This is a genomic window from Dialister sp. (assembly GCF_047832375.1).
In the GTDB taxonomy this organism is placed as follows: Bacteria; Bacillota; Negativicutes; order Veillonellales; family Dialisteraceae; genus Dialister.
Window position 1 is genome coordinate 490,515 of sequence record NZ_CP181256.1, and the last position, 115,343, is coordinate 605,857.

The window sequence follows — 115,343 nt, forward strand, 5'->3', positions numbered from 1 at the left end:
CGGATTACAGGGAATAAGTGCGTCCTATAGCAAAGTAAAAAGTAATATACAGGAAAACGAAACAACCTATGAAAAGAGCCAGGTCACGGCTGAGCAAGACCTGACATTTACCAGTCGTAAAGATACTACCATCGTAGGAAGCGAGATGAAAGGTAACAAGGTAATTGGCGATGTAGGAAGCAATCTTTCTATTGAAACCAAACAGGATAAAAAGAGCTATGAGGAAAAGAATACCAGGGCAGGATTAACCATCAACTATGGCGTGAAGAATGGTAAAACCGGTGCTGGCGGTGGTGCGAGCAAAGATACCATCCAGAGCAGTTATGAAAGTGCTGCTAACCAGGCGGGAATCCATGCCGGTAGAAGAGGCTTTCACATTACCGTTAAAAATAATACTGGCCTGAAAGGCGGAGTAATTGGTAGTGATGCCTCAAAAGATAAGAATAACCTGACCACAGGTACGTTGACATGGGAAGATACTGAAAACAAAACAGATTATAAAGCCGGCGGTATGGGGCTGGCCTATTCTCCCAATGATAAGGGAAATGCACTGAACCGGAGAGGACTGCTGCCTGATTTAAGTCCTATGGTCAAAGATAAAGCAAATAGTACGACGAAATCTGCTATAGCAGAAGGGACCATCCATATTACCAATAAGGAACAGCAGAAGCAGACTATTTCCGGTTTGAATCGGGATACCGGGAACAGTCTTAACCGGCTGCAGGAAATCTTTGATAAAGCCAAAGTACAAGAGAAGCAGGAACTGGTCGGTATGCTGGAAAAGTATGGCAATCAAGCCATCTATAAATATGCCGAACGCAAAGGGTGGAAGGATGGCTCTACAGAAGAAATGCTGCTTCACGGTGCCTTTGGAGCTCTTATGGATGATATGGCCGGCGGTAATGTGACAGCAGGTGCTTTAGCTGGTAGTGTAAATGAATATGTCATGGGCTATCTGACAAGGACAAAGGGGGAAGAATGGGTACAGAATCATCCTGATACGGTACAATGGATTAGTGTTGGTGTGGGTATGGCACTAGAAAAATTGACAGATAGAAATATGACAGATACCGTTAATGTAGCTTTGGATGCTGCGAGATGGAACAGGTTAGCCTATGAAAGAATAACAAAAACTGATATTAAAGGTTTATTACGTAAGACGAATGGTAAGCAGATGACTGACAAAGAAATTGAAGGATTATTGAGCGATATTATTGACATGGTAAATGAACTTGATCCCAAAGCAGCACAGTCGAAATACTGGGAATATGGCAATGTAGAAACAGAAAATGCGGTCAAAGAATGTTTAAAAGAACATGGTATTTCAGATGAAAACTCCACTGCGTTTATGTATGAGTATAAAAAAATATATCAGGAAGCGGCTGCGGAAGACTCAGCAACATTCAAGAAGAGGACCGGTATCGATTTAGACAGGTACTCACCCAGTCCTGAGATTGGAAAAGAAACTTTTAAATTGCCTGCTATTTATGTCACAGCGGATAAAATTTATCCATTGTCAGAGGAATGTGAACATTCTGATATGTATGAAGCGGAAAAGGATTTGCGGCGAAATCTGGAGGCAGAATTAATTGCGTCCAGACGGGAACCGGGGACTGAGATAGCTGCGGAATGGCCGGAATGGGCAAACAAAAATTATGGCGGATTAAAAGCGATCGGGTTTGTTGGGGCTGATGTTTCAGAAAAGATAGCAGATACGCCTATTGCATCGAAGTTCTTGCGACATAGTCTGGAAGGCAGCGGTAAATCATTGTCATTTGCACATGGTTCGGATGTATCAAGAGACTTGGAACACTCTGATGTATTGGCGGCCAAGGTCAGGAAATTATCCCGAAATCTAAAACCGGGTGAAAAGAAATACTTCTATTCATCAATAGATTTTAATAAAAGTGATGATAACTCACCATCTAAAGACCAGCAGTGGGCTTATGGAAAGGTTAAACTGGCTATTTGTGTTGATAAAAATACTAGGAGGAATATATCTTATAGTGGAGAAGTTGGCGATACCTATAATTTTGATTGGCACAAGGTAACTCAATCGAGCTATAAAAATGAATATATAAAGCTGATCATGAACAATGGCGCTGTATTTTATCAGGAGATTGGAGCATTACAACCATTTAACTGGATAGCTTCAATAAAAGGATTCGTTCATGGAGGCAGTTAATGATTAAAAAGTTATTTTCCAAAAAAGCAATTATAGTTATTTTAATGCTTTGGGTGGCATATCATATTCTCTTCGGCACAATACGGATGCTCGTTGATTTGAAATATCCTAATGGATCGAGCAGTAATACGGTAGTGGCGTTTGGAATGAATCTAAGAAGTGCAATATTTTCATTGCCTGAGGGAAGTGATAAATGGGTATTAAGAGACACGCAACCTGAAAAACAACAACCAGATGTATCTGGATTTAGATTAACTGGTCTTGATGAAAATGTATATGATTATGAAATTGAGATGGGGTTATTTTACCAGTATAAAATGTTTTATATATATGGACGAAATGGTTTCTGGATGATCCAGGCGGACCCTTTTCATATCAGGCTGTTACGCAATCAAAATATCCCCGCCAGGGATGCAGAGAAATTGGATGAGACCATTGCCAAGTATAATACCAATGGAAATCAGTTTACAGTAATAAACGATGAATCAGGGTTAACCTGGGAGGAGCGGAAGGCTTATAATCGCTTGAAAGATAAAGCGCAGCCCCGAATTGCAAAGCTGAAAGAGCAGGGGTTATATCCGTGATTGCCAATTTCAGTATTGCGAGGTATTGGTTAGATATTAATAAGCACGTTAGCGGCCTTCGTCATAGTGGCTGAGAGGGGGGACGCCTTCGGCGAAGTGGCTCAAGGGGAATGGACTGCGGCCAAGGGGATGGTGTGCCGCGTCAAATTATATAGCGGCACAAGTTTTTATTCAACGGCAAAGCCGTAAAATATATAATCTGCGGCGCTTCCAAATTTTGTGCGCAGCGAACTGGAGCGCAAGGAGTGGTAGCAACTGAGCATCCAGTGAGTCGCTTTCCACCCTTGGCCACAGGCTATTACCCTTCAGCCATTTTAACTACAACCGTCATCATGCTGGTGTAAAGCAAATTTCCTTGACAAGCCATTACCTATCCTGTATAATGACAATCGTCGTGGTGATTCCTATGTCTATCGAAAATATTGTAGAAAAGGGGGAGCTCCTGGATCAGTACGGAGCCCTTCTGACGGACCGGCAGCGAGACTGCCTGGACCTGTACTATAATGAAAATCTGACGCTGGCGGAGATCGCCGGCCATTTCCATATTTCCCGGCAGGCTGTCCATGATGCCATGCGGCACGGGGAGGAACAGCTCCTGGCCTATGAGTCGGCGCTCCACCTGGTGGCGGAGAGACCAAAGAAAGAAAAAGCGGCCCGGGAGCTCATGGAAATGATTCCTGATGAGCATCGCAGGAAAGCGGAGCGGCTCATCGACTTTTTATCGGAATGAGGTGACCCTATGCCATTTGAAAGTTTAGGCGATAAACTGCAGTCTGCCTTCAAGGACCTCCGGGGTAAAGGAAAGCTTTCGGAAAGTGATATCGACGGCGCTCTCCGGGAAGTCCGGCGGGCCCTTCTGGAGGCAGATGTCAATTTCAAGGTGGCTAAGGATTTCATTGCCCATGTCCGGGAAAAGGCCATGGGGGAAGAGGTCTTCGGCAGCCTGAAACCGGACCAGACGGTGATCAAGATTGTCCGGGATGAATTGACGGATCTCCTTGGTGGTACCCAGAGCAAGATCACCCTGTCCCCTTCGGGACTGACCATTATCATGCTGGTGGGGCTCCAGGGCGCCGGCAAGACCACCACCGCCGGCAAGCTGGCCCTCATGTTCAAGAAAAAGGGCCACCGTCCACTGATGGCAGCCTGCGACGTGTACCGTCCGGCAGCTATCAAGCAGCTGGAAGTATTAGGCCAGCAGACGGATGTACCGGTATACCGGATGCCGCCCAATGTGGATCCTGTCCACATCGCCAAATACGCCATCGATACGGCGAAGGCCTATAACCGGGATATTGTCATCCTCGATACCGCCGGCCGCCTCACCATCGATGAAAAGCTGATGGCGGAACTTCGGAATATCAAGGCCGAGGTCCATCCCCATGAAATCCTCCTGGTCCTGGACTCCATGACCGGCCAGGATGCCGTAACTACGGCCAAGGCCTTTGATGAAAACCTTGGCATCGACGGGACCATCCTTACCAAGATGGACGGCGATGCCAGAGGCGGTGCTGCACTTTCCATCAAGTCAGTCACCGGAAAGCCGATCAAGATGATCGGCGTTTCAGAAAAGCTGGATGGGGGATTGGAAGATTTCCATCCTGACCGTATGGCAGGTCGCATCCTTGATTTAGGAGACCTGGAGACCCTCATTGAGACGGCCCAGAGGAACATGGATGCAGATTCACTGAAGGATGCTGCAGGGAAAATCAGAAAAGGAGAATTCACTCTCGATGATTTCCTGAAGCAGCTGAAACAGGTGAGAAAGCTGGGTTCCTTCCAGTCAATCCTTGGCATGCTTCCGGGCATGGGCAAATTCAAGGACCAGCTCAAGGATATCGACCTTGACGGTAAAGAAGTCAAGCATATAGAGGCTATTATCCTTTCCATGACTCCTGCCGAAAGGGCTAATGTGAAAATCCTGAACGGCAGCCGCCGTAAGCGTATCGCTAACGGCGCCGGCGTGAAAATCCAGGATGTAAACCGCATGATGAAGCAGTTTGCTGAAATGCAGAAGACCATGAAGAAAATGAAGGGCAAGAAAATAAATCCATCCAAGCTGGGAGGCCTTGGCGGCTTCCCCGGGATGTTCCATAAATAATCGAGACCAATTCAAGGAGGTGAATTTCATGTTAAAAATTCGTTTGACCCGTATGGGTGCCAAGAAGAATCCGTTCTACCGTATCGTAGTTATCGATTCCAGAGAAGCAAGAAACGGCGCTCCCACCGATACCATCGGCTGGTACGACCCTGCTAAACTGGACGCTCCGGTAAAGATCGATGAAGAAAAGGTTCTTTCCTGGCTGGGAAAAGGCGCACAGCCGACCGACACCGTTCGTTCTATCCTTAGAAAGAATGGCATCCTTGCTAAGTTTGCAGAAGCAAAGAAATAATGGGGGCCGCGTATGAAAGAATTAGTGGAAACACTGGTAAGGGCTCTGGTAAAGAACCCTGACGCCGTCTCTGTCACCGTAGTCCAAAAGGGCAGCCTGGAGATCTATCAGGTCCATGTTGCCCCGGAAGACATGGGGAAGGTCATCGGCAGGAAAGGCCGCATTGCCAATGCAATTCGCACCGTAGTCAAGGCAGGGGCTCTCCGGGAAAACCGGAAAGTGGCTGTCGATATTATCTGAGGGGTGCCAAATGGAAGAAATGCAGATTATTGTCCCGGTGGCTGTGAAATCCAAGCTCACTGAGGCTTTAAAGACTACACTGCTCAATGAAATCGGGCAGAATATCAGCCGTGTCGAACATGATATGGCACAGCTTGATTTTGAAGCAAATGGGAAACTGGCTGAACAGGCGAAGATCAACATCCAGGCCGTCGCTCCACTCCGCGCCCAGTATGAGGCCCAGAAGGCCCGTATGCAGCAGGTGAAGGATAAGCTGAATGCTGATAAGGAACACCTGGAAAAGCTTGCCATTGGTGCAGAACTCAACCGTGCACCCATGAGCCGTCTTGTAACCGTCCATGTCGGAGACGATATGAATGAACTCACCGGCGGTGAAATCCTGGTTGAGGATGGAAAGATTATCGCTTTCCGCAACTGATATGAATCCCGATGAGAAAATAGTCGTCGGCCGAATCGTAGCCCCGCATGGTGTGCGGGGTGATTTGCGTATTCTTCCCGATACGGACCGGCCGGAGATTTTCAAAAAGCTCAAAACGATTTATATCGGAGGGAAGGCCTTTCATCTTGTATCGGCCCGTCCCCACAAGAATGTGTATATCCTTCATGTGGAAGGCGTGGACGACAGGAACAGGGCGGAGACCCTCATTTCCAAAGAGGTGGAAGTGCCGTTTTCGGAACTGCCACCCCGCAGGAAAGGGACCTATTACTACTTCCAGCTTATCGGGCTCAAAGTGGTGAAGGAAGATGGCAGCCCCGTAGGGACGCTGAAGGAAATCATGGAAACCGGTGCCAACAATGTCTATGTCATTGGTACGCCGGACCACAAGGAAATCCTGATTCCGGCCATACCGTCCTGTGTTCTCTCCGTGGATACTGAGGCAGGACAGATGACGGTACGCCTGCCGGAGTGGGAATAGTTGTATAAAGGAACGGGCAGGGGCACGGGAATTCAGAAAGCAGTCCATGGGGCCCCTTTTCGTGCAGTCCTGCAGGTTCCTGTTTCAACCAGAGGTTAACTTGAAGATTGATATTCTATCCCTGTTTCCTGAATTTGTGGAAGCCTTTTTTAACCAGAGCATGATTAAAAGGGCCCTGGAAGCAGGCCTTATGGAAATGGCGGTCACCAATCCCCGGGATTTTACCAAAAGCCGCCATCGTCAGGTAGATGATACGATTTATGGTGGTGGAGCAGGCATGCTGATGATGTGCCAGCCCCTTTTTGATGCCTGCCATCATGTACTTCCGGAGAAGGGAAAGCGGGATCGGGTCATTTTCCTGTCCCCCGCCGGCGAGACGTTTACCCAGGATAAGGCGAAGGAACTGTACCGGAATTATGACCATCTTGTTCTCATCTGCGGGCACTATGAGGGCGTGGACCATCGGGTGGAAGAACATCTGGCGGATGAACTGATTTCCATTGGTGATTACGTGCTCACCGGGGGAGAACTGGGCGCCATGGTTATCAGCGATGCCGTGGCCCGAATGGTGCCGGGGGTCCTGGGAGATGCAGGCAGTGCTGCCACCGATTCTTTCTACGAACCGATTCTGGAGTATCCGCAGTACACAAAGCCCTACGATTACAATGGGTGGAAAGTACCGGATGTGCTCCTGTCCGGCCATCATGCCAATATTGCCAGATGGCGGAGGAAAGAAGCCCTTCGGCGCACGCTCCATCATCGGCCGGACCTTTTCGAAAAGCTCACCCTTTCCGGAGAGGATAAAAAGCTGATGGCGGAAATCCGGGATGAAGAAAAGGAGGAGTGAAAGTGGCACCTGTCTATATAGGTCTCATACACTATCCTATTTACAACAAGCACATGGAAGTGGTCACTACGGCTCTTACGAACTATGACCTCCATGACATTGCCAGAACGGCAAAAACCTATGATGTGAAACGGTATTTCATCGTGCATCCCGTGGAAGCACAGCGTGAAATGGCCCTTCGCATCATGAACCACTGGAAAACAGGTGGCGGCGTCCATTACAATGCCAACCGCAAAGAAGCCTTTGAAGAAACAGAACTGGTTCCTTCACTGGAAGATGCGATTTCCCAGATCGAAAAAGAGACGGGAAAGAAACCGGCTATTGTCACCACCGACGCCAGGGTGTATCCTAATACTGTATCCTACGCTGCCATGCGCAGGAAAATCCATGAAGAGGACACGCCCATATTCATTCTCTTCGGTACAGGCTTCGGCATGACCAAGGAAATGATGAAGAAATTTGATTATATTGTGGAACCGATTTATGGCGCCGGCACTTACAACCACCTCTGCGTGAGAAGTGCGGTGGCCATCATCCTCGACCGCCTTCTGGGCGAACCCTGGTGGAATAAAAAGGAGGAATAATTTACTATGTCCGGACATTCCAAGTGGGAAAACATTAAGCGCAAGAAAGGCAAAACCGATGCCATCCGCGCAAGAATTACCACCAAGATTTCCAAAGAAATTACCATTGCAGCCCGTATGGGCGGCGGAGACCCGGTAGGCAACATGCGCCTGAAACTGGCTCTCACCAAAGCGAAGCAGAACAATGTGCCGAAGGAAAATATCCAGAGAGCTATTGCCAAAGGCGTTGGCGCTGCCAGCGGTGCCGGCTTTGATGAAGTGACCTACGAAGGCTACGGTCCCGGAGGCGCTGCAGTCATCGTGGAATGCAATACGGATAACCGCAACCGTGCAGCTGCCGATATCCGTCATGCCTTCACCCATCACGGCGGTTCCGTCGGAACACCGGGATGCGTATCCTGGATGTTCAAGAAGAAGGGCACCATCGTAGTCAGCAAGGATGCTTCCGATGAAGATACTGTCATGATGACAGCCCTTGATGCCGGTGCTGATGATGTGGCAACCAACGAAGACAGCTTTGAAATCACCACTTCTCCGGAAGACTTCCTCACCGTATCGGAAGCCCTGGAAAAGGCCGGTATCCCCGTAGAAGCTTCTGAAGTAGCTATGGTTCCGGATAACTATGTAAAGCTGGAAGGCGATGCAGCCCAGACCATGGCTCACCTCACCGCTGAACTGGAAGACCTGGACGATGTACAGGAAGTGTACACGAACGCAGAACTTCCGGAAGACGCTGAATAATGCCAATAAAAAAACTCCCTGCGGGGAGTTTTTTTTATTGGCAGGAAGAGTATACTCGGACTATTGCGGTTTGTAGAGCTATTGGAGCGGTGCTGATGGATAGAGTCATTCGTGCGGGGGCTTCTAGCTACTAGCGGCTAGCAACTAGGAAAGCTCTACAGCCTACGGCACGAATGACTGGCGAAAATACCGGATGGGAAGCGCCGCAGGCTGGCCAGCTTTCCTAGCAGCTAGAAGCTAAAAGCTAACAGCCCCGTGTGAGTGACTCTACACGCAAGCATACTAACCACCAAACCCAACAGCTCGACAAACTGAAATTGGTCACCACATAGCCAAGATGTAATTCTTGACATTACAATGGCCTTATGCTATATTATATGTAACACGAACAGTTACATATAATATATGGAAAGGATGATAACTATGGAAATTACAATTTTTGGTAAAGGCAATATGGGTAAGGCCATTGGCGGAAATTTTGAAAAGGCAGGACAGCAGGTGACCTATACAGGCCACGATTTCAAGGATGCCCTGGGCGACATCGTTGTGTTGGCAGTCCCTTACGGAGCGGTGGACAGTATTATCGATGCCCACAGGGATGAACTGAAGGGGAAAGTGCTCATTGATATCACGAACCCCGTGGACTTTGATACCTTTGACTCCCTGGTGGTACCGGCGGACTCTTCTGCGGCAGCAGAAATCCAGAAGAAGCTGCCGAATACTTCTGTGGTGAAAGCATTCAATACCACCTTTGCAGCCACCCTTGCTTCCGGACTGGTGGGAGGCAAAGAAAAGACCACGGTTCTCCTGGCATCGGACTCTGAAGACGCCAAGAAGACTGTGAAAGAAGCACTGGAAGGAAGTCCCCTTGCCGTTAAGGATGCGGGCTCCCTGAAACGGGCCCGGGAACTGGAAGCCATGGGATTCCTGCAGATTACCCTGGCAGCCCGGGGCCAGTTCAGCTGGACCGATGGATTTGCAGTGATCGGATAAGGATATGGCAGTTTTCGGGGTGACCTGACCAGCAGAATGACCTGTTTCCATAGAAGACAGGTCATTTTTGTCTGTTTCGCTCCCTTGTGGTATACTATCCGTGATTGATTTGTCTAAAGGAGTATGACTTTTATGCAGGTATCTACCCAGTTTACCATATCCATCCATATTCTGGCCTATGTAGCCCTTTATCAGGATAAGCAGAAAGTAACCAGCGATGTCCTGTCGGGAAGTATCCAGGTGAACCCGGTCATCATCCGCCGTCTTCTTTCCCGGTTGAAAAATCACGGTATGATTACGGTCCATCGTGGGACCGGCGGTACGTTCCTCGCCAGGAAGCCTTCGGAAATCACATTCCTTGATGTCTATGATGCCGTGGAAAACTTGAAGGAAGAGGGCCTCTTCCATTTTCATGAGCATCCGAATCCCGCCTGCCCGGTGGGTCGGGATATCCATCACGCCCTGGATGATAAGCTGGCGGAAGTGCAGAAGGCCTTCGAAGACAAGCTGGCTTCTTACACCCTGCAGGATGTGCTGGGAGACATGGAATAGCCGGGATCTTCGTCCCCTGTGTATCAGGAGGCGGTGCTGGTGTGTAGAACTGACCAGTAGTGCAGGGGCTTCCGGATGCTGGCCCCTGGTAAGCTCAATGGCCTACGGCATGAATAATTGGCGGAGATATCTGGTGGAAAGCATCGCAGTCGGATTGGTTTTCCTGAAAGATGTTAGCTGAAAGATTCCGTACAAGTGCCCTTGCCCGCAAGCATGCAGAACTGACTGTTTTCTATCATAGGGACAGATGGGCACTTTCCCCGACTATACCGGAGACTGACAAAAAATTTATACCTCTTTATTAAAAATTCCAGTACCTCCATTTTGATAAATTTTCTCAAAAAAGGTGTACAATAAAGATGCGGAAAGCCGGAAGCCCTTTCCACAGTTCAAAAACAGTTCCCTTTGAAAGACAGATCTTGTTTTTTCATCCTCCTCCAATTTTGGGAACTGTTTTTCTATGCCTCGAATGATTATTGGCTTGCTATTGACCGAAGGGAAAATATAAAAATGCGGCGCTATATAATCTGAGCGCCGCACAACCACTCCTCACTCTGAACTGGCCCCCTTGTCAAGGACACAATTAAAAGTGTAGTTTGAACCCCAAAGAGGGGCACCTGCTCACGTCCACCCTGACATTTCCACGCATTGGCGTCGTATAGGCTCCAACACAAGTGCCTGTGCTGGTTTGCCTCATTTGCTACGGTATTTGCCCAAATAAGCTCCCAATAACGGCATCTACGGCCAGCTCGCAAGGATCCCTGGTAATTTCAGGAGGAGCGGGCACGTAGGGGACGTCCAAAGGGTGTTTTCCGGTAGTTACGAAATTGTAGAATTCATTTGGGGAAAGCTTTGCCAGATCCCACTGGTAGCGACGGTTATTGTAATAGTCAATATAATCATCAATGATGGTTTTCACCTCCTCGAAGCTGGTAGCAACGGCCAACTTGTCTCTGATGCAGTCCTTCATGTGGCCAAAGAAACTTTCCTGTGGTGCATTGTCCCAGCAGTTTCCTCTTCTTGACATAGACCGGCGAAGGTTACTTTTTCGAAGAAGATCGACAAAATCATAGCTTGTATAGTGGCTGCCCTGATCTGAATGGATAATGGTCATTGTATTCAATGCTATAGGGTGGTCCCGTAGTAGAGCTTTGACTGTATCTAGTACAAAGTCAACCTCCAGGGAATCGCTGACTGAATATTACGCCGTTTGAGAGCCACCCAATACGCGGTTGAGAGCCACCTTGGTGGCCTTGGTAAAAAAAGCAAATACGCAGATGAGAGCCGTCCGCAGTCGGTGGACAGTGGACGGCTCTCCTGCATTATCTATATTTGTTAGTCAGCGGCAACTTTTACTTTTGAACCCTTCATTTCTTCTTCAGCAAGCCGTTGGCGCATGGAAACTTGCCCTTGAATCTCGAGTTTATAGGAGCCTGGGATAATCCGGTCAAGAATGGCATCTGCCACGGCTCCGCCACCAAGCTGCTGATGCCATCCGGAATAGGACAACTGGGAGCAGAAAATCGTAGATACCTTTCCAAGTCTGTATTCCAGAAGTTCCAGAAGGCTGTCGCTTCCGTTCGCTTTAACGGGAAATAGCAAGAAATCATCAAGAATAAGGAGCCGAACATTCTGAAGCTTCTTCAGATAGTCTTTCTGCTTATTCTTGGATTCTGCCAAAGAATAATCCATGAAGAAATCCGGCAGCCGAAGATACAGAACTTTGTATCCGGCACGGCAGGCATTGAGGCCCAATGCATTGGCGATGAACGTCTTTCCGCAACCGGTGGCACCGCAAAGGATTACATTACGCTGTTTGTCGATATAGGCATTGGTTTTCAGATAGTTGATGAGATTCCGATCCAGGTGACGGTCAGGAAGATACTGAATCCCGGAAAGATCAGCCTGGCTGTCGGAAAAATGGGCATTCTTGATGAGCCGCTTCAGCTTATTGTTGAGGCGTGCATCGGATTCTTTGTCGACAATGAGTGTAAGGCGCTCATCAAAAGTCATGTCAGCATATTGTTCGGGGTTCTCAATCTGATCCATATAGGCTTTGGCCATGACGGACAATTTCATTTCCTGCAATTTACGAATAGTGTCATTCTTCATGGTGATCACCTCCATAGTAAGCGGCACCTCTTACGAAAGCATGGGAATTGTCGTCAGCATTACTTTGCGGGGCCGTCTGGCATTCGGATTCTTCCGGTGTAAGTCCAATATCCAGTTTTTCATCTAAAATGCCTTTGACCAGCTTGTAGCGGGGAACCGGCATTTTCTCCAATGCAAGGCGGCAAGCCTTATCCAAACGGTCGGTTCCGTATTTTTCACTGAGCTTCAAAAGCCCAATGCATCCTTTGTAAGCCTGTTCTTCTACACGGTAGCTGCTTAAGAGTCTGTTTACCACTATTTCTGCAGATGGACCGCATTTCTTAGCCCAACGGCGGAAACGGTTTCCATCCCACTGGCTGTACAGCTGATGATTGGGAGGCATGTGCTCTGTAATCGTATCATACTGTCCCCAGCGACCGGTAAGACGTCTGTGGCTGGCAATCCGGGTCCCTTCATAGTAAATTTCTACTACTTTGCTGGTGAGCCGGACATCGACTCTTTTGTGAACATAGCGGAAAGATACGGAATAATTCTGGTGATCTACGGTTATATGGTAATTAAGCTGCACCGTGGCTTTCCGCCATTCTGCATACTCATAAGGGAAACGGGGCAGCGGCTGGAGAAAAGGAAGCTCTTCGGTAAGAAATACGGAATACCGGCTTCCATCCTTCTTTTGGAAAGGCGCTTTGTTGAATTTCTTAAGCAGCCCGTCCACAGCTGAATTAATCTCATACAGGCTGAAAAAATGATGGTTGCGTAGCTTTCCGATGATGTGAGTGGTGAGCTGACCAACACTTCCTTCAACGGCAGCTTTATCCTTTGGCGTTAACACACGGGCTGGCAGAATCGTCATGCCATAGTGATCTGCCAATTCCTGGTATGCCTTGTTGACCACAGGGTCTTCGTATTTCCTGTTAGAAACGATTCCGGTCTTAAGATTATCCGGTACAAGAAGCCGCGTGGAGCCACCGAAAAATGCCAATGCGTGGATATGTGCCTGAATCCATGATTCCTCTTTCATATCCGGAAATACTTCGGCATAGCAGTACATACTGAAAGGCAGTGTACATACAAACATATATGTCTTAGATATCGCTCCTGTAACAGGGTTGTACAAAGGAATTGTAGTACCGGCCCAATCCACCATCAGTCTCTCACCAGGTTTGTGGTGGATATGCATGGTCAGGCGGTTGGAACTCACGTAATCCCGGTACTTCTTACAGAACTGTGTATAGCGGAAATAAAGCTTTCCCGTTTCACGACAATCCATCACATACTCTTCCCAAAGCTGTTTGAGCGTAACACCGTCTTTCAAAAGTTCTTTATGCACAAAGGCATAATCCGGAGGTGTTTGGAGAGATGCAGCTACATCATCCGGGAATAACTTCTGGTGAAGCACATCGTCAGGCAGCTCCGGCAATTTGCCAGGATCCAACCCCTGTACCTGGTATGCCGTAACAACTTTGGAAACTGTATTGCGGGATACTTGGAGCGTTCTGGAAATGGAGCGCTGGCTTTCACCGTGGAGAAAGTGAACTAAAATCTCTTTTTCATTAGCCATTGAAACCACATCCTTTCGTAGAACAAGTGGGAATATCTCCACAAGTCCATTGTACAAGGACAATTGGTGGCTCTCTAGCGCGTATTCAAACAAAAAAGCAGGTGGCTCTCACCTGCGTATTGGGTGGCTCTGAGGAGCGTATTGGGTGGCTCACTTGGTGCGTATTATTCAGCTGACCACGTAGGCCAGAATCTGCTTGGTAAAGGCATCCAAAATAGTAGATAAGTAGGCAAAAATTCCATTGTATGGCAGGTAGGTAATGTCCGTCAGTAGAACCGTTCTGGGGCCAAATTCCTCAAACCGTCTCTTCAACAGGTTTGCAACCACATTTCCTGTCTGCAAATCCCGCAGAATCTTTCTTCGTGGGTTCAGCTTTCTGAGAGGGCATATGAGATTGTACTTGTTCATCAGCCGTAAAACTTTCTTCCGGTTCATAATGATCGGCGGGGTCATATGCAGCAGGGTCATATGGATTTCCCGGGCCCCCTTGGGATATTCATCCATGTTGTATGCACGCAGAATGAGGTCAAAGTCCCGACGGTCTCTTTCTTCACGGGCTGCACGGAGTGGTGCGGCGTTCAGCCATGCATAGTATCCGCTGCGGGAGACACCGGCTATATTGCAGAGATCTTTGATGTTGAGCCGATTCCCCGACGCCTGCGTAGTTTCGTAGATGATTTCAAATATACTGGAGGAGTCATTCATGAGCACTGCACCTATTTTCTCGAAATCCCTACAGATGTAATTTTTTTTAAAAACTCCACCTGTTGCTGCAGGTATTCCACCCTGCTTTCGAGACGGCTTAGAGGATCTTGCCCGCTGACAGCCGCCGGGCCTTTGGAGGGGCCCGGCGGCTTGCGCCCCTCGTGGAATTCGCCGTATTTGGCGTACTCATCCTTGATGTGCTGAGTAATACTCCAAATCCTTCTCTGCCCAATAACGTCGGCTGAAAAGCCATGGTGCTTCAGAATGTCCCTTGGCAATGCGCCCTTTTGGTACTCGGCATAGAATTTTTCTTTGAAACTCTTAGTCAGCATCAATGTTGACCTTGTAACGCTGAAAACGTTGGGGTTCAGGATTAAATCGGCTATCTGTTTGTCGGTAAATAGTTGTTTGCTCATGTGCATCCTCCTTGAAATGATGTAGATTGAGCATACCATAGGCACCGAGGTTGTGTCTAACAGGCCGGACCATGGTTGGCGCGCCATCCAGACCTGCGTCACGCCTAAAGGCGCCTGGAGTGGGGAGGAAAACTGTGAGGACGTGTCCAAAATATGGGGGCCTCACTTTCGGACGTGTCCACTCCTCGGGATCCAGTTTACTCCTCACTCCTCACTCCTCACTCCTCACTCCTGATTAAAAGGTTCAGATTCCCCTATATAGTGGGGCAAATCTTTTATTCACATATTCCTTCCCATTGACCAATCTTCATGGCTCCTATATAATAATTACTGTTCATGCGAGCGTGGCGGAACTGGTAGACGCACAGGATTTAGGATCCTGCGCTTTATGCATAAGGGTTCGAGTCCCTTCGCTCGCACCATCAAAAAAGAGCGGAAAACGAGAATTTCGTTTTCCACTCTTTTTTTAATAGCCTGAAATTTTACTAATGCCACTTAGAAATCAGAAGGTCACGGGCTTGCCGTAGTAAGCACATTCCAGGATGCGGCCCATGGTTTCATCATCCACTTTCCGCGGGTTCTCCGGCGTGCAGGCATCGAGAACCGCATTGTGGGCGATGGACTCTTTCTTCTGCAGGTATAATTCTTCCGGCACCCCATAGTCCTTGAGAGACAGGGGGATATCCATCATCCGGTCGAAGTGGCGGATGGCATCTTCATAGGAAAGCACCAGCTGGGCATCTGTATGGCCAGGCAGTCCTACCGTTTTGGCCAGATCCGCATACCGGCTCATGCAGGCTTTCTTATTGAACTGGATCACATAGGGCATGAGTATAGCGTTGGCGCAGCCATGGGGAATATGGAAAATAGCGCCAATCTTATGGGCCAGGGAATGGGTGATGCCGAGAAGGCCATTGGAAAAGGCCATGCCCGCGAGGCACTGGGCAATATGCATTTTGCCCCGGGCCTGTTTATCGCCGTGGTAGGATTCGAGAATATTATCAAAAATATCAGACACTGCCTGCTTGGCCAGGGGATCTGTAAACCCGTTGGCGCAGGTGGAAACATAGGCCTCCGTAGCGTGTGTGAGGGCATCCATGCCAGTGTAGGAAGTCAGCTTCGGCGGCATGGTGAGAGGAATGTCCAAATCCAGAATTGCCAAATCCGGTGTCAGGTTGAAATCTGCCAGGGGATACTTGATGCCTGTGGAATAGTCTGTGATGACAGAGAAGGAAGTGACTTCTGTAGCCGTACCGGATGTAGAAGGGATGGCTACGAAAATCGCTTTCCGGCGAAGGGGCGGAAGGGAAAAAGGTTTCTTGACCTCATCAAATGTCAATTCCGGATGTTCATAGAATACCCACATGGCCTTCGCTGCATCGATGGGAGAACCGCCGCCGATGGCAACGATGACATCCGGCTGGAATTCTTCCATGGCCTTGGCCCCTTCCCTGACTTTCTCAATGGACGGATCCGGGGCGATGCCTTCCATGGTATAGGTCTCTATGCCCGTATCATGAAGTACTTTTTCAACTTTCTGAAGGAAACCGCCGCGTCGCATGGAATGGCCACCAGTACAGATAAATGCTTTCTTGTGGCCTTTCAGTACTGCGAGCTTTTCAATGGCGCCATAGCCTACATAAATATCTCTTGGAAGCGTAAAACGGAACATGAAAATCTCCTCCTTTTTCACAAAAACAGGGCATCCGCTTTATTTCAACAGATTCCTGATATTTTTGCTTCACCTATAGTATAACCTGCTTTTGCCGGAGTACGGTAAATCTTTCCAAATCCGTATAAATCAACGGTTCGCTATGACTAAATGTCATTCGAGGAATGAACAATGGGTTGACGGAAAGGGGACTCTTTTTTATGCGAGTGCTTTTTTCTTATGATATAATAAATGTAGAGTTTACATCCCCGGCCAGGGGAAGTTCCCGCTAGAGCAGTTGGGAGAACGGAGGAAATTATGAAGAAATATGTGTGCAAAATCTGCGGATGGATTTATGATGAAGCACAGGGTGATCCGGATAATGGAATTGCGCCGGGCACCAAATTCGAAGACCTCCCTGCCGATTATGTATGCCCCATGTGCGGCGCCGGCAAGGACGAATTTGAAGTGTATGAAGGGTAATCCGGTATTGTCGGATAAAAACATTGGGTTATGGAAAAGCATGGGCTCCGTTCCGTGCTTTTTTGTTGCTATCTTCATTGTTATCAATTGTCATTTTCGCGGAAAAATATACTTGACAATAATAGTAAACCGCGGTATTATAAATACGTAAACAAAAGGAAACCGCCATTGGCCGTGGCGGTTCCACTCATTGTTACCAATCTTTCTCAACAACTCCAACGTCTCCAAAAAAGCCTCCCGCAAAAGGGAGGCTTTAGACGTGGCGGTTCTTCTTTTTAATCGGAAGATCCATGCCCTGGCTTTGGACAGCAGCAAAAAATCTGCCGGAAGAATTTTCTTTCCGGCAGATTTTTACTATTTCAATTCAGCTGTGCAATGGGGGCATCGGGTCGCATCGTCAGCAATGGCTTCCCGGCAGTAGGGACATTTTCTCGGTTCCTTGGCCGGCGCTTTGGGGAAGAACCGGTTGATCTGCTTCACCACGATAAAAATGGCAAAGGCCACAATCAGGAAATCAATGACGTTATTCAGAAACTGGCCATAGGCAATGACAGGGATTCCCATTTCCTTGGCTTCTGCCAGGGAAGAAACGGGAATGCGGGACAGAGGCAGGAAAAGGTTGGAGAAATCGATGCCTCCCAAAATATAACCCAGGGGAGGCATAATGATGTCGCTGACCAGGGATGAAACGATTTTCCCAAAAGCGGCGCCAATGACAACACCCACAGCCATGTCCACCACATTTCCCCGAAGGGCAAAATCTTTGAATTCTTTGAGCATACCCATAAAAGAAGGACTCCTCTCTCATATAAAGGAATTATAATTTTTATAACAATATATCATGATTTACTGCTGAACTCAAGGGGAAGAGAACCGAGGAGTGCGGAATATTTCAGTTTGTCGAGCTGTTGAGTTCGACACTGGAGGGTAGAGTCATTCGAGCGGGGGCTTCTATAGTAAACGACATTAATTACTTTACTTTAAATTGATGTATCTATGTGCTATACTTCAATTGGAGGTACAGTACATATGAACAATCGAAAGTATCACACTGATCCGGAAGAACTTTTGAGACAAGGTAAGGAGATTATGTCGTCTACTGATGACGCCAGGTTCCATTTCAGAGTATTCTCCGTAAACATGGTTCTATCCGGTTTGTCTGCTTCCCAAATCAGTAAATTAGCTGGTGTAAGCAAGATGACAATTTCATCCTGGGTAAAAATTGCTGATGAAAAGGGCTTTGACGCACTTAAATTAAAAGGGCACAAAGGCCGGCCCTCAAAGCTTACCAACGGGCAGCTAAAAGAAATCAAGCAGGCCCTTACTTCCGAGCCAAAACAATACGGCTACAATGTCTGGGATGGGCCGAGCTTGTCTGACTATATCAGTAGTAAGTACAACACTACGCTAAGCGTTAGACAATGCCAACGTCTATTTCACAGTCTGGGCTTTTCCCTTATCCGCCCCCAACTATATCCATCCAAGGGATACGAAGATACGGATGCACGAATTGCCTTTAAAAAAAATCGACGAAGTAAAAGCAGACAGTACCGCAATTCTGACATTTCAGGACGAAGTGCATTTCCAAATTCAGACTACAATTACACGTGGATGGTATGAAAAAGGCAGTGCACCTAAGGTGAAATCATTCCCGGCACGTTTCAAGTCTCCTTATAGTGGGTTTGTTATCCCAGAAACCGGAGAGTTATTTACGACAAAGCCGGAGAAATTCAACTATGAGACCACAATAGCCTCTATTCGTGAGTTCTTGGCTGCAAAACCGTTGCCGGAAGGCAAGCATTATGTTCTGGTAATGGACAATGCCCCTTGGCACAAAAAGGCCTATCGACTAATTGCTGTAGAAAAGCGGCCAGAATATGCGGATATATCAGATAAAATTACAATTTTGATGCTTCCTCCCTATTCACCTGATCTGAATCCAATCGAACAGGTTTGGAGAAAAACCCGCAGAGAATATACACACAATCGTTTCTTTGCAACCTTAATGGAACTTATGGAAACAGTTGAAAAAGCATTCGAGGCTTGGAAAAAGCCAAATGATCAGCTTCGAACCCTGTGCAGCTTTAAATAAAGTTATTTTTGTCGTTCACTATAGCTGCTAGCTCCTAGCTTCTAGGAAAGCTGGCCAGCCTACAGCACGAATGACTGACGGGAATACCGGGCGGAAGCGCCGCAGGCGGATCAGCCTTCCTAACAGCTAGCCGCTAGAAGCTAGAAGCTCCATGCGAGTGACTCTATCCGCAAGTATGCCAAACCGTTCGCTCCAACAGCTCTACAAACCGCAATTTGATGTAAAGTGCCTTTAGCGGACCGTCTTGACAATTTCATAACACATATGATATATTTCCTCTAATTAACTATCTTTTGGATAGATGTTTAAAAGGAGGGTTTCCTATGGCAGAAAAAAGAACAGTCGGAGTCGTGGGCCTGGGGCACGTTGGCGCCCATGTGGCATTTTGTCTGGGTATGATGGGGGTGGCCGATGAAATTCTCCTTTGCGATGTGAATGAACAGAAGGCCATCAGTGAATGCCAGGATTTGAACGATGCGGTCATGTATATGCCGAATCATTCTGTCTACCGGGTCGTAGACTACAGGGGACTGAAAAATGCAGACATTATTGTGAATGCCGTAGGGGACGTCAGCCTTTGTGCTACCGGCAACCGGGACGATGAATTGGGAAACAGTGTTCGCCAGGTGGCAGACTACATTCCGAAAGTCATGGCAGCCGGTTTCAATGGCATTTTCGTAACCATCACAAATCCTTGCGATGTGATTGCCCACCTGATTGCAAAATTATCCGGTCTTCCCCGGGGGCGGGTTGTGGGGACAGGAACCCTTCTGGATTCTTCCCGGCTGGTCCATGCCATTTCTGACCAGACAGGCCTGGATGCCAGGGGATTCTTTGCCTTTATGATGGGGGAACACGGAAATGCCCAGATGGTTCCCTGGTCCCAGGTGAATTTCTACGGCCAGACACTTTCCCAGATGGAAAAGGATCCCCGCTTTGTCTTCGACAAGGACAGGGTGGAAGAAAAGGCCATCAAAGGGGGCTGGGTGACCTACCAGGGTAAACAGTGCACGGAATATGGCATTGCCTCTGCGGGGGCAACACTGGTTCGCACCATCCTTCACGATGAGAAACGGATCCTTCCCTGTTCCGTGGAACTGGATGGAGAGTATGGGGAGAAAGATGTCTTTTGTGGTGTTCCGGCAATTATCGGTATCAATGGCGTGGAAGAAGTGCTGGAGTACCAGCTCACGGAGGAGGAAAGAAAGCGGTTCCAAAATTGCATCGATACGATTCATCGGAACATTGAAAGAGGAAACCTGTTTTTAAAGAAATAAGAGGAACACCGGCTCTGTCATGGGGCCGGTGCTTTTGCGTTTTGATGGTAAGGTCATATATTGCGATATTTCAGTTTGTCGAGCTGTTTGGTTTGGCGCTGATGGGTAGAGTCATTCGTGCGGAGCTTCTAGCTGCTAGCTCCTGGCTTCTAGGAAAGATCAACAGCCTACGGCACGAATGACTGATGGAAACAGGTAGGAAGCGCCGCAGGCGGGCCAGCTTTCCTGGCAGCTAACAGCTAGAAGCTAGCAGCCCCGTGCCAGTGACTCTGTCCAACCACATGCCAAACCGTTCGCTCCAACAGCTCTACAAACCGCAATTTGATGGAGAACATATCATGCACGTAAATACATTAATCGTTAAATACATAGATAAAATACTCTAAAATCGTATCAATTCATATTTTAACTCGAAATGATTACTTATTAGTTTTATGAATCAATAAGTAAATCGATACTAATTTACAGTAGGCTATTGATTTTGGGGAATCCCCTTAGTACAATGGATTCATGCAACGAAACAGGGCGTTCCGTATATAAATATAATAACCCGCCCTGTCCCTGCTGTTGATTCTGATTTAATGGTAACGGGAGCTGTCGGAAAGACCGGGGCCCGGTACCATGTTGTTGAGGGAGGATTTTATGAGACGTATTCGCAAGGTCCTTGTTGCCAACAGAGGCGAAATTGCTATTCGTGTATTCCGTGCCTGCAGTGAACTGGGAATTCGCACTGTAGCCATTTATTCCAAGGAAGATATTCTTTCCCTCCATCGCAACCGGGCCGATGAAGCGTACCTGGTGGGCGAAGGGGATAAACCGATTGATGCCTATCTCGATATTGAAGATATTATCCGCATCTGCAAGGAGCACGGCGTAGATGCCATCCATCCGGGCTACGGTTTCCTGGCTGAAAATGCGAAACTGGCAAAACGGTGCGAAGAAGAGGGCATTATTTTCATCGGGCCGAGAGTGGAACATCTCCAGATGTTCGGCGATAAGGTCAATTCCCGTATCCAGGCGGAAAAAGCGGGCATCCCCATGATCCCCGGTACCAACGGGGCGGTGAAGAGCTTTGAAGAAGTGAAGGCCTTCGCTGAAAAGAACGGTTTCCCCATCATGATCAAGGCTGTCAATGGCGGCGGCGGACGGGGAATCCGGAACGTAGACCGCATGGAAGACCTGGAAGAAGCCTATAACCGGGCTAAATCCGAAGCAAAGATGGCCTTCGGTGATGAAGATGTGTACGTAGAAAAGTGCATCATGAACCCGAAGCACATTGAAGTACAGATCATGGGCGATGAACAGGGCAATGTGGTTCACCTCTTTGAACGGGACTGCTCTATCCAGCGCCGTCACCAGAAGGTTATTGAAATGGCTCCGGCCTGGTCCCTGCCTGTGGAACTGCGCCAGAGAATCTGCGATGCTGCGGTGAAACTCATGAAGCACGTTCATTATGTGAATGCGGGCACCGTAGAATTCCTGGTAGACCAGGATGAAAAGCATTTCTACTTCATCGAAGTAAACCCCCGTGTCCAGGTGGAACATACGGTAACAGAAATGATTACGGATGTGGATATCGTGAAGAGCCAGATCCTCATTGCCGAAGGCTATGCCCTGGACGGACCGGAAATCGCCATTGGCCAGCAGAAGGACATCTGGTACAAGGGCGTGGCAATCCAGTGCCGTATTACCACCGAAGATCCGCAGAATAATTTCATGCCGGATACGGGCAAAATCATTGCCTACCGGAGCGGCGGCGGCCCGGGCATCCGACTCGATGCAGGCACAGCCTACACGGGCGCAGTCATTACACCCTATTATGATTCTCTCCTCGTCAAAGTTACCGCCCATGCCCTCCATGCGAAGGATACCATCCACAAGATGCTCCGCTGCCTGGATGAATTCCGTATTTCCGGTGTGAAGACCAATATTTACTTCCTCCAGAACATGCTTCGTACCCGGGATTTCCAGGAAGGAAAATGCGATGTAAACTATATCGACCGCAACCCCTGGCTCCTCCAGGAACCGGACCTTATTTCCGATCGGGGCACGAAGCTCCTTTCCTACATTGCTGATATTACGGTGAACGGTTATGCCGGTGCCGGACACCAGGAAAAACCGGACTTTGCGGAACTCCCGGTGCTGGATGCCTCCCATGAGGACGTACCGGAAGGAACCCGGCAGCTTTTGGACAAACTGGGACCGGAAAAATTTGCCAAATGGGTGATGGACCAGAAGGAAGTCATGTTCATGGACACCACATACCGCGATGCCCATCAGTCCCTGCTGGCTACCCGCATCAGGACCCATGATATTATGAAAGCCATCCATTATACCGCTGTCCATGTACCACAGCTGTTCTCCTTTGAAAACTGGGGCGGCGCGACCTTTGATGTGGCTTACCGTTTCCTGGATGAAAGCCCCTGGGACCGGCTCCGGCAGATGCGTAAGGCTGCTCCGAATATCCTGTTCCAGATGCTCACCCGCGGTGCCAATACCGTAGGTTATACGAACTATCCGGAAAATGTGGTACGCCACTTCATTGACCAGGCGGCGGACAACGGTATCGATGTATTCCGTATCTTTGACTGCCTGAACCAGCTGAACCACATGACCATTTCCATTGATGAAGTTCGGAAGAAGAATAAGATCGCCGAAGCCTGCTTCTGTTATACCGGCGACATCATGGATCCGAACCGCCAGAAATATTCCCTCAAGTACTATACGGACCTGGCAAAGGAAATGAAGAATGCCGGTGCCAATATCATTGCTATCAAGGATATGGCGGGCCTCCTGAAGCCGGAAGCAGCCTATGCCCTGATTTCCGCCCTGAAGGATGCGGTGGACCTGCCGATTCACCTGCATAGCCATGAAGGCGGCGGCTGCACCCTGTACTCCTATGCCAAAGCCATCGATGCGGGCGTGGATATTGTGGATGTGGCTACCAGCGCCCTGTCCAACGGCACGAGCCAGCCTTCCATGACAGCCATGTACTATGCGCTCCAGAATAACCCGAGGCAGCCGAAACTGGATATTGATGCCCTCGAAACTATCGACCGCTACTGGCAGGGGGTCCGTCCCTACTATGCGGGCGTTGATTCCAGAATGGCCAGCCCGAACACCACCCTCTTCCAGCATGAAATGCCTGGCGGACAGTACAGCAACCTGCGGCAGCAGGCTACGGCAGTGGGCCTTGGCGATCAGTGGCCTGAAGTGTGCCGCATGTACGCCAAAGTGAATATGATGTTCGGCGATATCATCAAAGTTACACCGTCCTCCAAAGTGGTAGGCGATATGACCCTCTTCATGGTGCAGAACCATCTGACGGAGAAAGATATCTATGAAAAGGGAGATACCCTGGACTTCCCGCAGTCCGTTGTCGATTTCTTCGACGGGAAACTGGGCATTCCTTACGGCGGATTCCCGGAAAAACTGCAGAAGGTCATCCTCCGCGGCCAGAAACCGCACCTGGAAAGCCATCCGGAAGATGTGGACTTCGAGAAGGTCAAGATGGAAATGAAAGAAAAACACATTCCCACAAGGGAAGAAGATGTGTCTTCCTACTGCATCTATCCGAAGGTATTCTCCGATTATATGGAACGGTATCATAAGTACGGCGACCTTTCCATCCTCGATACACCCACCTATTTCTTCGGCATGAAACCGGGAGAAGAAGTGCGGGTGGATATCGATGAAGGCAAGATGCTCCTCGTACGGCTGGATAACATCACAAAGCCTGATGGTGAAGGAAACCGGGAAATCCAGTTCGAACTGAACGGTATGCCCCGGGAGATCAAAGTCCATGATAAACACGTGGCGGAATCCGCAGTTACTGCCCGGAAGGCAGACAAAGATGTGATCGGCGAAGTGGGTGCTACCCTCTCCGGTTCCGTGGTGAAACTGCTTGTGGACAAAGGCTCCTCCGTGAAGAAGGGGGATCCGGTCATCGTGACGGAAGCCATGAAGATGGAGACCACTATCACCGCTCCGGTGGACGGCATTGTATCGGAAATCCACGTGAAAGCAGGCCAGCGCATCGAATCCGGCGATCTGCTCATGGTTATCGAATAATTTATACAGCAATCAGCTGCGCAGGATAGTAGGGAAATAGGGTTTTCACCGCTTTCTCCGGCATCCGGGTCTCTTTTACAGATGGGCTGCCGGAGAATGTTTTCTCTCAAAGAAAAGCGGGAGATGTTCTTTTCCTGATAAATAAAACGCCTGTCAAGCATTTTTGAAAATGTCCCGAGAATTGTCATTTAATAGCCCCGCAATAGTGGGGCTATTTTGAGTGGTTAGGCCAGTATGTTACTAAAATATGTTACGCGATGCAAGTTCTTCTGGATCTTGTCTGGAATGATGCGGTCTTGTAAGGACGTAATGACGGAAAGATGCCTGCTTCCATGGGTGACTCATCGGTGGAATCCAGTGTTTCTGAGGCTTTGGTTTGGTATAGTCAGCATCAAGCTCAGGAGATTTCTTCTGGCGCAAAGGGATGGCTTCCAGCGCGTAGATACTGGTATCGTTAACACTGCAGTAGAGTTCGCCGTTGAAAGCCCGTATGACTAGTACTTTGGTTCCGCTGGCATAATGCACCTGATGGCCTTCTGAATCAAGCATACGATAGTACTGACGCTGGAAACGGATGCAGTGGCCTCTGTCTACCGTACGGCCTGTAAGTACAGCCAGTATCAGGTTGATCCTCTCATCTGACGGTTGCGTCACAAAAGCTGATTTGGTACTATTGGGGGGAAGTGCAAACTTCGCATTGAATTCTTTTAGGTAGGACTTGAGGAATTCATTGGCGTCTGCAATAGTCGTGATGCCTGCCTGTCTCAGCTCAATCGGCAGGCGCGACTGCAGCGTCTCATTGAGCCGCTCAACCCGGCCTTTGGCCTGTGGTACGCTGCTTGACTCAAGGTGTATCCCCAGTTGCCTGCAAGCGTAACCGAACTGCGTATAGGTATCCTCGTCGATGGACGGGGATCCTTTTTGTTTGTAAATGAACACAGTGCGTTTATCCGTGAAGATTTCCACAGGGATTCCGTAATCTTTGAGAGTCTGCCAGAGGACATGGTAATAGCCGTTCAGGGTCTCCTGGGTGTCAAAATAGCCGCCAGTCACGATGCCAGTGGCATCATCAATGAAGAGGTGGAGATGCCGGATCTTCCCGGGAACCCATTCATATGGAGTGGCATCACCCTGCAGCTGTTCCCCAAAGTAAGCATGCCGTGGACGCCGGCTGTGGGCATCTTCAGCAGCCACAAGATTGACTTGTATTTCCATCTGCTTTTTCTTGGATTTCGTGTTGCTTTTCATTGCTTCCAATTTTCTCCTGATCCGTTTTCTTTTGGCCCGTGTAGCCTTAGGAGAGAGAATAAAGGCTGCCTCAAGAATGGAGGCTACAGAGGAAACGGAGACATGGATATTCTCATGTCTGTCCAGAAGTTCGGTAAAGTGGGTAAAATTGGCGCCATAGTACTCATTCTGGTAAAGGGCCACAATTTTTTCTCTGAGTGAGGCTGGAAGTGTTGTTACGGGCTGTCTACCCCTGTTCCCGTGGACAAATGCTGCTTTACCTTCCTGACGATAGCGCAGGATTAACCGGTTCACGGTGCGGACAGTGCACTCCAGCCGGACAGCTGCTGCGAGCTTGTTGCCATCTGGATGATTAACAAGAGATTTGATTGTTTCATATTTGAACTGCTCGTCCATCGTTAATTCAACCTTTCTGATAAAAATTCCTCCCATCACTTGCGTTAAGATTGTGATGAGATTATACCATGACTGGGACATTTTCATTTGTGGTTACTTGAGACAATATCACTTGTGGTTCATATGTTCTTTTCCTGATAAATAAAACGCCTTGCACCATTTTCTTGGAGCAGGTATACTAGTAGAAATAAATGGGAATAAATGGGAACTTTATTTCAGTGGAGGAGGAGTATTATCGTGTTTAGTAAGATTAAGGATATCCTGTCCAAGGTGTCCCTTATCAAGCAGATTGCGGTGGGACTTGTCATCGGTATCTGCATTGCGGTGTTTTTCCCGCCGGCCATTCCGGTGGTCAAGATTTTTGGGGATCTTTTTGTTAAAGCTTTGAAGGGCGTTGCGCCAATCCTGGTCTTCTTCCTGGTCATGAATGCCATGGCCCAGAGAAAAGAAGGCTCCGGCGGCAGCATGAAGCCGATTATTGAACTCTATGTGATTGGTACATTCTTTGCCTCCATCGTGGGCGTGACCATGTCTTTCCTGTTTCCGACAGACCTGGCTCTCCAGGTAGCACCGGATACAAAGCTGGCACCGCCAAGCGGCATTATTCAGGTGCTCCATAACCTGATCCTTAGCATCGTGGACAACCCGGTGGCTGCACTGATGAACGCCAATTACATCGGTATCCTTGGCTGGGCAATCATTCTGGGGATTGCGCTGAAGACCTGTGCCGGTGATACAACCAAGACCTGCCTCAATGATATTGCTGCAGGCATTACGAAAGTGGTAACCTGGGTCATCCACTTCGCACCACTGGGCATTATGGGCCTGGTTGCTGATTCTGTGGGCACCGCCGGTGTGGGAGCTCTTCTGGGGTATGTACAGCTCCTTGGCGTGCTTATCGGATCCTATTTCCTCGTTGCCCTCGTGATGAACCCGCTCATTGTCTTTGCCAAGGTTCGTAAGAACCCGTATCCCCTGGTTCTCACTACGCTCCGTGAAAGCGGCGTTTATGCGTTCTTCACCAGAAGCTCCGCAGCTAACATTCCGGTGAACCTGTCCCTCTGCAAACGGCTGGGACTGAATCCGGATACCTTCACCATTTCCATTCCCCTGGGCGCTACCATTAATATGGCCGGCGCATCCATCACCATTTCCGTACTGGCCCTGGCAGCCGCCCATACTCTCGGCATCAACGTAGATATGGGTACGGCCCTTCTCCTGTGCATCGTGTCTACAGTGGGCGCCTGTGGTGCTTCCGGCGTAGCCGGCGGTTCCCTGCTCCTCATTCCGGTAGCCTGCGCTTCCTTTGGTATCGGCAATGACATTTCCATGCAGGTGGTAGGCGTAGGCTTCATCATCTCCGTACTGGAAGATGCCTGCGAAACGGCCCTGAACAGCTCCAGCGATGTGCTCTTTACGGCTACTGCAGAATTTGCAGAACGTCGGAAGAACGGGACCCTCGATGCGGCTGACATGGTTCCAAAGGATGAACGGTAATTTGTTGTAAAGAAAACTGTGAACCCTGTATCTGATACATGGGTTTACAGTTTTTTATTGCTCCGAAAAGGGAGACCTATGATTCTGTTTTATCATAACTTCCCATATTTATACAAAAAAGTCATTCAAGCATAAAAATGTTGCATTATACATATAAGGGCAGTATACTGATTCTATTATTGGGACCCATTCCTGTCTGGGAGGAATGGGTTTTGGTTTGGCTCGGGAAAGGGGATTCCGGGATTTTTATATGGGGTTAGGAGGATTTTATGAAAAAAATAAAGGAATGGGTTACCCGGGTGGCTCTGATCAAGCAGATTGCCATCGGCCTGGTTATTGGCATCATTATCGCCGTCTTTTTCCCGCCGGCTATTCCGGTGGTGAAAATTTTCGGCGATCTTTTCGTGAAGGCTTTGAAAGGGGTGGCGCCGGTTCTCGTATTCTTCCTGGTCATGAATGCCATGGCCCAGAAGAAAGAGGGTCCGGGGGGAAGGATTAAGCCGGTCATTGAACTGTACATGATTGCCACGTTCTGTGCTTCCCTGGTGGGGGTGGCCATGTCCTTCCTGTTTCCTACGTTTCTCCAGCTCCAGGTGGCGCCGGATACGAAACTGGCACCGCCAAGCGGCATTGTGGCGGTACTTCACTCTCTCGTCCTCAGTATCGTGGATAACCCGGTATCCGCGCTCATGAATGCCAATTACATCGGCATTCTGGCATGGGCCGTGATCCTGGGGATTGCCCTGAAGCAGACTGCCAGCGAATCTACGAGGGTCTGTCTCGATGATATTGCGGCGGCCATTACGAAAGTGGTGACCTGGGTCATCCACTTTGCTCCTCTTGGCATTATGGGCCTTGTGGCGGACTCCGTAGGCACTGCCGGTCTGGGGGCTCTCCTGGGTTATGCCCAGCTTCTTGGGGTACTTATCGGTTCCTATTGTCTGGTGGCCCTGGTCATGAATCCTTTCATTGTGTTCCTGAAGGTCCATAAAAATCCCTATCCCCTGGTGCTTACCACCCTTCGGGAAAGCGGGGTCTATGCGTTCTTTACAAGAAGTTCCGCTGCCAATATTCCGGTGAACCTTTCTCTCTGCAAACGGCTGGGACTGGATCCGGATACGTACACCATTTCTATTCCCCTTGGGGCTACGATCAATATGTCCGGTGCGTCCATCACCATTTCTGTGCTGGCCCTGGCGGCTGCCCATACATTGGGCCTTGCTATCGACCTTCCTACGGCCTTCCTCCTCTGTATCGTTTCGGCCATTGGTGCCTGCGGTACCAGCGGCGTGGCGGGGGGATCCCTTCTTCTCATTCCGGTGGCCTGCGCATCCTTTGGTATAGGCAATGATATTTCCATGCAGGTGGTAGGCGTAGGTTTCATTATCTCCGTACTGGAAGATGCCTGCGAAACGGCACTGAACAGTTCCAGCGATGTCCTTTTCACGGCAGCTGCTGAATTTGGGGAAAGAAGAAAGAACGGAACCCTGAAGGCTTCGGATATGGTGCCCCATGCTTGAAATGCAAAATTGACCGTCAGTATATTTTTTCTTGCCTTTCCATGTAAAAAAGCATAAAATGGGAGCTGTGTATATTTACATGGCTCCTTTTTGTTGGATGAGATATTTCAGTTTGTCGAGCTGTTTGGTTTGGCGCTGATGGGTAGAGTCATTCGTGCGGAGCTTCTAGCTGCTAGCTCCTAGCTTCTAGGAAAGATCAACAGCCTACGGCACGAATGACTGATGGAAACAGGTAGGAAGCGCCGCAGGCGGGCCAGCTTTCCTGGCAGCTAACAGCTAGAAGCTAGGAGCTCCATGCGAGTGACTCTACCCGTCAGCATGCAAAACCCATCAGCTCTACAAACCGCAATTTGTTTCCTGTCCCCATAGTGCGATATGCCCCTGGAAATGATAAAATAAGAAGAGTTGTATAGTGGAGGTTTGTATGGAAACAATCGGACTGCTGGCAGGGATAGGGACCCTTCCTGTGGAGTTTACGGAAGCGGTGAAATCCCAGGGATACCGGGTAGTATGTATCGCTGTGATTCCCGGCATCGATGGTCGGCTGAAAGACATGGCAGATGCCTATTATGAAATCAGTGCGTTCAAGTTAAATAAAGTAATAAAAACACTGGTCAATGAACATGTGAAGGAAGTCACCATGATCGGCAAAGTGACGAAGGAGTGGCTCTTTAAGAACCATCCCTTCCCGGACCTTAGGGCCATCAAGGTGCTGAACCGTCTCCGGAAGAAGGATTTTAAGGATGATACAGTGACACTGGCTATTGTAGAGGAGCTGGCAAAGGACGGGATTTCCGTGCTGGACCAGACGAAGTACCTGAAGCCCCTCATGCCGGGCCCCCAGGTTTTCACGAAGAAAAAGCCCACCGACGCCCAGATGGCGGATGTGCTTTTTGGATTCAAGGCAGCCAAGGCCATCGGGGCCATGGACCTGGGGCAGACGGTGGTAGTAAAGAACCAGGCCGTCATGGCAGTGGAAGCCATCGAAGGTACCGATGCCTGCATCAAACGAGGCGGTGCCCTGGCCCGGGGCGGTGCAGTGGTGGTGAAGACGGCAAAACCATCCCAGGATACCCGCTTCGATATGCCTGCCGTGGGACTCCAGACACTTCATTCCATGGAAGAAAGCGGCTGCGCTGTGTTGGCCATAGAGGCCTGGCATACCCTTTTTGCGGAAAAGGATGCAGTGCTGAAGGAGGCCAATGAGAAGGGCATCGTTATTCTTGCCGTAGAACAGGATTAAGTATGAAAATTATGATGTCCGCCGGAGAGGCTTCCGGCGATATGCATGCTGCTGCAGTGGCAGCAGAGCTCAAGCGCATGATGCCGGATGTGGAAATCTTTGGCATGGGCGGCGCAGACATGAAGAAAAGCGGCGTCCGTATTATCTATGATATAGAAAACCTGGGAATCATCGGTGTTGTGGAAGTCATCAAACATATTCCCTTTTTCTTCCGTCTCCGGAGCTTTCTGAAGGAAGCCATGGTCCGGGAGAAACCGGATGTGCTGGTCTGTGTGGATTATCCGGGCTTTAATATGAAGCTGGCCCATGTGGCAAAGGAACTGGGCATTCCCGTGGTCTATTACATTGCCCCCACCATCTGGGCATGGAACAAGGGCAGGGCAAAGAATATTGTCAGGGATGTGACCATGGTGGCCTCCATATTTCCCTTTGAAGCCAAGGCTTATAAGGAAGCCGGGGCACCAGTAACCTTTGTAGGCCACCCTTTGGCAGATACGGTAAAGCCTTCCATGTCCTTTAATGAGGCTATGGACTATTTCCATGGGGACTGGGACAGGAAGCGGATTCTCCTCATGCCGGGGAGCCGGAAAAATGAGGTTACCGGCCTTCTTCCCATTATGCTGGGAGCGGCGGAAAAGCTGGCAAAAAAGGAAAGATGCCAGTTTTTCATTCCCCGGGCATCCACCATCCCGGAAAGTTTTCTTAAGTCCCTGATTGGAAATTCTCCTTTGTCCATTGAAATCACAGAAGGCCACCAGTACGACCTCATGCAGATCTGCACGGCCTGCGTAGCGTCTTCCGGTACGGCTACCCTGGAAACGGCGCTGATGGAGCTGCCTACGGTATTGGTCTATAAGCTGGCTCCGGTGACCTGGTTCCTGGCAAATCTCCTGGTCCATGTCAAATATGCGGGTCTACCCAATCTCCTCATGGGCAGGGAAGTGACGCCGGAACTCCTGCAGGACAGGGCCAATGCGGAAAATATCACGTCCATCCTCCTTCCCTGGATAGAGGATGAGGAAAAGAGAAAGAAAAATATAGAAGAAATCAAAGAAGTGCGGAAAGCGCTGGGCTCCGGTGGAGCTGTCCATCGCGTGGCCCGTCTTATAGTTGACACGGCAGGAGCTGTCCATGGCAGAAAAGAGAAGTAAATTAAACAGTTATCGCAGGCTGCTGAAATACCTGAAGCCCTATATCAAGCTGCTCATCGTATCCATTATCTGTATGATATCGGTATCGGCGACGAATCTGTACGTTCCGTGGATTATCAAGGACGTTATCGATAAGGTACTGGAGGATAAGGACATCACCATGCTGTACCTTATCATCGTTTCCATTATTATCGTATTCTTTATCCGCGGGGCCACTACATTTGCCCACCGCTACCTTATGGGCTATATCGGGCAGTCCGTGATTCGGGATCTCCGGAACAAACTCTATGACCATCTGCAGAAACTGCCTATTGCCTATTTCGATAAGCGGCGGACTGGGGAAATCATGAGTAATCTCACCAATGACATCAGTGCCCTGCAGACTGCCATGACATCTGACTTTATCATGCTGGTGCAGGAAGGAGCTATTTTTATCGGCTCCTTTGCGGCCATGATTTACCTGCAGTGGAAACTCACCATCCTCTGCCTGGTCATTGTGCCACTGGTTTCGGTGACCATTAAGTTCTTTGGTAAGAAACTTCACTCCTCCGGACGGAATGTGCAGGAGCGGCTGGCTGATGTGACGGCCATGCTCCAGGAAACTATATCGGGGGTCCGCATCATCAGAAGCTTTAACCGTTCTGATTATGAAATGAAGCGGTTCAATAAAGTAAACCAGGATAACTTCAAAGCCACGGTCCGCTCCATCCGCCAGCAGAGCCAGCTCACGCCGGTGGTGGAATTCCTGGCGGCCCTGGCGATTACAGTCATTATCTGGTACGGCGGGGTTTCCGTCATTGACGGCATTATGACCGCAGGCGAACTGATAGCGTTCCTGATTTATGCCATTAACCTGGCAAATCCCATCAAGCGTATTGCCGACAGCTATGGCAATATCCAGAAGTCCCTGGCTGCTGCCGACCGGGTATTTGATATTCTCGATGAAAAGGAAGAGGAACAGAACCGGGCGGAAGAAAAGCCTCTGGTGGTGACAGAAGGGGCTGTGGAAGCCAAGCACGTGGCTTTCTATTATGAAGAAGGGCATCCGGTGTTGAAAGACCTGAATTTCAAGGCCAACCCCGGAGAGACCATCGCCATTGTAGGGCCTTCGGGAGCCGGTAAATCGACGATTGCGAACCTTCTTCCCCGGTTCTATGAAGTAACCGGCGGGGAAATCGACATTGACGGTACAGACATCCGCAAGGCCACCCTGGGATCCCTTCGAGACCAGATCGGTCTGGTACCCCAGGACACGCTTCTCTTCAATACGTCCATCAAGGATAACGTCCTCTATGGGCGGCTGGATGCGACGGACGAAGAAGTCTGGGCGGCTATCCGGGCGGCGAATGCGGAGAAATTTATTAAGGAACTTCCCAATGGCATTGATACAAAAGTGGGAGACCGGGGACTCATTCTTTCCGGCGGCCAGCGGCAGCGTATCGCTATCGCCAGGGCAATTCTGAAGAATCCGAAAATCCTCATTCTCGACGAAGCCACGTCGGCTCTGGATACGGAAAGTGAAAAAATCGTACAGGATGCGTTGGATAAGCTCATGGTTGGCCGTACATCCTTTGTTATTGCCCACCGGCTTTCCACGATTAAGAACGCGGACCAGATCCTTGTTCTCAATGACGGTGTCATTGCAGAACGGGGGACCCATGATGAACTCATGTCGAAGGGCGGCCTCTATTATGACCTCTACACCATGAGCGCCAAAGTGGCGGAGGCGGAAGAGGATGCGGAGGATGAGGAAAAGGAAGGATAAATCCTTTCTCCCACTCCCCAAAGTTACAGTTTGTTTTCCGGAAAAGGAGATACCCATTGTACTGGTTTTACAACATATGCCTGGTGGCTTACTGGATCCTCCAGATACCGATCCTCATTTACCGCCTTGTGTTTGAAGAGGGATTTTATGACAGGCTGAAGCAGAGCGCCGGCATTATGCCTACTCCTACGCTGCTGCAGATTGCTGACCATAATGCTATTTGGGTCCATGCCGCATCGGTGGGGGAAGTGGTGGCTGCCAGCCCTATTGTGAGGGAACTGAAGGAAAAATACCCCGATGAAATGGTGGTGGTATCTGTAGTTACCGCTACGGGACACCGCATGGCCCAGCGCATCATTCCGGAAGCGGACGGGCATATATTCTTTCCCTTTGACCTCCCGGTTATTACGGAACGAATCGTGAACATCGTAAATCCCAAAGCCATTATTCTCATAGAAACGGAATTGTGGCCGAATTTCCTCCGCCTTGCCTGGCGGAAAAAGATTCCGGTCATGATGATGAACGGCCGTATCAGCGGCCGCTCTATGAAGCGGTATTCCCTGATCCGGCGGTTTACGACGAAAATGCTTTTCCAGATCCGGAAGTTCTGCATGCAGTCGAAAATCGACCAGGAGAGGATTATTTCCATGGGAGCCATTCCGGATAGGGTGACGATTACGGGAAATACGAAGTATGACCAGACCTATGCGGAAGTTTCGGAAGAAGAAAGAAACCGGCTCCGTAAGGAATTTCGGTTTGACGGAAAAGGACCGATCATCGTTGCCGGTTCCACCCACGGGGGAGAAGAGGAAATCATTGTCCGTACCTTTAAAAAAGTGCTCGAGAAGTATCCGGATGCCCGGCTTCTTCTGGCGGTGCGGGAAATTACAAGGGCTCCTTCTGTCCGGTTTATGATCAAACACCATGGATTTACCGTGCTTCGCCGGTCCAAGATGGGAACGGAAGAGGATGATGGGAAAAGTGCCCAGATTGTTATTCTGGATACCATCGGCGAACTGGGACGGCTCTACAGCCTGGCGGATGTGGTCTTTGTGGGCGGCAGTTTTGTAAAGGTGGGGGGACACAATATCCTGGAACCCGCGGCCCATGGCAAGCCGGTTCTTGTGGGGCCCTACATGTTCAATTTCCAGGAAATCTTTGAACTTCTTTCAAGTCGGGGCGTATGTATCATGACGCCGGATGAGAAATCTTTTGAAACAACATTGCTGGACCTTTTGGACCATCCGGAAAAAATGAAGCGTATGGGAGAGGCGGCGTTGGAAGTGGTCCGGGAAAACCAGGGAGCCACGGGCCGCAATATCCATGCCTTTGAAGAACTGGTGGCAGAGTATGGTATCCATTTGAGAGGGAAAAATGAGCCTTGAAGACTATGTGACGGGACTCATGAAGAATCCGAAACCCCGGGGAAAGGACCGGGTGGCCCTGTTTTTCCTGGAAAAGCTGGAGTCCCTTTATCTGTCCCAGGTCGTAAAAAAGAGGGACAAAGCCCTGGCCGCTGCTGAAAGTGTGGGGGTACCTGTCATTTCTGTAGGGAATATTACGGCCGGTGGTACGGGAAAGACCCCCTGTATTATCCGGATTGCGGAGCTCCTGAAGGCAGAAGGGCATCGACCTGCCATTATCAGCCGGGGCTATAAGAGCGGGCTCGAAAAGGAGGGAGGCATCGTATCCGATGGCCGATCCATCCTTGTTTCCCAGAAAATGGCAGGGGACGAACCCTATATGATGGCCTTGAAGCTTCCGGGAGTGCCGGTGCTGGTGGGAAAGGACCGATTCCGGTCCGCGGAAAAGGCAAAAGAATTGGGAGCAGATATTCTGCTCATGGATGATGGCTTCCAATACTGGTCTATGAAACGGGACAGGGATATAGTCCTTTTGGATTGTACGAATCCCTTTGGCTATGGCCACGCCCTGCCTCGGGGACTTCTCAGGGAGCCCCTGGAAGCTCTTAGAAGGGCTAGTCTCTTTATACTGACCAAGAGTGACCAGGCAGCTCCATCCAAAATAGAGGAAATCAAAAGGATCCTCCGGAAAATTGCCGGGAACAGGCCGGTCATTTCTTCCTGCCACAGCCCCTCCGGCGTTGTGGCATACGGCGCATGGAAAAGCAGGAATCCCAGGAAACCAAGGCCCGAGACAAAAGGCAAACGGGCCTATCTTGTTTCCGGTATAGGAAACCCTGGCGCCTTTGCGGAAACGGCGCAGGAAGCCGGGCTGTTTCTCACGGGAGAGATGGCTTTTGATGACCACCATGCCTATGAAGAGGAGGATATCCGGAATGCGGAATCCGAAGCCCGCAGGTATGGGGCGGATATGATTGTTGTCACGGAAAAAGATGCCGTCAAAATGATGAATCTTACCAGTATGGAAAAGTCGACGGTACCGTTCTATGTCCTTGAAATAGAGATGACCTTCCCTGAAGGCCTCGCACTTTTAAAAAAACAATGGGAGGATTTATGATGAAAGCAGCCTGTATTATTCCTTCCCGCTATGCCTCCACCAGGCTTCCGGGAAAACCGCTTCGCATGATCGCCGGCAAAACACTGGTCCATCGGGTCTATGAAAGGGCCTGCCTTGCTAAAGTGCCGGATACGGTCATCGTGGCTACGGACCATGAAGACATCGAGAAAGAAGTCAAAAGTTTCGGCGGCCACGTGGTGATGACTTCCGTTAACCATCCCACCGGAACGGACCGGCTGGCGGAGGTAGCAGAAAAACTTCCTCAGTATGATATTATTGTCAATGTACAGGGGGATGAGCCTCTTATTGATCCCGATGTGATTGACCGTCTGGCCAGGGATCTCATGGATCATGAAGACCTGGATATGGCTACTGTAGCTACCCCTTTGAAAAAAGAGGAGTATGAGGATCCATCGGCGGTGAAGGTAGTTGTGAACCGGAAAGGGGAAGCTCTCTATTTTTCCCGGTCCCTCATTCCCTATCCCCGTCATGAATTTTCTGTACCTCCCCTGAAGCATGTGGGAATCTATGCATACCGCCGGGATTTTCTCCTGGCCTATGCAAAGATGGAACAGACGCCACTGGAAAAAACGGAATCCCTGGAACAGCTCCGGGCTCTGGAAATGGGATATAAAATCGGTGTCATTCCGGTGGAAACGGAGGATATCGGTATTGATACGGAAGCGGACCTGAAGAAGGCCAATGAGTATTTTGAAAGGAACCACTTATGAAAACAATTCACGTAGGAAATCTGACCATCGACGGAAGCAGGCTGTTCCTGATTGCAGGACCCTGTGTCATTGAGGGGTATGACCGCACCCTGATGATCGGCAGGGAAATCAAAAAAATCTGTGAACGGCTGGGAGTGCAGTATATTTTCAAGGCCTCCTATGACAAGGCAAACCGTTCTTCCTTCCATTCTTTCCGTGGACCGGGACTGGAAAAGGGGCTGGAAATCCTGGCGGATATCAAGAGAGAACTCCAGGTACCGGTATTGTCTGATGTACACGATGTGACGCAGCTGGCACCGGCAGCGAAGGTGCTGGATATGCTGCAGATTCCTGCATTTCTCTGCCGGCAGACGGACCTGGTCTATGGGGCTGCCAAGACCGGTAAGCCGGTGAATGTAAAGAAAGGCCAGTTCATGGCACCGGAAGATATGAAAAATGTGATTGAGAAAATGGAAGAAGCGGGGAATCCGAACCTGGCTGTTACGGAACGGGGGGCTTCCTTCGGTTACCATAACCTGGTAGTGGATATGCGGTCTTTCCCCATTATGCGCCAGTTTGGGTACCCTGTCATTTTCGATGCCACCCACAGCGTACAGCTGCCGGGGGGCATGGGCGGCTCCACCGGGGGACAGCGGGAATTTATTCCGTACCTCGCAAGGGCGGCTGCAGCATCGGGAGTGGACGGTTTCTTTATGGAAGTCCATGACAACCCGCCGGAAGGCTTGTCCGATTCCACCAATATGCTTTACCTGTCTTCCCTGGAGGACCTCTTGAAGGATCTCATCGCTATTAATAATGTGGTGAAAAAGGATAAGGAACAGGGACTGGTGAAAGGGAAATAAAAGCCCCTTCATAAGTCACCCCCTCAGGGGATAATTATTGTATAATAGAAATAATATATGGTTCTTTAGGAAATTTTTGTGTTCTGTAGAAATGGGAGGCACTATGTCAGTCATTGAAACAGCCACACGGGTACTGAAAGACGAAGCGGCGGCGGTGTTATCTCTAGTGGATAAGCTGGATGGCCAGTTTGAAGAAGCTGTGAAACTCATTGAAAGTGCAAAGGGCCGGGTGGTTCTGACAGGCATGGGAAAGTCCGGCCATATTGCCCGCAAGGTGGCGGCCACCATGGCCAGCACCGGGACTCCTGCTTTTTTTCTCCATCCTGCTGAAGGCATTCATGGGGACCTGGGCATGGTGACAGCGGACGATGTGGTGGTGGCTTACTCGAATAGTGGCGAAACTGCGGAAATCCTGAATATTCTTCCTTCCCTGAAACGGATCGGTGCCAAACTGGTGGCGGTGGTAGGAAATACAAAATCTACTCTGGCAAAGAATGCGGATGCCGTACTGGATGCGGGGGTGGAAAAAGAGGCAGACAGCCTGGGACTGGCACCCACCAGTTCCACCACTGCCGCCCTGGCGTTGGGAGATGCATTGGCCGTATGCCTGATGGAACGGCACCATTTTACGGCCGATAACTTCGCTGTATTCCATCCCGGCGGTTCTTTGGGGAAAAGGCTTCTCCTGACTGTGGAAATGGTGATGCACAAGGGAGAAGACAATCCGGTGATTTCGGAAATTTCTACAGTAAAAGATGCCCTTTTCGTGATGACAGACAAAGGGCTCGGCGCTGTTTCTGTGGTGGACGATGCAGGGGTTCTCAAGGGTCTGATGACCGATGGCGATGTCCGCCGGGGTCTGGAAAGGGGCATGGATTTCCTGTCCCGCCCTGTTAAAGATGTGATGACGCTCCATCCCCAGGTGATTCACAGGGAAAGACTGGCAGCCGAGGGGCTCCATATCATGGAGCAGCATAAGCCCCATCCCATTACTGTCCTTCCAGTGACCGATGAAACGGGCAGGGCCATCGGCATGATCCATATCACCGACCTCCTGCGGCAGGGGGTTGTATGATGGGAAATGCAGGTACCGTAAAGCTCATAGCCTTTGATGTGGATGGTACGCTGACTGATGGCACCCTTGTGATGGGGCCCAATGGCGAAGCATTGAAGCTGTTCCATGCTCGGGACGGGCTGGGTATTTCCCTGGCCCACCGCATGGGATATGTGACCGGATTTATCACCGGCAGGAAATCGAAGCTTGTGGAAAACAGGGGCAAAGAGCTGCAGGTGGACTTTATCCTTATGGGTGTTTCCAATAAGGTAGAAGCCATGGAAAGCATACTGGAAAGGCATGGGCTCACATGGAAAGAAGCAGCCTATATGGGAGATGACCTGAATGACCTCCCGCTTCTGAAGAAGGTGGGGTTCTCCGGAACGCCCGCTGATGGGGCCTGGGAAGTCCGGAAGGCAGCTGATTTCATATCTGCTTTACCCGGAGGAAGAGGGGCTGCCCGGGATTTCATAGAGACCATCCTGAAGTCCCAGCACTGCTGGAAAAAAGCGGTCAATTCCTACAAGGGAAAACCGGTAAGCCAGTGATACTGGCGTCAGTGATTTTCTGGATGATTCATTTTCTTTCATCTTTCAGTTTTTAATTTGTATTGTGCTTTCATGAAGTCCTACTGATGAAAGCCAGGCGCAGTAATTATCCATACCGGAAAGAAGAGAAAGCCATGTTATTCAAGGTACGTTACGGGATATTGAAGGGCATCAGCAGCCTGCTCTGCTCCATGTCCTATGACCATATCCTGTCTATAGGGCGGACACTGGGCCCCCTCATCATGAACCGCATAGCCAAACAGAAAAACCGTGGAATCCGGCAGATAATGATAGGACTCTCCGTCTCCCGTCCGGAAGCGGAGGCCCTGCTGCAGAGGGTGTATGAAAATATCGGCATGTCGGCCATGGAAATGCTCTACATGCCAAGGCTGTGCCGGGAAAAAGACCATATCAATGATTATGTGAAGATTGACCATCCGGAGTATCTGGAGGCGGCCTATGCGGAAGGAAAGGGAATTGTCGGCCTTACCGCCCACATGGGGAACTGGGAATGGCTGGGTGCCGGTCTTGCCCTCCACGGCTACGATACTTCTGCCATTGGGAAGAAGCAGTCCGACGATGTACTCATGAAGATGATCAATTCCTACCGGGCCATGGCGGGACAGCACATTTACCTTACCGGCACCGGTGGCTATGAAATGATAGCAGCAGCCCGTTCCATGAAGAAAAACCATATTCTTGGTTTCCTTTCCGATAAGGATGGAAACAAGGTTGGGGTGCCGGTACTGTTTATGAACCGGGTATTTTCCTTTCCCCAGGGGCCGGCGGTGTTTGCTAAGAAATTCAAGGCACCCATAGTTCCTATCTTTATTGTCCGCAATGAAGGAGGACGAGGTCATACCATTTGCGTGGGAAAACACTTTTACTATGAGAATACGGGAGATAAGGATAAGGATCTCCTGCGGAATTCCCAAAAAATGGCCACGATCATGGAAGATTTCATTAAGGCCCATCCGGCAGACTGGCTCTGGTTCCAGCACCTGTTCTGGACAAGGCCGGGAAAGATAAAAATGTATAACGCACTGAGTCCGGAAGAAAAGAAGCGCTTTGCATCCGGCATGGATGAGAACTGGAATGAAACCAAAGGAGGAAAGGAATGAAAAAGAACCGGAACCTGATATTGGCGGTTGTGCTGATTCTGGCTATTGGAGTCGGTATCTATTTCCTCTTTAAAGATGACAGTAAAAATATGAATGCCGCTTCTTCATCCACTTCCTCCATGGAGTTCAATAATATTGACATGAAGGAAACCAAAGACGGAAAGATTACATGGCGGTTTAAGGCTAAACATGTGACAATCAGCAAGGACCAGAACCATGTGGACATGGAAGGGGTCGAAGGGGACTTCATGAAGGATGAGGACGATCTCCACCTGACTGCCGATAAAGGCCGCATTGACCGAAAGACAAAAACGGTTTATATTGAAGGCAATGTACAGGGCAATTCCAAAGATGGAGAAGAACTCTATGCAGAGAACCTGACTTACGATGGCAATAAGGAAATCCTCTCCACGGACAAGGCGTTTGTGGTGAAGAAGGATGGTAAAGTATTGACAGCGGATACATTTGATGCAGACCGGGTACTGAAGAAAATTACGGCCAAAGGTCATGCTAAGCTGACAGACAAGGAGGATGCACAGTGAGAACTTTCTATACGGCACTGGCGGCTTTGGCCATCGCTCTTGGCGTGCAGGGGGCGGCAATGGCCGATGATATTACAGCGGATGTACTGACCTATGATGGAAATACGAAGGTGGTCACCGCTAAGGGGGATGTGGTGATTCATGCTAACCAGGGGGCAACCATTACCGGCAGCAATGGGGAATACCATTTTGAAGACCGGAGTGCCTTTCTGGAAGGTGGAGTCCACTATGTAAAAGACCAGACTACCCTCTATGCGGATAAGATGTATCTCTACCAGGACAAGACCGCTCGGGGCATAGGCAGCGTCAATTTCCATGACGGACTGGAAAAGAGAACCCTGAAGGGGGACGATGTCATGTACAATCCGGATACAGGCTTCGGCAAGATTGAAGGAAACGGATATCTGGAATCCCCGGACGGCATCCTACAGGCACCGCACATTGAAGGAAACATGAAGCAGGTCAAAGTGGTAGCTACCGGCGGTGTAAATCTTTCCAGCAGCCTTCACAATGCTGTGGGCTATGGGGATCAGGCCGTTTATACAAGAACCGGAGCTAACGGCACCGATGGGAAACTGGTGCTTACCGGAAATGCTTGGGTCAACCAGAACGGAAACTCCTTCAATGGCCCGGAACTGGTGCTCCGGGATGAAGATAAGGTCGTGGAAACCACAGGACGAAGCACCATTGTGATTACAAATACCGGCAATACCGGAAGTGACAGCGGAAGCTCCTCTTCCGGAGGCGGCAGCGCAGCGCCCCAGGGACCGGTCACAGCAGCGACGCCCATAGCCGGACGGCCGGAAGAAGCGGGAAGCCCGCTGGAAATTAAGGACAGCAAATGAAGATAGAAACTCATAATCTCATTAAACGGTACGGAGCAAGAACCGTAGTGGACCACGTAAATGTGGAAGTGGAACAGGGGACCATTGTGGGTCTCCTTGGCCCCAATGGTGCCGGAAAGACGACGACTTTCTACATGATTGTCGGAATTATCCAGCCCGATGAAGGGGATGTGACGGTAGATGGCACGTCTCTCGTGGGAATGCCCATTTATAAGCGGCACCAGTTCGGCATCGGGTACCTGCCCCAGGAAGCTTCGGTTTTCCGGAAAATGACGGTATGGGAGAACCTGATGTCTCTTCTGGAAACACGGAAGGATTTGTCTTCTGAAGAAAGAACGCAGAAGGCGGAGGCCCTGCTGGAGGAATTCCATATCAGCCACGTCCGCGATACCCGGGGTGATGCCCTCTCCGGCGGCGAGCGGCGGCGTGTAGAAATTGCCCGGTCCCTGACACTGGACCCTTCTTTTATCCTTCTGGATGAACCCTTTGCTGGCGTAGATCCGCTGGCGGTGGAAGATATCCAGAGTGTGGTGCTGCACCTGAAGACGAGGGGCATCGGTATCCTGATTACGGATCACAATGTAAGAGAAACCCTTCGTATTGTAGATAAAGCCTATATCCTGTCAGAAGGGAAAATCCTTCTGTCCGGCAATGCCAATGAAATCGCCGTGAATCCGGTGGCTAAGAAGTTCTATTTAGGAGAAAATTTCAGTTTATGAATCATATGAAAGCAGGGGAGGGGAATTCTGATGCGACTTCTTGATAAATATACATTAAAAGAATTCCTGGGCCCTTTCTTATTTGGCGTTGCTGCCTTTACGGCCATATTTCTTGGAGCCGATACACTGCTTAAAATTGCAAGTTACGTAACGAAATACGGCGCTTCTCCGGTGTCAGCCCTGAAAATATTTGTGCTGGCACTGCCTCGTATCGTGGTTTATACGTTCCCCATGGCGGTGCTCCTGGGAGCGCTCATGTGCTTTTCAAGGCTTTCCGGCTCCAGCGAACTCATCGTCATGCGTTCCTCTGGCCAGAGTTTCCTCCGGTTGGCGACGCCGGTCTTTATCCTTTCCCTTATCATCAGCCTCTGCGCGGTGGCATTCAATGAATACGTGGTGCCCTGGACAAACAGGGAATATGAATACGTATTGAATACGGAAATCAAGAAAAACTTCAACCCCGGCGTCACGGACCACGTGGTGGCGCGGGATGTACAGAACGGGAAGATTCTCCATCTCCTTTACGCAAGGCGGTACAACCCGGAAACCAAAGAACTGGAAAATATTACGGTCCAGGAGTTCCAGAATGAAGAAGTGACCCGGGTAGAAAATGCACCGAAGGCTATCTGGCAGAACGGCGTATGGGTTATGACGGATGGCGTCATCTATGACCTCACCGGAGACGGCGTGGACCGGATGATGCATTTCGAGCGGCAGGAAATCCCCTATGCCCAGTCACCGGAAGATATTCCGAAGGAAAAGAAGAATTACGATGAAATGACGATTCGGGAACTGCTCCTGACGAAGAAGGCCTATGCCGCAGCCCATGCGGACATAACGCCTATTATGATGGAAGTGCACCGGCGGTTCTCCCTGCCTATGGCCAGTTTTGTATTTGCCATCGTGGGGGCTCCCTTGGGAGTGCAGAAACAGAGATCTTCTTCCTCCATCGGCTTTGGCCTGTCGGTGGTCATCATTTTCCTCTATTATGCCATCATGACGTTCCTTGAAGCCTTGGGGAAGGGCCACGTCATGCCGGCGATACTGGCGGTGTGGCTGCCGAATATCATCGCTTTCGTTACCGGATGTATTCTGATTAGAAAAGTAGATAAATAAATTAAAACCGCGGAGTGCATATCCTCCGCGGTTTTAGATTGGCGCAGTGTAAAGAGGCCTGCGATATTTCAGTTTGTCGAGTTGTTAGGGCAACGCTGATGGGTAGAGTCATTCGTGCGGAGCTTCTAGCTGCTAGCTCCTGGCTTCTAGGAAAAATCAACAGCCTACGGCACGAATGACTGATGGAAACAGGTAGGAAGCGCCGCAGGCGGGCCAGCTTTCCTAGCAGCTAACAGCTAGAAGCTAGCAGCCCCGTGCCAGTGACTCTGTCCAACCACATGCCAAACCGTTCGCTTCAACAGCTCTACAAACCGCAATTTGATGAACTGTGAAAATTAACGCAGAAATATCCCGCATCCCTCCATGGCACTTACCGGGGAAAAACGGTATAATGAATGTAAACACACTTTGATTCTTTAATTGAAATGACTGTTTCATTAAAAGGGGGATGCCTATGTTCATCGGAGCGGCCATATTTCTTGTCCTCATTGTCATGGGCGGGATTATAGCTTTTCTTGGGGACCGTATCGGGTCCAAAGTAGGCAAGAAGAGAATGACCCTTTTCGGTCTCCGCCCCAAATATACATCGGTCATTGTGACCATTATTTCCGGCGTGCTCATTTCTTTTTCCACCGTTGCTGTTATGGCGGTGGTGAATGAAAATGTGCGGGTGGCTCTTTTTGGCTTGTCTAAGCTGCAGGCCCAGATGAATGACCTGAACCAGGAAATCAAAGTCAAAAACAGGGAACTGGAAAAAGGCAAAAGCCAGCTGGAAGCCAGAAATAAGGAATATGAAGATGTAACAAAAAAATCGGAAGAAACATCCCGGGAACTGGACCGCGTAGAAAGTCAGCGTATCTATATGGAACGGGAACTGACATCCGTCCAGAGTGCCTACGATGAAGCCCAGGCCGGCGTGGAACAGTCGGCCCAGGAAATCAGGGACCTGGAAAAAACGAAGGAAGAATTGAACAGCAATATTACGGTGCTGAATAATGAAAAAAAGACGCTTCTGGACAATATTTATGCCCTCCGGGAAGGCCAGGTGGTCATGCAGGCCGGACAGGTACTGACCAGTGTTACGGTGGATGAAAAAATGACAAAGGACCAGTCCGTGAAGGTGTTGGAAAGCGTACTGAATGATATCAATACCATGCTGAAGCAGCAGATGAATATTAACGATGATAATGTGAACCTGATCCGCGTGAGCCAGTCTGACTTTGATGAAGCTGTCCAGCAGCTCACCGGCGCCAAACATAAGAAGCTGGTCCGCATCGTAGCTGCCCAGAACCTGATTCGCGGGGAACGGCTGATTGTGGACTTTGATATTCACGATAACCTCCTGATTTTCAATAAGGGAGATGTGATTTACAAAGGAAACCTGGATGCTTACCAGAATATTAAGAACTATGAACTCCAGGTGCTTCGTTTCCTGAAGGACCTGAACCACTATGCCCAGTCCAAGGGAGTCCTGCCGGATCCTATTACAGGAAATGTAGGCGTCCTGGAGGGGCAGGAACTGATTGACGTAATCCAGAAAGTCAAGGAATATGGCGGCCAGTGTGAACTCACCGTTACTGCCAGAAGAGATGTCTATTCCCAGGGGCCTTTGGTCATTGATGTCAAGGTGGAACGGAAAGCGGGGAGCCTATGATACTGGCAGTGGATCCCGGCAAAGATAAGACCGGCTGTGCCGTTGTGGAAGAAGATGGCAGCCTTGTGGAAAAAAAGGTCATCCCCACAGTCCAATATGAAAAGAAAATGGCCGCACTCCTTTCGGAATACCCGGTGCGTGCTTTCGTTATGGGAAATGGCACCCGCCACAGGGAACTGGAAGACCGGAGCAATCGCCTTCTACAAATCATGGAGAGGCCTTTCCGGGTGGTCCTGGTGGACGAGAAATATACGACGGAAATGGGGGAAGCCTGGTACTGGAAAGACCATCCCGCCCGCGGTCTTACCCGGCTCATTCCCAAAGGCATGCGGACCGTGCCTGTACCTATTGATGATTATGTAGCCTGGATTATAGGTAATATCTATCTGGGCTATGTGAAGGCAGAAGATGTAGGCCATAAAAAAGTATAGCGGACTGTGACTGGGGAGGGAAAAGTGTTTGGGACGTTCGGCCGCTTCAACGTACAGTCTGGCAAGCCGCAGTGGGGGAAAAGAAATTTTCCCCTTGACGAAAGGGCCGGTATGTAATAAAATATCTAAGTGTCACGGGGCATAGCGCAGTTGGTAGCGCACCTGCTTTGGGAGCAGGGGGTCGCCAGTTCGAGTCCGGCTGCCCCGACCAAATTGTATGGCTCAGTAGCTCAGCTGGATAGAGCAACCGCCTTCTAAGCGGTGGGTCGTGGGTTCGAATCCCTCCTGGGTCACCATGCAAAGGAGCTGTGGGAAGATGAGTAATCGTTTTCTCACAGTTTTTATATACTATATATAACGATGATAAGATTACAAACGTACTTTCGGTATTGATTTTTCCTTGGTACTGGAGTATGATTGGAATCTGACTTAAAGGAACAGGAAGACCGATTCTGACAGGCTCGGAAAGAGCAGGAAACAATACATATATGACGGCTTCCTGTCATATTTTACTTTACCATACTGTAACTGATACTTTGAGGAGGTGTCCCTAATTTGGCAACTAAGGCAGCACAGCTTGCACAGTGGCTAAAAGAACTGCAGGAACGGGTCAACGAGGATGGCAATCTTCCCTATAATGAACTTGTCCGTTTTACTAAGGAAAAATCGCTGACACAAAAACAGTTGGATGGGATTTTCAATCTTCTTCATGAACACAATATTGATCTTGTTTATGATGAAGATGAAGAGGATGAAGAACCGGACGAAGCGGATTTCGATGGAGAAGATTCGGATTCCCTTTCCGATGACATGATTCTCGAAAACGACGAAGACGGCGTGGAGGAAGATAAGGACTGGAGCGCCAGCAGCTCCCCGGAATCGGAAGAAGCCGATTATGGAGCAGCCGGCGGGGTCAGCGATCCTGTACGCCTGTATCTTCGGGAATGCGGGGCCAATCCCTTGCTCAGCGCAGAGCAGGAAATGAACCTGGCCAAGATTATTGAAAAAGGCAAGAAGGAAGACGCCACACCGGAAGAAAAGGAAGCGGCAAAGGAAGCCAAGAAAGAAATGGCCAATGCCAACCTTCGTCTGGTTGTTTCCATTGCCAAGAAATATCCGGGTCGGGGTATGCCTTTCCTGGACCTGATCCAGGAAGGAAATATCGGTCTCCTGAAGGCAGTGGATAAATTTGACTACACTAAGGGCTATAAGTTTTCTACCTATGCCACCTGGTGGATTCGCCAGGCCATTACCCGCTCCATTGCGGACCAGGCAAGGACCATCCGCGTGCCGGTACACATGGTGGAAACCATTAACAAGATGAACCGCGTGGGCCGCCGTTTCCTGCAGGAACATGGCAGGGAAGCGACGAATGAAGAATTGTCCCGGGAAATGGGAATCAGCGTAGAAAAGATTCGGGAAGCCAAGAAGGCGGCCCAGGATCCGATTTCCCTGGAAACGCCGATCGGGGAAAAGGAAGATTCCCATTTAGGCGATTTCATCGAGGACCAGAAGACCGCGTCCCCGGAGGATGAAGCAGCGGCTACCATGAGAAGGGAACAGGTTTATAAGATGCTCGATACCCTGACGGACAGGGAAAAGGGAGTGCTGGCTCTCCGCTTTGGTATGGATGATGGCACGCCTCGTACCCTGGAAGAAGTGGGCAAGCATTTCGGCGTTACCCGTGAACGTATCCGCCAGATTGAAGGAAAGGCACTGAAAAAGCTTAAAAAGCAGGCCATGCCTATGGCTGGACTGTAAAGTAAGAAGAGGCTGTGAAGCGGAAGCGCTTCACAGCCTTTTACTTGTGCGCCCAGCATGGGCGCACTCTTAAAGGTGAAAGTCCCTAGACCGCCCGACAGCGGGAAGGTCATAGCCGAACACCAAGGGTGTCCATCGTGAGGTGGAATCTGAAGGAAGGTGCAGGCAAATCTCCGGTCCGATGTACAAGAACCACATAAGGCTACGGCAGGATGGATAAGGTTGCATGACAAACTGAAGTCCCATAGCTGTACGGAATCCTGCAGAGTACATGTGGCGGATATATGGAGAGAAAGAGTGCGTTCTTACCTGGGGAGGTCTCACGGACACAGCAGAATAAGGCTGTATTTACTGGGCTGTGCTGTGGTTGAAATAAGATTTGCCGTGAGAAGTCAGCAGAGGCCATAGTACCAGATGGCTCATAGGCATCTGGGAAGGGCCGAACTTTAGGAGATGTTAGTCAATGAAAGTAACCAACCATGGGCTTAAAGGCAGACAACTTCAGAAAGAAGACTACTGGCAGAAAGCAGCTGCAGAACAGCAAGGATATGCCGGAGTGCCCATCCATGTGAGGATTGCTGAAAACAACAACATCATCGCAGACTTGCATAAGCAGGAATGCGAAAACTAAAGAACCGCCGTATACCGAACGGTACGTACGGTGGTGTGAGAGGTCGGCGGGCCGAAGCCCGCCTCCTACTCGATGGGCGGAGATAAGCGATATTTCAGTTTGTCGCGCTAATGGGACGACGCTGGTGGAGAGAGTCATTCGTGCGGAGCTTCTAGCTGCTAGCTGCTAGCTTCCAGGAAAGCTGGCCAGACTACGGCACGAATGACTAACGGAAATACCGGATGGGAGCGCCGCAGGCGGATCAGCCTTCCTAACAGCTAGCCGCTAGAAGCCAGGAGCTCCATGCGAGTGACTCTATCCGCAAGCATACCAACCGCCCCCAACAGCGCTACAAACCGCAATTTGAATGAATGTCCCTGCAACAGGTAAGGAAGAAATATCTTTTGAATTCTACTGGCATTTTCTTTTCCCATATAGTATAATAGTCAAGCATTCAGCATCACCGTATCCGGTTCTTTTTTGTTGCAAACGGAAAAGACTTATGATACAATGCTACTGTTAGTCTGGACAGTCCTCTGCCAAAAGCGATCGGCATGAATGTCTTGTGAGAAGGAGGAAAAGATCGTGAATATTATTGAAACACTGGAAAATGAACAGCTCAGAAAAGACATTCCTGAATTCCGTCCGGGAGATACTGTAAGGGTTCACGTAAAGGTCATCGAAGGCAAGACTGAACGTGTACAGGTATTTGAAGGTATCGTCATCGCCAGAAAGAATGCAGGCGTAAGAGAAACTTTCACCGTTCGTCGTATTTCCTACGGCGTAGGCGTAGAAAGAACATTCCTGGTTCATTCTCCCCGTCTGGAAAAGATTGAAGTTAAACGCCGCGGCATTGTTCGTCGTGCAAAACTCTTCTATCTGCGTGGCCTGTCCGGTAAAGCAGCCAGAATTAAGGAAAGAAAATAATTATAAAAAACTGCAGCGGAAGCTGCAGTTTTTTATTGGTGCGCCCAACATGGGCGTATTCTCAAGGGTGAAAGTCCCAAGACTACCCGACAGCGGGAAGGTCATAGCTGAACACCAAGGGTGTCCATCGTGAGGTGGAATCTGAAGGAAGGTGCAGGCAAATCTCCGGTCCGATGTACAAGAACCACATAAGGCTAATACAGGGTGGATAAGGTTGCCAAACAAACTGAAGTCCCATAGCTGTACGGAATCCTGTAGAGTAGATGTGGCGGATAGATGGAGAGAAAGAATACGTTCTTACCTGGGGAGGTCTCACGGACACAGCAGAATAAGGCTGTATTTACTGGGCTGTGCTGTGGTTGAAATAAGATTTGCCGTGAGAAGTCAGCAGAGGCCATAGTACCAGATGGCTCATGGGCATCTGGGAAGGGCCGAACTTTAGGAGATGTTAGTCAATGAAAGTAACCAACCATGGGCTTAAAGGCAGACAACTTCAGAAAGAAGACTACTGGCAGAAAGCAGCTGCGGAACAGCAAGGATATGCCGGAGTGCCCATCCATGTGAGGATTGCTGAAAACAACAACATCATCGCAGACTTGCATAAGCAGGAATGCGAAAACTAAAGAACCGCCGTATACCGAACGGTACGTACGGTGGTGTGAGAGGTCGGCGGGCCGATGCCCGCCTCCTACTCGATCCCTGAAACAGGTCCGGCTTTTCGCTTTGATTTATACCACCAGAAATAGACGGATCATAGAAATACGTGTACAATTATGGGGCTCGCTATGTTTCTCTTTGCGTAAATGTGTTAGAATAGTAAAAGTGCGGGAGAAGGCAGATTTTATCATTTTATAAGTGAGGAGCCTATGAAATATAAGTATATCATTCCGGCGTTTCTATTATCTTTAGGAATGATCATTCCTGTTTCTGCCAATAAAATTAAGAATGTTTTCGTGGTGGATGAGCTTACGGTGGAAGTGGAAATGGCGGATCCCCTGACAAAGGAGGAGCTCATGCCCTCCAATTTCTCCGCCCCAGGCTATCAGCCGGAATTTACCTTTAATGAGGGCGTGGAGGCTACGGGTCTTCCTATTCCCCAGAAAAGTGACGGGTTCCACGACAATATTTACCGCATACCGGTCAACGGACTGACGGCGGGGCCGATTTACCAGATTTCTTACCTGGGACAGAAGCCGAAGACTTTCAAGTTTTATGAAGGCCGGGAACAGACAGATCGGTACCGGGACAGGTACGGCAGCTATTTCTGATATTTGGAAGGAACACTATGCATATAGTATTGGTAGAACCGGAAATACCGGGAAACACGGGCAACATTTCCCGACTCTGCGCAGCGGAGCACCTGACGCTCCATCTGGTGGAACCTTTGGGGTTCTCCATTGATGACAAGCACCTGAAAAGGGCAGGCCTCGATTACTGGGACCTGCTGGAAGTTCACGTGCATCCGAATTTCGAATCGGTCCAAAGGATGCTGAAGGGGCACCATTTCTACTATAATACGACGAAAGCAGTGAAATCCTATACGGAAGTCTCTTTCCATGAGGATGATGTGCTTGTATTTGGCAAGGAAACAAAGGGACTGCCGGAGGATATGCTTCTTTCCCATAAGGAAGACTGTATCCGTATTCCCATGATTGAGGAAGCAAGATCCCTCAATCTATCCAATGCGGTGGCCATCGTGGCACTGGAAGCACTGAGACAGACCGGGTTCCCCCATCTTTTGAAAGAAAGCGGCCGGTTATTTAAAGGAGGTAAGGACACTCATGAATACTTATGATGCAGCCTATGACCTGGCAAGGGCCATCAAGGAAAGTGATGAAATGAAACGTCTTACGGCAGCAGCTGAGAAAATCAAGGGCGATGAGGAAGCCAAGAAAATGGTGAAAGAATACATCATGGCCCAGATGAAGGCAGATTATGCCAAGCTGGCGGGCCAGAAAGAAGACGAAGAAGGATATAAACACCTCCAGGAACTGGCGGTCCTCGTCAGCAATAACAGCAATGCCCAGGAATATCTCCAGGCATTTATCCGCTGGAATCAGGTAGCTGCGGATTTGCAGAAGATTGTATCCGATGCAATGGCGCAGGGTATGGATGTATTGGAATTGGATAAACAATGACAGACTGGAAAGCATTTCTCGATGGAATTCTGAATGAACGGCAGTACAAGCTGGATGAACCTATGAGCCGGCATACCACCTATGGTATTGGCGGTCCGGCAGACTGCTTTGCAACGCCCCAGACAAAGGAAGAACTGAAAGCCCTTCTTTCCAAAGCTCACGATGAGGGCATCCCGGTAACATTTATCGGCGGTGGCTCCAACCTTCTCGTTTCTGACCTGGGCATTCGGGGGATTACGCTTTGCACCAACCGGCTGAAGCCGGAAATGGAATGCAAAGAGACCTGGATCACTGTCCATGGCGGGGCAGGTACGGGTACGGTGTCACGGTTTGCTGAAAAGAACAGCCTCAAAGGATTCGAATGGGCCGTGGGCATTCCGGGGACCCTCTGCGGTGCGGTTTTCATGAATGCCAATGGCTATGGCAGCCAGATGAAAAACGTGGTGGAAGAAGTCTATACCATTACCGGTGACGGGAAAGAAGAGAAAACCTATGGGTGGGATGACCTTCACTACGGTGACAGTGACAGCGTTTTCATGCACAATGGGGATATTATTGTGGGGGCGAAACTCCATCTGGCTCCCGGAAATGCGGATGAAATCAAGCGGAACATGACGGAACACCAGATTTCCAGAAGGACCAAGCAGCCTCTGGAGAAGAGGAGCGCCGGCACCATGTACCTCCGTCCGCCGGGATACCATGTGGGACCTATGATTAAGGACTGCGGTCTCATCGGCTTCTCCGTCGGAGATGCCCAGGTATCCACCAAACATCCGGATTTTGTGGTGAATAACGGCCACGCTTCCTGCAAGGATGTACTGGCAGTGCTCCATGAAGTGCAGAAGCGGATTATGGCCAATTACCATATCCATGTACCCCTGGATGTGCGGATTCTTGGTGAAGGGGTCAAACAGGAAAGATAAAAAAAGAGCTTTGAAGAAATGGAAATCGTTTCTTCAAGGCTTTTTTGTTTTTAAGAAACTATCAGACTGTGGAAAGGAGGCTTCTTCCCGCCGGCCGGTATTTACCTGTAGATGAGTCACTATCGGCATGTGCTGAGATTCTTCACTCAGAATGCCCATATTCGGCAGAAAGGTCATTCCCGTAACAAACGCCGCCGCAGGCGGCATAAAAAATTCATTGAGGCTGTGAAAAAAATATAAATCATTTTTTCACAGCCCTTTTTGTATATATAAATTTTCACGGAAATTGGTCAAATGACAGTCTGCCTCTTGCCTCTGCGTCATTTCGAGCGATGCTGCATGTAGTTATGGATGATAATGCCTTTTGTTCTATTGAGGCTCTGAGCCCCGAAATCTCCCGCCGCAATGAGGTTTATACTATCGTGGAATGAGATTTCTCCACTCTGTGGAGGTCCTGCATAGGACCTCCAAGTCAGCCGAAGTTGGCCTCTAGGGAAGCGCTGATTCAATCACTGTCTGCTTTTATTCTTGAATTTTTATGCAATGCAAGGAATGGGACGACGCGAATAGCGAGCTATTTAAGGAGTCCCATGACGAAGCAGTGCATAAAAATTCTTATAAAAGCAGACTCTATGAATTAATCAGTGCATCCCTAGCCTGCCCAATAAGAGGCTTTCCTATTGTCGGCTGACCGGCGACCGTCGAAATGACAGTGAGGCGGAGTGGAATCTGTGTCATTTCTATTTTCACAGCCCCAATCCACACCCTCTGAATCCTCTGAACCGTGGCAGGACATTTCAGGCCTTCCCTTTTCATAATGATTTTTTTCAATAAAACACTTGCATTTTTGAAGAAAGTTATGTATTATAGAAACGTAAGTTAGCACTCGATGTAAGTGAGTGCTAATAGTCAAAGGATGTAAGTGAGTGCTAATAGTCAAAGGAGGAATAGACATGTTAAAACCATTGGCAGATCGTGTTCTCGTTAAAGTTGATGAAGAAGAAACCAAGACTAAAGGCGGAATCCTGATTCCGGATACAGCTCAGAAAAAATCCCAGAAAGGTACCGTTATGGCTATCGGTTCCGGCAAAGTGCTGGACAACGGCACCCGTCTTCCTTTCGAAGTCAAAGTCGGAGACCATGTACTCTTTGCTAAATATTCCGGCGTAGATATTGATGAAAACGGAGAAAAGTACCTGCTTCTCTCCGAAAGAGATATCCTCGCTATTCTTTAATTTTTACATTTCGTTCATATAGGAGTGACATAAATGGCTAAAAAAGTACTTTATAATGAAGAAGCCCGTGCTGCCCTGCTGAGAGGCGTGGACCAGCTGGCCAATGCAGTAAAGATTACCCTGGGACCGAAAGGCCGCAACGTTGTTCTTGATAAGAAATTCGGCGCTCCGAACATCGTCAATGATGGTGTTTCCATTGCCCGTGAAATTGAACTGAAGGATCCATTTGAAAACATGGGTGCCCAGCTCGTTAAAGAAGTAGCCACCAAGACCAATGATGTAGCCGGCGACGGCACCACCACCGCTACCCTGCTGGCTCAGTCCATGATTCATGAAGGCATGAGAAACGTAGCTGCCGGTGCCAACCCCATGGTCCTGAAGAAGGGCATTGAAGAAGCAGTGAAAGTTCTTGTAGATGAAATCAAGAAGAAGGCTATTCCTGTAAAGACCAAGGAAGCCATTGCCCAGGTTGCTTCCATTTCCTCTGCTGATAAGACCATCGGCGGCCTCATTGCTGACGCCATGGAAAAAGTCGGTAACGATGGCGTTATCACGGTAGAAGACTCCAAGACCATGGGCACCAGCCTGAAGGTTGTAGAAGGCATGCAGTTTGACCGCGGCTACCTCTCCCCATACATGGTCACCGATCCGGATAAGATGGAATGCGTCATGGAAAATCCATTCATCCTCATCACCGACAAGAAGATCAACATGCTGCAGGATATGCTCCAGCTTCTGGAACAGGTTGCCCGTTCCGGCAAGGAACTCTTGATTATCGCTGAAGATGTGGAAGGCGAAGCACTGGCTACCCTGGTAGTGAACAGACTCCGTGGCACCCTTAAATGCGCTGCTGTCAAGGCTCCGGGCTTTGGCGACCGCCGCAAGGCTATGCTGGAAGACATTGCCATCCTTACCGGCGGCCATGTGATTTCCGATGATATGGGCCGCAAGCTCCAGAGCGTAACCCTGGATGACCTGGGCACCGCTCATCAGGTACGCATTACCAAAGACAACACCACCATCGTAGGCGGTGCAGGGGACAAGGATGAAATCAAACACAGAGTGGAACAGATCCGCGAACAGTACAAAGACGCTGTTTCCCAGTTTGATAAAGACAAACTCCAGGAACGTCTGGCTAAGATGTCCGGCGGCATTGCTGTCATCGAAGTAGGCGCAGCTACTGAAGTTGAAATGAAAGATAAGAGACTCCGCATTGAAGATGCCCTGAATGCGACCAGAGCAGCTGTGGAAGAAGGCATCGTTGCCGGCGGCGGCACCACTTTCCTGGACATCCAGAAGAGCCTTGATTCCATCCAGGCTGAAGGCGATGTAAAGACCGGTGTCAACCTGGTTCGCCATGCCATCGAAGCTCCTGTACGCCAGATTGCTGACAACGCAGGCCTGGAAGGCGCTATCGTTGCTGAAAAGGTAAAAGAAGCAGGCGACGGCATCGGCTACAACGCAGCAGATGACAAGTATGAAGACATGCTGGCAGCAGGCATCGTAGATCCGGCCAAAGTCACCAGAAGCGCACTGCAGAACGCAGCTTCCATCGCGGCCCTCGTTCTCACCACCGAAGCGGTAGTAGGCGATCTCCCGGAAGAAAAACCGGCTATGCCTCCTATGCCCCAGGGCGGAATGATGTAATCTGATTCATCATCAGACCATGTAGTATGTAAAAAAGACTGTGAAATCATGACCCTATGGTTTCACAGTCTTTTTGTAACCGGATTTTTGAAAAAATGAAAATTTTGCGGCCGTCACATTTTCCTTTTATAAACCATGATACAATAGGGGCATGAAAGGAAGTCTTGACTATGGACATACAGTTGAAACGGGTATATGAAAGTCCGGAAGAATCGGATGGATACAGGATTCTGACGGACCGGCTGTGGCCGAGGGGCATTTCCAGGGAAAAAGCGGCACTGGACCTTTGGGCCAAAGACATGGCTCCCTCTTCGGAGCTTCGGAAATGGTTCGGCCATGATCCGGAAAAATATGAAACATTCAGGGAAAAGTATCTGCAGGAGCTGGATCATAATCCGGGAAAGGAGGATTTCCTTTCCCTGGTGAAAAGCCATCTGAAGGAGGGGAGAGTGACTCTTCTCTATGGAGCCAGGGACAGGGAACACAACCAGGCGGTGGTACTGCACCATTTTCTGGAAAAGGCCCTTTCGTAAAATACAGGATGAGGAGATACCATGGAATTAAGGGTTATGAAGTACTTCCTGGCAGTGGCGGAGGAAGGAAATATTACAAAGGCCGCAGACCGGCTGCATTTGACCCAGCCCACCCTATCCCGGCAGCTGCGGGAGCTGGAGGAGGAGATGGGAGCACCCCTTTTTGTACGGGGGAAGAGAAGGATTGCACTGACCGAGGCGGGCGTTCTTTTTAAAGCCAGGGCTGAGGAAATCATGGCGCTGGAAAAACGGACGGTTTATGAGTTTTCCCACCTGGGGGAGACCATAGCCGGCGATGTGTATGTGGGAAGCGGCGAAACGGAAGCGGTGAGTGATGTCATATCGGCTCTGGCGCCGGTACTTCAGCAGTACAGGGATATCCATCTGCATCTTTTAAGTGGAAACGGTGAACAGTCACTGGATTATCTGGAAAGGGGACTCCTGGATTTTGCCCTTCTCTGCCGCAGTCAGCCTCCGGAAGATTATAACTATATCCAGCTGCCTCATCGGGATACATGGGGCCTGATTATGAGGAAAGATAATCCGCTGGCAGCCAAACCGGGCATCCGGGCAGTGGATCTCAAGAAGGAACCGCTGATTGTGTCAGCCCAGCTTACCTCTCGAAATGAGATCCAGCGGTGGATGGGGGATTACAGCGCCCTCACCGTGGCAGCTACTTACAATCTGGCTTATAATGCGGCGTTTCTCGTGGAGCAGGGGCTGGGAAGCATGATCACTTTTGAAGGGCTCGTCCCCTGTGGTACCGATTTCCGTTCGAACCTTGTATTCCGCCCCTTTATTCCCGCTTTATTCAGCGGTAACTTCATCATATGGAAAAAAGGACGCCTTCTTTCCAAAGCAGCGGAATTGCTGAAAGAGAGGATGGAAAGCTGCTTTTCATAATGCTTTATGGGCATGGTTAACTGAAATAAACAGGCATTAGCTATTGAAAAACCTCCTGCTTATAATGAAATTGTAGAAAGTCTATGGATTTCATGATAAGGCAGGAGGTATTTTTGTGGGTAAAAAGGTAATCATTATATCATCCAGTCTGCGAAGGAACAGCAATTCAGAAAGGCTGGCAGCTGCTTTTGCACAGGGAGCAGAAAAGGCAGGAAGTGAAACGGAATTGATTTCCCTGGCAGGCAGGAAGCTGGGATTCTGCACCGGATGTCTGTCCTGCCAGAAAACATTTCACTGTTACCAGAAGGACGATGGGGCGGTTCTCTGCGAAAAAATAGGGAATGCCGATGTGGTGGTATTTGCTACGCCCATCTATTACTACGGAATCAGCGGACAGCTGAAGACTCTGCTAGATCGGTGCAATCCCCTGTTTCCTCAGGAATACCATTTCCGGGATGTATACCTTCTGATGGCTGCAGCTGATGACAATCCCCATACACCGGAAAGAGCCATTTCCGGATTGACCGGCTGGATTGACTGTTTCCCCAAGTCCCGCCTGGCAGGTGTGGTATTTGCCGGCGGCGTGACGGAGGCAGAAGATATTGAAAATCATAAAGAGCTTCATGAAGCCTTCGTAGCTGGCATGCATGTGCAATGAATCAAGGGTGAAAACAGAATGAAAAATGTAAAGAGAATAAAATGGATGATTCTTGCTTTGGCCGGTCTTGCTCTGGCAGGCTCTGTAATGACGGCGGAGGCTGCCGATGTGAACAGCCAGGGAGAAAAGGGAAACGGGGTGCGCCGGATTTCTACGACTCCCTGGCAGGGAGAGGAACCGCTGAAGCTCACTGATACCTGGGACAAAACCTTTCCCAAAAGTGACAAGGTAGACCATTCCAAGGTCACCTTCCATAACCGCTACGGCATTACCCTGGCAGCAGATGTATACATGCCGAAAAACAGGGCAGGGAAAATGGCAGCGCTTGCTGTGGCAGGCCCCTTCGGCGCCGTTAAAGAACAGGCGGCAGGCCTCTATGCCCAGAAGCTGGCGGAAATGGGATTTTTAACCATGGCTTTTGACCCATCCTTTATCGGCGAAAGCGGCGGCAGGGCCAGAAATGCAGCCAGCCCGGACATCAACACGGAAGACTTCTCGGCAGCGGTGGATTATCTTACCAGCCGCGACGATGTGAATCCGGATAAAATCGGTATTGCAGGCATCTGCGGCTTTGGCGGCATGGCATTGAATGCCGCGGCTATGGATACAAGAATCAAAGCCACCGTTACATCCACCATGTACGATATGAGCCGTGTCATTTCCAATGAATACTTTGATTACACAAAGGATGAGGACACCCTGAAGAAGGAAAGAATGAAAAGACGGAAGGTCCTTAATGAAGAGAGAACCATTGATTATAAGAAGGGAAACTACAAAAGAGACGGCGGTGTGGTAGATCCCCTTCCGGCAGATGCGCCTCAGTTTGTGAAAGATTACTATGACTATTACAAAACAAAGAGAGGCTATCATCCCCGGTCTCCTAACTCCAATGACGGATGGAACCTGACCAGTGCCCTGTCCTTCATGAATATGCCTCTTCTGACCTATGCGGACGAAATCGAAAGCCCTGTCCTCATGATTCATGGTGAAAAGGCCCATTCCCGCTATTTCTCCGAAGATGCTTTCAAGAAGCTTAAAGGAAATAACAAGGAACTCCTTATCGTTCCTGGTGCCAGCCACACAGACCTCTATGACAACATGGACAAGATTCCCTTCGACAAAATCGCCGCCTTCTTCCACAAGTACCTGGGGTGATGAAAAGCGCAGAGAAATCAGGGGGAGGGAAGCAGCCATTTTCCTCTTTCTCCCTGCTTTGAAGCCCCGGGGCTTCCTGTGGTAAAATAACAGACATATGATTTCTATTTTTATGACAGGAGACACACATGGAAGCACTGAAAACGGTAACCATCAGCAAACGGGCGGAACTGGCGGCCAGGGGAGGACATCCCTGGATTTACGGCTCTGAAATCAAAGATATGGAGGAAGGCATAGCGCCAGGAGACATGGTGAAGGTCCTTTCTTCCAAAGGAAAATTTGTGGGGACTGGGTTTTACAATCCTCATTCCAAAATCACCATCCGCATCTTCTCCACCAATGCCAATGACCGGTTCGATGATGCTTTCTGGAAAAGACGGGCTGCCTATGCCGTTGATTACCGCCTCCAGGTAATGAGGAAGGAAGATTATGACTGCTGCCGTCTGGTGTTTGGCGAAGCGGATCAGCTGCCGGGCATGACGGTGGACCGTTTCGGCGATGTGCTGTCGGTGCAGGTGCTGTCCCTGGGCATGGAAAAAAGGAAGCACCTTTTTCTTGACGGTCTTATCGAAGTGCTTCGGGAAAGAAATCTTCCCGTATCCTGCATTTATGAAAGAAATGATGTGAAAATCAGGGATCTGGAGGGCATGGAGCAGTACAAGGGATTTTACCATTCCCCTCTTCTTGCTCCGGAAGAGGAAAAGACCCTGGTAGACATTGTAGAAAATGGCATCCGCTATACGGTGGATGTGGAGAATGGGCAGAAAACCGGTTTCTTCCTGGACCAGAAATTTAATCGCCTCGCCGCAGCGCAGATTGCAAGGGGCAGGCACGTCCTGGACTGCTTTACCCATACCGGCGCCTTTGCTCTGAATGCGGCCAAAGGGGGCGCTGCTTCCGTGACGGCTCTTGATATTTCCCAGGAGGCCGTGGATATGGCCAGCCATAACGGAGAAATCAACCATCTTCCCATTCATGCGGTGAAGGCCGATGTCTTCGAGTATCTTACAAACCTGGATAAAACGAAAAATCATGACTACGATTACATTATCCTGGACCCGCCGGCCTTTACGAAGTCCGGAAAAACGGTGCATGAAGCGTTCCGGGGATATAAGGAAATCAATTACCGGGCCATGAAGATCCTCCCCAGGGGCGGGTACCTGGCCACCTGTTCCTGTTCCCATTTCATGGGGGAGGAACTGTTCGTGAAAATGGTAAAAGAAGCGGCCCGGGATGCAGGAGTCACACTCCGACAGATCGAATTCCGCCAGCAGGCACCGGACCATCCCATTCTCATGACGGTACCGGAAACCTATTATCTGAAGTTTTTCCTGTTCCAGATTGTGTAAGGAAAAGAGCCGTGACATGGGAGTGTCCATTGTCACAGCTCTTTTATGGTGCAGCCAATTGCGGTTTATCGAGCTGTTGTATCGTGCGCTGATTGGTAGCGTCATTCGCACGGAGCTGCTAGCTTCTAGGAAAGTTGGCCAGCCTACGGCACGAATGACTGGCGGAAATAACGGAAAGAAAGCGCCGCAGGCGGATCAGCCTTCCTAACAGCTAGCCGCTAGAAGCTAGCAGCCCCGTGTGAGTGACTCTACACGCAAGCATACTAACCGCCAAACCCAACAGCTCGACAAACTGAAATATCGCGGGCTACTTTCCTGCTTCTTCCCGTTCTTTCAGGTAGTCCTTCAGGTTCAGAATCCTTGTGGCGGTCCAGTTTCCGTTGACGTCCTTTTCCATCTGTACCTGCCAGGTGAAGTCTTTGTCCAGCTTTTTATCGTGAATTCTGACGCTGGCAATGGCTTTGTCACCTTCCGACCTGACGTCCAGCATGTCAGTCATGGAGAGGGCGGCAGAACCCAGGTAAGCGGACATGATTTTTCCTGCTTTGCCGGAAGGATCTTTGTCTCCTTTATCCTGGAATTTCAGCTCCGTCTGCCGGACGAGTTCATCCACTGCCTGCTTCTTCAGCATTTTGAGGATGGAGGCAGCCAGGGCGTGGTCCGGTTTTCCGTCTCCTGCCAGATAGGAGGCGGTGTCATCGACAGCAGCAGAATAGACTTTTTCCATGTCCACCCGTTCTTTAAAAAGCTGGAGGTCCCTTTTCTGCACTGCCTGCTGGATTTCTCCCGCCGCATAGGCCGGGGTCTTTGACCAGTAGAAAAAGTACCATCCTCCCAGGCCGGCAGCCAGGAGAAGCAGGATGATGATGATTTTCTGTATGATAGAATGGTTCATGGAAGTTCTCCCTTTCTGTAAATCATTCTTTTTATTATAGCAAAAAGAAGAGAAAGAAAAAGGAAGCAGGCCCATGGTCATGCTTCCTTTTATGGTGCGCCCAGCATGGGTGCACTCTTGAGGGTGAAAGTCCCTAGACTGCCCGACAGCGGGAAGGTCATAGCCGAACACCAAGGGTGTCCATCGTGAGGTGGAATCTGAAGGAAGGTGCAGGCAAATCTCCGGTCCGATGTACAAGAATCACATAAGGCTACGGCAGGATGGATAAGATTGCCATACAAACTGAAGTCCCATAGCTGTACGGAATCCTGTAGAGTAAATGTGGCGGATATATGGAGAGAAAGAGTGCGTTCTTACCTGGGGAGGTCTCACGGACACAGCAGAATAAGGCTGTATTTATTGGGCTGTGCTGTGGTTGAAATAAGATTTGTCGTGAGAAGTCAGCAGAAGCCATAGTACCAGATGACCTATAGATATCTGGGAAGGGCCGAACTTTAGGAGATGTTAGTCAATGAAAGTAACCAACCATGGGCTTAAAGGCAGACAACTTCAGAAAGAAGATTACTGGCAGAAAGCAGCTGCGGAACAGCAGGGATATGCCGGAGTGCCCATCCATGTGAGGATTGCTGAACACAACAACATCATTGCAGACTTGCCAACGGACAGTCTCCTTAAGCGGATTTTATCCCGTGACAACATGAATGCTGCCTACAGGAAAGTGAAATCCAACAAAGGGGCAGGCGGAGTCGACAGGATGAGTGTAGATGAACTTCTACCGTATCTTAGCGAGCACCGCTTGGACCTGCTTGAGGAGATAGTGGCAGGGGAATATACCCCTGAACCGGTCCGCAGGGTAGAAATACCCAAGGCAGAAAAAGGCAAATTTCGTAAGTTGGGAATACCGACGGTAGTAGACAGGGTAGTGCAACAGGCCATAGCCCAAGTACTTATGCCTATCTATGAGCCGCAATTCTCAGATTCCAGTTTTGGATTTCGTCCAAAGCGGGGAGCCCATGATGCCTTAAGACAATGCCAAAAGTATGCGGAGGAAGGATATGTCTATGCGGTAAGCATGGATCTTGAGAAATTCTTTGACACGGTGTGCCAAAGCAAGCTCATCGAGATTCTTTCGCGTACTGTAAAAGATGGCAGAGTTATCTCGCTCATACATAAATTTCTCAATGCAGGCGTAATGTCTCACGGGATATTTGAAAAGAGTGAGAAAGGCGTACCACAAGGAGGACCACTCAGCCCTCTACTTGCGAATGTCATGCTGAATGAACTGGACAAGGAACTGGAAAAGCGGGGGCATAAGTTTGTGCGCTACGCAGACGACTGCATGATACTGTGTAAAAGCAGGAAAAGTGCAGAAAGAACCTTAGTCCACATCATCCCGTTCATTGAAGGGAAGCTGTTCCTCAAAGTGAACAGGGAGAAAACCAGCGTGGAATCCATATCCAAGGTAAAATATCTGGGATACGGATTCTATCGCAAGAAAGGAAAATGCCACTTCAGAGTACATCCGAAGGCCAAGAGCAAACTGAAAGAAAACCTGAGGGCTATTACCAACCGCAATAAAGCGATTAGTAATGAAATGCGCCCAGTAAGGTTCAATCAGATAGCCAAAGGATGGGTGAACTACTTTAAGTTGGCAGATATGACAGGAATGCTTCGTGAGATGGATGAATGGGTGAGAAGGCGAATACGAGCCATCTACTGGACACAGTGGAAAAAGGTCAGGACAAAGTACCGAATGATACGGCAATACAAAATACCGGAATGGAAGGTACACGAACTGGCCAACTGCCGAAAAGGGACATGGAGGGCGGCACTTATGCTGAACCAAATCCTTAGCAATAAAGAAATAGCCCGCCAGGGATATGTGTCCCTAACGAGCTACTATAAGCAAGTATGCGAAAACTAGAGAACCGCCGTATACCGAACGGTACGTACGGTGGTGTGAGAGGTCGGCGGGTAAGTGCCCGCCTCCTACTCGATTATTCTTTATTAAAAACTTTCCACCTATTTTCCTGTATCAAAAAGGGCTTTCTGCTGGGTGAATTCAATCATGCCGTAAATGCCGCCTTCCCGACCGAGGCCGCTTTCCTTGTAGCCGCCGAAGGGGGCTGCCGTATCTCTGGGACTGCTGTTGATATAGACGTTCCCGGCCTGGATTCTCTTGGCCAGGGCGATGGCTTTCTCCTTAGGTCCGTAGACACCGGCATTGAGGCCATAGCGGGTATCATTGGCAATAGCAAGGGCTTCTTTTTCATCTTTGTAAGTGATGACGCAGAGCACCGGCCCAAAGATTTCATCTTTGGCAATGGACATGTCGTTCTTGACATCCATGAAAATGGTGGGATGGATGTAGTATCCGTGGTCCGGAGTTTCCGGCAGGCCGCCGATGAGGAGACGGGCTCCTTCGTCCAATCCCTTCTGAATGTATTCAGAAATCTTTCTGTACTGCTGCATAGAAGATACGGGTCCCAGTTTAACTGTATGGTCCGTGGGGTCGCCGACCGTATATTCTTTGGCGATTTCCACCAGCTGTTTTTCTATGGTTTCTTTTTCCGCTTCCGGGATGAGGAGACGGGAGAAGGCGGTGCAGGTCTGCCCGGAATTCAGGAAGATACTGTTGAAGCAGAGGTGAATGGGCTCTGTATAGTCGTGGCTCTCATTGGGCAGGATTACATAGGGCGATTTGCCGCCCAGCTCCAGGCTGATGTGCTTCACCGATTCCAGAGCTTTCTTGCCTACGGTGATGCCGCCGGAGGTGGAGCCGGTGAAGGAAATCATATCTACCAGGGGATGGGCGGACATGGCATTACCCACTTCGCCGCCCCGGCCGGTGACCAGGTTAAATACGCCCTTGGGGAAGCCTGCTTTTTCAAAGGCATCGGCTAGATAGTAGGAAGAAAGGGGAGTGTGCTGGCTTGGCTTCAGAATCACCGTATTTCCCATGAGCATGGCGGGAATGATTTTCTGGATAACCTGTCCCAGGGGGTAGTTCCAGGGAGTGATACAGCCCACTACGCCCACCGGTTCCCTGTAGGTGGTGGAAAGAGGCATTTTTTCAACCATAGGAACGTCCGGTGCCAGGTCGATGTAGGAACGGGTACGGACATACTGGTATTCCACCTGGGAAGATTTCGTGAACGCCCAGGGGGAGCCCAGTTCTTTGATGGTGATGTCAATCAGATCCTTTTCCTGGGACCTGAAGATGGTGAGGAATTTTTCCATGAAATTGATCCGCACGGAGAGGGGAAGGGCAGCCCATTCGGGAAGAGCGGCATGGGCGGCTTTAGCCGCTTTGTCCACGTCCACTTCGTTTCCGGCGGGGACACGGGCAAATATTTTTCGGGTAGCCGGGTTTTCCACGTCAATGAATGTTCCTGATGCCCCATCTATCCATTCTCCATTGATGTAGAGCTTTTCAAAATTCACAGGTAAGACCTCCTTTGGAAAAGAAAAGGGAAAAAGAGGCATCAACCCCTGTTTCCCCTTGTTGGACAGAATTATGAAATTGTATATTTCTCTCCCTATTATACCGCGAAAGGGAAAATATACAATGCAGGGAATATTGCGGTTTGTAGAGCTGTTGAAGCGAACGGTTTGGCATGTGGTTGGACAGAGTCACTGGCACGGGGCTGCTAGCTTCTAGCTGTTAGCTGCTAGGAAAGCTGGCCCGCCTGCGGCGCTTCCTACCTGTTTCCATCAGTCATTCGTGCCGTAGGCTGTTGATCTTTCCTGGAAGCCAGGAGCTAGCAGCTAGAAGCTCCGCACGAATGACTCTACCCATCAGCGTTGCCCTAACAACTCGACAAACTGAAATTGGCATTGCCCATTCCTATTCCCTTTTCATCCAGCCCGGTATGGTATAATAAAAAAGAATATATTTTCAAAATTAACAAAACGTTAATACATATATAATAAGGAGGATTGCATGGGATTATTGGACGAAACACTGGCGCAGATCCGGCCGCTGGATGAAGGGACCATGGAGGAAGCGGCCCGGCGGTGGAAAGACCTCTATCTGGGCATGGGGGACCTGGGAAAAATGGAAACCATGGTCACCCAGTTTGCAGGAATTACGGGAGAGGCGATTCCTTCCATCCCTAAATGCTGCACGGTCATTGCCTGTGCAGACCATGGGGTATATAAAGAAGGGGTTTCTGCCTATCCCCAGTCTACTACGGTGGGGATGACGAGGGCCTATGTGGAAACGAAAGGGGCCGCAGTCAATGCCATGGCCTATTATGGGGGCTCTGACATGGTGGTGGTGGACATGGGCATTAATGCGGACATGTCCGGCGTACCGGGACTTCTAGACCGCAAGATTGCCTGGGGCACGAAGGATATCGCCGAAGGCCCTGCCATGACCCGGGGCGAGGCTATCCGGTCCATTGAAACGGGAATCGAAATCGCAGAAGAAAAACTGAAAGAGGGCTATCGTCTTTTTACTATCGGAGAGATGGGAATTTCCAATACCACCTCCTCTGCCTGTATCCTGGGCGCTTTCAATCACTGGAATGCCCTGGAAGTCACAGGCCGGGGAACCAATATTTCCGATGAACGGCTCAGGCACAAGGTGGAGGTGGTACAGACCGCCATGGATGTGAACCATCCGGACCCCAAGGATGGCCTGGATGTGCTGTCCAAGGTAGGGGGATTTGAATTCGGCTGCATGACCGGCGTCATTCTGGGCGCCGCTGCAGGCCGGGGTATGACGATTATTGATGGCTTCAATACCACTGCCAGTGCTTTCATTGCCAAGGCCCTGGCACCGGAGTCTGTCCATTACCTCATGGCGTCCCATCTGTCCCTGGAGCAGGCTCATAAGAAATCCCTGGCTGCCCTGGGACTGACAGAGTATGTGGATCTGGATTTCCGTCTCGGTGAAGCGGTAGGGGCCGGTATCCAGACGAAGATGTTTGATCTGGCCCTTTCGGTGTATCGGGAATGTGTGACGAAAGAAGAAGCGGGGGTGAAAGCATGAGCCGGATTCCGAAACTGAATGAAGATATCATGAAAGCCTGCCAGCTTTACGTGGATAACCTGATCAAGCCGATCCATTCTCTGGGAAAACTGGAAGAAATGGCTGTCCGCATTGCGGGAATCACAGGGGAGGTGAAACCATCTTACCTGAATAAGGCCATCGTCATCTTTGGCGGCGATACGGCGGTGGATGGAGAAAACCGGACGAGGGGACAGCTCTCCCACGATGAAATGAAACTGGTGGCCCAGGGCGCCGGTCCGGTGAATGTGATTGCCCGGAACCTGGAGGCACCGGTCTATCTCATGGATGTGGGACTGGAAAAAGATACCACTGATATTGAAGGGGTTTTGACGAAGAAGATGATCAGCGGCACCCACCATGGTCATCCTGCCATGGATGATGAAGTGGTGAATGGGGCTGTTTCCCTTGGCATGTCCGTGGCGAAGACCCTGGCAACCCAGGGCGTCGAGGCTGCAGGTATAGGAAATATAGGGGAACGGTCCCTCCTTTCCGCACTGGCGGTGACGGCGGCTATCATGAAGGAAGACCTGCTGAAGGTATCTGCGAAGGGCGGATACAGTATCCGTCTGGCAGGCATTGGCAACTTTGCAGAAAATCCTATTGGAAACCTGGCGGAAGTGGGTTCGGCGGAAATTGCTGCGCTTTTTGGATTCGTGGTAGAGGCCGCTCGAAACGGCATGATTGTGGTCTTCGATAATGCGGTAACCGGTGCGGCGGTGCTGGCAGCGGTGACAGTGTATCCGGAAATACAGAATTTTGTATTTCCCTCTGTCTATTACGAAGAACCGGTACATAAGATGCAGATGCAGAAACTCGGTATGCATGCCTATCTTCATTATGATTTTACGGAAGCCGAAGGATTTGGATCTGCCCTGGGGCTGTCTCTTCTGGATGCAGCCATTGACATGCTGAACCAGATGAAAACATTCGGCACCGCCGACGTGGATGTGGCTATCGACGGGGCAGGCAGCGGAAGGCAGAGAAAGGAGATCAGATAATGAAGGCTCTTTTTGTTAAATGCTATGGGAAACTGACGGCTGATATGATGGTGGGAGGACTCATTGATATGGGCGTGCCACCGGTATACCTGAAATCAAAGCTGAAAGACGCAGGACTTCCTGAAAATTTCATTGAAAAACCAAATCCCAAAGCCCAGATATCGGCCCATTATTTTCATATTCCCCCCAGTGGAAACAAGCCGCTGCTCCTGAAGGAAGCGGACCTTTTCCGGATATGGAAGGATATATGCAGCAAAGGGAACCCGGAATGGGAAGAAATCGGGTGGAAGGTCTTTTCCGTCCTCACCGCCGGTGCTTCAGATGCAGTGGATGATATTCCCGGGAATATTGTGGATCTCAGAAGGGTAGGGGTATCAGAAGAAAATCTGTCATCCCTGTACCTGTTTCTGGCAGCCTTGGACTATCTGGAAGTGGAGACCCTCTTTACCTGTCCTTTCTCTGTGATTCCAGGAAAGACGGAAGCAGGAAAAGCGTCGGCCGCTATCCTGACGGACGCCGTCTCTACTGTGGGTAAACCGATTTCAACGGAAGAAATTGCGCCTTTCGCAGCAGCCATGCTGGAAGGACTCTCTGCCTCCTTCATGCCCATGGACAGCCGTTTCCTGGCGGACCGGACGGCCTATGGAAGCTCCAGCGCAGAGAAGCCTACCGGAGACAATACGGTGGCGGAATACCTCGGCTACTTCACGGACCGGGGAGAATCCATCTTCAGCCGTCATATGAAGGTCTTCGGCATGGACTCCGGCCTGGATCTGTAACAGGGACTTTGGAGTATTGCCAATTTCAGTTTGTCGAGCTGTTGGGTTTGGCGCTAATGGATAGAGTCATTCGTGCGGAGGCTTCTAGCTTCTAGCTCCTGGCTTCTAGGAAAGATCAACAGCCTACGGCACGAATGACTGACGGAAATACCGGGTAGAAGCGCCGCAGGCGGATCATCCTTCCTAGCTGCTAGCCGCTAGAAGCTAGGAGCTCCATGCGCGTGACTCTATCTGCAAGCATGCCAACCGCCAAACTCCAACAGCTCTACAAACCGCAATTTGTCAAAAACAGATGAATTTATAAGACTCTCATACAACCTGCAGTGCCATATAGGTGAAAAATTCTAAAAAAGTACTTGCCAAATTCATCGGGATAGGGTATAATCATTTCCGTCGCACGGCAAAGGCTGGCGGCGGGAAATGAAAATCCTGACGGATTCAAAACTTCCTGTTGACAGAAATATCACAATGTGATAAATTATAGGTCGTGACATTGAGAGTTAAATCTGATTCAAAAAGAAATTTTGAAAGCAGACTTGACAAATCAAAAAGTAATGATATAATAATATCGTTGCTAACACATGCGGAAGTAGCTCAGTGGTAGAGCACAACCTTGCCAAGGTTGGGGTCGCGGGTTCGAGTCCCGTTTTCCGCTCCATTTGTTAGTATTATCCGAAAGGATATGCTATAGATTCCTGAATAGCTCAGCCGGTAGAGCGCGTGACTGTTAATCACGATGTCGCAGGTTCGAACCCTGCTTCAGGAGCCATAGGGGTATCGCCAAGCGGTAAGGCAACGGACTCTGACTCCGTCATGCGTAGGTTCGAATCCTACTACCCCTGCCAACGATCCATTAGCTCAGTCGGTAGAGCACTTGACTTTTAATCAAGGTGTCCCGCGTTCGAGTCGCGGATGGATCACCATATGTGGCCTGTTCGTCAAGTGGTTAAGACACCGCCCTTTCACGGCGGGTTCGCGAGTTCGAATCTCGCACAGGTCACCAATGTGGGCGATTAGCTCAGCTGGGAGAGCGTCTGCCTTACAAGCAGAATGTCAGCAGTTCGATCCTGTTATCGCCCACCAAACGGCCCGGTGGTGTAGTGGTCTAACATGCCGCCCTGTCACGGCGGAGATCGTCAGTTCAAATCTGATCCGGGTCGCCACATTTTTGCCTCGGTAGCTCAGTTGGTAGAGCAAAGGACTGAAAATCCTTGTGTCAACGGTTCGATTCCGTTCTGAGGCACCATATATGCGGCTGTGGCGGAATGGCAGACGCGCTACTTTGAGGGGGTAGTGATCTTTCGATCGTGTGAGTTCAAGTCTCACCAGCCGCACCACAATTTCCTTAATTTCCTCGTTGTTCAATTTTATATGCGGTCGTGGCGGAACTGGCAGACGCGCTATCTTCAGGCGGTAGTGGAGTAATCCGTGAGAGTTCAAATCTCTCCGACCGCACCACTAAAATGTAAGCTCTTAAGGCTAATGCCTTGAGAGCTTTTTTAATACCCTTCAGGCTTTGGAAATGAATTTCGTATGATATAATGATTCCAAGAAAATGATGATTTTGACTACAGGAGGAACTATGAACGCTTTTGCAGCACTTGGGGTAGGAGACAAGCTGACGTCCCTTTTAAAAATGCAGGGAATCAAGGTGCCTACACCTATCCAGCAGGCAGCTATCCCATCCATATTTAAAGGAAAAGATTTCATCGGCCGTGCCCAGACCGGTACCGGCAAGACATTGGCTTATCTTCTCCCCACTATGCAGCGGGTGGATAAGGAAAAGGGAGCTACCCAGGTCCTCATTATGACACCGACCCGGGAACTTTCCAAACAGGTCTTTGACGTGTTCCGTCCCTTTGCCCTGGAACTGGGGCTGGACGGAGTGGATATCATCGGTGGCAGGACCATAGAAAACCAGCTCCAGAAGCTGAAACGGGATCCCCAGGTGATTATCGGTACCCCTGGCCGTCTTCTGGACCACATCCGCAGGAAGAGCCTTGGCTTATCCCAGATAAAGACGGTCATCCTGGATGAAGCGGACCAGATGCTGGCCAATGGGTTTCGGGAAGATATCGAAGCACTGGTAGATGAAACGCCGAAAAACAGGCAGCTCCTCCTCTTCTCTGCCACCATGCCGGAGGAAGCGGTGCGGCTGGCCAGGAAATACATGCGCCACCCGGCGGTGGTGGATGTCTCCGAAAAAGTGGCTGCTTCCACCGTGGAACAGCGGGTTTATGAAACCACAAAGCCCCGGAAATTCAAGCTCCTCGTGAAGCAGCTGACGGAAATGAACCCTTACATGGCCGTTGTCTTCTGCAATACCCGGGAGGAAGCCCATGATGTTGCAGGGAAACTTCAGGAAGAGACGGATTTTGTGGTGGATGAGATCCATGGAGACATGAGCCAGGGTCAGCGGAACCAGGTAATCCGCGAATTTGAAAAGGCGAAAATCCAGATTCTTGTGGCTTCGGACATTGCTGCGCGGGGACTGGACGTAGAGGGCATTACCCACGTGTTCAATTACGATATTCCAAGAAATCTGGAATACTATGTCCACCGCATCGGCCGTACCGGCCGGGCCGGCACAAAGGGCATCGCCATTACCTACGCCACACCGGAAGATGGCCTCCTCCTCAGGAAGCTGGAAAAATCCATTTCCGAGACCATTACCCGGTATGATGAAAAGGGAAATATCCGGAAAGTACGGAAGGGAAAACCGAAGAAGAATGTGGTCACTCCTGGCATGTACAAGCCCACTAAGAAGAAGGAACATAAGGCTCTGGGGCACAAGGGAAAGAATATGCGCCAGAAACGGAAGAAAGATGGCCCTGCCAAAAAAGGAAAGAAGAAATAAGTATGACAAAAACCGCTCTCAGGAGCGGTTTTTGCGTGGCCGGAAGTCAAATTGCGGTTTGACGGTAAGCGCAAAATAAAATGATGGATTTTATCTATCCATTGGAAATGAGATAATACCTACAAGTTCAACGAATGGAGGTATTACTCATGGATATTCAACTAACTGCCGACCGGGTTTACCTGGCCGGCGGCTACACGGACATGCGGAAATCCATTGACGGATTATCCGCTGTGGTTTCACAACAATATGATCTGAATCCGTTCCTTCCATCACTGTTCCTGTTCTGTGGAAGAAGACGGGACCGGATCAAAGGTCTCCTCTGGCAGGGTGATGGTTTCGTTCTACTTTACAAGCGTATTGAGAGCGGAAGCTTTCAGTGGCCAAGGGAATCGGCTTCCCTGATTGAGCTTTCCCCACAGCAATACCGCTGGCTTATGGAGGGGCTTGCCATCATCCAACCTCGGGCCGTGAAGGTCATTCACCCCCGCTGCAGCGTATGAAATCTGCATGCTAAAACAGTCGAAAAAGCTAGATTTTATCGAGCTTTTTCGACTGTTTTATGGTATAATAAATACATGAAATTTCGGTTGTTTTTATAGAATTGAGTGTACCCATGACAGACCGCCGTGAGCAGGAATTACTAGATAGAATTGCAAAACTGGAAAAGGACAAAGCGGCTTTATTAGCTACAGTGAAATTACTTCAGCAGGCCCGTTTTGGTTCTAAATCGGAACGCCGGACTGATCCGGATATGGATGCCGCCTATCCCAGCATCTTTAATGAGGCGGAAACAGAGGCCAAGCCCAGTGTCAAGGAACCGGAGCTTGAAACGACTGCGGTTAAAGGCTATGAACGAAAGAAAAAGAGCAAGTCAGCATCTGTTAAGAACTTGCTGGAATCCCTTCCTGAAGACTGCATTGAGAACATAGATATTGACCTGGATGCGGACCAGAAAGTCTGTGACATCTGTGGAAATAAGCTGTCTCCTATAGGCAGGGAGCTTGTTAATACTCAGATTGAGTTTGTTCCGCCAAAGCTTATCTGCAGGCGTTACTTCCAAATATCTTATGAATGCAGGAATTGCCGGAAGAATGACGAACCGCATATTGTGAAGCCGGCAGTGCCCAAGCCTCCGATTCCCCATTCCTTTGCTTCACCTTCTGCCATTGCCCATGTGATGATGCAGAAGTACGGATTAGCCGTACCGCTGAATCGTCAGGAGCGGGAGTGGAAGCAGCTGGGATTGCCTCTCAGCAGGGCAACTCTGGCCAACTGGATTATTATTTCTTCAAATGAGTACCTGAAACCCTTGTGGGACTACATGCATGGTCTCCTTCTCAAAGAAGCCTGTCTGCATGCAGATGAGACTCCGGTACAGGTACTCAATGAAAAAGGACGTAAGAATACCAGCAAATCCTATATGTGGGTCTTTACCAGTGGAGAGTATGAACCATTACATAATATCCGCCTGTTCCAGTACAGCCCGACCAGAAAAGGATCCAATGCCTCGGAATTCCTTAAAGGATTTACCGGTTACCTCCAAACGGATGACTATTCCGGATACAACCAGGTAACCGAAGTTACCCGCTGCCTCTGCTGGGCCCATGCAAGACGAAAGTATGTAGAAGCAGAAACAGCAAAGCAGGATGAATCTTCCGTAAGTCTGGCTGGCGAAGGGCTGGGCTGCATACGCGAACTGTTTAAAATTGAAAAAGAACTGCGTGACCTTACTCCTGAGGAGAGAAAGGCACAAAGACTTGAAAAGGAAAAGCCGGTGCTCGACGCCTACTGGAAGTGGGTAGAAAGCAGCCGGGACAAAGTCCTTCCAAAATCCAAGATCAGCCAGGCTTTGAACTACTCCCTGACTAACAAGGAGCAGCTTGAAACCTATTTGCAAGATGGCAGGTGTGCTATATCCAACAACATTGCGGAAAACAGCATACGTCCTTTTACCGTGGGCCGGAAAAACTGGCTCTTTTCAGCGAGCCCGAAAGGTGCTGAAGCCAGTGCCTGCGTATACAGTATTATTGAAACCTGCAAGGCCAATAATATAGATCCGGAGAAGTACCTGATCTACATACTCACCGGGATGCCCAATGAAGAGCGTCTCAAAGGTGAGGCAGTATTAGAGAAGTACATGCCCTGGAACACTGTAGTTCAGGAATCCTGCAAATAACATAAAGCCCGAAAGCTTATAGTATGATTATTCTATAACTTTCGGGCTTTTTCAATACACTCTTTTATTTGGCGCTTACGTTTGACGAGCTGTTGGAGCGAACGGTTTGGCATGCTTGCGTATAGAGTCACTCGCATGGAGCTCCTGGCTTCTAGCGGCTAGCTGTTAGGAAGGCTGATCCGCCTGCGGCGCTTCCACCCGGTATTCCCGCCAGTCATTCGTGCCGTAGGCTTGCCAGCTTTCCTAGAAGCTAGCAGCTAACAGCTAGAAGCTCCGCACGAATGACTCTACCCACCAGCGTCGCCCCATCAGCTCGACAAACTGCTTAGTGTAAAATGTTTCTCGGTAGAGGATTTCTCCCCTGCTGGATAGAAAAGGGAAGAGTCCCCTTTGATGGAAATGTTATAATTTCCTTGCGACAAAATCAAAAGAAAGGACTCTTCCCAATGAGCATTTTATCAGAGAATATCGAACTTTTCAAACCTTTTATTCAGGAGGAAATTCTCAAGAGTATCAAGGATTCTAAGGATTCACTGGCCATGGAGCAGGTTCTCTGGCACCTCTTCACGGAACTCTTTGGCCTTCTTGTGGCGACGGCCTTCGAAATGATCGATGGCGAGCTGTACGATAGGGTCTACAAGCCTCAGGGGTGGCGGATTTCCCGGCGGGATTCCAGAACCATATACTGCCTGTTTGGTCCTGTCACCTACAAGCGGAGGCGGCTGGAGATGGCCGGAAAGCAGGGATTTTACCCGTTAGATAAGAAATTTGGATTTCTGCCTTCCCGTCACTATAGCATGGGAGTGATTCTGCGCATTGCGCAGGCTACCCAGGTTACCCAGTTCCGTAATGTGAGCCATATCGTGAAAATTCTGACCCAGACGGATATTTCACATCAGACAGTTTCAAATCTCAGCCGCGCTGCCGCCCAAATGGTCAGAAAATACGAAGCAGCAGATGCAGCTATGGAGCAGGCCGAGAAGAGAGTACCGGAGGACGGGCTGCTGGCTATTGAGGGCGATGGGATTGTAATGAAGCAGCAGGCGGACCCCGACACCGATACCAAAGGCGGCCAGAACATAGAACTTCACCGAATCCAGGTCTATGAGGGCGTCGAGAAGAATGGGAAACGTTCGAGACTGACAGGGTACCACTGCTTCTCTGGAACGGATAGGAAAAGGCTGGTTGAACTCGTCAAGGTGTGGGTGCATGGCCGGTACAATCTGAGCGAGATTACAGTACTTTCCAACGGGGATGGCGGAGCAGGATATAATTTCGGTGACTTCGACGATATAGTCGAGGGATGCAAGACACATTACCATTTCCGGGACAGATACCATGTGAATGAGAAAGTGCGGACCCGCCTCAGCTTCTGCCCACGTGGATTCATCGATAAATTCGTGCTTGAACTGAATAAGAGCAGAAATGTCATCACAGATATGAAGCCATATCTGGATGCGGCTGCCAGCTACGCAGAAACAGAAGAACAGGCCGAGCAGGTACGGAGACTGGCAGACTATCTGAGTCGCAACGCCGACTATATCCCGGGCATCCGGGAGCGCGGAATCCGAACCGATATCCACCTGGGGGCAGCTGAAAGCAACCACCGACGCTATAGCTACCGTCTGAAAAAGCAGGGGCGCAGCTGGTGCAGGATAGGTATGGATTCAATAGGCACGCTGATTACTGCTACCCAGAATGACACTTTGGAAAAAGCCCTGATTTACTGTGCTGCAGGCAAAGCCTACAAGAAGATGGACCGGCAGATGCATAAGGCGGTCGTAGCAGCCGTAAAAACGAACCGCAAAGCCGCCAGGGACGCTAAATGGCACAGGAACGCACGGAATTACCGTCCCGGGTGCCTGGAAGGCCGTATAGGCGTATATGGAGCGACTTCAACTCCGATGGGCCAGCTTGCTAAAGCGATACAGATTTATTGAGAAAGCAGAGGCTGGGAAACCTGATAACGTCGACTGTCAAATAAAGTACCGAGAAAACCTTGACACATACGACAAACTGAAATTGGCAGTACGGCATACGCCCGTTGTGATACAATAAGACCATTGAGGTGATAGGATGTTAAAAAATAAAGATTTCATAAAACAGATCCTCTGGCTCCTGGCACTGACAGTGCCCTGGGGGCTGGGGGGATTCGTGGTGCACACGGCTTTTTCCCTTTCCGCCGGAATCATTGCCTACTGGGTCATGGGACTTCTGGTGCCTTTTATATTTTACCTGGTCCAGACGAAGGGATGGGGCAGTGAACTTGGGGCGGCCCGGGCGGCGGCGCACCTTCCTCTCTGGCTGTCTCTGGTCCTTGTGGAAATGGTGGTTTTCTGGAACTATCTGCCTGCCATTGACAGAGCCTGGAAGACCACTCCCGTTCCTGTGGGAATCGGTGCTTTTATTGCCTTGTCCTTCTTCATTATCCTTGACTTTGTACTGGTGCGGAAGGTGACAGGCCTCTATTACAGCCTCAAAGAAAAAGGAGGCATCTGGAGCCTCTGGCTGGGCTCTTCCTACTTCAGCGGCCTTATCCCCGGTACCGCCATGGCGGCTTTCCTCTGGCTCTATTATGTCGGAGGGATGCGGCTCGATCCCTTTACGGCCTCCTTTTTCCTGATGGAAATCTTTGGCTTCGTTTTCTATGGGAAAATTCTTATCGCCATGATGACCTTCGGTATTTTTCTCTTTCTCGCACAGAAGGGAGAAAAGAGCCACCGCATTGTGACTTCTGTATTTACCGCCATCTTCTGGCTGCTCCTGCTCTTTATTCCCGTGGTTATTTCCGCAAGGATTACGGGAAATGGAAACTGGAGAGCCTACCTGGATCCGTCGTACCTGTCCGTATTTCCTTATCTCTCTGATCTCTGGCTTACGGGCCTTGCGCTCATGGGAGCGGAAAAGCTGACGGCATGGATTTTTAAGGCGTAAGGGTTGACAAGGACCGTTTTGTCGCTATAATTACAGTTGGCAGATAAAGGGACCCTGCTTTGCCGGTATCATATGTCGTGGGAGCCGGACCGCAGAGTGAGTATATCGCCAAATTTTACGGCTTATATCTCATGGAGAGTAAGAACGGAGGTTTTTAAAATGGAAAAAGTCAATCATGCCCCCCAGGAAAGTCACGTATTTTTGAGTATCCGCCAGCTTACGGTGTCAGGACTTCTGGCGGGCATTACTATTTTTCTCGGCCTTACGGGATATGGATTCATTCCGCTGGTGGTCATGGATGCGACAATCCTGCATATTCCTACCATTATCGGCGCCATTGCCGGCGGCCCTAAAGTAGGGGCCCTTGTAGGTTTCCTATTTGGCCTGTTCTCTTTCATCCAGAGTCTGCGGGCACCGAGCCTGCTCCTGCAGTTTGCGCTGCAGTATAATCCTTTCTACGATGCCTTTATCTGCATCGTTCCAAGAATCTGTATCGGACTCTTTGCCTGGTTCCTGTATAAACATATGCCCGGTCGGGAAGGTATCCGTACAGCCGTAGCGGCCATCGGCGGATCCCTCTGCAACACGGTCCTCTTCCTGGGTTCCTTCTTCCTCCTGGTGGGCGCTCCTTATGCAGCATCCAAGGGAATTTCCGTAGAAGCAGTAGGAGCAACGATTCTTGGTATTGTCGGTGTAAATGGCGTACCGGAAGCAATCGTTTCCGCCGTTATCATCGTTCCGGTGGTGACCATGCTGAAGAAATCCGGCTGGAAAATGAAATAAGAGTATTGCATCAAAGGGTCGTGAAAAATGGATGTCCATTTTTCACGGCTTTTTTCATGGGTAGATGGAGAAAATCGGACAATTGCGGTTTGGCGAGCTGTTAGAGTGAGCGGTTTGGCATGCTGTTGGACAGAGTCACTGGCAATGGGCTACTAGCTTCTAGCTGTTAGCTGCTAGGAAATCTGGCCCGCCTGCGGCGCTTCCTACCTGTTTCCATCAGTCATTCGTGCCGTAGGCTGTTGATCTTTCCTAGAAGCCAGGAGCTAGCAGCTAGAAGCTCCGCACGAATGACTCTACCCATCAGCGCCAAACCCAACAGCTCGACAAACTGAAATTGGCATATCTTCATCATTATCACATCAGGAAGGAGAGCTATGAAGATTCTTATCGACGGCGATGGCTGCCCGGTGATCAGGGAAACCGAAGAGGCCGCTTCCCTTTATGGATTGGAGACGATGATTTTCTGCGATACCAGCCACCGGATCATATCCGACAGGAGTCAGGTCTTCCTGGTGGACAAAGGCGCAGATGCCGCTGACTTTGCGCTCACTTCCCATATCTCTAAAGGCGATGTGGTGGTGACCCAGGACTATGGCCTGGCGGCCATGGCGCTGGCAAAGGGAGCCTTCGTATTCCATCAGGATGGCTGGCAGTATACGAAGGATAATATAGACCGGCTCCTTATGGAACGGTACGAGGCGAAGAAAGCAAGGAAATCAGCCAAGCATCACCTGAAGGAACCCCGAAAGAGAGAAAAAGAAGCGAATCGGCTATTCTTCGAGCGGCTGTCTCTGTTCTTACAGAACATAACGGAGGCTTGAAACTATTGCGGCTTGTCGAGCTGATGGTAACGAGAGGTGGGTCGGTGGGCCACTCGGATGGATGGGGCTAAGGGTTGTGGGCCAACCTGCGGCGCTTCCTACAGCTAACCTCCGTCGCCTTCGGCGCCACTGCCGGGCCGCAAAAGGAAAGCGCCTTAGTGTGCAGTAAAGGCGCAAACTTGGGCCCGGCTCGAGGGTCCTCTGCAGGACACCTCGCCTTCCAGGGAAGGAGGCTGTAACACCTTATGCCCCTGGTGCGAAGCACCTACAACCCGGTGAACGAGCGCAGCGATGTTCACCCACAACCCTTAGCTCCATTGACCCCGTTTGGGCCACTCACCAACCTCATCTGACAGCTCGCAATACTGAAATATTTCATACATTTCGTGCACAAGCAAAAGAGCATCGCAGGAATGGACTTCCATTCCTGCGATGCTCTTGCGTTAACGGATATTCGAATTACATTTCATCCTTGCCACGGAGACGTTCATCGCACTGGGCGATGAGAGCGTTCGTGTCGACTCCCGCATCCTGGCACATGGTGCCGATGGTGGTCTTCATGTCCGTAGGCATGGCGATATTTTTATTCTGGAATACAGGAAGCAGCTGGGGGTACAGGGTCAGGATCGTTTCCATGGGCGTATCCTTGGTGAGGAGAGGTTTCTTGTACTTGTCCGCAATGAACTCATTCATTTCGCCGATGATTTCAAAGACATCCATCCCGTGGGACTGGGCTGCCTGCCAGAGATTTTCATCGTAGGAAACAAAGCAGCCCACGCAGGACATGCCGTATTCCATGAGGAATGGTCCCATTTCCGGGTAAACCTGGATGATCTGCATGATGTTGTTTTCCGGACGGACAAAGTCTCCTTCCTGCAGCGGCGGTACGTCGGAGGCGCCGAATCCGCCGTAGTAATCGGCGGTGCCTTCATTGGAAGCGCCGGGCATGGTGTTTCCAAGCACCGCATCCCGGAAGGCTTCGTAGCCCATGTGGTCGATGAATTCTTCCAGGGACTGGTAATTTTCATGTTCCAGGTAGTAAGTGCAGGCTTTGGTCATGATGGCCAGGGCATCGGCGGGGAACTGGGCGAAGGCAAAGAATGTTTTCTTGCCGGTGTAAATATCCCAGCCGTCGGACATGCCTACGGCCCGGATGGGGAGAGGCGTAGTCATGGTGCAGGTGAGAATGCAGGAAGGCCAGGAACCGAAGGCCAGGAGGCCCAGGTCTTTCAGGGTGTCTTCCACGTCATCCTTTGCCAGACCGGAAATGATGGGACGGCCTTTGGGGTCCAGAATGTAAGTGCCCTCATGTTTGTCGGCCACTTCTTTCATCTTTTTCTTGAATTCACTTCTCCCTTCCTGGATATCAGGAATGAAATCAATTTCCAGGGAAAAGGTCAGGTTATCTGCTGTCATAAAAAACTCCTTTCAAAAGACTTCCCATGGTGGAAGTCATCATCTCACATTGATTCTCTTCTATTATAACAGATGAGCACAAGTAAATCGAGAGAAGTCGAATGAGGGCTATTTCGGTTTGTAGAGCTGATGGGTTTTGCATGCTGACGGGTAGAGTCACTCGCATGGAGCTCCTAGCTTCTAGCGGCTAGCTGTTAGGAAGGCTGATCCGCCTGCGGCGCTTCCACCCGGTATTCCCGCCAGTCATTCGTGCCGTAGGCTTGCCAGCTTTCCTAGAAGCTAGTGTCTAATTTCGTAAGTTTCCGATTGTATCCCTAAGTTGCGAACCCTTGACCTCACGTTTTTTCCAGCGGAACGGTTCTGCATGCTCATTGTAGGCAGCAATAAACTTTTTAATCGCTGACACAAGATCCGAAACAGAGTCAAAACTTGCCCCTCGGAGCACTTTTCGCGACATAATGTTAAACCATATTTCCACTTCATTCAGCCAGCTTGCTGACGTTGGTGTGTAATGAAAATGGACATTAGGATGCTTTTCCAGCCAGTCGTTTAAGCGCTTGTGCGTGCAGTAATTATCGACAATAATATGATATTGCACTTTGTCTCCACCCGGCTCACTTTTCAATAAGTCATCTAAAAATTCTTCAAAGTCCTCTCTGGTTTTTCTCTTTGTTGTCTTTCCATAAATTTGTCCGGTAGCTACCTCCAGTGCACCGAATAAATTTATTGTTCCATTCCTCCGATATGTGCTTTTCAACCCGCGCACAATTTTCTTGTTATGAGTAAGTACATATCCTTGGGCTCTACTTAAGGCCTGTATCGATGGTTTCTCATCAACGCTGATTACGACAGCATTCTCTGGCGGGTTCAAGTAAAGTCCCACGATATCAGCAGACTTTTTAGTAAACTCCGGATCAGTACTGACACACCAGGAACGCTGCCTTGCCAGCTGTATTCCTTCCTTTCTCATAAGTCGCCAAATGGCAGCCTTTGAGACATTCAGAACTCTTGCCAGTGTAGGACCATCCCAGTGTGCTAGCCCGTCTGGAGGCGCTTCCTTCAGCTTATTTAACACCATTTCGCGGAATTCCGGTCCATATTGAGCAGTACGGCCCCGCCTTTTCTTATCCTGTAGTCCAGGGATGCCCTGTTCAGCGAAACGATTCCGCCAAAGGCTAACGGTATTGGGGCGTTCCCCCAACTTAGCCGCGATATCCTTGATTTGCATTCCATCAAGACATAGAAGAACCATTTTTGCACGTCTTACAATGCGATGCTCTGTTTTTTGAGAGTTTACGATTTTATGCAGTTCTATGCGTTCGCTTTCGGAGCAGCGTATTTGCTTAGCAACTTTTGGCATAACGTTATCCCCCCCTGCAATTTGCATTTATCTGGAATAAGTATACCATTATTTGCTGTGTCCGGCAATACAATCTATTATTTATGAAATTAGACACTAGCAGCTAACAGCTAGAAGCTCCGCACGAATGACTCTACCCACCAGCGTCGCCCCATCAGCTCGCAATACTGAAATAGTCCATATCCATCTATTTCAAAAACCTCATACCACGGGACCCGTAAAAATGATACAATATACGAGACTTACCTGTATTCCCCCGGGAGGCATGAGAATATGAAACAATGGAAGAAAAAAATGACGGCTGCCCTGCTGGCGGTGGCCTGCATCAGCGGCCTGGCGGCGCCGGTAGAAGTGGAAGCGGCCACAACAACCCAGAAGATTCTCTATGGGGCGGCGGCACTCCTTTTCATTTCCAACTATTACCAACGCCTGGATGACCATGGGGGACAGCAGTTCCTGGCCCAGTGCCAGCAGCAGACCGGCGTCTACGACTCAGCGGAAGCGGATAACCGGGTGCAGGATATTTATCGGAATCTCCGTGATACGGGGGCCGTGGATCGGGATTACAAAGTCTATGTGGCCCCTGATGAAGACATCAATGCATCCATGAGCCTGGGCGGCGTGCTCTGTGTCAATAAGGGCTCCCTCGATGCCTTCGACGACGATGAACTGGCCTATGTCATGGCCCATGAAATTTCCCACGGCGAGAAACGGCACAGCGTGAACGGTGTCAAAAAGCGGGTGGGACTCATTACGGCCCTGGATATTTATCTGGGAAGCGATGCGTCCTATGGAGAGTACCTTCTGGGAAATATCGCGGCCAACTATGTTTCCAATGCCGTATTTACGAAGGACCAGGAAAAGGAAGCCGATGACTGGGGATTCCAGTACCTGGTGGAAGCGGGGTATAATCCCGGCGCCGGGGCAGCGGCCATGCAGGTGCTCTATGACAAGTATGGCGAGAGTTCTCCTTCCGGCATCAAGTCGGTACTGGCTCCCGGCAACCATCCGAAAACCAGCGACCGCATCAATAAGAACCTGAAATGGATGAAAACCTATTCCGGCGGCCATGTGGACGTGAAGGACGGGTGGATTCTTGTCAATGGGGAAAAGGCATTCCAGCCGGAAGCGGCCGGCCGGTATACGGATAAGGAGAGAACCTGCCTCACCGCCGGCAAGCTGGACAAATTATACCATGCAGGGCAGGTACCGGACGCAGTGCTGGAGGATAATACCATCTACTGTGGAAGCACCGCGGTCTACAGTCTGTCTTCTTCGGAAAACGGGAAACTCTACGTGGATAACCTGAATAAGGGGATTGCTAAAGATCGGGGAGAAAAGGTGAATGAAAAATTTGCTATTGATTCCCGGAAGGCCAAGGTAGCGGCAGATCAGGCAAAGGCGGAAAAACAGGCCGCCACTGTATCGGCCGATTGAATCGAGCCTGGTCGGCAGGCATCACTAAGAAAGGAAAGTTATTATCAAGATTATGAAGAAATTACTGGCCCTGGTTGTTTTGTTTATTGTATGTGCAGGCGTGGCTTTCGGCATCCTGGCCCTCATTACGCCGGAGCCGCCGAAGAAGCCGGAGCTCCCACCTCCGCCGGCTACCGGAGCCGTGTCGGCGGCTCTCATTGATGGAAATACGGGAGAAATGCTGGCAGATAAGGAAGGAACCCTTCGAGTGTATCCGGCCAGCACCACTAAAATCCTGACCACCATCATTGCCCTGGAAGAAGGAAAGGACAAGCTGGAACAGAATGCGGTGATTTCGGATCGGGCCATCAAACAGGACGGCACGAACCTGGGTATCCGCAAGGATATGCCCATTTCCCTGCACCAGATGCTCTATGGCATGATGCTCATCTCCGGCAACGATGCGGCCGTGGCTACAGCGGAGACCGTAGGCGGTTCCTATGATCGCTTCGTGGAAATGATGAATGAGAAGGCCGCAGCCATCGGGGCCCATGATTCCCATTTCGCCAATCCCAATGGCCTCACGGACCCAAACCATTACACCACCGCCGAGGATATGGTGAAGATTGCAGCCTACGCCATGAAAAATCCCGATTTTCGGGATATCGTGAAATGGAAGACCTATCCCATGACCTACAGAAATGGCATTTATCGGAATGTACAGAACCGGAATGAATTCCTTTCCAGCGGCTATGAAGGAGCAAACGGCATCAAGACCGGAATGACCGAAGCCGCCGGGGACTGCCTCGTAGCATCGGCAGAAAGAAACGGAAAGCTCATTATTGTCGGCCTCTATAATGACCCGAAACGGTGGCAGGATGTGAAGACCTGGCTGGACTACGGCTTTGCGGCAGCCCAGGCGGAAGATGAGTACCGGGCAGCACTGGCGGCAGAACCGGGCATTTATAAGTTCGTGAACCGGGTGCTGGGAAAGGAACCAAAGGAGTCCCATGCGTAAGAAAAAGACACCTCTCCTGAAGCGGCTCTTCCCCCACAGTCCCCTCCTTCGCATCATCTTCGTCATCGTCATGGTGATTACGTCTTACGTGGTGGTGCAGAATGTATACCACTTCGTCAAGGTGCAGCAGCAGGAAGCGGAACTGGTACAAGAAAAGGCCCGGCTGGAGCAGGAGAAAGAAAACCTGGAAACCCAGAAGGAGGACCTGCAGGATCCTTCCAAACTTGAAAAGAAAGCACGGGATGAACTGGGCCTCGTGAAACCGGGGGAAGTGCCCTACGTGAAATAGGACCGATGTCCGGTGGAACGGCGGCTGGGCATGCGTGTGAACGGGCGGGAGCTTTTAGCTGCCGGCAACTGGCCGGTCAGTTGCCGGCGCTTTCTGCAGTATCCGTTTGCGGCTGGCACCGTATATGGAAATCCTACATATTGTCTTCAGAATATATTCTGTTAACCTCGACTCGTCATCTCGAGCGGTGGCAGCAGGCTGGTTATCTGTGATAGTAAGGGAAGCGCTGATTAATTCGCAGAGTCAGATTTCATAAGGATTTTTATGCACTGCTTCGTCATAAATCGGCCAAGGATAAAAGGAAGGCGCTTTTATGTGCAGAGAAAGTGTGCAGGTCCTGCATAGGACCTGCAAGCCAGCCGCACATTGGCGCTTTACCTGCCCATTAAAGCGCTCTCCTTTTAGCGGCTGGCCGATCAACTTACCTTGGCTCAGCAGTCCTATGCAGGACTGCTGCCTTAAATAGCTCGCTATTTGGGTCGAGCTATTCCTCGCATTGCATAAAAATCCAAGAATGAAATCTGACAACGATTTAATCAGTGCTTCCTAAGAAATGCTACAGCTTCGAGGAGTCGAGAGATCTCGCCGATCAATGACTGTGACGGTATGACAGATATAGGTTTGAGGAAAATATTGTGAAAGTTGAGGATCCGCAGCGGAACTGCGGATGGCATCCTAAAAAGGAGCTGTGAATGAAAATTTCTTCATTCACAGCTCCTTTTTACATGTTTTTTATCAGAATGATTCAGAATTGTTTCAGCCTTTCCAGAAGGCGGCGGCCATGGTCTTTGGAGTTTTCGATGACCCGCCGGCGGTCTTCTTCAGTGCTGACGCCGGGAATATAGGCGCTGCCGAAGCTGTATACCGGGGGTTCGTAGACCATGTGGCAGAGCTCTGCCATCTGTTCGAAGTTGTAGAGGAATTCTTCCACCGGATGCCTGTTCTGGCCTCCCCTCCGGTAATGGTCACTGCCGCCGCCTACGGTGAAGGATAACATGAGATGCTTGCCGGTGAGGGCGGTGCCTTTGGAACCGTAAGCAAAGCCGTGGGCAAAGACCTTTTCTACCCAGTTTTTGATGATGGCAGGATAGGAATACCAGTAGAGGGGAAACTGGAATACGATGACATCTGCCTGCTTTACATATTTCTGTTCTTCTTCCACGTCCAGATCCCAGCCCAGAAGGTCCAGGCGCCGGAGGGTGCAGGAAAGATCCGATTTGCCCAAAGTTTCCAGAATGGTTTTATTGGCCAGGGAGGACTTCAGGTCCGGGTGGCCGGAAATGATTAAAATATTTGCCATAATAGTCTCCTTTCCTTGTTACAGGGATTGAATGAACTACATTATAGGGATATAGGGACGAATTGGGAAGAATGCACTTATAAGTCACGAAGTGAGAAAATAGAAACTGCAAGGACGGTAAGTATGGAAAAAGTAAGTGACTCACTCCAAAGTACATTCTTACATAAAAATCAGTTTTAGCTTAAAATGTAGCTGATGAAGAAAAGGAGACCGTCCCCTGCGGACTCCGGAAAGGAAAACGAAATGGATGAAATTTATACAAGAGTCAGTGTCCGGCAGTTTGAAGACCGGCCTGTGGAAAAGGATAAGATAGATAAAATACTTTCTGCCGCCATGCAGTCACCCTCTGCCGGTGATGAAGAGGCCTGGCGGTTTTATGTAGTGACGGACAGGGATATGCTGGAAAAACTTTCCAAGGCCAGCCCCTATGCCTCTCCGGCGGCCCATGCTCCGGCGGCACTGGTGATTTCCTGGGACCGGGAATCCCTCCGGTTCCCGGAATTTGGAGAAATCGACTGTGCCATTGCCTCAGAAAATGTGCTCCTGGCTATTGAAGGTCTGGACCTTGGAGGAGTCATGCTGGGCATAGCGCCTATCCGGGAGAGAATGGACGCAGTTCATACCATTCTCCGGATGTCGGCCAATGAAGGGGCCTTTACGGTGATTCCCTTTGGCTATCCGAAACGTAAAGGAAAAGCGGGAAGCCGGTTTGATAGTAAGAAAGTTCATTACCTTTGAAAGGAGCCAGTATGGAAGAAATTAAAGTATTCAATTGCCCTGTAGAAGCGACACTCTCCGTTATCGGTGGCAAGTACAAATGTGTCATCCTTTATCACTTGTCCCACGAGACCCTCCGTTTCAGCCAGCTGCAGCATATCATCCCCCACGTCACTGCCAAGATGCTGTCCCAGCAGCTTCATGACCTGGAGGACCGGGGACTGATTCATAAAGAAATCTATCCCGTAGTGCCACCGAAAACAGAATATAGCCTCACGGAATTCGGCAAAACCCTTTCCCCCATCGTAAATGCCATGTGTGACTGGGGAAATACCTATATGAAAGACCAGATCCATCCGGTGGAACTCAAGTGACCCTGGAGCCATGGAAAACCATGGCTCTTTTTTGATGCTCTTTAGCAGGAAGCGCTGTGTCCGGTTATAGAGTGTAATGAGGCGAATCTGGCTTCCTTGAAAAAGCTGGTTGGCTGCCAATTACACACCCTTGCCTGCTGTATTGGATTTTTCCCGATGGGGGGAAGGATCCTGGCTCCCCCCATCGGGCTAGCTGCCGAAGGCTGAGGGGGTGCATTTCGTGATGTCTGTTTTGCTACAGTTATGAAACTGAAATACCATTTGATCGTCTGCAGACAAAGAGATCATTATTCCTGTTTTATGGAATATACAAAAAGTAACTATCTGACTTTAAAGTGCATTCTTACGAAAAAGCAAATACTACGCTATAATACACCCAGACTTAAGGAAGCAGGGAGCCAGCCTTTGGGAGTATGGCCTCCTGTTCCATGGAACCGGTTCAGGGGAAGGACGCTTCCCGTCAGATACTGTGATATATTTCATAAATTTTTCCATAAGGAGATTATAACCCCATGTTAAACGAAATCAACTGGCCGGAAGATTACCTCCCCGGCTTTACAGACAACTTTGCTTCCAATGAAATCATCGTTCCCGGCATTACGGCTAAAGAAGTATTCGAAAACCTGCTGGATACCTCCATCTGGCCCACCTACTACGACAACGTGGCGGATGTCTATTTCTACGACCATGATGGCCCGGTACTGAAAGAAAATACCCGTTTCCGCTTCAAGACCTTCGGATTCCCTGTGGAAGCACAGATCATTGAATTCGAAAAACCGGCAGATGGAAAGCCGGGCCGCCTGGCATGGCATGGATGGTCCGAAGGTGATGCGGACCATCGTCTCGATGTGGTTCATGCCTGGCTCATTGAGGACATGCCCAAAGGCCGCGTACGCATCCTGACCCAGGAATCCCAGAAGGGTAAGCCCGCCAAGGACCTCTTCAATACTCATCCGGACACCATGAACATTGGCCACCAGGACTGGGTGAAAGGCCTGGCAGCTACCGTACTGAAAGCACATAAAAAATAAAAAAGGAGAAAATAAGATGAAACTGACAAAAATGAAACTGGCCGCAGCGGGCATGATGATTGCTTCTGCATTACTGGGAACCGTAACTGCCAATGCAGCCGATACAAAAGGCAAGATTCTCGTCATTGCTTCCGGCGAGGACCAGATGACCCTCAAAAATGGCTCCATTATGAACGTAGGATTCTTCCTCAATGAATTTGCAGTGCCCTCCCAGTACCTAGCCGGCGAAGGCTATGAAATCGTACTGGCTACCCCGGAAGGCAAGAAACCGGTGATGGATGCCAGCTCCAACGATAAGGCATTCTTCAATGGCAGCGAAGAAAGAAGAGCTTCTGCAAAAGCATTCACCGACAACCTGACTCCTATTTCCTTCAAGGAAGCCCTGGCCCACCTCAATGACTACAAGGCCATCTTCATCCCCGGCGGCCATGCGCCCATGACGGACCTCATGCAGAGCAAGGACCTTGGAACTATGCTCCGCACCTTCCATGAAGAAGGAAAGCCCACAGCCATGATCTGCCATGGACCGGTGGCAGCGCTGGCAGCCCTTCCCAATGCAGCAGCCTATCGGAAAGACCTGGTGGATGGTGACTTTGCCAAAGCCCAGGAAGATTCCAAAGACTGGATTTATAGCGGCTACCACATGACAGTCCTTTCTGACGGCGAAGAATGGCCGGGAGAACTGGCTAAGGGTACGGAAATGCCTTTCCATGTGGAACAGGCCCTCCAGATTGCCGGCGGCTACATGGAAGAAGGGGCCCTTTACCAGAGCCACGTGGTAAAGGATCGGGAACTGATTACCGGACAGAACCCGGCCTCCGATATCGCCCTGGCTAAGGCCCTGGTCAGCGCCATCGAAGGTAAATAACGGAGAGATAAAAACTGTGAAGATGGATGTCCGTCTTCACAGTTTTTTTATTGCCCTGATTATTGGGCTGATAGCTTACAGCTATCCGCTGACAGAGGCCCCGCGGCTGCCGCCGCAGAGACGATAGAAAATAGATGATAGATGATAGATGATAAATAGAAGAGGGACAGCCTGCGGCATTTTCCCGGTATCTGTCAGCGGCTGATTCCCCGCAAGCTGTTAGCGGATAGCGGAAAGCAATCCCCTCAATCTCGACCTCGATCTCAATCTATTACCTGCATGGGGACACTTACTTTTCAATTTATTTGAAAAAATTTCACTTTCCATGTTCACAAAATGGGACTTTTTGCAATGTATATAGTAGAGGAACAAAAAGTTTTTGGATGGATAGATTTTTCCTTCTGATTTCCCAAGTGCCGGCTGCGGGAAGAATTGATGAAGGATGTCTCTATGGACGTCGACTTGAGTTCTTCTCCTGACTGGCCGAAAGGCCAGCAAACACCGCATGTTGATTTTTCATTAAATTTATGAAATGATTTAGACATTTGGTGCTTTCCCGTTATGTATATAGTAGAGGGATGAAAAAGGCCCGCGGGTTGAAAAGTGGATTCCCCGTTTTCCTGAGTGCGCGCTGTGGAAAGAACCCTGGGAATCCAACGGACATCGGTACCGCCTTTGGAAGTCCCTCCCTCAATGGCCATCGAGGATGGCGAGGATCCAGGTCCAGGTCCAGGTCTAGATCTAGGCGGATAGCCGCGACGGCGGCGAATCGACTAGCCACTAGATCTAGCCACTAGCCACCTTGCCACAATCCGGATAGCGGAAAATGATTCACAACACCATAAGACCCAAGGACTTTTCGATAGCTCATGCTTTTGCCTCTTTGACGACTAGTTCGGCTTTTGGGGAAACTTCGGTTTCCATCCTTACGCCGGCGCCTGATTCACTGGACAAATTCCTGCATCTTACGGACACCGGGTCTTGTTGGTGTTTTTTATTTTGCCATGGTAAGCCGTGAGTGTGAACCGGCGGGGCCTTGAGCCTTTTGCCTTGAGCCTTGAACTGGTCGGCGGCGTTGCCGCAAAGATAGCGGCGCAAATCATGTAGCGTTGCCTTTTATGTTGCATTTAGCGGCTGTGCCGCAGTTGGAATCCTAAAGACTCTGCACAAAAATCGTGTAATTGTCTCTGCAGTAGGCTCTCTTCTCTGAAGAGAGCTGCCCACGGGGCTGAGAGATGGGGATGGCAGCGCCGCAGGCGAATCCCCTCGATCTCGACCTCAATCTCGATCTCGATCTCAGTTACCTGCAGGGCCGGACTGGCTTACTGCTTAAAGCTGAGAGCTCGAAGCCGTGAACGCCATTTTTGTTCCTAAATTAGATGGGACAATTTTACTTTCTTTTGGACTATACAGGTGAGAAGCGGAAAGGCCGGATGGAATTTCTCCCCTGCCGGTGGTACTCAGCCCATGGGACCGGAAAAGGGAAAAAGGACGTCTTCATATGATTCTGCCCCTCCAGCGCGCTGAAAAGAAATCGGCCGCGAAGCGGTTAAAGGTCTAGATCCAGGTCTAGATTTCCAGCGGCTTTGCCGCAGGTTTCTACACAACTACACAGAAACTCCTGAAGAAAGACCTGTCAGAAATTATGAGCGGCCGTTTGACCACCTCGCTCTTCCCTGACGACACAGACATCCCGCTTTGCGGTTACCCCTGGCGGATCATGGAAGAAGATGGTACAGGCCCCACTCTGCATCGGCATTGGGATGAATCAGGAGTTTTTGTAGTGGAATAAAGGGAATTTTTGTTGTTCAGCGGCTATGCTGCAGAGATGATAGATGATAGTCAGGCTTACAGCTATCAGCTGACAGCTTACCGAAATCCAGCAGCTGCTGTAGCACGGTTCTTGCAGCGCCCATTATGAAAATGGATTGCAGCTTTGCCGCATGTAGAATAGTAATAACCATTTTCTTGAAATATTGCACTATCCGCAATGCGATCGGGCAGGCGACAAAAGGAAAGCACTTTAGTGTGCAGCAAAAATACCAATGTACGCCTGCCCTGCGTATCCTCTGCAGGACACGCACATCTCGAGCGGTGTGAGCATGCTGATTGATTCAACACTTAAAAATAGCCACAGCAACGATGAGCCCTGAGATTTCTCAGAAAAATGATTATGATGGGGCTTTCAAGGAAAATTGAGATTTGGAGTCTGGCCTGCGTCGAGTCTATCAGCTAACCTCCGTCGCCTTCGGTGTCACTCAAAAGGAAGGTGTCCTGTTGTGCAGTATAGATACCAATTTAGTGAAAACTCGAGGGTTCTCTGCTAAAAACCTCTCTTTCCGAGGAAGACGGCTGACGTATAGCGGCTTCGCCGCAGTTGGGCCCCTAAAGGCTCTGACTCAAAAGCGTGCAAATGCCACTACACAAGGCGCCGTCTTTTTAGTTACTAGACGCTGCCCACGGGGCTGAGGTTGGCTGACGGAAAATAATGGATGCGCCGCAGGCTGGCTGGCTTCCTGGCAGCTAGAAGCCCCCACAAGTGTGAACGATCATTCAACCATCAGTCATCTGGTCCTCAGGGCCTGAGCTCAATGCTCCAAAGTTCATCCCAGGTCACATACCGAACTTTGCTGCCTATGAGCCTCCTGTTTCAGCAGATGGTATAATAACTATGTAACCACAACCATTTCATTTCCCAGGAGGATTCCATGATACAGGACGAACTGTTTCCTATGAATGATAAAGAAAAAGAACTTCTCAAAAGGGAGGAGGAAGAGGTGGGGCACCGGCTGGAGGAAATCCATGGGGGTCCGGAGTATGGCATGTGCTTTGCCTGCGGGGAGAAGAATCCCATCGGCCTCCATCTCCATTTCTTTGAAACCGCTGACGGCTGCATTTCCTTTTTTACTCCTTCCCACGAGCACCAGAGCTACAATGACCGCATGCATGGGGGACTTATTATGACTCTTATGGATGAGGTCATGGGAAACTACCTGTTCCTGAAAACCGGTATCCCTGCGTATACGGGAAAGATGGAGTCCCGTTTCCGTTCGCCTATTCTCATCGGCGAAACGGTGAAGGTGGTGTGCCGGGAAGTAAAACGGAAGGGCCCCCTGGCAGTGATGGAGGCCGAAGTGATGCATGAAGACGGGACGGTGGCAGCAGAAGCCCTGTCCCATATGATGTTTGAAAGACCGAAGAAAGGATGATCCCTATGGCAAAAGAAGAAATTCTGGAAAAAGTGAAGGAAGTCAGAAATGCACCAAGCTGCTATGAAGGACTGAAGAAGGTCTGCGATGAATACCTGGCAGCTGCCGGGACGGCGCAGGAGGCTGGGGTATCTAAGAAACTGAAGGCGGAATTGAAGGAAGATGTGTGCTCCATTGACCATGTAATTCCGTTCTTCGAGTCTGAAGAGGGAACCAAAGTTTTTGGCGCCGACCAGGCAAAGGCACTCTCCAAGGCTGCCCATGAAGCAAAGGATAAAGGGGTCAAGTACTGCATCTGCCCGGCCTGCACCGCCGGTGGCTGGCTGCTGGACCATCAGGATGAGTTCTGAGCTGGAGGTAAGCGAGGATGCCAGGCATGCGTTGGGGTGGGTCACGAGCCTTGCGCAGTGAGCCCTGGGCCTTGGACTGTACAGCCGCTATGCGGCGGATTTGCATGCTGGTGGATAGAGTCGTTTGTGCGGGGCTTCTAGCCGCTAGCTGTTAGGAAAGCTGGTCCGCCTGTGGCACTTTCCAATTCATGTTCCAACAGTCACTTGTGCCGTAGGCTGCCGAGCTTTCCTGGCTGCTGACAGCTAGAAGCTAGAAGCTCCATGCGGTTGACTCTGTCCATCAACATCGGATCCCATTAGCCACTTAAAAAACCCGGAAAAGTGAGAAAACACTTTTCCGGGCTTTTCTTATGCTATTAGAACCGATCCAGCAGGTGGTATCCCTTGCCTTTGAGAAAGGCTTCCGTTTCCGATTCGGTGGTGCTGAAGACGGCGATAGGGGAGCCGCTCTGGCGGTCGAAGGAAATATAGAGGTACCGGATCATGACGTTTGCATTCTGGAGGTCCGAGAGAATATGGTCCAGGGTGCCGGGCTTATCGGATTTCATGTCCACTGCCAGGACCAGGTCCACCCGGCACTGGTAACCCGCTTCTTCCAGGGCCTTCAGGGCGTCATCGGATTTATCCACGATGAGTCGGATGATACCGAATTCTGCGCTGTCCGTAGCCAGCATGGTGTAAATATTGATGTTGTTCTTTGCCAGGATGGTGGTCATCCGGCTGAGTGCGCCTTTTGTATTGGCGGCGAAAATGGATACCTGGTGTAACATAGTCTGTCCTCCTGTTTATCTAATTATAGAGATTTTATCATAAATGGAAATGGCAGGGAAGAAGATTTCTCTGGGTCAATAAAATTTTCTGGCTATTGGCGCTGGTTAAGGAGGAGCTGCGTGTCCTGTGAACGTATGTGAGCATTTGAGCCTTTAGCCTTGAGTTTGGTCAGGCTCTTGGGACCAGTGGATGGCCGCCAAGCGGCTTGGGATATGGCAGTAAACGTTCTGAGCGGCTTTAGCGGGAGCCCCCTCCGACTCGCTTCGCTCGCCACCTCCCCCATAGATGGGGGAGGTAAAGACAGAACCCAGCGGCGAAGCCGCTAAAGGCACCCAAACCTTCCCTCTTTAGAGGGGAAAAGTAAACGGACAGAAGTCGCTGATAGTCATGCTATAAGGAGCCTTGTATATAGGTCATTCTCATGGTTTGGGGCAGAGTATTCAGGACGCAGCCGCAGCGAAGCTGAAAAATACATAATTACATAATCTGCGGCGCTTTATGAATTGTGCGCCGCTCCTTCCTCTCGGGCGAAGCCCGTCCCCCCTTAAGCCACCTCGCCGAAGGCGTTACCCTTTAGCCACTTTTCAGCCAGGATAGGATTATCCCCAATATGCTTGAGATAAGACACCAGTCCGATTTGTCTCTTTACAGGCGACCACGGGGGGCTTTCTTTCTGCTACCCTAGAGGCAGAGATAGTTACAAAGTGGTACGAAGCCCTACGGCTTCAGACAGGAGGCTATTATGGAAAGCGGAAAAGACAGGACGGAACTGGTATGCATCATTGATAAGAGCGGATCCATGTCGGGGTATGAGGACGATACCATTGGCGGATTTAACGGTTTCATCAAAAAACAGAAGGAGCTCCCCGGGGAGTGCCATGTGACCACCATCCTTTTTGATGGTTCCCTCTATCTTCTCCATGATCGGGTGGACATCAGGGCAATGAAAAAGATGACTGCCCATGACTATGTGGCAGGAGGATGCACGGCCCTGCTGGATGCAGTGGGCATGGGCATCGATAAGACCGTGAAGTATGTGAAATCCATTCATCCGGAGTTCGCCCCGGACCATGTGATTTTCTTCATTACCACCGATGGCATGGAAAACGCCAGCACCCATTACAGCCGGCGGAAGATCCAGCATATGATCAGCGTGGAAAAGGAAAAATACCACTGGGATTTCATTTTCTCCGGCGCCGGTATCGACGTGAAGGAAGCGGCCAGGGAAATGAATATCGACGAGGACAAGGCCTACAGTTATGAACGGACCCCGGATGGTATTGCCCGGAACCTGGAATGCGCCTGTGACATGGTTACCGGCTGCCGGGGAATCAGACGGAGGAAGTGAGTGATGCCTCATGCGTGTATATGGGGCTAAGGGTTGTGGGTCGGGCGCCGCTGCGCTGGTTCGACCGGGTTGTGGCTTTTTAAGGCTTACGCCTTACAAAAGCAGGGTCATAAGGTTGAATAGCCGCCTTTGGCGGCGAATCCACCAACAGCCCCCGGTGCGAAGCACCCACAACCCGGTTGGCGAGCGCAGCGATGCCAACCCACCACCTTTAGTCCCATTCATGCGTATGGCCTTATGTTCGCCTCGGTTATAATAGAGATAAGGAGGTGGGACCATGCCATTTTACCTATCCCACAAAGACATTACCACCATTAAAGCGGACGTTATTGTGAATGCGGCCAACACATCCCTTCGCATGGGCGGTGGCGTATGCGGTGCTATTTTTGAAAAGGCGGGCCGGGAAAAAATGGAAGAAGCCTGCCGCAAGCTCGCACCCATCGGGACCGGGGAAGCGGTGGCGACGCCGGCCTTCGCTCTTCCTGCCAAATACGTAATCCACACGGCGGGGCCTGTGTGGAAGGGGAAAGCGGGGGAAAAGGAACTTCTTTACCACTGCTATTCGGAAAGTCTTATCCTGGCGGAGACGCTTCATGCCAAAAGCATTGTTTTTCCCCTGATTTCCAGCGGAATCTACGGATGTCCCCGGTCTATTGCGAAGGCTGTTGCCGGAAAGGCTATCTTTGATTTCCTGGCAAAGAAGGATATGAAAGTGACCCTTGTCCTCTTCGGCCAAAAGAAAAGGACCCGGATTACCGAGGCCATCCGGTCGTTCCTGGAATGGAACTGCGGCGCCGGGGTACAGGAAGAAGCGTCGCTGATGCTGCCGGACCTGGCACCGGAGGCCCCCTGCGCACCGCCGCCGATCAGGGGCGGAGTGAAGGGGTTTGTTCTCCAGCTGGGGGATCCTTTCCAAAAGGTCCTTTTTCACTATATCGACGCTGAAGGGAAGACGGATACCGAAGTGTATAAAGAGGCCAATATTGACCGCCGCCTGTTCTCCAAAATCCGCACCCACGTAGACTATACGCCGAAGAAAAAGACCATCCTGGCCCTGGCCGTAGCTCTCCATCTGGATGTGGAGGAGACGGAAGAGCTTCTGGAGAGCGCCGGCTACAGCCTGTCCCGCAGCCGGAAAATGGACATGATCGTCCGCTGGTACATGGAACATGGAAAGTATGATATCTACGAAATCAATGAGACCCTGCTGGAGTTCGGCCAGAACCAGCTGGGGAGCTGAGAAGGGGGTGTCGGATAACCCAAACGGATGAATGGGGCTAAGGGTGGTGGGTTGGCATCGCTGCGTTCGCCAACCGGGTTGTGGCTTCAACGTCGCTTCGCTCGTTGAAGCGGGGGCATAAGGTGGATTTGCCGCCTTTGGCAGCTTTTCGCCCTTACGACCCCGCTGCACCAAGGCGTCAGCCTTGGTCTGCAGCCACAACCCGGTCGGGCCAGCGAAGCGTTGCCCAACCTACTACCCTTAGTCCCAGCCACACGCATGGGGAAAGAGTCATTCATTCGCATGTTTACAAAAATATTTCCAACTTTCTATTGACTTTTTTCATGGAGGCTGTATAATATCTACCATAACGAAAGAACGAATGGCAAGGATCGGGATAAGCATCCGGCATAAAGTTTCAGAGAGCCGGCGGCTGGTGTAAGCCGGTACGGAAGAGGATGCAAGCTCACCCGGGAGTTTCAGGAGTGAACCAAGTAGCTTCTGACGCAGCCTGCGTTACGGGCATTGAAAAGCGATGATCGGGACAAGGAATATAGTGGTCCATGGCATAGAGAGCCGGCGGATGGTGCAAGCCGGTGCATTCCATTATTGACTATCACCTGTGAGCCCCTTGGTTGAACGTAGTAAACAAAGGCGCTGATCCACGTTACGGATTGATGAACACCAGAGTATAATGTAGGGTGGTACCGCGCATGTCGCCCCTATTTCCAAAAGGAAATAGGGGTTTTTCTTATGGATGGTCTTCCCAATGTACTCTCCGTTCTATGAGTGATAAATACAGGGTGGTACCGCGGAATCCAATTCGCCCCTGCTGCAATGACGCCAGATTGCAGCAGGGGCGTTTTTAATGCCATTTGTTCTTTCAGAAGAAATGAAGGCAAGGGCCTTCACATTTTGGAAAGGGGATTGAAGATCGTGTTTTTTCAACAGCTTGTCAACGGTTTAACGCTGGGAAGCGCCTATGCGGTCATTGCCATCGGCTATACGCTGGTATTCGGCGTATTGAACATCGTCAACATGGCACACGGCGGCATCTTTATGATCGGCGCTTACATCGGCCTGCTTCTCGTAACGGAAGCGGGATTCGGAATTTTCCCGGCACTCATCGGCGCCATGATTGGCGGCGCGGTATTAGGGTATGGACTGGAAATCTTTGCACTCCGTCCGCTTCGCCGCCGCAAAGTCACCCATCTGGCACCACTCATCAGTACCATCGGCGTGTCCACATTTCTCGAAAGTGTGGCACTTATGGTGTGGGGCCCGCAGACCCGTTCTTTCCCGGCAACCTTCGGGAACGGTCTTATGGACTTCGGCATCTTTAAAATTTCCGGTATCCAGATTATTTCCCTGGGCACCGCCGTTGTTCTCATGGCTCTCCTCACGGTCATGCTGAACAAGACAAAAATCGGCAAAGCAGTCAGAGCTACTTCCGAAAACGCAGAAACCGCCGGACTCCTCGGTATCAATACGAGCCGTATCATTACATTCACCGTCATGCTGGCTTCCGCCCTTGGCGCTGCTGCCGGCGTGCTGATTGGTCTGTCCTTCAACGCCATCGAACCGACCATGGGTACATCCATGGGCCTTAAGGGTCTGGCAGTCCTCATCATGGGGGGCCTGGGCAACGTGGAAGGCGCCATGGCAGGCGGCTTCATCCTGGGCATTGCGGAAGTATTCGCCGTGGCCTATGGATCTTCCACCTACCGTGATGCTGTAGCATTCGGCATTATCATCCTGATTCTCTTTATTCGCCCTGAAGGCTTGTTCTCCAAGGCTGGGAAAGGAGGCAGACCGTAATGGACGAACTGTTAAATGGCTACTTCCTGCAGGTTTTCACCTTTGTATGTATTAATATCATCCTGGCTCTCACCGTCTATATGACTGTGTGCACCGGTATTCTTTCCCTGGGCAATGCAGGTTTCATGAGCCTTGGGGCTTACACTTCCGCTATTGTTACCACATCCTATGGCGTGCCTATGCCGGTGGGAATTGTTTTAGGCGGTCTCTTTGCTACACTGATTGCGTTAATTATCGGTCTTCCGACCATTCGTCTCCGGGGCCTGTACCTGGCTATTGCTACCATGGGCTTTGGTGAAGTGGTCCGGGTTATTGCGCTGAACCTGGACATCACCCACGGCGCTTTGGGTTTCTCCGGCATTCCTTCCATGGCCAGTGTCCTTGCTGACTATGCCAGCGACATGGGCCTCCTGGATGCTTTGGAAATCGACTCCCAGACCGGTGGCCAGCTGGTCATGAATATCGTACTCCTCATCATCGTAGTGGCGGTTGTCTTCTTCTGGTATCGCCTGGAACATTCCCGCATCGGCCGTGCCTGGGCTGCCATCAAAGCTGATGAATATGCAGCATCCCTCACCGGTATCAACGTGGTGGAATACAAGATGATGGCATTCCTCTTCAGTGCTTTCTTTGCCGGTATGGCTGGCGCTCTTTACGCCCATGCCACCTTCTTCATCAGCCCCACCGATTTCTCCTGGGGCAAAGTGGTGGATATCCTGGTTTATACCGTATTCGGCGGCAGCAACGTGCTCTGGGGCTCCATCCTTGGTGCTGCGGTGCTTACCATCATTCCGGAATCTCTCCGTGCCATGGCTGAATATAGAGATATCATCTACGGCCTCATGCTGGTAGCTCTCATGGCATTCCGTCCCGATGGCATCCTGTCCTATGATGCGGTGAAATGGATTTCCCGTAAATTCAGCAAAAAGCAGAAAGCTTCTGCAGAAGGAGGGAACCAGTAATGCTTCTTGAAATGAAAAATGTGGTGAAACAGTTCGGCGGCCTTACCGCTGTTTCCAATATGTCCTTCTCCGTGGAAAAGGGAGAAATTTTCGGGGTCATCGGACCAAACGGCGCCGGCAAGACTACCATTTTCAACCTCATCACCGGCGTATACCAGGTGACGGAAGGAGATATCCTTTTCGACGGCCAGTCCATTGAAGGGAAGAAACCGTACCAGATCATCAACATGGGCATTGCCCGTACGTTCCAGAATATTCGTCTTTTCTCCGGCATGACGGTGCTGGAAAATATCCTCGTTGGCCATCATGACCGCCTGAAGTCCGGCCTTCTGGCCAGCTTCCTCCGTACCTCTTCCCAAAAGAAGGAAGAGAAGGAAGCAAGGGATGAAGCCATGGAACTTCTGGATTTCGTAGGCCTTGCCCAGGACGCAGACCGCCTGGCTACAGAACTTCCCTATGGCAAACAGAGAAAGCTGGAAATCGCCAGAGCTCTGGCTACCCAGCCGAAACTGATTCTTCTCGATGAACCGGCAGCCGGCATGAACGACAGTGAAACCGCTGCCCTCACCGAACTGATCCATAATATTCGTGAAAAATACGGTACCACCATTATCCTCATTGAACATGATATGCATCTGGTCATGAGCCTCTGCGACCATGTGATGGTTGTCAATTTCGGTAAGAAACTGGCAGAAGGGGTACCGGAAGAAGTACAGAACAATCCGCAGGTTATCGAAGCTTACCTTGGGAAGGAGGAAGACTGATGCTGCTTGAACTGAAAAACGTAGAAGCCGCTTACGGCAACATTAAAGCACTGAAAGGCATCAACCTTTCCGTACCGGAAGGCAAGATCGTCACCCTGATTGGTGCCAACGGCGCCGGTAAATCGACCACCATGAAAACTATTATGGGCATCATGAAACCGGTAGCCGGGGATATCCTCTTCAAAGGGGAGTCCATTGTGGGACTGAAACCCCATAATATCGTCAGAAAAGGGGTCGTCCTTGTTCCGGAGGGCCGTCAGATTCTCCAGAACATGTCGGTCCGTGAAAACCTTGAAATGGGAGCTTACCAGAGAAAGGATCCGGAAGGAATCAAAGAAGACCTGGCCAAGGTCTTTGAACGGTTCCCACGGCTTTTCGAACGGCAGAACCAGTTCGGCGGCACCCTCTCCGGTGGCGAACAGCAGATGCTGGCTATTGGCCGTGCGGTGATGGCAAAGCCGGAAGTCATGCTTCTCGATGAACCATCCATGGGGCTCGCTCCCCTGGTGGTCCAGCAGATCTTTGACGTCATCAAAGATATTAACAAAATGGGTACTACTGTTCTTCTTGTAGAACAGAATGCGCGAAAAGCCCTCCAGATTGCCGATTATGCCTATGTCATGGAGACAGGGAAAATCGTCATGGAAGGACCGGCGCAGGAAGTGGCAAGCAACCCGGATGTCATGGCGGCATATCTGGGCGGCAAGAAGAAACAGTGACCAATATAACAACCGTTCAGGTTGTAACACGATCCGGAGAAAAGGGACAGAGCAATCTGTCCCTTTTCTCTTTTTATAAAATGGTGTGGGTACTGCCAATTTCAGTGAGCTGTTAGGGCTTGGCGGTTAGTATGTTTGCGTGTAGAGTCACTCACACGGGGCTGCTAGCTTCTAGCGGCTAGCTGTTAGAAAGGCTGATCCGCCTGCGGTGCTTTCTTTCCATTATTTCCGTCAGTCATTCGTGCCGTAGGCTGTAGAGCTTTCCTAGTTGCTAGCCGCTAGTAGCTAGAAGCCCTCGTGCGAATGACTCTATCCATCAGCCCCCCTCAATAGCTCGACAAACCGCAATTTGACTACGTAGGGCCAGTCCATTTCAGCCTGCTATCCTATCTATGGTATAATAAAGAACAACGTACTGCATTTTTTCTTTTGCCGCCGGGGCGATTCCCGCTTGCTGCGGCAGGGAGGAACTATGAAAAAGAAACTTGTAATTATTGATGGCAGCAGCCTTCTGTACCGCGCTTTTTTTGCCCTGCCGCCTACCATGACTTCGCCCGATGGGATTCCCACCAATGCGGTGTATGGATTCCTGCGGATGCTTCTGGGCCTGTACCGGGACCTGGATCCGGAATACATGGCCGTCACCTTTGATAAGGACCGGCACACATTCCGCACCGATATGTACGATGGCTATAAGGCCACAAGAAAGCCGGCGCCGCCGGAACTGGTGCCCCAGTTTGACCTGATCCTCGATGTACTCCGGGTCATGGGGGTTGCGGTATACAGCATCCCCGGCTATGAGGGGGACGATATCCTGGGCACCCTTTCTGCCCGGTATGAAAAGGAACTTCCCGTAGACATCGTCACCGGTGACCGGGACGTCCTGCAGCTGTCCAGCGACAGGACCACGGTGCTCCTCACCCAGAAGGGTATTACCAATATGGCCGCCATGACGCCGGAAGCTATTTTTGAGAAATACCATATTACCCCGTCCCAGGTGATCGACATGAAGGCCCTCATGGGGGATACGGCGGACAACATCCCCGGCGTTCCGGGGGTAGGGGAAAAGACGGCCCTCGGCCTCCTCACGGAATACAAGGACCTGGACAACCTTTACGCCCATGTGGATGAAATCAAGGGGGCCAAGGGCAAGAAACTGACGGCCAATAAGGATCTGGCCTATCTTTCCTATAAACTGGCTACCATCAAAAGGGATGTGCCCATTGAGGCGCCCCTTTCCGATATGAAGCAGCCTGTCCATATCGAGGAAATGAGAGAACTCTTCAGCCGACTCGGCATCAATCTCCTGCCCCAGTTTGCAGCGCTGCCCCGGTTCCAGGAACTGTCCCAGGTGAAGAAGGAGGAAAGCGAAAAGGCCCTCCCGCCGGTGGAACCCTGGAAAGAAGGACTGTCCCTCAAAGGAAAGGTGACGGCCCTGTGGGCCTCCCTGTCCGGTAAGGCGCCATTCCTTACAGCGGAAGAAGTGGTCATTGCTTCTGACAATCACGCTTACAAGGTGGACCCTGCCTCCTATGGGGACGCTTCCCGGGCTTTGAAGGAAGCAAAGGCCATTGTGGTGGAAGACAGCAAGGCCATCATGGAATCTGATTTTCCCTCCGAGGGATTGCCATTCTTTGACATGTCCCTGGCGGCGTACCTGCTGGATCCCACCCGGGTCACCTATCCCCTGTCCTACATGGCGGGACTTTTCGGAAAGCCCGTCATTTATCCCGATGACCTGGACAGCCCGGAGGAAAAGGGCTGCTGCATCACGCTGTTCCTCCTTTCCCTCTATGACGAGGCGAAAAAGAAACTGGAAGAAAATGGGGTGTGGAAACTCTATGATGAAGTGGAGCAGCCCCTGGTAAAGGTGCTGGCAGCCATGGAAAAGGCGGGCATCGCCACGGACCAGAAACGGTGGAAGGAAGTCCGGGAGGACATGGAGAAGGAAGAGCGGCTCCTGGTGAAGGAAATCTACACGGAAGCCGGAGAGTCCTTCAACATCAATTCCCCCAAGCAGCTGGGCCATATTCTCTTTGAAAAAATGGGCATGCCCGCCGGCAAGAAAACGAAGACCGGTTACTCCACAGCCGCCGATGTGCTGGAGGAACTGGCGGTGTCCTACCCCATGGTGAAAAATATCCTCCGTTACCGGACCCTGTCGAAGCTGGTTTCCACGTACCTGGAAGCTCTGCCCCAGCTGATTCGGAAGGAAACGGGACGCATCCATACGTCCTTCAACCAGACCGTCACTGCCACCGGGCGGCTCTCCAGTTCCGACCCGAACCTGCAGAATATTCCGGTTCGTACGGAAGAGGGCAGGAAAATCCGGTCCCTCTTCGTACCGGGAGAGGGGTACGACTGTTTCATTTCCTCCGATTATTCCCAGGTGGAACTCCGGGTACTGGCCCATATGTCCGGCGATGAAAGCCTGATCCGCGCTTTCATCAATAAGGAAGATATCCACCGGAGAACGGCGGCGGAAGTACTGGGGATCTCCTTTGAAGACGTGACGCCGGAGCAGCGGTCCCATGCAAAGGCCGTGAACTTCGGTATCATCTACGGCATCAGTGATTTTGGCCTGGCCCGGCAGCTCGGTATCCCCAGAAAAGAAGCGGCTGATTATATCAAGACCTATTTCGAACGGTATCCCCGGATCCATGAATTCATGAATTCCATGGTGGAAGAAGCAAAGAAAACGGGCCGGGCGGTCACCCTCTTCGGCCGGTATCGGGAACTGCCGGATATTAACAGCAAGAATTTCAACCGCCGGTCCTTCGCCGAACGGACGGCCATGAATACTCCTATCCAGGGGACCGCAGCGGACATCATGAAAATGGCCATGATCGAGGTCTATAACCGCCTCAAGAAGGGCGGCTATAAGAGCCGGGTCCTCCTCCAGGTCCACGATGAACTGGTGGCGGAAGTGGTGAAGGAAGAAAAAGAAGAAATCGCCGCTCTCCTGAAGGACGCCATGGAATCGGTGGTCACCCTGAAAGTGCCCCTCGTGGCCGACGTGAACGAAGGAAAGAACTGGGCGGAAACGAAATAAATGGGAATGGACGGCTGTCTCCTCATGACTGTGGAGCAGTTTATGGTCAAAGTGACTGAAGGGGAACGCCCTGCGGGCGAGGTGGCTTAAGGGGAATAGCCTGCGGCCAAGGGGAAGGCGCGGCGCACAATTCATATAGCGCCGCATGGATACTGAAAAGACCCTCTTCCTGGATTATTGAGTATCCTACCTCCCCTCTTTAGAAGGGAGGGGGACCGCGGAGCGGTGGAAGGGTGGGCGCAAGCGGCTGGATATGAAATTCGTGCCGCTATATCATTTCGATGCGGCACACCATCCCCTCGGGCGAAGCCCGTTACCCTTGAGTCACTTAAGCCACCTTAGCCACCTGCCATCCCTTTGTTTCAAAACGCATCACTTGCTTAATTGGATAGAATTTTCAGGAGTAATAATGTATCGTATTGGACTCACGGGAGGCGTGGGCAGTGGGAAAAGCACTGTCTCCTCCTACATGCATGAACTGGGAATCCCTGTCATCGATGGGGATAAGCTGGCCCGGGAAGCAGTCATTCCCGGAAGCCGGGCCATGGAACAGATACGGAAGGCCTTCGGCCCTTCCATATTCCTCCCTGAAGGCCGACTGGACCGGCTGAAGATGGGAGAAATCGTATTTAACGACGAAGAAAAACGGCAGAAGCTGAATGGCATTATCCACCCCTTTATCTGGCTCCGCACCCAGGAAGAACTCATCCGTGCCCAGAATAAGGGAAAGAACGTGGTGGTCCTCGACATGCCGCTGCTTCTGGAAATCAGCTGGCAGCTCCGGGTAGAAGAGGTATGGATCGTGGAAGTGCCCCTGGAAGTGCAGATTGACCGGGTCATTTCCCGGGATGGCTTTACCCGGGAGCAGGTGCTGGAACGGATCCATAAGCAGATGCCCACGGCCAATAAGGTGAATTACGCGGATGTGGTGATTGATAACAGCCATTCCGTGGAGGATACGAGACGGCAGGTGCGGGAAGCGCTGAAGCACGTACCGGGATTTAAGTTTCCAAAGGGAATGGAAGAGGCAGAATGAGAATCGCATTGAAACGCAGGAAGAAAGAGGTGCAGCGGCACCAGGGCAATACCGGCGCCATGGTATTCACTCTTTTGCTTGCGGTTTTTTGCGTGATTTTCCTCTTTACCGTGGATAATATCAAACTGCTCCGCCCCAGCGAGCAGGTATCCCACATCATCATCCAGTGTGCGGAGGAAGAAAATATTTCCCCCTCCCTCCTGGAGGCAGTGATTCTCACAGAGAGTAAATTTGACGAAAAAGCGGTGTCCCATGTGGGCGCCGTAGGCATGATGCAGCTCATGCCGGATACGGCCCACTGGATTTCCGAAGAAAGCGGACTGCCCTCGGATAACCTGGCGAGCCCGGACCAGAACATCCCCCTCGGTGCCTGGTACCTGAACTACCTCCTGAAAAAGTACCACAACAACGAGGTTTTTGCCCTTGCTGCCTACAATGCAGGCCGGGGCAATGTGGATGAGTGGATTGAAAAGAATAAATGGCCCGAAGGTTTTTCGGACATGGAAAAAATCCCGTTCCCGGAAACCAGGGAATTCGTGAAATCCGTGGTTATCGCCCGGGACAGGCTGGAAGCGGAAAAGAAGGGAAAATAAATGGCAGACGATAAACTGGAGAAAGAAAGGGCCGAAAGACGGCAGAAATTTCTGGACTGGGATATAGAAAAGGAACTGCCCACGGAAATCGGCGAATACAAGCTGAAACGGCTAGACAAGCAGGAAGGACGCATTTATTATGCCTTCTGCTGGGAAGGTGAAAAAACAGGCTGGCAGGTGCGGGCTCTTTTCGATGAGGAAACCATGGACTACATGGTGAAAGCGGACGTTCACATGATGACCATGACGGAAATCGAACTGATCACCGGGGACTTTGAAGAATTCAAAAGAAATATGAAACTCCTCACGCCGAAGTACATTGAAAAAGAACTGATTCACCGGGACCAGGTCTCCGTCCTGGTCCGCGGAAAGGGCTTCATGGCCTGGGACTACAGTACCTGTTTCCCGCCGACCATTGGCCATTACGAGCGGATCATAGAACCGGCAGCTCCCCTTCTGGGACTGAATGGTTCCTATATTATCGCTGCCTACGAATGCAAAGAAAAGGATACGGGCATCCTTTTCTTCTATAACATATACCGTGAAGAATATTACGGCGAACTCCGGGCGAAAGGCATTCCCGGCATCATTCACCAGTACGATTCCAAGACCATCCAGGCCCTGGAGACGGCCATCCGCCACCATCTGGAAAAGGACCTGGAAGATCTGTATAACAATCCGGATATACCGGACTGATAGAAAGGACTCTGCCTGTGGCCCGGGGCCAGGGCAAAGGCTTCGCCTGGGTTCGAAGGATAATATATAGGAACAGTTGGCAAGGTTGGACTGATTGATCCGACTTTGCCAATTTTTAATATAGATATGAATCTCCCTGTCATGCAGCTCCTTGACGAAGGGACGCCCCAAAGGCGCAGAATCGGCACTATAAAAGCAGGGGAGCATTGTTACGAATCATAGATAAAAATTAACGTTTGACAGGAGAATTCCATTAAGAGATAATAAGAAAAGATGATTTTCATATAATAAAAACAAAAAGTCATCCTTTATTCACCAACAGAGGGGAAATATGAGAACACAAAGGCAAAAGTCTTTTCGTGTTCTCTTTTTTTATTTATATACATTAAATGCAGGAGGAGAGAGTATGAATAATAAGGTAAAGTATGGTATTTCACTGGCGCTGCTGGCTTGTACACTGGCAGGTGGGGAAACTGCTTTTGCGGGCCAGGTCTATGAGCTGAATCCGGTTACCGTAACGGCCCAGCGCAGTAAAGCAGCCGATTTAAGGAAGCGCTGATTAATTCGCAGAGTCAGATTTCATAAGGATTTTTATGCACTGCTTCGTCATAACTCTCCTTAAATAGCTCGCTATTCGCGTCGAGTTATTCCTCGCATTGCATAAAAATCCAAGAATGAAATCTGACAACGATTTAATCGGTGCTTCCTTAACAACGCCGTCTGCCGTGGATGTGCTGACATCTTCCGATATCCAAAAGACCGGGGCCACCAGCGTACAGGAAGCACTGAAGTTTACCACCGGTGTTATTGCCCATGCCCAGGGACCTCGGAATATTTCCCAGGGGACCATGACTAATAAAGTGGTCATCCGGGGCGTGGAAAAAGGAACCCTGGTCCTGGTAGATGGAGTGCCTATCAACCAGGCGGGCCGGTACAATCTGGAAGATATCCCGGTGGAATCGATCGAAAAAATCGAAGTGGTCCGCGGCGGTGGTGCCGTGCTCTATGGCTCCGAAGCCAATGGGGGCGTAGTCAATATCATTACAAAGGGAAAACGGCCCAACCTGGTGCGGGCAGGATTCGGCAATTACGGCATCCAGAATTATGCCCTTTCTACCCAGGCCGGTAAGTTTGGATTTACTGCCACCTATGACCATACAGGAAAGATTGATAACGTCTCCAGTCCGGAAGGCGGCAGGCCCCAGGGCATGTATTTCAACATCCGCCGTGGAGAACATGCCAACTTCAACGCCCGTTATGATTTTAACGATAAGCTTTTCATCAGCCACAGCTATGGGAGGAACAGCGACCACTACCTGTACCGCTGGGATGGACGCTCTTATAGCTCTGTGAATTCTAAGACCCATGAGACCACAGTATATCCGCCGACCAATGCGGGGGCTCCCTACAAGAATGAACTTCACAGCACGGACGAAAACCTGACCACCCTTCACTACGATGATGGAGACCTGAAGGCCACCCTGTACTATAACCGCCGGGACCAGAAGTCCAATAACAACAATGCGACCACCTATCCCTATATGGGAAAGAAGTATAATTACAATAAAAAAAATTACGATTCTTCATCCTATCTGGATGAGACTATAGGCATGGATGTGTCCAACCGCTGGCATTTCAGCAAAGGCTCTTTCATGGTGGGCTATGACTTTCAGCGGGAAATGGAAGATGCAACTGTCAGTGACAGAATATCCATGGGAAAACTGACGAAAGGATCATTCCATCACTACACGAGAAACATGCATTCCATCTATGGACAACTGGCCTATGACTTCACGAAAGCCACAAGGGCAAACCTGAACCTTCGGGAGACCTGGACAGAGTCCGATGGAGCAGGAAACAAGTATGATAAATTCACGCCGGAATTCATACTCATGCATGACCTGGATGAGAATACCATGATTTACGGCAAAGTGGGCAAGTCCTTCATGATGCCTACCTTTACCCAGCTCTATGGAGGCGGCAATATCCGGGGAGCTGCTGACCTGAAACCATCCAACGGTACCCATTAGGAATTGTGCACAAACAATATTTACATTTTAATTGATTAAAAGTGTAAAAAATGCTATGCTGATGCCAAGGAGGAAATCAGCATGGTTAAAGAAGTCCCTGTAGATAAAATCAATAAGATGCTTCCACTGCTTAACGAGGCGCAGAAACGAGTATATCTGGCCTCTGAAGCCGAAGCACTCGGCCACGGTGGAATTACTGCTATCAGCAAAGCCACTGGCGTATCCCGGGTAACCATAACGAATGGCATAAAAGATCTGAATTCTGAACATCCCTATTTATCTCAAGATGCACCTTCCCCTCGTATCCGAAGGGAAGGCGGCGGTCGTAAGCCCATAGAGGTTACTCAGCCGGGAATTATAGAAGCACTTGAAAGCCTTATGGAAAATTCCACTTTTGGAGATCCCCAAGGACCTTTGCGTTGGACGACAAAGAGCCTGCGTAACCTCGAAGCGGAAATGAATGCCCGTGGTTATAAGATTAAATATCGTAAAATCGGATACCTCTTGAAAGATATGGGTTACAGCCTCCAAATCAATCAAAAAATGAACCAGGTTGGAAGTCAGCACCCAGACAGGGACGCACAGTTCCGGCACATCAACGAAACTGCTGAAGAATACATGGAAAACGGGTTTCCTGTTATTTCCATAGACTGTAAGAAAAAGGAAAACATTGGAAATTTCAAAAATAGCGGAGCCGAATATGCCAAAAAAGGAAATCCGGTAAACGTTCTTGACCATGACTTTCCTCTTCCTGACAAGGGAAAAGCTGCTCCTTACGGCGTTTACGATATTGCAGCCAATGAAGGGTTTGTGAATGTGGGAGTAGGCTCAGATACTGCGCAGTTCGCAGTGAATTCGATCCGCTCCTGGTGGGATGAGATGGGTAAACCACGATATCCTGAAGCAACCCGTCTGTTAATTACGGCAGATGGTGGTGGAAGCAATGGAAGCCATAGCCGGCTTTGGAAATTTGAGCTGCAAAAATTTGCTGATGAAAGTGGCCTTGAAATCGAAGTCTGCCACTTCCCGCCCGGAACATCCAAATGGAATAAAATAGAGCATCGACTATTCAGCCAAATTACAAAGAACTGGCGAGGCCGTCCTTTGGAAACGCTTGAAATTATCGTTAATCTGATCGCTTCAACAACTACCGATAATGGGCTTGTGGTTCGGTGTAAAGCGGATACCGCAGTCTACCCTAAAGGCACTAAAGTTTCTGACAAGGAATTTGCTGGCATTAATCTGCTAAGAAATGAATTTCATCCTGATTGGAATTATGTCATCAGGCCATCATATGAATAGCTTAATAATGCACAGATCCTTACGAACTGGGTTGGAAAAAGAACGTTGGCAAAAATGCATGGCGCGCTGCCCTGTACCATTATAAAATCGACGACAGCCAGGAAGCCAAATGGATTCCTGAGAAAGACGGGACCTATTCCATCCATTATGCTAATGAAAATATCAGAAACACCGGCATTGAACTGGAATGGATCAGAAACCAGAGTGAAAACCTTTCCTGGCATGCAGGCCTCACATACAGCCACCCGGAAAAGCAGGAGAAGAAAGTCAGATCCGCAGGGAATGAAACCAGCATTGGCTGGCACGATTACTACGGTAAAATTGGCGGGAACCTGGGAATCAACTACGTATCCGGCAAGCTGACCACCGCATTCAACATCAGCTATCTGGGCCGGCGTATCCGGGATACCGATCCCTATGAGTCCATGAAATCCCAGTGGCTGTCGGACCTCAATTTTTCCTATAAAGCCAATGAAACAAACCGGTTCTTCCTGAACATCGATAATCTCTTCAACCGCCGCGACATCATTTCCACCTCCAGTTCCACCTTCTACGATCTGGGCAGGAATTTCATGTTTGGCTATGAATATAAATTCTGATGAAATGGGCGCTTTTACTTCCGGTAAAGGCGCTTGTTTATTTCAGCCAATTGCGGTTTGACGAGCTGTTGGAGCGAACGGTTTGGCACGCTTGCGGATAGAGTCACTCGCATGGAGCTCCTGGCTTCTAGCGGCTAGCTGTTAGGAAGGCTGATCCGCCTGCGGCGCTTCCACCCGGTATTCCCGCCAGTCATTCGTGCCGTAGGCTTGCCAGCTTTCCTAGAAGCTAGCAGCTAACAGCTAGAAGCTCCGCACGAATGACTCTACCCACCAGCGTCGCCCCAACAGCTCGCAATACTGAAATATCGCTGTCTTTTGCATTACACCCAGGGAGGTATCTTTGAAACATCTGACCACCATCTTTTTATCCATTATTCTCACCTTCATCCTGTCCCTTACCACAGGCTGCGGGAGTGTGAAACATGCTGGCTCCTCATCCCGTACGATAAAGGACGATACAGGATATACCCTCTCTGTCCCCAGCCATCCGTCCCGGATTGTATCTCTCACCTACGGCACCGATGAAATCCTCCTGGGCCTTGTGGAAACTTCCCGGGTAGAGGCACTCTCGAAGTATGCGGGCAACGAGGACATCACCTTTGTCACTCCGGAAGAGCGGGATGCGGTGGGGAAGACCACCGATACCAATGTGGAGTCCATCATGGCCATGAAGCCGGACCTGGTCATTGCGTCCACCGCCATTTCCGGGAATGTGGTGAACCTCCTTCGGCAGTCCGGGGTACCGGTGTATGTATCCCTCATTCCTGCCACCTGGGATGAAATGGAGACGAAGGTCATGGGCGTGGCAAAAGCGGTGGACGAGGAAGAAAAGGGGAAAGCCATGGTCAATGATATGAAGGCTAAAAAAGCAGCGCTGGAAGAAAAACTGGCCCCCATTACAGAGGATAAAGAGCGCACCGCCCTGGCCCTGTCCTTCCGGGGAATCCTGGGTAAGAAAGGGACCCTTTTCAGTGAGATTCTGTCCATGGCCCATGTGAAAGACGGGGCGGCCCGGTACGATGTGCCGAAGGGGATCAATGCCTACCTGTCCACGGAACTTCTCCCGGAAATTGACCCCGATGTGATTCTCATGCCGGTATGGAAGGTAAAGGAAGGGGACGATGAGGCGGAATTTGCCAGGGAGCTTAAGGAAAATCCGGCCTACCAGGATGTAAAGGCCGTGAAAAACGGGAAACTGGTACCCTTTCCGGAGAAGTACAAGTACGTCATGTCCCAGCATATCACCGACGCCATGGAAGCCAGCGCCCGGGCAGTGTATCCGGAGCTGTTTGATGGAGGATGAGAGGAGAGCATTCGGTGCATCATAGGAGAAAGGGACGCAGGGGGCTTTGGGGGTGCGGTGCTTGTTGATAGAGTCACCAGGATGAGCTCACAGGGACTGATAAGGTAATGGCTCAAAGGGCCCAATCAGCTCAATGCTCATGGCTCAAGGACCCACAGGTTCGCACGATGCCCAGACAGGAGCCAGAAGTCTCCGCACGAATGATTCGATCTATCAGCATCGCCTCTTTCCCTCTTTCCCTTAGCCGCAGCCTTTCCCGGCGGCCCTTCCCACGCTTTACAAGATGTGATATAATGTCTTCGGTAAGTGTGTTTATAGAATTTCCTGTGGAGTGAGCTTCGGCTCACTTTTTCTTATAGTAGGATGTTTGCATAAGGGAGGGCATATGGCACGCAGGGAAATCGAAGAGGCAGTGGAAAAACTGCTGGAATCCCGTCTGGAAGCGGAAGGCATCGAGCTTGTGGATGTGGAGTATGTGCGGGAGAGAAATTGGATTCTCCGCATTTTCATTGACAAGGAAGGCGGCGTGGATCTTTCTGACTGCCAGGCGGTCAGTGAAAAGGCCGGTGCCCTTCTGGATGAGGAAGACCTGATTCCCGATAATTACATGCTGGAAGTTTCTTCCCCGGGATTGGACCGGGTACTGAAGAAGGATAAGGACTTTATCCGGTACACCGGCAGTGATGTGGACGTGAAGCTCTTTGCACCCCTGGAGGGGACGAAGGTGAAATCCTTCACAGCAAAGCTTCTGGGGCTTTCTGAAGAGGGAGCCCTTCTCCTTGAAATGGAGGATGGCGGGAAGACATCGGTAGACAGGGATAAGATTTCGCAGGTAAGGCTGCATTTTTCATTTTAAAGCAGGAGGAAATATTCATCGTGAATGGCAATTTAATAGAAGCAGTCAAGGGTCTTGTAAAGGCCAAGAAAGTGGATGAGAACGTAGTTTTTGACGCATTGGAAATGATGCTTCTCACCGCTTACAAGAAAGAGACCGGCAGCAACGCCAAGACCTCGGTTTCCCTGAACCGGGAAACCGGAGACTATCATATTTATGCAGAAAAAACGGTGGTAGAAACCATTGATCCCGCTTCGGAAAATGCGGTGAACGAAATTACCGTGGAAGATGCGAAGAAAATTGATAAGTCCTATGAAGCCGGTGATATGCTGCAGATCGACGTGACCCCGAAGAATTTCGGCCGTGTCGCTGCCCAGACTGCTAAGCAGGTGATGATCCAGAAGCTGCGGGAAGCGGAGAGAGGTTCCATTTATAATGAATTCTCCGGCCGCGAAGGGGATATCATCACGGGCACTGTAAAGTGGAGTGAATCCCGCACCATTTTCGTAGATTTGGGCCGGGTGGAAGGTATCCTTCCCTATGCGGAACAGATTGAAGGGGAAGTTTTCCATACCAACGACAAAATCAAATGCTACGTGCTGGAAGTACGGAAGACCACGAAGGGACCGGAAATCATCCTCTCCAGGACCCATCCGAACCTCCTGAAGAGGCTCTTTGAACTGGAAGTACCGGAAATTTACAGTGGTTCCGTGGAAATCAAGAATGTTGTCCGTGAACCGGGCTCCCGCGCCAAAATCGCCGTATATGCCATGGACCCGAATATCGACCCTGTCGGTGCCTGCGTAGGCCCCAAGGGACAGCGCGTCCAGAACATTGTGGACGAACTCCACGATGAAAAGATCGATATTGTCCGCTGGGATGAAGATCCGGCCGTTTATATCGCCAATGCCCTGTCTCCGGCAAAGGTGGTTACCGTGTCCGTATGGGAAGAAGAAAAGTCTTCCTTCGTCGTGGTTCCTGATTACCAGCTGTCCCTGGCCATCGGCAAGTCCGGACAGAATGCAAGGCTCGCTGCCAAGCTGACGGGCTGGAAGATCGACATCAAGAGCGAAACCCAGGCCCAGGAAGAAGGATTCGACCAGCTTGAAGAGGGCGCAGAGGACGATGATATCCTTGGAGATATCGAAGCTGGCGGAGATACGGAGGAAGATAAGGAATGAAAGTAAAAAAGATTCCCATGCGCATGTGCGTAGGATGCAAGGAACTGAAGCCGAAAAAAGAGCTTGTCCGCATTGTGGCGCTTCCTACGGGCATCATCGAAGTGGACCGGACAGGAAAGAAATCGGGCCGCGGCGTATATGTGTGTGACAACATGGATTGCTTCACCAAGGCCTATGAATCCCATGGCCTGGAGAAATCCCTGAAGCGTCCGGTTTCCAAAGAAGTGTATGAAGCACTGAAATCACAGATCGAAAATGGATGAGCCGATTTACAGGATGCTTGGCCTTTGCATGAAAGCAGGAAAACTGCTTTCCGGGAATGAACAGGTGTCAGAAGGATTAAAAAAGAAGCAGGCCGTCCTGCTGATTGTTACAGAAGACAGCTCCCCGCGCACAAAGGACGAATATATAAAGGCTGCTGAACGGCTCCACCTGTCATACAGGCTGTTCGGAGAGAAAGAACGGCTGGGACAGGCTCTCGGGAAAGGGGTCAGGACAGCAGCGCTGATTACAGATAAAGGATTCGGCAGGGCAATTGCAGAGAAAATTGACCGTTGGAAAACATAAAGGTTGGGAGGCTGCTTATGCAGAAGAAAAAGAGAGTTTATGAATTAGCCAGGGAATTCGGAAAGACCGATAAAGAGGTACTGGAAGTACTGAAGAAGAATAATATTGATGTGACGAGCCGCCTGAGCAGCGTGGATGATAATGGCCACGCCGTGCTGGCGAAGGCCTTTGCGGCAAAGAAGAAACCGGCCCGCCGACCGGTGATTCGTACCGTACGGTTTGACCAGCAGGGACGGCCTACGGACCGGAAGAATAAGGAATCCGGCCAGCAGGCATCCTATTCCTCCATCGAAGTGCCGGAAGCACCGAAACCGGCTCCGAAACCGATAAAGAAGGCGGAAGAACCGAAGCCGGCTCTGAAGGCGGAAGCAAAACCGGCCCGGAAGGGAGAAGAATCGAGACAGGAACGGAAAGAAAACCGTCCGAGGGATGAAAAGAATTTCCACTCCCGGGACAACCGCAGCGAACGGCAGGGTGAAAGAAACTGGAATGACCGGAACGACCGTCCCCAGCGGGATAATCGGAACCGGAATGAATCCGGCCGGACTTCCCAGGGCAGAAATGATCGGAATGGAAACGGCCGCAGCGACAGAAATGACCGTCCCCACCAGGATCGACGGCCATCCGACAGGAACAGCCGCCCCGCTCCGGTAGAAGAAAAGCCGGCAGCCACCCAGAGAAGAGAAAAACCGGCAAAGAAGAAGACGAAGAAGGACTGGGAAAGAAGCCGCAGGGAAAAGGAAGGGGGCTCCCTCATGGCCCGTTCCCTGAACCAGACGAAGAAAAAGAAGCATATGGCCGAAAAGAAAGCGGTTACCTATCCGACGGAAGTGGAACTTCCGCCCAGCGTTACCGTTAAAGAACTGGCAGACCTCTTCGGACGGGAAGTCAGCGAAATCATTAAGCACCTCATGATGGATGGCGTCATGGCCACCATCAACCAGAACCTGGACCGGGATACCGTGGAAATCCTGGCGGAAGAATTCGGCGTGAAACTGCTGGAACCGAAGGAAGCGGCTGATCCCACCGAATATACACCGGCTCCCGATGATCCCCGGTTCCTGAAACCCCGGCCTGCCGTGGTTACTATCATGGGCCACGTAGACCATGGTAAGACCACCCTCCTCGATGCCCTGCGCCAGACGAATGTGGCCATGCACGAAGCCGGCGGCATTACCCAGAGAATCGGTGCTTACCAGATCCGTTACAAGGGACACAAGATTACATTCCTCGATACCCCTGGCCACGAGGCATTCACGGCCATGCGTTCCAGAGGCGCCCAGATCACCGATATCGCTGTACTTATCGTAGCAGCGGACGACGGCGTCATGCCGCAGACCATCGAAGCTATCCACCACGCAAAGAATGCGAAGGTGCCGATTATGGTGGCCATCAATAAGATCGATAAACCCGGTGCCAACCCGGACCGCATCAAGGAAGAACTGTCCAAGGAAGGACTTCTGGCAGAAGACTGGGGCGGCGATGTCATTATGACTCCGATTTCCGCCAAGAAGAAAATCGGCCTTGATGACCTGCTGGAAAACATCCTCCTCGTAGCAGAAATGCAGGAACTGAAGGCCAACCCGAACCGCGAAGCCTACGGCGTCGTAGTCGAAGCCCAGCTCGATAAGGGCCGGGGCCCTGTCATGAGCGTCCTCGTACAGAATGGCACCCTCCATGTAGGCGACGGTATCCTGGCCGGCAAGTGCTGGGGCCGTGTCCGTGCCATGACCAATGAAAACGGACGGAAAATGAAGAGCGCCGAACCTTCAGCTCCCGCGGAAATCCTCGGTATGGACAGCGTGCCGGAAGCGGGGGACCACTTCTACGTCATGGATGAAAAGAAAGCCAGAGCCATTGCGGAACTCCGTGCATCGAAGGCAAAGGAAGAGGAACAGAGAAGCGTACAGAAAGTCACCCTGGACAACATCTTCGAAAAGATCAAGGAAGGGGAAATGAAGGAACTGGATATTATCATCAAAGCCGATGTCCAGGGCTCCGTAGAAGCACTGGTACAGTCCCTGACCGCCATCAAGAGCGATGAAGTCCGTATTTCCATCGTCCATTCCGCCGTCGGTGCCATCAATGAATCCGATGTTATGCTGGCCTCTGCCTCCCATGCTCTCATTATCGGGTTCAATGTCCGGCCTGATGCCAATGCAAGAGCCATGGCGGAAAAAGACGGCGTCGATATCCGTCTCTACCGCGTCATTTATGACTGCATCGATGATGTGAAAGCCGCTATGGCGGGCATGCTGGAACCCACCATCCGCGAAGTCCTCCTGGGCCATGCGGAAGTTCGCCAGGTCATCCATACCCCGAAAGTCATCGTTGCCGGTTCCTACGTACAGGACGGCAAGGTCACCAGTACCTGCCAGCTCCGCCTCATCCGTGACGGCATCGTTATTCATGAAGGTAAGATTGCATCGCTGCGCCGCTTCAAGGACGATGTGAAAGAAGTGGCAGCGGGCTTCGAATGCGGCATTGCCATCGACAGCTACCGGGACGTGAAAGAAGGAGACCAGCTGGAAGCCTTCGAGCTGAAAGAAGAAGCAGCAAAGCTGGAATGATTGGGCTCCCTCGTCCGAGAGGGCTGATATTCCAGACGTATACATGGGGCTAAAGGTTGTAGGTTGGCATCGCTGACGCTCGTCAACCAGGTGGTGGGTGCTCCGCACCGGGGGCATAAGGAAGATTTGCCGCCGAAGGCGGCTTTTCTTCCTTACGTCCCCGCTTTGGCAGGGCGTCAGCCTTGCCCAACCCACCACCCTCAGCCCCATTCACTGGTTTGGCCTCATTCTTAATACTTTATCTCACATTTTTTCACCATTCCCATCCGCCTTTTTCAATTGCATAAAGGGCGGATGTTTTACTCTATACCCCATAGGAGGTGTACCATGTCTGAATTACGCGTACGGAAAGTACAGGAATTTATTAAACAGGAAGTGAGCAGCATGCTGCTCCATGACCTGAAGGATCCCCGCATCGGATTTGTCACCGTCACCGGCGTCGAAGTGACCGGGGATCTTCGGGAAGCGAAAATCTTCGTCTCCCTCTTCGGAAAAGACGAAGAAAAGGCGGCATCCCTGGAAGCTTTGAACCGGGGGAAAGGATTCATCCGCCGGGAACTTGGGCAGCGGCTCAAGATTTACTACACCCCGGAAATTTCTTTTGAAGAAGATACATCCCTGGACTATGGGATGCATATCGATGGCCTTCTGAAAAAAATTCATAAGGAGGAAGACAAATGAGCCTTGCCCTGAATCATGCCAAAGAAATCACCAAAGAAGAGGCCATGGCCTTTCTGAAATCCCATAACCGTTTTCTCCTTGTAGGCCATGAACATCCGGACGGTGATGATGTAGGCTCTATCTGTGCCCTCCACAATGTGCTCCTCTCCATGGGAAAGGAAGCGGACATGGTGCTGCCGGATCCGGTGCCCCAGGTGTACCGGCTCATCAAGACCACGGAACTGGTACATACGTCTATTCCGGAAGGAAGAGACTATGATGCCCTTGTCTTCACGGACCTGGGAAACCTGGAACGGGGAGGAAACTTTGATTTCCCCGACGTAGACAGCCTCTGCATCGACCATCATCGGTCCAATGAACGATACACGGACTACCTGTACCTGCAGTACAAGTATGCGGCCACCGCAGAAATGCTGGCGGAAATGTTCTTTGATGCGAATATACAGATGGATAAGGACACCTGCAATGCCCTCTACATGGCCATCGGTACGGACAGCGGTTTCTTCAAGTTCAGCTGTACTTCCCCCCACACCCTGCTCATGGCCAGCCAGCTTGTAGCCATGGGAGCGGATCCTTCCTATATCTCCAACCGTCTCGATGAAAAGACGGAGGAAGCCATGAAATGCTACCAGCTCGTGGCAGGTACGGTCCATTCCTACGATAATGGGAAAATCGTGATTGCCTACATGGGCAAAGAAGCCATGGACCTGGACGGGGAAAATTCCGATGCCTATGCCTCCATTCCCCGGTGCATCAGGGGCTGTGAAATTGCGGCCCTCTTCAAGTACAAAGGAGACAAGGAAACCCGGATTTCCCTCCGTTCCAAGGATTATGCCAATGTGGGAGAACTGGCAGCGGAATTCGGCGGCGGCGGCCACTGGAAAGCTTCGGGCTGCACCATCCATGACTCTTTTGAAGGAGCAGAGCCTCTCTTCGTAAAGGCAGCGGAGAAATACCTCTGATGGATGGCGTCATCAATGTGGTGAAACCGAAGGGGTGGACCTCCTTCGACGTAATTGCGAAACTTCGAAAGATTTACCACCAGAAGAAAATCGGCCATGGCGGCACCCTGGATCCCATGGCCTCCGGGGTTCTTCCCGTATTTCTCGGACGGGCTGCAAGGCTTATCGAGTATGCCCCCATCCACAGAAAGACCTACGAAGCGGAATTTACCATGGGCATCGCCACGGACACGGAAGATATGACCGGCAGGGTCCTTGAAAAGGGCCCCATTCCTGAAGATCTTTCGGTCTTTGAAAAGGCGGCCGAAACCATGCGGGGGCCCATCATGCAGGTGCCCTCTGCCTACTCGGCACTGAAAGTCCACGGAGAGCGGGCCTATAAACTGGCAAGGAAAGGAAAGAAAGTGGACCTGCCCCCCCGTCCTGTCACCATTTACGAATTGACCATAGAGGACATTCAGCCACCGCTCATTCATTTGTCCGTTACCTGCAGTGCCGGTACCTATATCCGGGCCCTGGGGCGGGACTTGGGGAAAAAGGCTGGCTGTCTTCTTACCATGAGCGCTCTTACCCGCAC

The 115,343-nt window shown here is 50.3% G+C and carries 108 protein-coding genes, 13 tRNA genes and 1 other annotated feature (2 of these 122 cut by a window edge); of the genes, 107 read left to right on the top strand and 14 right to left on the bottom strand.

The genetic code is table 11. The features are described from left to right. The 13 genes from ACFWUL_RS01990 to ACFWUL_RS02050 form a co-directional block, all read left to right on the top strand. Positions 1-2,185, top strand: the 3' portion of a protein-coding gene (locus ACFWUL_RS01990) for a hemagglutinin repeat-containing protein (RefSeq protein WP_416177657.1). 110 nt of this gene lie to the left of the window's left edge; 2,185 of the gene's 2,295 nt are visible here — the last part of the coding sequence; its start codon lies off the left edge, out of view; it ends in the stop codon at positions 2,183-2,185. Continuing rightward, entirely contained in the window at positions 2,185-2,769 is a 585-nt protein-coding gene (locus tag ACFWUL_RS01995; RefSeq protein WP_297020360.1) for a hypothetical protein, read from the top strand. Before ACFWUL_RS01990 ends, ACFWUL_RS01995 begins: the two co-directional genes overlap by 1 nt. Before the next feature lie 406 nt (positions 2,770-3,175). After that, on the top strand, positions 3,176-3,499 hold the full coding sequence (ylxM, locus tag ACFWUL_RS02000) for a YlxM family DNA-binding protein (RefSeq protein WP_273317816.1): 324 nt from the start codon (positions 3,176-3,178) through the stop codon (positions 3,497-3,499). Positions 3,500-3,508: 9 nt separating this feature from the next. Next, complete coding sequence (gene ffh, locus ACFWUL_RS02005; RefSeq protein WP_416177658.1) at positions 3,509-4,870, top strand: signal recognition particle protein; 1,362 nt, start codon at positions 3,509-3,511, stop codon at positions 4,868-4,870. 28 nt (positions 4,871-4,898) lie between these two features. Continuing rightward, the gene (rpsP, locus tag ACFWUL_RS02010) at positions 4,899-5,162 is read left to right on the top strand and encodes a 30S ribosomal protein S16 (protein ID WP_273095934.1); all 264 of its coding nucleotides are present in this window, start codon (positions 4,899-4,901) and stop codon (positions 5,160-5,162) included. A gap of 12 nt (positions 5,163-5,174) precedes the next feature. Next, positions 5,175-5,402: a KH domain-containing protein gene (locus ACFWUL_RS02015; protein ID WP_288781574.1), complete on the top strand. Its 228-nt coding sequence runs from the start codon at positions 5,175-5,177 to the stop codon at positions 5,400-5,402. Between the two features lie 10 nt (positions 5,403-5,412). Next, positions 5,413-5,820, top strand: coding sequence for a YlqD family protein (locus ACFWUL_RS02020; protein ID WP_296097925.1), 408 nt, complete (start codon positions 5,413-5,415; stop codon positions 5,818-5,820). Position 5,821: 1 nt separating this feature from the next. Then, positions 5,822-6,319, top strand: a complete 498-nt coding sequence (gene rimM / locus ACFWUL_RS02025; RefSeq protein WP_416178104.1) for a ribosome maturation factor RimM — start codon at positions 5,822-5,824, stop codon at positions 6,317-6,319. A gap of 100 nt (positions 6,320-6,419) precedes the next feature. Then, complete coding sequence (gene trmD, locus ACFWUL_RS02030; RefSeq protein ID WP_416177659.1) at positions 6,420-7,166, top strand: tRNA (guanosine(37)-N1)-methyltransferase TrmD; 747 nt, start codon at positions 6,420-6,422, stop codon at positions 7,164-7,166. 2 nt (positions 7,167-7,168) lie between these two features. Continuing rightward, positions 7,169-7,750, top strand: a complete 582-nt coding sequence (locus ACFWUL_RS02035; RefSeq protein ID WP_416177660.1) for an RNA methyltransferase — start codon at positions 7,169-7,171, stop codon at positions 7,748-7,750. 6 nt (positions 7,751-7,756) lie between these two features. Continuing rightward, entirely contained in the window at positions 7,757-8,491 is a 735-nt protein-coding gene (locus ACFWUL_RS02040; RefSeq protein WP_296097932.1) for a YebC/PmpR family DNA-binding transcriptional regulator, read from the top strand. A gap of 423 nt (positions 8,492-8,914) precedes the next feature. Further along, complete coding sequence (locus ACFWUL_RS02045) at positions 8,915-9,484, top strand: NADPH-dependent F420 reductase (RefSeq protein WP_416177661.1); 570 nt, start codon at positions 8,915-8,917, stop codon at positions 9,482-9,484. Positions 9,485-9,616: 132 nt separating this feature from the next. Further along, on the top strand, positions 9,617-10,036 hold the full coding sequence (locus ACFWUL_RS02050; RefSeq protein WP_297021845.1) for an Rrf2 family transcriptional regulator: 420 nt from the start codon (positions 9,617-9,619) through the stop codon (positions 10,034-10,036). A gap of 700 nt (positions 10,037-10,736) precedes the next feature. Here ACFWUL_RS02050 and ACFWUL_RS02055 read toward each other — a convergent pair. The 5 genes from ACFWUL_RS02055 to ACFWUL_RS02075 form a co-directional block, all read right to left on the bottom strand. Continuing rightward, a complete protein-coding gene (locus tag ACFWUL_RS02055) occupies positions 10,737-11,150 on the bottom strand; it encodes an IS3 family transposase (protein ID WP_416177662.1) in 414 nt (137 codons plus the stop codon). A 221-nt stretch (positions 11,151-11,371) separates the two neighbouring features. Continuing rightward, positions 11,372-12,148 carry an ATP-binding protein gene (locus ACFWUL_RS02060; protein WP_322350056.1) on the bottom strand — a complete coding sequence of 259 codons (777 nt, stop codon included), beginning with the start codon at positions 12,146-12,148 and terminating at the stop codon, positions 11,372-11,374. Next, on the bottom strand, positions 12,138-13,709 hold the full coding sequence (istA, locus tag ACFWUL_RS02065) for an IS21 family transposase (protein ID WP_416176889.1): 1,572 nt from the start codon (positions 13,707-13,709) through the stop codon (positions 12,138-12,140). Before istA ends, ACFWUL_RS02060 begins: the two co-directional genes overlap by 11 nt. 168 nt (positions 13,710-13,877) lie before the next feature. Then, on the bottom strand, positions 13,878-14,414 hold the full coding sequence (locus ACFWUL_RS02070; RefSeq protein WP_416177663.1) for an IS3 family transposase: 537 nt from the start codon (positions 14,412-14,414) through the stop codon (positions 13,878-13,880). An 11-nt stretch (positions 14,415-14,425) separates the two neighbouring features. Further along, positions 14,426-14,830 carry an HTH domain-containing protein gene (locus ACFWUL_RS02075; protein ID WP_416176806.1) on the bottom strand — a complete coding sequence of 135 codons (405 nt, stop codon included), beginning with the start codon at positions 14,828-14,830 and terminating at the stop codon, positions 14,426-14,428. Between the two features lie 338 nt (positions 14,831-15,168). Here ACFWUL_RS02075 and ACFWUL_RS02080 point away from each other — a divergent pair. Beyond that, positions 15,169-15,252 (top strand) — tRNA-Leu (locus ACFWUL_RS02080). 80 nt (positions 15,253-15,332) lie between these two features. Here ACFWUL_RS02080 and ACFWUL_RS02085 read toward each other — a convergent pair. Further along, positions 15,333-16,502 carry an iron-containing alcohol dehydrogenase gene (locus tag ACFWUL_RS02085; protein WP_297021843.1) on the bottom strand — a complete coding sequence of 390 codons (1,170 nt, stop codon included), beginning with the start codon at positions 16,500-16,502 and terminating at the stop codon, positions 15,333-15,335. A gap of 297 nt (positions 16,503-16,799) precedes the next feature. Between ACFWUL_RS02085 and rd the strand changes: the two genes are divergently transcribed. After that, positions 16,800-16,964: a rubredoxin gene (gene rd / locus ACFWUL_RS02090; RefSeq protein ID WP_297021841.1), complete on the top strand. Its 165-nt coding sequence runs from the start codon at positions 16,800-16,802 to the stop codon at positions 16,962-16,964. A gap of 354 nt (positions 16,965-17,318) precedes the next feature. On the opposite strand, the gene mscL is transcribed toward rd, so the two are convergent. Next, positions 17,319-17,750 carry a large conductance mechanosensitive channel protein MscL gene (gene mscL / locus ACFWUL_RS02095; RefSeq protein WP_297021833.1) on the bottom strand — a complete coding sequence of 144 codons (432 nt, stop codon included), beginning with the start codon at positions 17,748-17,750 and terminating at the stop codon, positions 17,319-17,321. A 303-nt stretch (positions 17,751-18,053) separates the two neighbouring features. On the opposite strand from mscL, the gene ACFWUL_RS02100 reads away from it, so the two are divergent. The 4 genes from ACFWUL_RS02100 to ACFWUL_RS02115 all read left to right on the top strand — a co-directional run bounded on the left by ACFWUL_RS02100 (position 18,054) and on the right by ACFWUL_RS02115 (position 24,404). Continuing rightward, on the top strand, positions 18,054-18,584 hold the full coding sequence (locus ACFWUL_RS02100; RefSeq protein WP_416178105.1) for a helix-turn-helix domain-containing protein: 531 nt from the start codon (positions 18,054-18,056) through the stop codon (positions 18,582-18,584). Next, complete coding sequence (locus ACFWUL_RS02105) at positions 18,466-19,056, top strand: IS630 family transposase (protein WP_416177664.1); 591 nt, start codon at positions 18,466-18,468, stop codon at positions 19,054-19,056. Before ACFWUL_RS02100 ends, ACFWUL_RS02105 begins: the two co-directional genes overlap by 119 nt. 323 nt (positions 19,057-19,379) lie before the next feature. After that, a complete protein-coding gene (locus ACFWUL_RS02110; protein WP_416177665.1) occupies positions 19,380-20,333 on the top strand; it encodes a lactate/malate family dehydrogenase in 954 nt (317 codons plus the stop codon). A gap of 642 nt (positions 20,334-20,975) precedes the next feature. Beyond that, on the top strand, positions 20,976-24,404 hold the full coding sequence (locus ACFWUL_RS02115; protein ID WP_416177666.1) for a pyruvate carboxylase: 3,429 nt from the start codon (positions 20,976-20,978) through the stop codon (positions 24,402-24,404). A gap of 240 nt (positions 24,405-24,644) precedes the next feature. On the opposite strand, the gene ACFWUL_RS02120 is transcribed toward ACFWUL_RS02115, so the two are convergent. After that, entirely contained in the window at positions 24,645-26,135 is a 1,491-nt protein-coding gene (locus ACFWUL_RS02120) for an ISNCY family transposase (protein WP_416177667.1), read from the bottom strand. Positions 26,136-26,285: 150 nt separating this feature from the next. Between ACFWUL_RS02120 and sstT (ACFWUL_RS02125) the strand changes: the two genes are divergently transcribed. The 35 genes from sstT (ACFWUL_RS02125) (at position 26,286) to ACFWUL_RS02295 (ending at position 59,147) form a co-directional block, all read left to right on the top strand. After that, positions 26,286-27,545, top strand: a complete 1,260-nt coding sequence (sstT, locus tag ACFWUL_RS02125; protein WP_416177668.1) for a serine/threonine transporter SstT — start codon at positions 26,286-26,288, stop codon at positions 27,543-27,545. Between the two features lie 269 nt (positions 27,546-27,814). Continuing rightward, positions 27,815-29,065, top strand: coding sequence for a serine/threonine transporter SstT (gene sstT / locus ACFWUL_RS02130; protein ID WP_416177669.1), 1,251 nt, complete (start codon positions 27,815-27,817; stop codon positions 29,063-29,065). A gap of 424 nt (positions 29,066-29,489) precedes the next feature. Continuing rightward, complete coding sequence (locus ACFWUL_RS02135) at positions 29,490-30,308, top strand: LpxI family protein (protein WP_416177670.1); 819 nt, start codon at positions 29,490-29,492, stop codon at positions 30,306-30,308. A 2-nt stretch (positions 30,309-30,310) separates the two neighbouring features. Then, positions 30,311-31,459 (top strand): lipid-A-disaccharide synthase, encoded by a 1,149-nt coding sequence (lpxB, locus tag ACFWUL_RS02140; protein ID WP_416177671.1) that lies wholly within the window; start codon positions 30,311-30,313, stop codon positions 31,457-31,459. Further along, the gene (gene msbA, locus ACFWUL_RS02145) at positions 31,440-33,224 is read left to right on the top strand and encodes a lipid A export permease/ATP-binding protein MsbA (protein WP_416177672.1); all 1,785 of its coding nucleotides are present in this window, start codon (positions 31,440-31,442) and stop codon (positions 33,222-33,224) included. The genes lpxB and msbA overlap by 20 nt, the downstream gene beginning before the upstream one ends. Positions 33,225-33,280: 56 nt before the next feature. Continuing rightward, the gene (locus tag ACFWUL_RS02150) at positions 33,281-34,609 is read left to right on the top strand and encodes a 3-deoxy-D-manno-octulosonic acid transferase (protein ID WP_416177673.1); all 1,329 of its coding nucleotides are present in this window, start codon (positions 33,281-33,283) and stop codon (positions 34,607-34,609) included. Then, positions 34,599-35,705: a tetraacyldisaccharide 4'-kinase gene (gene lpxK / locus ACFWUL_RS02155; protein ID WP_416177674.1), complete on the top strand. Its 1,107-nt coding sequence runs from the start codon at positions 34,599-34,601 to the stop codon at positions 35,703-35,705. The genes ACFWUL_RS02150 and lpxK overlap by 11 nt, the downstream gene beginning before the upstream one ends. Continuing rightward, positions 35,705-36,436 carry a 3-deoxy-manno-octulosonate cytidylyltransferase gene (gene kdsB, locus ACFWUL_RS02160; RefSeq protein ID WP_416178106.1) on the top strand — a complete coding sequence of 244 codons (732 nt, stop codon included), beginning with the start codon at positions 35,705-35,707 and terminating at the stop codon, positions 36,434-36,436. The genes lpxK and kdsB overlap by 1 nt, the downstream gene beginning before the upstream one ends. Beyond that, positions 36,433-37,278 (top strand): 3-deoxy-8-phosphooctulonate synthase, encoded by an 846-nt coding sequence (gene kdsA / locus ACFWUL_RS02165; RefSeq protein ID WP_416177675.1) that lies wholly within the window; start codon positions 36,433-36,435, stop codon positions 37,276-37,278. The genes kdsB and kdsA overlap by 4 nt, the downstream gene beginning before the upstream one ends. 103 nt (positions 37,279-37,381) lie before the next feature. Further along, entirely contained in the window at positions 37,382-38,353 is a 972-nt protein-coding gene (locus ACFWUL_RS02170; protein ID WP_416177676.1) for a KpsF/GutQ family sugar-phosphate isomerase, read from the top strand. Further along, positions 38,350-38,880 carry a KdsC family phosphatase gene (locus ACFWUL_RS02175; protein WP_416177677.1) on the top strand — a complete coding sequence of 177 codons (531 nt, stop codon included), beginning with the start codon at positions 38,350-38,352 and terminating at the stop codon, positions 38,878-38,880. The genes ACFWUL_RS02170 and ACFWUL_RS02175 overlap by 4 nt, the downstream gene beginning before the upstream one ends. Before the next feature lie 134 nt (positions 38,881-39,014). After that, on the top strand, positions 39,015-40,001 hold the full coding sequence (locus ACFWUL_RS02180; RefSeq protein WP_416177678.1) for a lysophospholipid acyltransferase family protein: 987 nt from the start codon (positions 39,015-39,017) through the stop codon (positions 39,999-40,001). Continuing rightward, on the top strand, positions 39,998-40,543 hold the full coding sequence (lptC, locus tag ACFWUL_RS02185) for an LPS export ABC transporter periplasmic protein LptC (protein ID WP_297020633.1): 546 nt from the start codon (positions 39,998-40,000) through the stop codon (positions 40,541-40,543). The genes ACFWUL_RS02180 and lptC overlap by 4 nt, the downstream gene beginning before the upstream one ends. Beyond that, a complete protein-coding gene (locus ACFWUL_RS02190; protein WP_416177679.1) occupies positions 40,540-41,388 on the top strand; it encodes an LptA/OstA family protein in 849 nt (282 codons plus the stop codon). Before lptC ends, ACFWUL_RS02190 begins: the two co-directional genes overlap by 4 nt. Next, positions 41,385-42,107, top strand: a complete 723-nt coding sequence (gene lptB, locus ACFWUL_RS02195; RefSeq protein WP_297020626.1) for an LPS export ABC transporter ATP-binding protein — start codon at positions 41,385-41,387, stop codon at positions 42,105-42,107. The genes ACFWUL_RS02190 and lptB overlap by 4 nt, the downstream gene beginning before the upstream one ends. A gap of 30 nt (positions 42,108-42,137) precedes the next feature. Then, on the top strand, positions 42,138-43,223 hold the full coding sequence (locus tag ACFWUL_RS02200) for an LptF/LptG family permease (RefSeq protein WP_416177680.1): 1,086 nt from the start codon (positions 42,138-42,140) through the stop codon (positions 43,221-43,223). Between the two features lie 454 nt (positions 43,224-43,677). Then, positions 43,678-44,877 (top strand): DUF3084 domain-containing protein, encoded by a 1,200-nt coding sequence (locus ACFWUL_RS02205; protein WP_416177681.1) that lies wholly within the window; start codon positions 43,678-43,680, stop codon positions 44,875-44,877. Continuing rightward, positions 44,874-45,308, top strand: a complete 435-nt coding sequence (locus ACFWUL_RS02210; protein ID WP_416177682.1) for a ribonuclease H — start codon at positions 44,874-44,876, stop codon at positions 45,306-45,308. Before ACFWUL_RS02205 ends, ACFWUL_RS02210 begins: the two co-directional genes overlap by 4 nt. A 135-nt stretch (positions 45,309-45,443) precedes the next feature. Then, positions 45,444-45,519, top strand: a tRNA-Pro gene (locus ACFWUL_RS02215). Between the two features lie 8 nt (positions 45,520-45,527). Beyond that, a tRNA-Arg gene (locus tag ACFWUL_RS02220) sits at positions 45,528-45,604 on the top strand. Positions 45,605-45,863: 259 nt separating this feature from the next. Then, positions 45,864-47,069: an RNA polymerase sigma factor RpoD gene (gene rpoD, locus ACFWUL_RS02225; RefSeq protein ID WP_416177683.1), complete on the top strand. Its 1,206-nt coding sequence runs from the start codon at positions 45,864-45,866 to the stop codon at positions 47,067-47,069. Positions 47,070-47,532: 463 nt separating this feature from the next. Then, entirely contained in the window at positions 47,533-47,700 is a 168-nt protein-coding gene (locus ACFWUL_RS02230; protein WP_297041640.1) for a hypothetical protein, read from the top strand. 561 nt (positions 47,701-48,261) lie between these two features. Then, entirely contained in the window at positions 48,262-48,606 is a 345-nt protein-coding gene (gene rplS, locus ACFWUL_RS02235) for a 50S ribosomal protein L19 (RefSeq protein ID WP_297022067.1), read from the top strand. A gap of 455 nt (positions 48,607-49,061) precedes the next feature. After that, positions 49,062-49,229, top strand: coding sequence for a hypothetical protein (locus ACFWUL_RS02240; RefSeq protein WP_297041640.1), 168 nt, complete (start codon positions 49,062-49,064; stop codon positions 49,227-49,229). A 243-nt stretch (positions 49,230-49,472) separates the two neighbouring features. Beyond that, positions 49,473-49,874: a hypothetical protein gene (locus tag ACFWUL_RS02245; protein WP_297022065.1), complete on the top strand. Its 402-nt coding sequence runs from the start codon at positions 49,473-49,475 to the stop codon at positions 49,872-49,874. A 17-nt stretch (positions 49,875-49,891) separates the two neighbouring features. Next, positions 49,892-50,401: a tRNA (cytidine(34)-2'-O)-methyltransferase gene (locus tag ACFWUL_RS02250; RefSeq protein WP_416177684.1), complete on the top strand. Its 510-nt coding sequence runs from the start codon at positions 49,892-49,894 to the stop codon at positions 50,399-50,401. Continuing rightward, a complete protein-coding gene (locus tag ACFWUL_RS02255; protein WP_297022061.1) occupies positions 50,388-50,744 on the top strand; it encodes a YlbF family regulator in 357 nt (118 codons plus the stop codon). Before ACFWUL_RS02250 ends, ACFWUL_RS02255 begins: the two co-directional genes overlap by 14 nt. Continuing rightward, on the top strand, positions 50,741-51,667 hold the full coding sequence (gene murB / locus ACFWUL_RS02260; protein WP_416177685.1) for a UDP-N-acetylmuramate dehydrogenase: 927 nt from the start codon (positions 50,741-50,743) through the stop codon (positions 51,665-51,667). The genes ACFWUL_RS02255 and murB overlap by 4 nt, the downstream gene beginning before the upstream one ends. A 953-nt stretch (positions 51,668-52,620) precedes the next feature. Beyond that, positions 52,621-52,902, top strand: coding sequence for a co-chaperone GroES (gene groES, locus ACFWUL_RS02265; RefSeq protein WP_416177686.1), 282 nt, complete (start codon positions 52,621-52,623; stop codon positions 52,900-52,902). Between the two features lie 33 nt (positions 52,903-52,935). Further along, positions 52,936-54,549, top strand: a complete 1,614-nt coding sequence (groL, locus tag ACFWUL_RS02270; RefSeq protein WP_416177687.1) for a chaperonin GroEL — start codon at positions 52,936-52,938, stop codon at positions 54,547-54,549. Between the two features lie 170 nt (positions 54,550-54,719). Next, positions 54,720-55,082 carry a DUF488 domain-containing protein gene (locus tag ACFWUL_RS02275; RefSeq protein ID WP_297022055.1) on the top strand — a complete coding sequence of 121 codons (363 nt, stop codon included), beginning with the start codon at positions 54,720-54,722 and terminating at the stop codon, positions 55,080-55,082. 21 nt (positions 55,083-55,103) lie between these two features. After that, the gene (locus ACFWUL_RS02280) at positions 55,104-55,985 is read left to right on the top strand and encodes a LysR family transcriptional regulator (protein ID WP_416177688.1); all 882 of its coding nucleotides are present in this window, start codon (positions 55,104-55,106) and stop codon (positions 55,983-55,985) included. A gap of 115 nt (positions 55,986-56,100) precedes the next feature. Further along, a complete protein-coding gene (locus tag ACFWUL_RS02285; protein ID WP_416177689.1) occupies positions 56,101-56,643 on the top strand; it encodes a flavodoxin family protein in 543 nt (180 codons plus the stop codon). Between the two features lie 18 nt (positions 56,644-56,661). Beyond that, positions 56,662-57,798, top strand: a complete 1,137-nt coding sequence (locus ACFWUL_RS02290) for an alpha/beta hydrolase (protein WP_416177690.1) — start codon at positions 56,662-56,664, stop codon at positions 57,796-57,798. 128 nt (positions 57,799-57,926) lie between these two features. Beyond that, positions 57,927-59,147, top strand: coding sequence for a class I SAM-dependent rRNA methyltransferase (locus ACFWUL_RS02295; RefSeq protein WP_416177691.1), 1,221 nt, complete (start codon positions 57,927-57,929; stop codon positions 59,145-59,147). 307 nt (positions 59,148-59,454) lie between these two features. Here the strand turns inward: ACFWUL_RS02295 and ACFWUL_RS02300 are convergent, their stop codons facing one another. Continuing rightward, a complete protein-coding gene (locus ACFWUL_RS02300) occupies positions 59,455-60,042 on the bottom strand; it encodes a DUF2939 domain-containing protein (protein ID WP_297022041.1) in 588 nt (195 codons plus the stop codon). 511 nt (positions 60,043-60,553) lie between these two features. Here ACFWUL_RS02300 and ltrA point away from each other — a divergent pair. Next, the gene (gene ltrA, locus ACFWUL_RS02305; RefSeq protein ID WP_416177692.1) at positions 60,554-61,966 is read left to right on the top strand and encodes a group II intron reverse transcriptase/maturase; all 1,413 of its coding nucleotides are present in this window, start codon (positions 60,554-60,556) and stop codon (positions 61,964-61,966) included. Positions 61,967-62,064: 98 nt separating this feature from the next. On the opposite strand, the gene ACFWUL_RS02310 is transcribed toward ltrA, so the two are convergent. Beyond that, positions 62,065-63,486 (bottom strand): aldehyde dehydrogenase family protein, encoded by a 1,422-nt coding sequence (locus tag ACFWUL_RS02310; RefSeq protein ID WP_416177693.1) that lies wholly within the window; start codon positions 63,484-63,486, stop codon positions 62,065-62,067. Positions 63,487-63,985: 499 nt separating this feature from the next. On the opposite strand from ACFWUL_RS02310, the gene cobT reads away from it, so the two are divergent. The 20 genes from cobT (at position 63,986) to ACFWUL_RS02410 (ending at position 76,410) form a co-directional block, all read left to right on the top strand. Further along, positions 63,986-65,038 carry a nicotinate-nucleotide--dimethylbenzimidazole phosphoribosyltransferase gene (gene cobT / locus ACFWUL_RS02315; protein WP_416177694.1) on the top strand — a complete coding sequence of 351 codons (1,053 nt, stop codon included), beginning with the start codon at positions 63,986-63,988 and terminating at the stop codon, positions 65,036-65,038. Continuing rightward, on the top strand, positions 65,035-66,057 hold the full coding sequence (locus ACFWUL_RS02320) for a nicotinate-nucleotide--dimethylbenzimidazole phosphoribosyltransferase (RefSeq protein ID WP_416177695.1): 1,023 nt from the start codon (positions 65,035-65,037) through the stop codon (positions 66,055-66,057). The genes cobT and ACFWUL_RS02320 overlap by 4 nt, the downstream gene beginning before the upstream one ends. After that, positions 66,057-66,836 carry a nickel insertion protein gene (gene larC / locus ACFWUL_RS02325; protein WP_297022656.1) on the top strand — a complete coding sequence of 260 codons (780 nt, stop codon included), beginning with the start codon at positions 66,057-66,059 and terminating at the stop codon, positions 66,834-66,836. Before ACFWUL_RS02320 ends, larC begins: the two co-directional genes overlap by 1 nt. Before the next feature lie 583 nt (positions 66,837-67,419). Beyond that, positions 67,420-67,494 (top strand) — tRNA-Gly (locus tag ACFWUL_RS02330). A 35-nt stretch (positions 67,495-67,529) separates the two neighbouring features. Next, positions 67,530-67,605 (top strand) — tRNA-Asn (locus ACFWUL_RS02335). Position 67,606: 1 nt separating this feature from the next. Then, positions 67,607-67,681, top strand: a tRNA-Gln gene (locus ACFWUL_RS02340). 2 nt (positions 67,682-67,683) lie between these two features. Then, positions 67,684-67,759 (top strand) — tRNA-Lys (locus ACFWUL_RS02345). A gap of 5 nt (positions 67,760-67,764) precedes the next feature. After that, a tRNA-Glu gene (locus tag ACFWUL_RS02350) sits at positions 67,765-67,839 on the top strand. 4 nt (positions 67,840-67,843) lie between these two features. Beyond that, positions 67,844-67,919: transfer RNA gene (locus tag ACFWUL_RS02355), tRNA-Val, on the top strand. 3 nt (positions 67,920-67,922) lie between these two features. Beyond that, positions 67,923-67,999: transfer RNA gene (locus tag ACFWUL_RS02360), tRNA-Asp, on the top strand. A 7-nt stretch (positions 68,000-68,006) separates the two neighbouring features. Continuing rightward, a tRNA-Phe gene (locus tag ACFWUL_RS02365) sits at positions 68,007-68,082 on the top strand. Positions 68,083-68,087: 5 nt separating this feature from the next. Further along, positions 68,088-68,173, top strand: a tRNA-Leu gene (locus tag ACFWUL_RS02370). A gap of 36 nt (positions 68,174-68,209) precedes the next feature. Next, a tRNA-Leu gene (locus ACFWUL_RS02375) sits at positions 68,210-68,294 on the top strand. A 124-nt stretch (positions 68,295-68,418) separates the two neighbouring features. Continuing rightward, positions 68,419-69,693 carry a DEAD/DEAH box helicase gene (locus tag ACFWUL_RS02380; RefSeq protein WP_416177696.1) on the top strand — a complete coding sequence of 425 codons (1,275 nt, stop codon included), beginning with the start codon at positions 68,419-68,421 and terminating at the stop codon, positions 69,691-69,693. A 149-nt stretch (positions 69,694-69,842) separates the two neighbouring features. Then, positions 69,843-70,196, top strand: a complete 354-nt coding sequence (gene tnpB, locus ACFWUL_RS02385) for an IS66 family insertion sequence element accessory protein TnpB (protein ID WP_416177697.1) — start codon at positions 69,843-69,845, stop codon at positions 70,194-70,196. Between the two features lie 113 nt (positions 70,197-70,309). Further along, positions 70,310-71,872, top strand: coding sequence for an IS66 family transposase (gene tnpC / locus ACFWUL_RS02390; protein WP_416177698.1), 1,563 nt, complete (start codon positions 70,310-70,312; stop codon positions 71,870-71,872). A 446-nt stretch (positions 71,873-72,318) separates the two neighbouring features. Then, positions 72,319-73,812 carry an ISLre2 family transposase gene (locus ACFWUL_RS02395; RefSeq protein ID WP_416176802.1) on the top strand — a complete coding sequence of 498 codons (1,494 nt, stop codon included), beginning with the start codon at positions 72,319-72,321 and terminating at the stop codon, positions 73,810-73,812. Positions 73,813-73,948: 136 nt separating this feature from the next. Continuing rightward, positions 73,949-74,806, top strand: a complete 858-nt coding sequence (locus ACFWUL_RS02400; RefSeq protein WP_297021584.1) for a hypothetical protein — start codon at positions 73,949-73,951, stop codon at positions 74,804-74,806. A 159-nt stretch (positions 74,807-74,965) separates the two neighbouring features. Beyond that, entirely contained in the window at positions 74,966-75,589 is a 624-nt protein-coding gene (locus tag ACFWUL_RS02405) for an ECF transporter S component (RefSeq protein ID WP_297021580.1), read from the top strand. Positions 75,590-75,963: 374 nt separating this feature from the next. Next, positions 75,964-76,410, top strand: a complete 447-nt coding sequence (locus ACFWUL_RS02410; RefSeq protein ID WP_297022461.1) for a YaiI/YqxD family protein — start codon at positions 75,964-75,966, stop codon at positions 76,408-76,410. Positions 76,411-76,869: 459 nt separating this feature from the next. Here the strand turns inward: ACFWUL_RS02410 and ACFWUL_RS02415 are convergent, their stop codons facing one another. Together ACFWUL_RS02415 and ACFWUL_RS02420 are read right to left on the bottom strand one after the other, a co-directional pair. Then, positions 76,870-77,826, bottom strand: a complete 957-nt coding sequence (locus ACFWUL_RS02415; protein WP_297022463.1) for a DUF1858 domain-containing protein — start codon at positions 77,824-77,826, stop codon at positions 76,870-76,872. A gap of 286 nt (positions 77,827-78,112) precedes the next feature. Then, complete coding sequence (locus tag ACFWUL_RS02420) at positions 78,113-79,186, bottom strand: IS630 family transposase (RefSeq protein ID WP_416176725.1); 1,074 nt, start codon at positions 79,184-79,186, stop codon at positions 78,113-78,115. A gap of 273 nt (positions 79,187-79,459) precedes the next feature. On the opposite strand from ACFWUL_RS02420, the gene ACFWUL_RS02425 reads away from it, so the two are divergent. The 3 genes from ACFWUL_RS02425 to ACFWUL_RS02435 are packed head-to-tail and all read left to right on the top strand — an operon-like array spanning position 79,460 to position 81,909. Then, entirely contained in the window at positions 79,460-80,623 is a 1,164-nt protein-coding gene (locus ACFWUL_RS02425) for a M48 family metallopeptidase (RefSeq protein ID WP_416177699.1), read from the top strand. A 52-nt stretch (positions 80,624-80,675) separates the two neighbouring features. Continuing rightward, on the top strand, positions 80,676-81,620 hold the full coding sequence (locus ACFWUL_RS02430; RefSeq protein WP_416177700.1) for a D-alanyl-D-alanine carboxypeptidase family protein: 945 nt from the start codon (positions 80,676-80,678) through the stop codon (positions 81,618-81,620). Continuing rightward, positions 81,613-81,909, top strand: a complete 297-nt coding sequence (locus ACFWUL_RS02435; RefSeq protein ID WP_297023595.1) for an FtsB family cell division protein — start codon at positions 81,613-81,615, stop codon at positions 81,907-81,909. The genes ACFWUL_RS02430 and ACFWUL_RS02435 overlap by 8 nt, the downstream gene beginning before the upstream one ends. 745 nt (positions 81,910-82,654) lie before the next feature. On the opposite strand, the gene ACFWUL_RS02440 is transcribed toward ACFWUL_RS02435, so the two are convergent. Further along, entirely contained in the window at positions 82,655-83,209 is a 555-nt protein-coding gene (locus ACFWUL_RS02440; RefSeq protein WP_416177701.1) for an NAD(P)H-dependent oxidoreductase, read from the bottom strand. Positions 83,210-83,452: 243 nt separating this feature from the next. Here ACFWUL_RS02440 and ACFWUL_RS02445 point away from each other — a divergent pair, with 243 nt between their 5' ends. The 6 genes from ACFWUL_RS02445 to ACFWUL_RS02470 all read left to right on the top strand — a co-directional run bounded on the left by ACFWUL_RS02445 (position 83,453) and on the right by ACFWUL_RS02470 (position 89,758). Further along, positions 83,453-83,947, top strand: a complete 495-nt coding sequence (locus tag ACFWUL_RS02445) for a nitroreductase family protein (RefSeq protein WP_416177702.1) — start codon at positions 83,453-83,455, stop codon at positions 83,945-83,947. 11 nt (positions 83,948-83,958) lie between these two features. Next, positions 83,959-84,300 carry a winged helix-turn-helix transcriptional regulator gene (locus ACFWUL_RS02450; protein WP_297020119.1) on the top strand — a complete coding sequence of 114 codons (342 nt, stop codon included), beginning with the start codon at positions 83,959-83,961 and terminating at the stop codon, positions 84,298-84,300. Positions 84,301-84,812: 512 nt separating this feature from the next. After that, positions 84,813-85,331 carry an SRPBCC domain-containing protein gene (locus ACFWUL_RS02455; RefSeq protein ID WP_297020121.1) on the top strand — a complete coding sequence of 173 codons (519 nt, stop codon included), beginning with the start codon at positions 84,813-84,815 and terminating at the stop codon, positions 85,329-85,331. A 16-nt stretch (positions 85,332-85,347) separates the two neighbouring features. Beyond that, positions 85,348-86,199 (top strand): type 1 glutamine amidotransferase domain-containing protein, encoded by an 852-nt coding sequence (locus ACFWUL_RS02460; protein WP_297020130.1) that lies wholly within the window; start codon positions 85,348-85,350, stop codon positions 86,197-86,199. Between the two features lie 2,708 nt (positions 86,200-88,907). After that, positions 88,908-89,408 carry a PaaI family thioesterase gene (locus tag ACFWUL_RS02465; RefSeq protein WP_416177703.1) on the top strand — a complete coding sequence of 167 codons (501 nt, stop codon included), beginning with the start codon at positions 88,908-88,910 and terminating at the stop codon, positions 89,406-89,408. A 5-nt stretch (positions 89,409-89,413) separates the two neighbouring features. Then, the gene (locus tag ACFWUL_RS02470; RefSeq protein ID WP_416177704.1) at positions 89,414-89,758 is read left to right on the top strand and encodes a heat-shock protein Hsp90; all 345 of its coding nucleotides are present in this window, start codon (positions 89,414-89,416) and stop codon (positions 89,756-89,758) included. A 356-nt stretch (positions 89,759-90,114) separates the two neighbouring features. On the opposite strand, the gene ACFWUL_RS02475 is transcribed toward ACFWUL_RS02470, so the two are convergent. After that, positions 90,115-90,528: an ACT domain-containing protein gene (locus ACFWUL_RS02475; RefSeq protein WP_297022777.1), complete on the bottom strand. Its 414-nt coding sequence runs from the start codon at positions 90,526-90,528 to the stop codon at positions 90,115-90,117. Positions 90,529-91,271: 743 nt separating this feature from the next. On the opposite strand from ACFWUL_RS02475, the gene ACFWUL_RS02480 reads away from it, so the two are divergent. From ACFWUL_RS02480 to truB, 23 genes are all read left to right on the top strand, one after another. Continuing rightward, the gene (locus tag ACFWUL_RS02480; protein WP_297019265.1) at positions 91,272-91,877 is read left to right on the top strand and encodes a vWA domain-containing protein; all 606 of its coding nucleotides are present in this window, start codon (positions 91,272-91,274) and stop codon (positions 91,875-91,877) included. Between the two features lie 277 nt (positions 91,878-92,154). Next, on the top strand, positions 92,155-93,117 hold the full coding sequence (locus ACFWUL_RS02485) for a macro domain-containing protein (protein ID WP_416177705.1): 963 nt from the start codon (positions 92,155-92,157) through the stop codon (positions 93,115-93,117). A 358-nt stretch (positions 93,118-93,475) separates the two neighbouring features. Then, positions 93,476-93,930 (top strand) — a binding site (T-box leader). Between the two features lie 102 nt (positions 93,931-94,032). Then, complete coding sequence (locus tag ACFWUL_RS02490; RefSeq protein ID WP_296098522.1) at positions 94,033-94,914, top strand: branched-chain amino acid ABC transporter permease; 882 nt, start codon at positions 94,033-94,035, stop codon at positions 94,912-94,914. Beyond that, positions 94,914-95,876, top strand: a complete 963-nt coding sequence (locus tag ACFWUL_RS02495) for a branched-chain amino acid ABC transporter permease (RefSeq protein WP_297021366.1) — start codon at positions 94,914-94,916, stop codon at positions 95,874-95,876. Before ACFWUL_RS02490 ends, ACFWUL_RS02495 begins: the two co-directional genes overlap by 1 nt. After that, the gene (locus tag ACFWUL_RS02500) at positions 95,876-96,640 is read left to right on the top strand and encodes an ABC transporter ATP-binding protein (RefSeq protein WP_297021364.1); all 765 of its coding nucleotides are present in this window, start codon (positions 95,876-95,878) and stop codon (positions 96,638-96,640) included. Before ACFWUL_RS02495 ends, ACFWUL_RS02500 begins: the two co-directional genes overlap by 1 nt. Positions 96,641-96,642: 2 nt before the next feature. Continuing rightward, positions 96,643-97,359: an ABC transporter ATP-binding protein gene (locus ACFWUL_RS02505; protein WP_297021371.1), complete on the top strand. Its 717-nt coding sequence runs from the start codon at positions 96,643-96,645 to the stop codon at positions 97,357-97,359. A gap of 472 nt (positions 97,360-97,831) precedes the next feature. After that, positions 97,832-100,411, top strand: coding sequence for a DNA polymerase I (gene polA / locus ACFWUL_RS02510; RefSeq protein WP_416177706.1), 2,580 nt, complete (start codon positions 97,832-97,834; stop codon positions 100,409-100,411). Positions 100,412-100,820: 409 nt separating this feature from the next. Continuing rightward, positions 100,821-101,447 (top strand): dephospho-CoA kinase, encoded by a 627-nt coding sequence (gene coaE / locus ACFWUL_RS02515; RefSeq protein WP_416177707.1) that lies wholly within the window; start codon positions 100,821-100,823, stop codon positions 101,445-101,447. After that, a complete protein-coding gene (locus tag ACFWUL_RS02520) occupies positions 101,444-102,040 on the top strand; it encodes a lytic transglycosylase domain-containing protein (protein ID WP_297021357.1) in 597 nt (198 codons plus the stop codon). The genes coaE and ACFWUL_RS02520 overlap by 4 nt, the downstream gene beginning before the upstream one ends. Continuing rightward, positions 102,041-102,736, top strand: coding sequence for a hypothetical protein (locus ACFWUL_RS02525; RefSeq protein ID WP_416177708.1), 696 nt, complete (start codon positions 102,041-102,043; stop codon positions 102,734-102,736). 406 nt (positions 102,737-103,142) lie between these two features. Continuing rightward, positions 103,143-103,295 carry a hypothetical protein gene (locus tag ACFWUL_RS02530; RefSeq protein WP_416177709.1) on the top strand — a complete coding sequence of 51 codons (153 nt, stop codon included), beginning with the start codon at positions 103,143-103,145 and terminating at the stop codon, positions 103,293-103,295. A 115-nt stretch (positions 103,296-103,410) separates the two neighbouring features. Then, entirely contained in the window at positions 103,411-104,766 is a 1,356-nt protein-coding gene (locus ACFWUL_RS02535) for a TonB-dependent receptor plug domain-containing protein (RefSeq protein WP_416177710.1), read from the top strand. Between the two features lie 81 nt (positions 104,767-104,847). Beyond that, on the top strand, positions 104,848-106,068 hold the full coding sequence (locus ACFWUL_RS02540; RefSeq protein ID WP_416176758.1) for an ISAzo13 family transposase: 1,221 nt from the start codon (positions 104,848-104,850) through the stop codon (positions 106,066-106,068). A gap of 26 nt (positions 106,069-106,094) precedes the next feature. After that, positions 106,095-106,667, top strand: coding sequence for a TonB-dependent receptor domain-containing protein (locus tag ACFWUL_RS02545; RefSeq protein ID WP_416178107.1), 573 nt, complete (start codon positions 106,095-106,097; stop codon positions 106,665-106,667). A 340-nt stretch (positions 106,668-107,007) separates the two neighbouring features. Further along, positions 107,008-107,970, top strand: coding sequence for an ABC transporter substrate-binding protein (locus tag ACFWUL_RS02550; protein ID WP_416177711.1), 963 nt, complete (start codon positions 107,008-107,010; stop codon positions 107,968-107,970). A 385-nt stretch (positions 107,971-108,355) separates the two neighbouring features. Further along, positions 108,356-108,826: a ribosome maturation factor RimP gene (gene rimP / locus ACFWUL_RS02555; protein ID WP_416177712.1), complete on the top strand. Its 471-nt coding sequence runs from the start codon at positions 108,356-108,358 to the stop codon at positions 108,824-108,826. A gap of 20 nt (positions 108,827-108,846) precedes the next feature. Beyond that, on the top strand, positions 108,847-109,986 hold the full coding sequence (gene nusA, locus ACFWUL_RS02560; RefSeq protein ID WP_416177713.1) for a transcription termination factor NusA: 1,140 nt from the start codon (positions 108,847-108,849) through the stop codon (positions 109,984-109,986). After that, complete coding sequence (rnpM, locus tag ACFWUL_RS02565; RefSeq protein WP_416177714.1) at positions 109,983-110,249, top strand: RNase P modulator RnpM; 267 nt, start codon at positions 109,983-109,985, stop codon at positions 110,247-110,249. Before nusA ends, rnpM begins: the two co-directional genes overlap by 4 nt. 13 nt (positions 110,250-110,262) lie before the next feature. Beyond that, positions 110,263-110,553: a L7Ae/L30e/S12e/Gadd45 family ribosomal protein gene (locus ACFWUL_RS02570; RefSeq protein ID WP_416178108.1), complete on the top strand. Its 291-nt coding sequence runs from the start codon at positions 110,263-110,265 to the stop codon at positions 110,551-110,553. A gap of 17 nt (positions 110,554-110,570) precedes the next feature. Beyond that, positions 110,571-113,123, top strand: a complete 2,553-nt coding sequence (gene infB / locus ACFWUL_RS02575; protein WP_416177715.1) for a translation initiation factor IF-2 — start codon at positions 110,571-110,573, stop codon at positions 113,121-113,123. Between the two features lie 327 nt (positions 113,124-113,450). Next, positions 113,451-113,804: a 30S ribosome-binding factor RbfA gene (rbfA, locus tag ACFWUL_RS02580; protein ID WP_297021609.1), complete on the top strand. Its 354-nt coding sequence runs from the start codon at positions 113,451-113,453 to the stop codon at positions 113,802-113,804. Then, a complete protein-coding gene (locus tag ACFWUL_RS02585) occupies positions 113,801-114,766 on the top strand; it encodes a DHH family phosphoesterase (RefSeq protein ID WP_297021606.1) in 966 nt (321 codons plus the stop codon). The genes rbfA and ACFWUL_RS02585 overlap by 4 nt, the downstream gene beginning before the upstream one ends. Continuing rightward, a protein-coding gene (gene truB / locus ACFWUL_RS02590; RefSeq protein ID WP_416177716.1) for a tRNA pseudouridine(55) synthase TruB crosses the window boundary here: on the top strand, positions 114,766-115,343 show its 5' portion. 274 nt of this gene lie beyond the right edge of the window; 578 of the gene's 852 nt are visible here — the first part of the coding sequence; it begins with the start codon at positions 114,766-114,768; the stop codon falls past the right edge of the window. The genes ACFWUL_RS02585 and truB overlap by 1 nt, the downstream gene beginning before the upstream one ends.

Coding starts and splice junctions, on each gene's coding strand:
- ACFWUL_RS01995 (WP_297020360.1), top strand. CDS start 2,185: ATGATTAAAAAGTTATTTTCCAAAAAAGCAATTATAGTTATTTTAATG.
- ylxM (WP_273317816.1), top strand. CDS start 3,176: ATGTCTATCGAAAATATTGTAGAAAAGGGGGAGCTCCTGGATCAGTAC.
- ffh (WP_416177658.1), top strand. CDS start 3,509: ATGCCATTTGAAAGTTTAGGCGATAAACTGCAGTCTGCCTTCAAGGAC.
- rpsP (WP_273095934.1), top strand. CDS start 4,899: ATGTTAAAAATTCGTTTGACCCGTATGGGTGCCAAGAAGAATCCGTTC.
- ACFWUL_RS02015 (WP_288781574.1), top strand. CDS start 5,175: ATGAAAGAATTAGTGGAAACACTGGTAAGGGCTCTGGTAAAGAACCCT.
- ACFWUL_RS02020 (WP_296097925.1), top strand. CDS start 5,413: ATGGAAGAAATGCAGATTATTGTCCCGGTGGCTGTGAAATCCAAGCTC.
- rimM (WP_416178104.1), top strand. CDS start 5,822: ATGAATCCCGATGAGAAAATAGTCGTCGGCCGAATCGTAGCCCCGCAT.
- ACFWUL_RS02040 (WP_296097932.1), top strand. CDS start 7,757: ATGTCCGGACATTCCAAGTGGGAAAACATTAAGCGCAAGAAAGGCAAA.
- ACFWUL_RS02045 (WP_416177661.1), top strand. CDS start 8,915: ATGGAAATTACAATTTTTGGTAAAGGCAATATGGGTAAGGCCATTGGC.
- ACFWUL_RS02050 (WP_297021845.1), top strand. CDS start 9,617: ATGCAGGTATCTACCCAGTTTACCATATCCATCCATATTCTGGCCTAT.
- ACFWUL_RS02055 (WP_416177662.1), bottom strand. CDS start 11,150: ATGACCATTATCCATTCAGATCAGGGCAGCCACTATACAAGCTATGAT.
- ACFWUL_RS02060 (WP_322350056.1), bottom strand. CDS start 12,148: ATGAAGAATGACACTATTCGTAAATTGCAGGAAATGAAATTGTCCGTC.
- istA (WP_416176889.1), bottom strand. CDS start 13,709: ATGGCTAATGAAAAAGAGATTTTAGTTCACTTTCTCCACGGTGAAAGC.
- ACFWUL_RS02070 (WP_416177663.1), bottom strand. CDS start 14,414: ATGAATGACTCCTCCAGTATATTTGAAATCATCTACGAAACTACGCAG.
- ACFWUL_RS02075 (WP_416176806.1), bottom strand. CDS start 14,830: ATGAGCAAACAACTATTTACCGACAAACAGATAGCCGATTTAATCCTG.
- ACFWUL_RS02085 (WP_297021843.1), bottom strand. CDS start 16,502: ATGTTCCGTTTTACGCTTCCAAGAGATATTTATGTAGGCTATGGCGCC.
- rd (WP_297021841.1), top strand. CDS start 16,800: ATGAAGAAATATGTGTGCAAAATCTGCGGATGGATTTATGATGAAGCA.
- mscL (WP_297021833.1), bottom strand. CDS start 17,750: ATGGGTATGCTCAAAGAATTCAAAGATTTTGCCCTTCGGGGAAATGTG.
- ACFWUL_RS02100 (WP_416178105.1), top strand. CDS start 18,054: ATGTCGTCTACTGATGACGCCAGGTTCCATTTCAGAGTATTCTCCGTA.
- ACFWUL_RS02105 (WP_416177664.1), top strand. CDS start 18,466: ATGCACGAATTGCCTTTAAAAAAAATCGACGAAGTAAAAGCAGACAGT.
- ACFWUL_RS02110 (WP_416177665.1), top strand. CDS start 19,380: ATGGCAGAAAAAAGAACAGTCGGAGTCGTGGGCCTGGGGCACGTTGGC.
- ACFWUL_RS02115 (WP_416177666.1), top strand. CDS start 20,976: ATGAGACGTATTCGCAAGGTCCTTGTTGCCAACAGAGGCGAAATTGCT.
- ACFWUL_RS02120 (WP_416177667.1), bottom strand. CDS start 26,135: ATGAAAATGTCCCAGTCATGGTATAATCTCATCACAATCTTAACGCAA.
- sstT (WP_416177669.1), top strand. CDS start 27,815: ATGAAAAAAATAAAGGAATGGGTTACCCGGGTGGCTCTGATCAAGCAG.
- ACFWUL_RS02135 (WP_416177670.1), top strand. CDS start 29,490: ATGGAAACAATCGGACTGCTGGCAGGGATAGGGACCCTTCCTGTGGAG.
- lpxB (WP_416177671.1), top strand. CDS start 30,311: ATGAAAATTATGATGTCCGCCGGAGAGGCTTCCGGCGATATGCATGCT.
- msbA (WP_416177672.1), top strand. CDS start 31,440: ATGGCAGAAAAGAGAAGTAAATTAAACAGTTATCGCAGGCTGCTGAAA.
- lpxK (WP_416177674.1), top strand. CDS start 34,599: ATGAGCCTTGAAGACTATGTGACGGGACTCATGAAGAATCCGAAACCC.
- kdsB (WP_416178106.1), top strand. CDS start 35,705: ATGAAAGCAGCCTGTATTATTCCTTCCCGCTATGCCTCCACCAGGCTT.
- kdsA (WP_416177675.1), top strand. CDS start 36,433: ATGAAAACAATTCACGTAGGAAATCTGACCATCGACGGAAGCAGGCTG.
- ACFWUL_RS02170 (WP_416177676.1), top strand. CDS start 37,382: ATGTCAGTCATTGAAACAGCCACACGGGTACTGAAAGACGAAGCGGCG.
- ACFWUL_RS02175 (WP_416177677.1), top strand. CDS start 38,350: ATGATGGGAAATGCAGGTACCGTAAAGCTCATAGCCTTTGATGTGGAT.
- ACFWUL_RS02180 (WP_416177678.1), top strand. CDS start 39,015: ATGTTATTCAAGGTACGTTACGGGATATTGAAGGGCATCAGCAGCCTG.
- lptC (WP_297020633.1), top strand. CDS start 39,998: ATGAAAAAGAACCGGAACCTGATATTGGCGGTTGTGCTGATTCTGGCT.
- lptB (WP_297020626.1), top strand. CDS start 41,385: ATGAAGATAGAAACTCATAATCTCATTAAACGGTACGGAGCAAGAACC.
- ACFWUL_RS02200 (WP_416177680.1), top strand. CDS start 42,138: ATGCGACTTCTTGATAAATATACATTAAAAGAATTCCTGGGCCCTTTC.
- ACFWUL_RS02205 (WP_416177681.1), top strand. CDS start 43,678: ATGTTCATCGGAGCGGCCATATTTCTTGTCCTCATTGTCATGGGCGGG.
- ACFWUL_RS02210 (WP_416177682.1), top strand. CDS start 44,874: ATGATACTGGCAGTGGATCCCGGCAAAGATAAGACCGGCTGTGCCGTT.
- ACFWUL_RS02230 (WP_297041640.1), top strand. CDS start 47,533: ATGAAAGTAACCAACCATGGGCTTAAAGGCAGACAACTTCAGAAAGAA.
- ACFWUL_RS02240 (WP_297041640.1), top strand. CDS start 49,062: ATGAAAGTAACCAACCATGGGCTTAAAGGCAGACAACTTCAGAAAGAA.
- ACFWUL_RS02245 (WP_297022065.1), top strand. CDS start 49,473: ATGAAATATAAGTATATCATTCCGGCGTTTCTATTATCTTTAGGAATG.
- ACFWUL_RS02250 (WP_416177684.1), top strand. CDS start 49,892: ATGCATATAGTATTGGTAGAACCGGAAATACCGGGAAACACGGGCAAC.
- ACFWUL_RS02255 (WP_297022061.1), top strand. CDS start 50,388: ATGAATACTTATGATGCAGCCTATGACCTGGCAAGGGCCATCAAGGAA.
- murB (WP_416177685.1), top strand. CDS start 50,741: ATGACAGACTGGAAAGCATTTCTCGATGGAATTCTGAATGAACGGCAG.
- groES (WP_416177686.1), top strand. CDS start 52,621: ATGTTAAAACCATTGGCAGATCGTGTTCTCGTTAAAGTTGATGAAGAA.
- groL (WP_416177687.1), top strand. CDS start 52,936: ATGGCTAAAAAAGTACTTTATAATGAAGAAGCCCGTGCTGCCCTGCTG.
- ACFWUL_RS02275 (WP_297022055.1), top strand. CDS start 54,720: ATGGACATACAGTTGAAACGGGTATATGAAAGTCCGGAAGAATCGGAT.
- ACFWUL_RS02280 (WP_416177688.1), top strand. CDS start 55,104: ATGGAATTAAGGGTTATGAAGTACTTCCTGGCAGTGGCGGAGGAAGGA.
- ACFWUL_RS02290 (WP_416177690.1), top strand. CDS start 56,662: ATGAAAAATGTAAAGAGAATAAAATGGATGATTCTTGCTTTGGCCGGT.
- ACFWUL_RS02295 (WP_416177691.1), top strand. CDS start 57,927: ATGGAAGCACTGAAAACGGTAACCATCAGCAAACGGGCGGAACTGGCG.
- ACFWUL_RS02300 (WP_297022041.1), bottom strand. CDS start 60,042: ATGAACCATTCTATCATACAGAAAATCATCATCATCCTGCTTCTCCTG.
- ltrA (WP_416177692.1), top strand. CDS start 60,554: ATGAAAGTAACCAACCATGGGCTTAAAGGCAGACAACTTCAGAAAGAA.
- cobT (WP_416177694.1), top strand. CDS start 63,986: ATGGGATTATTGGACGAAACACTGGCGCAGATCCGGCCGCTGGATGAA.
- ACFWUL_RS02320 (WP_416177695.1), top strand. CDS start 65,035: ATGAGCCGGATTCCGAAACTGAATGAAGATATCATGAAAGCCTGCCAG.
- larC (WP_297022656.1), top strand. CDS start 66,057: ATGAAGGCTCTTTTTGTTAAATGCTATGGGAAACTGACGGCTGATATG.
- ACFWUL_RS02380 (WP_416177696.1), top strand. CDS start 68,419: ATGAACGCTTTTGCAGCACTTGGGGTAGGAGACAAGCTGACGTCCCTT.
- tnpB (WP_416177697.1), top strand. CDS start 69,843: ATGGATATTCAACTAACTGCCGACCGGGTTTACCTGGCCGGCGGCTAC.
- tnpC (WP_416177698.1), top strand. CDS start 70,310: ATGACAGACCGCCGTGAGCAGGAATTACTAGATAGAATTGCAAAACTG.
- ACFWUL_RS02395 (WP_416176802.1), top strand. CDS start 72,319: ATGAGCATTTTATCAGAGAATATCGAACTTTTCAAACCTTTTATTCAG.
- ACFWUL_RS02400 (WP_297021584.1), top strand. CDS start 73,949: ATGTTAAAAAATAAAGATTTCATAAAACAGATCCTCTGGCTCCTGGCA.
- ACFWUL_RS02405 (WP_297021580.1), top strand. CDS start 74,966: ATGGAAAAAGTCAATCATGCCCCCCAGGAAAGTCACGTATTTTTGAGT.
- ACFWUL_RS02410 (WP_297022461.1), top strand. CDS start 75,964: ATGAAGATTCTTATCGACGGCGATGGCTGCCCGGTGATCAGGGAAACC.
- ACFWUL_RS02415 (WP_297022463.1), bottom strand. CDS start 77,826: ATGACAGCAGATAACCTGACCTTTTCCCTGGAAATTGATTTCATTCCT.
- ACFWUL_RS02420 (WP_416176725.1), bottom strand. CDS start 79,186: ATGCCAAAAGTTGCTAAGCAAATACGCTGCTCCGAAAGCGAACGCATA.
- ACFWUL_RS02425 (WP_416177699.1), top strand. CDS start 79,460: ATGAAACAATGGAAGAAAAAAATGACGGCTGCCCTGCTGGCGGTGGCC.
- ACFWUL_RS02430 (WP_416177700.1), top strand. CDS start 80,676: ATGAAGAAATTACTGGCCCTGGTTGTTTTGTTTATTGTATGTGCAGGC.
- ACFWUL_RS02435 (WP_297023595.1), top strand. CDS start 81,613: ATGCGTAAGAAAAAGACACCTCTCCTGAAGCGGCTCTTCCCCCACAGT.
- ACFWUL_RS02440 (WP_416177701.1), bottom strand. CDS start 83,209: ATGGCAAATATTTTAATCATTTCCGGCCACCCGGACCTGAAGTCCTCC.
- ACFWUL_RS02445 (WP_416177702.1), top strand. CDS start 83,453: ATGGATGAAATTTATACAAGAGTCAGTGTCCGGCAGTTTGAAGACCGG.
- ACFWUL_RS02450 (WP_297020119.1), top strand. CDS start 83,959: ATGGAAGAAATTAAAGTATTCAATTGCCCTGTAGAAGCGACACTCTCC.
- ACFWUL_RS02455 (WP_297020121.1), top strand. CDS start 84,813: ATGTTAAACGAAATCAACTGGCCGGAAGATTACCTCCCCGGCTTTACA.
- ACFWUL_RS02460 (WP_297020130.1), top strand. CDS start 85,348: ATGAAACTGACAAAAATGAAACTGGCCGCAGCGGGCATGATGATTGCT.
- ACFWUL_RS02465 (WP_416177703.1), top strand. CDS start 88,908: ATGATACAGGACGAACTGTTTCCTATGAATGATAAAGAAAAAGAACTT.
- ACFWUL_RS02470 (WP_416177704.1), top strand. CDS start 89,414: ATGGCAAAAGAAGAAATTCTGGAAAAAGTGAAGGAAGTCAGAAATGCA.
- ACFWUL_RS02475 (WP_297022777.1), bottom strand. CDS start 90,528: ATGTTACACCAGGTATCCATTTTCGCCGCCAATACAAAAGGCGCACTC.
- ACFWUL_RS02480 (WP_297019265.1), top strand. CDS start 91,272: ATGGAAAGCGGAAAAGACAGGACGGAACTGGTATGCATCATTGATAAG.
- ACFWUL_RS02485 (WP_416177705.1), top strand. CDS start 92,155: ATGCCATTTTACCTATCCCACAAAGACATTACCACCATTAAAGCGGAC.
- ACFWUL_RS02495 (WP_297021366.1), top strand. CDS start 94,914: ATGGACGAACTGTTAAATGGCTACTTCCTGCAGGTTTTCACCTTTGTA.
- ACFWUL_RS02500 (WP_297021364.1), top strand. CDS start 95,876: ATGCTTCTTGAAATGAAAAATGTGGTGAAACAGTTCGGCGGCCTTACC.
- polA (WP_416177706.1), top strand. CDS start 97,832: ATGAAAAAGAAACTTGTAATTATTGATGGCAGCAGCCTTCTGTACCGC.
- coaE (WP_416177707.1), top strand. CDS start 100,821: ATGTATCGTATTGGACTCACGGGAGGCGTGGGCAGTGGGAAAAGCACT.
- ACFWUL_RS02520 (WP_297021357.1), top strand. CDS start 101,444: ATGAGAATCGCATTGAAACGCAGGAAGAAAGAGGTGCAGCGGCACCAG.
- ACFWUL_RS02525 (WP_416177708.1), top strand. CDS start 102,041: ATGGCAGACGATAAACTGGAGAAAGAAAGGGCCGAAAGACGGCAGAAA.
- ACFWUL_RS02530 (WP_416177709.1), top strand. CDS start 103,143: ATGAATAATAAGGTAAAGTATGGTATTTCACTGGCGCTGCTGGCTTGT.
- ACFWUL_RS02535 (WP_416177710.1), top strand. CDS start 103,411: ATGAAATCTGACAACGATTTAATCGGTGCTTCCTTAACAACGCCGTCT.
- ACFWUL_RS02540 (WP_416176758.1), top strand. CDS start 104,848: ATGGTTAAAGAAGTCCCTGTAGATAAAATCAATAAGATGCTTCCACTG.
- rimP (WP_416177712.1), top strand. CDS start 108,356: ATGGCACGCAGGGAAATCGAAGAGGCAGTGGAAAAACTGCTGGAATCC.
- rnpM (WP_416177714.1), top strand. CDS start 109,983: ATGAAAGTAAAAAAGATTCCCATGCGCATGTGCGTAGGATGCAAGGAA.
- ACFWUL_RS02570 (WP_416178108.1), top strand. CDS start 110,263: ATGCTTGGCCTTTGCATGAAAGCAGGAAAACTGCTTTCCGGGAATGAA.
- infB (WP_416177715.1), top strand. CDS start 110,571: ATGCAGAAGAAAAAGAGAGTTTATGAATTAGCCAGGGAATTCGGAAAG.
- rbfA (WP_297021609.1), top strand. CDS start 113,451: ATGTCTGAATTACGCGTACGGAAAGTACAGGAATTTATTAAACAGGAA.
- ACFWUL_RS02585 (WP_297021606.1), top strand. CDS start 113,801: ATGAGCCTTGCCCTGAATCATGCCAAAGAAATCACCAAAGAAGAGGCC.